Origin of the sequence: Streptomyces sp. WAC07094 (assembly GCF_036320405.1) — a bacterium.
In the GTDB taxonomy this organism is placed as follows: Bacteria; Actinomycetota; Actinomycetes; order Streptomycetales; family Streptomycetaceae; genus Streptomyces; species Streptomyces lannensis.
In genome coordinates this window covers 1714210-1827971 of record NZ_JAVMJZ010000001.1, presented here as the reverse complement: position 1 = coordinate 1827971, position 113762 = coordinate 1714210, and the positions used below count along the sequence as shown (strand labels likewise).

At 70.9% G+C, this 113762-nt stretch carries 101 protein-coding genes, 1 tRNA gene and 3 pseudogenes (2 of these 105 only partly in view); 66 read left to right on the top strand and 39 right to left on the bottom strand.

Features of this window, described 5'->3' with window-relative positions; all coding sequences use genetic code 11:
* From RCR19_RS08000 to RCR19_RS07940, 13 genes are all read left to right on the top strand, one after another.
* Positions 1-178 carry the end of an NAD(P)/FAD-dependent oxidoreductase gene (locus RCR19_RS08000; protein WP_331264488.1) on the top strand. 1163 nt of this gene lie to the left of the window's left edge, so 178 of the gene's 1341 nt are visible here — the last part of the coding sequence; the start codon falls outside the window, past its left edge; its stop codon occupies positions 176-178.
* Complete coding sequence (locus tag RCR19_RS07995) at positions 175-2022, top strand: transketolase (protein WP_331264487.1); 1848 nt, start codon at positions 175-177, stop codon at positions 2020-2022. The genes RCR19_RS08000 and RCR19_RS07995 overlap by 4 nt, the downstream gene beginning before the upstream one ends.
* Before the next feature lie 14 nt (positions 2023-2036).
* Positions 2037-2978, top strand: coding sequence for a non-homologous end-joining DNA ligase (gene ligD, locus RCR19_RS07990; protein WP_331264486.1), 942 nt, complete (start codon positions 2037-2039; stop codon positions 2976-2978).
* 126 nt (positions 2979-3104) lie between these two features.
* Positions 3105-3452 carry a gas vesicle protein gene (locus tag RCR19_RS07985; RefSeq protein ID WP_331264485.1) on the top strand — a complete coding sequence of 116 codons (348 nt, stop codon included), beginning with the start codon at positions 3105-3107 and terminating at the stop codon, positions 3450-3452.
* A 55-nt stretch (positions 3453-3507) separates the two neighbouring features.
* Positions 3508-3930: a gas vesicle structural protein GvpA gene (locus RCR19_RS07980; protein WP_331264484.1), complete on the top strand. Its 423-nt coding sequence runs from the start codon at positions 3508-3510 to the stop codon at positions 3928-3930.
* Positions 3927-4697 carry a GvpL/GvpF family gas vesicle protein gene (locus tag RCR19_RS07975; RefSeq protein ID WP_331264483.1) on the top strand — a complete coding sequence of 257 codons (771 nt, stop codon included), beginning with the start codon at positions 3927-3929 and terminating at the stop codon, positions 4695-4697. The genes RCR19_RS07980 and RCR19_RS07975 overlap by 4 nt, the downstream gene beginning before the upstream one ends.
* 3 nt (positions 4698-4700) lie before the next feature.
* Positions 4701-4961: a gas vesicle protein GvpG gene (locus RCR19_RS07970; protein ID WP_331264482.1), complete on the top strand. Its 261-nt coding sequence runs from the start codon at positions 4701-4703 to the stop codon at positions 4959-4961.
* Positions 4961-5575 (top strand): DNA primase, encoded by a 615-nt coding sequence (locus RCR19_RS07965; RefSeq protein WP_331269376.1) that lies wholly within the window; start codon positions 4961-4963, stop codon positions 5573-5575. Before RCR19_RS07970 ends, RCR19_RS07965 begins: the two co-directional genes overlap by 1 nt.
* Positions 5576-5577: 2 nt before the next feature.
* Positions 5578-6693, top strand: a complete 1116-nt coding sequence (locus RCR19_RS07960; protein WP_331264481.1) for an SRPBCC family protein — start codon at positions 5578-5580, stop codon at positions 6691-6693.
* Entirely contained in the window at positions 6690-7064 is a 375-nt protein-coding gene (locus RCR19_RS07955) for a gas vesicle protein (RefSeq protein ID WP_331264480.1), read from the top strand. Before RCR19_RS07960 ends, RCR19_RS07955 begins: the two co-directional genes overlap by 4 nt.
* Complete coding sequence (locus RCR19_RS07950; protein ID WP_331264479.1) at positions 7061-7834, top strand: GvpL/GvpF family gas vesicle protein; 774 nt, start codon at positions 7061-7063, stop codon at positions 7832-7834. The genes RCR19_RS07955 and RCR19_RS07950 overlap by 4 nt, the downstream gene beginning before the upstream one ends.
* The gene (locus RCR19_RS07945) at positions 7831-8025 is read left to right on the top strand and encodes a gas vesicle protein (RefSeq protein WP_059129387.1); all 195 of its coding nucleotides are present in this window, start codon (positions 7831-7833) and stop codon (positions 8023-8025) included. The genes RCR19_RS07950 and RCR19_RS07945 overlap by 4 nt, the downstream gene beginning before the upstream one ends.
* Positions 8022-8321: a gas vesicle protein K gene (locus RCR19_RS07940; RefSeq protein WP_059129386.1), complete on the top strand. Its 300-nt coding sequence runs from the start codon at positions 8022-8024 to the stop codon at positions 8319-8321. Before RCR19_RS07945 ends, RCR19_RS07940 begins: the two co-directional genes overlap by 4 nt.
* On the opposite strand, the gene RCR19_RS07935 is transcribed toward RCR19_RS07940, so the two are convergent.
* Positions 8318-8788 carry a DUF2000 domain-containing protein gene (locus RCR19_RS07935; protein WP_331269375.1) on the bottom strand — a complete coding sequence of 157 codons (471 nt, stop codon included), beginning with the start codon at positions 8786-8788 and terminating at the stop codon, positions 8318-8320. The genes RCR19_RS07940 and RCR19_RS07935 overlap by 4 nt on opposite strands.
* A 58-nt stretch (positions 8789-8846) precedes the next feature.
* Here RCR19_RS07935 and RCR19_RS07930 point away from each other — a divergent pair, with 58 nt between their 5' ends.
* The gene (locus tag RCR19_RS07930; RefSeq protein WP_331264478.1) at positions 8847-9704 is read left to right on the top strand and encodes an AraC family transcriptional regulator; all 858 of its coding nucleotides are present in this window, start codon (positions 8847-8849) and stop codon (positions 9702-9704) included.
* Between the two features lie 151 nt (positions 9705-9855).
* Here RCR19_RS07930 and RCR19_RS07925 read toward each other — a convergent pair whose 3' ends face one another.
* The 3 genes from RCR19_RS07925 to RCR19_RS07915 all read right to left on the bottom strand — a co-directional run bounded on the left by RCR19_RS07925 (position 9856) and on the right by RCR19_RS07915 (position 12503).
* Complete coding sequence (locus RCR19_RS07925) at positions 9856-10026, bottom strand: hypothetical protein (protein ID WP_059129383.1); 171 nt, start codon at positions 10024-10026, stop codon at positions 9856-9858.
* A 42-nt stretch (positions 10027-10068) separates the two neighbouring features.
* The gene (locus RCR19_RS07920; RefSeq protein ID WP_331264477.1) at positions 10069-10884 is read right to left on the bottom strand and encodes a methyltransferase domain-containing protein; all 816 of its coding nucleotides are present in this window, start codon (positions 10882-10884) and stop codon (positions 10069-10071) included.
* A 125-nt stretch (positions 10885-11009) separates the two neighbouring features.
* Complete coding sequence (locus tag RCR19_RS07915; protein ID WP_331264476.1) at positions 11010-12503, bottom strand: phosphatase PAP2 family protein; 1494 nt, start codon at positions 12501-12503, stop codon at positions 11010-11012.
* Between the two features lie 98 nt (positions 12504-12601).
* Here RCR19_RS07915 and RCR19_RS07910 point away from each other — a divergent pair, with 98 nt between their 5' ends.
* Positions 12602-14221 carry an ATP-binding cassette domain-containing protein gene (locus RCR19_RS07910; protein WP_331264475.1) on the top strand — a complete coding sequence of 540 codons (1620 nt, stop codon included), beginning with the start codon at positions 12602-12604 and terminating at the stop codon, positions 14219-14221.
* A gap of 22 nt (positions 14222-14243) precedes the next feature.
* Here RCR19_RS07910 and RCR19_RS07905 read toward each other — a convergent pair whose 3' ends face one another.
* Positions 14244-15350 (bottom strand): Vms1/Ankzf1 family peptidyl-tRNA hydrolase, encoded by a 1107-nt coding sequence (locus RCR19_RS07905; RefSeq protein ID WP_331264474.1) that lies wholly within the window; start codon positions 15348-15350, stop codon positions 14244-14246.
* 13 nt (positions 15351-15363) lie between these two features.
* On the opposite strand from RCR19_RS07905, the gene RCR19_RS07900 reads away from it, so the two are divergent.
* A complete protein-coding gene (locus tag RCR19_RS07900) occupies positions 15364-15720 on the top strand; it encodes a DUF6158 family protein (RefSeq protein ID WP_331269374.1) in 357 nt (118 codons plus the stop codon).
* 178 nt (positions 15721-15898) lie between these two features.
* Here RCR19_RS07900 and RCR19_RS07895 read toward each other — a convergent pair whose 3' ends face one another.
* From RCR19_RS07895 to RCR19_RS07885, 3 genes are all read right to left on the bottom strand, one after another.
* Positions 15899-16429, bottom strand: coding sequence for a type 1 glutamine amidotransferase domain-containing protein (locus RCR19_RS07895; RefSeq protein ID WP_331264473.1), 531 nt, complete (start codon positions 16427-16429; stop codon positions 15899-15901).
* 165 nt (positions 16430-16594) lie between these two features.
* Positions 16595-16969, bottom strand: a complete 375-nt coding sequence (locus RCR19_RS07890) for a DUF2795 domain-containing protein (protein ID WP_331264472.1) — start codon at positions 16967-16969, stop codon at positions 16595-16597.
* Positions 16970-17101: 132 nt separating this feature from the next.
* Positions 17102-18049, bottom strand: a complete 948-nt coding sequence (locus tag RCR19_RS07885) for a helix-turn-helix transcriptional regulator (RefSeq protein ID WP_331264471.1) — start codon at positions 18047-18049, stop codon at positions 17102-17104.
* Positions 18050-18227: 178 nt separating this feature from the next.
* On the opposite strand from RCR19_RS07885, the gene RCR19_RS07880 reads away from it, so the two are divergent.
* The 6 genes from RCR19_RS07880 to RCR19_RS07855 all read left to right on the top strand — a co-directional run bounded on the left by RCR19_RS07880 (position 18228) and on the right by RCR19_RS07855 (position 26043).
* Positions 18228-19067: an oxidoreductase gene (locus RCR19_RS07880; protein WP_331264470.1), complete on the top strand. Its 840-nt coding sequence runs from the start codon at positions 18228-18230 to the stop codon at positions 19065-19067.
* Between the two features lie 230 nt (positions 19068-19297).
* The gene (locus tag RCR19_RS07875; protein ID WP_331264469.1) at positions 19298-21568 is read left to right on the top strand and encodes a SpoIIE family protein phosphatase; all 2271 of its coding nucleotides are present in this window, start codon (positions 19298-19300) and stop codon (positions 21566-21568) included.
* A 272-nt stretch (positions 21569-21840) separates the two neighbouring features.
* Positions 21841-22635, top strand: a complete 795-nt coding sequence (locus tag RCR19_RS07870) for an RNA polymerase sigma factor SigF (RefSeq protein WP_331264468.1) — start codon at positions 21841-21843, stop codon at positions 22633-22635.
* 291 nt (positions 22636-22926) lie between these two features.
* A complete protein-coding gene (locus tag RCR19_RS07865; protein ID WP_331264467.1) occupies positions 22927-23529 on the top strand; it encodes a hypothetical protein in 603 nt (200 codons plus the stop codon).
* Between the two features lie 190 nt (positions 23530-23719).
* Positions 23720-24967: an aminotransferase class I/II-fold pyridoxal phosphate-dependent enzyme gene (locus tag RCR19_RS07860; RefSeq protein WP_331269373.1), complete on the top strand. Its 1248-nt coding sequence runs from the start codon at positions 23720-23722 to the stop codon at positions 24965-24967.
* Entirely contained in the window at positions 24964-26043 is a 1080-nt protein-coding gene (locus RCR19_RS07855; RefSeq protein WP_331264466.1) for an MBL fold metallo-hydrolase, read from the top strand. The genes RCR19_RS07860 and RCR19_RS07855 overlap by 4 nt, the downstream gene beginning before the upstream one ends.
* A 13-nt stretch (positions 26044-26056) precedes the next feature.
* Here the strand turns inward: RCR19_RS07855 and RCR19_RS07850 are convergent, their stop codons facing one another.
* Entirely contained in the window at positions 26057-26680 is a 624-nt protein-coding gene (locus tag RCR19_RS07850; protein ID WP_059129373.1) for a VTT domain-containing protein, read from the bottom strand.
* On the bottom strand, positions 26680-27453 hold the full coding sequence (locus RCR19_RS07845) for an MBL fold metallo-hydrolase (protein ID WP_331264465.1): 774 nt from the start codon (positions 27451-27453) through the stop codon (positions 26680-26682). Before RCR19_RS07845 ends, RCR19_RS07850 begins: the two co-directional genes overlap by 1 nt.
* Before the next feature lie 84 nt (positions 27454-27537).
* Here RCR19_RS07845 and RCR19_RS07840 point away from each other — a divergent pair, with 84 nt between their 5' ends.
* The 6 genes from RCR19_RS07840 to dnaK all read left to right on the top strand — a co-directional run bounded on the left by RCR19_RS07840 (position 27538) and on the right by dnaK (position 35760).
* On the top strand, positions 27538-27990 hold the full coding sequence (locus tag RCR19_RS07840) for a hypothetical protein (protein ID WP_059129371.1): 453 nt from the start codon (positions 27538-27540) through the stop codon (positions 27988-27990).
* Between the two features lie 114 nt (positions 27991-28104).
* Complete coding sequence (locus tag RCR19_RS07835) at positions 28105-30186, top strand: alkaline phosphatase family protein (RefSeq protein WP_331264464.1); 2082 nt, start codon at positions 28105-28107, stop codon at positions 30184-30186.
* Positions 30187-30320: 134 nt separating this feature from the next.
* Positions 30321-31382 (top strand): MoxR family ATPase, encoded by a 1062-nt coding sequence (locus RCR19_RS07830; RefSeq protein WP_331264463.1) that lies wholly within the window; start codon positions 30321-30323, stop codon positions 31380-31382.
* The gene (locus RCR19_RS07825; RefSeq protein WP_331264462.1) at positions 31379-33172 is read left to right on the top strand and encodes a hypothetical protein; all 1794 of its coding nucleotides are present in this window, start codon (positions 31379-31381) and stop codon (positions 33170-33172) included. The genes RCR19_RS07830 and RCR19_RS07825 overlap by 4 nt, the downstream gene beginning before the upstream one ends.
* Positions 33173-33286: 114 nt before the next feature.
* Positions 33287-33712, top strand: coding sequence for an OsmC family protein (locus RCR19_RS07820; RefSeq protein ID WP_059129368.1), 426 nt, complete (start codon positions 33287-33289; stop codon positions 33710-33712).
* Positions 33713-33882: 170 nt separating this feature from the next.
* A complete protein-coding gene (gene dnaK / locus RCR19_RS07815) occupies positions 33883-35760 on the top strand; it encodes a molecular chaperone DnaK (protein ID WP_331264461.1) in 1878 nt (625 codons plus the stop codon).
* A 48-nt stretch (positions 35761-35808) separates the two neighbouring features.
* Here the strand turns inward: dnaK and RCR19_RS07810 are convergent, their stop codons facing one another.
* The 3 genes from RCR19_RS07810 to RCR19_RS07800 form a co-directional block, all read right to left on the bottom strand.
* Positions 35809-36612 carry an SAM-dependent methyltransferase gene (locus tag RCR19_RS07810; RefSeq protein ID WP_331264460.1) on the bottom strand — a complete coding sequence of 268 codons (804 nt, stop codon included), beginning with the start codon at positions 36610-36612 and terminating at the stop codon, positions 35809-35811.
* A gap of 41 nt (positions 36613-36653) precedes the next feature.
* Positions 36654-37517, bottom strand: coding sequence for a helix-turn-helix transcriptional regulator (locus tag RCR19_RS07805; protein WP_331264459.1), 864 nt, complete (start codon positions 37515-37517; stop codon positions 36654-36656).
* Positions 37518-37609: 92 nt separating this feature from the next.
* A complete protein-coding gene (locus tag RCR19_RS07800; RefSeq protein WP_331264458.1) occupies positions 37610-38437 on the bottom strand; it encodes a helix-turn-helix transcriptional regulator in 828 nt (275 codons plus the stop codon).
* A gap of 28 nt (positions 38438-38465) precedes the next feature.
* Between RCR19_RS07800 and RCR19_RS07795 the strand changes: the two genes are divergently transcribed.
* The 3 genes from RCR19_RS07795 (at position 38466) to RCR19_RS07785 (ending at position 40670) form a co-directional block, all read left to right on the top strand.
* On the top strand, positions 38466-39530 hold the full coding sequence (locus RCR19_RS07795) for an ADP-ribosylglycohydrolase family protein (protein ID WP_331269372.1): 1065 nt from the start codon (positions 38466-38468) through the stop codon (positions 39528-39530).
* Positions 39531-39611: 81 nt separating this feature from the next.
* On the top strand, positions 39612-39917 hold the full coding sequence (locus RCR19_RS07790; protein ID WP_331264457.1) for a 4a-hydroxytetrahydrobiopterin dehydratase: 306 nt from the start codon (positions 39612-39614) through the stop codon (positions 39915-39917).
* A 12-nt stretch (positions 39918-39929) separates the two neighbouring features.
* On the top strand, positions 39930-40670 hold the full coding sequence (locus RCR19_RS07785) for a class I SAM-dependent methyltransferase (RefSeq protein WP_331264456.1): 741 nt from the start codon (positions 39930-39932) through the stop codon (positions 40668-40670).
* Between the two features lie 34 nt (positions 40671-40704).
* Here RCR19_RS07785 and RCR19_RS07780 read toward each other — a convergent pair whose 3' ends face one another.
* The 3 genes from RCR19_RS07780 to RCR19_RS07770 form a co-directional block, all read right to left on the bottom strand.
* Entirely contained in the window at positions 40705-41703 is a 999-nt protein-coding gene (locus RCR19_RS07780) for an extracellular solute-binding protein (RefSeq protein WP_331269371.1), read from the bottom strand.
* A 587-nt stretch (positions 41704-42290) separates the two neighbouring features.
* Complete coding sequence (locus tag RCR19_RS07775) at positions 42291-44954, bottom strand: SpoIIE family protein phosphatase (RefSeq protein ID WP_331264455.1); 2664 nt, start codon at positions 44952-44954, stop codon at positions 42291-42293.
* A gap of 586 nt (positions 44955-45540) precedes the next feature.
* Entirely contained in the window at positions 45541-46335 is a 795-nt protein-coding gene (locus RCR19_RS07770) for a phytanoyl-CoA dioxygenase family protein (RefSeq protein WP_331264454.1), read from the bottom strand.
* A 206-nt stretch (positions 46336-46541) separates the two neighbouring features.
* On the opposite strand from RCR19_RS07770, the gene RCR19_RS07765 reads away from it, so the two are divergent.
* Both RCR19_RS07765 and RCR19_RS07760 read left to right on the top strand, forming a co-directional pair.
* Positions 46542-47417, top strand: coding sequence for a methyltransferase (locus RCR19_RS07765; RefSeq protein WP_331269370.1), 876 nt, complete (start codon positions 46542-46544; stop codon positions 47415-47417).
* A gap of 202 nt (positions 47418-47619) precedes the next feature.
* Positions 47620-47712, top strand: a pseudogene (locus tag RCR19_RS07760) (short-chain dehydrogenase); the annotation flags it as partial.
* A gap of 66 nt (positions 47713-47778) precedes the next feature.
* Here RCR19_RS07760 and RCR19_RS07755 read toward each other — a convergent pair.
* The 4 genes from RCR19_RS07755 to RCR19_RS07740 all read right to left on the bottom strand — a co-directional run bounded on the left by RCR19_RS07755 (position 47779) and on the right by RCR19_RS07740 (position 53625).
* On the bottom strand, positions 47779-48474 hold the full coding sequence (locus RCR19_RS07755; RefSeq protein WP_059129358.1) for a glycoside hydrolase family 75 protein: 696 nt from the start codon (positions 48472-48474) through the stop codon (positions 47779-47781).
* A gap of 273 nt (positions 48475-48747) precedes the next feature.
* A complete protein-coding gene (locus RCR19_RS07750; protein ID WP_331264453.1) occupies positions 48748-49584 on the bottom strand; it encodes an aldo/keto reductase in 837 nt (278 codons plus the stop codon).
* Between the two features lie 450 nt (positions 49585-50034).
* Positions 50035-51861: an AMP-binding protein gene (locus RCR19_RS07745; RefSeq protein ID WP_331264452.1), complete on the bottom strand. Its 1827-nt coding sequence runs from the start codon at positions 51859-51861 to the stop codon at positions 50035-50037.
* 279 nt (positions 51862-52140) lie between these two features.
* Complete coding sequence (locus RCR19_RS07740; RefSeq protein WP_331264451.1) at positions 52141-53625, bottom strand: MFS transporter; 1485 nt, start codon at positions 53623-53625, stop codon at positions 52141-52143.
* A 110-nt stretch (positions 53626-53735) separates the two neighbouring features.
* Here RCR19_RS07740 and RCR19_RS07735 point away from each other — a divergent pair, with 110 nt between their 5' ends.
* Positions 53736-54716 (top strand): Lrp/AsnC family transcriptional regulator, encoded by a 981-nt coding sequence (locus tag RCR19_RS07735; RefSeq protein WP_331264450.1) that lies wholly within the window; start codon positions 53736-53738, stop codon positions 54714-54716.
* Positions 54717-54782: 66 nt separating this feature from the next.
* On the opposite strand, the gene RCR19_RS07730 is transcribed toward RCR19_RS07735, so the two are convergent.
* Positions 54783-55337 (bottom strand): TetR family transcriptional regulator, encoded by a 555-nt coding sequence (locus RCR19_RS07730; RefSeq protein ID WP_331264449.1) that lies wholly within the window; start codon positions 55335-55337, stop codon positions 54783-54785.
* Positions 55338-55637: 300 nt separating this feature from the next.
* On the opposite strand from RCR19_RS07730, the gene RCR19_RS07725 reads away from it, so the two are divergent.
* A complete protein-coding gene (locus RCR19_RS07725; protein WP_331264448.1) occupies positions 55638-56774 on the top strand; it encodes an ABC transporter permease in 1137 nt (378 codons plus the stop codon).
* A gap of 23 nt (positions 56775-56797) precedes the next feature.
* Here RCR19_RS07725 and RCR19_RS07720 read toward each other — a convergent pair whose 3' ends face one another.
* A complete protein-coding gene (locus RCR19_RS07720) occupies positions 56798-57406 on the bottom strand; it encodes a flavin reductase family protein (RefSeq protein WP_331269369.1) in 609 nt (202 codons plus the stop codon).
* Positions 57407-57508: 102 nt separating this feature from the next.
* The gene (locus tag RCR19_RS07715) at positions 57509-58372 is read right to left on the bottom strand and encodes a LysR substrate-binding domain-containing protein (RefSeq protein WP_331264447.1); all 864 of its coding nucleotides are present in this window, start codon (positions 58370-58372) and stop codon (positions 57509-57511) included.
* Positions 58373-58505: 133 nt separating this feature from the next.
* Between RCR19_RS07715 and RCR19_RS07710 the strand changes: the two genes are divergently transcribed.
* Both RCR19_RS07710 and RCR19_RS07705 read left to right on the top strand, forming a co-directional pair.
* Complete coding sequence (locus RCR19_RS07710) at positions 58506-59546, top strand: bile acid:sodium symporter family protein (RefSeq protein ID WP_331264446.1); 1041 nt, start codon at positions 58506-58508, stop codon at positions 59544-59546.
* Between the two features lie 892 nt (positions 59547-60438).
* A complete protein-coding gene (locus tag RCR19_RS07705) occupies positions 60439-60966 on the top strand; it encodes an isochorismatase family protein (protein WP_331264445.1) in 528 nt (175 codons plus the stop codon).
* A 54-nt stretch (positions 60967-61020) separates the two neighbouring features.
* Here the strand turns inward: RCR19_RS07705 and RCR19_RS07700 are convergent, their stop codons facing one another.
* Positions 61021-61740 carry an SDR family oxidoreductase gene (locus RCR19_RS07700; RefSeq protein ID WP_331264444.1) on the bottom strand — a complete coding sequence of 240 codons (720 nt, stop codon included), beginning with the start codon at positions 61738-61740 and terminating at the stop codon, positions 61021-61023.
* A gap of 141 nt (positions 61741-61881) precedes the next feature.
* On the opposite strand from RCR19_RS07700, the gene RCR19_RS07695 reads away from it, so the two are divergent.
* Complete coding sequence (locus RCR19_RS07695) at positions 61882-62697, top strand: LysR substrate-binding domain-containing protein (RefSeq protein WP_331264443.1); 816 nt, start codon at positions 61882-61884, stop codon at positions 62695-62697.
* A 13-nt stretch (positions 62698-62710) separates the two neighbouring features.
* Here RCR19_RS07695 and fdhD read toward each other — a convergent pair whose 3' ends face one another.
* From fdhD to RCR19_RS07680, 3 genes and pseudogenes are all read right to left on the bottom strand, one after another.
* Positions 62711-63559 (bottom strand): formate dehydrogenase accessory sulfurtransferase FdhD, encoded by an 849-nt coding sequence (fdhD, locus tag RCR19_RS07690; RefSeq protein ID WP_331264442.1) that lies wholly within the window; start codon positions 63557-63559, stop codon positions 62711-62713.
* Positions 63560-63566: 7 nt separating this feature from the next.
* Positions 63567-63743, bottom strand: a pseudogene (locus RCR19_RS07685) (Fe-S-binding domain-containing protein); the annotation flags it as partial.
* A gap of 114 nt (positions 63744-63857) precedes the next feature.
* Positions 63858-64829: a 2-dehydropantoate 2-reductase gene (locus tag RCR19_RS07680; RefSeq protein WP_331264441.1), complete on the bottom strand. Its 972-nt coding sequence runs from the start codon at positions 64827-64829 to the stop codon at positions 63858-63860.
* A 222-nt stretch (positions 64830-65051) separates the two neighbouring features.
* On the opposite strand from RCR19_RS07680, the gene RCR19_RS07675 reads away from it, so the two are divergent.
* From RCR19_RS07675 to RCR19_RS07660, 4 genes are all read left to right on the top strand, one after another.
* Positions 65052-66377: an OFA family MFS transporter gene (locus tag RCR19_RS07675; RefSeq protein WP_331264440.1), complete on the top strand. Its 1326-nt coding sequence runs from the start codon at positions 65052-65054 to the stop codon at positions 66375-66377.
* Positions 66352-66480 (top strand): hypothetical protein, encoded by a 129-nt coding sequence (locus RCR19_RS07670; RefSeq protein WP_331264439.1) that lies wholly within the window; start codon positions 66352-66354, stop codon positions 66478-66480. Before RCR19_RS07675 ends, RCR19_RS07670 begins: the two co-directional genes overlap by 26 nt.
* Before the next feature lie 158 nt (positions 66481-66638).
* Positions 66639-67586 carry a beta-ketoacyl-ACP synthase III gene (locus RCR19_RS07665; protein ID WP_331264438.1) on the top strand — a complete coding sequence of 316 codons (948 nt, stop codon included), beginning with the start codon at positions 66639-66641 and terminating at the stop codon, positions 67584-67586.
* A gap of 128 nt (positions 67587-67714) precedes the next feature.
* Complete coding sequence (locus RCR19_RS07660) at positions 67715-68389, top strand: GntR family transcriptional regulator (protein WP_331264437.1); 675 nt, start codon at positions 67715-67717, stop codon at positions 68387-68389.
* Positions 68390-68785: 396 nt separating this feature from the next.
* Here RCR19_RS07660 and RCR19_RS07655 read toward each other — a convergent pair whose 3' ends face one another.
* Entirely contained in the window at positions 68786-70258 is a 1473-nt protein-coding gene (locus RCR19_RS07655) for a hypothetical protein (protein ID WP_331264436.1), read from the bottom strand.
* 270 nt (positions 70259-70528) lie between these two features.
* Between RCR19_RS07655 and RCR19_RS07650 the strand changes: the two genes are divergently transcribed.
* From RCR19_RS07650 to RCR19_RS07575, 16 genes are all read left to right on the top strand, one after another.
* Positions 70529-71710, top strand: coding sequence for an ROK family transcriptional regulator (locus RCR19_RS07650; protein ID WP_059129344.1), 1182 nt, complete (start codon positions 70529-70531; stop codon positions 71708-71710).
* A 120-nt stretch (positions 71711-71830) separates the two neighbouring features.
* Entirely contained in the window at positions 71831-73348 is a 1518-nt protein-coding gene (locus tag RCR19_RS07645) for a sugar ABC transporter ATP-binding protein (protein ID WP_331264435.1), read from the top strand.
* Positions 73345-74364, top strand: coding sequence for an ABC transporter permease (locus tag RCR19_RS07640; protein ID WP_331264434.1), 1020 nt, complete (start codon positions 73345-73347; stop codon positions 74362-74364). Before RCR19_RS07645 ends, RCR19_RS07640 begins: the two co-directional genes overlap by 4 nt.
* 17 nt (positions 74365-74381) lie before the next feature.
* Positions 74382-75422: a substrate-binding domain-containing protein gene (locus tag RCR19_RS07635; RefSeq protein WP_331264433.1), complete on the top strand. Its 1041-nt coding sequence runs from the start codon at positions 74382-74384 to the stop codon at positions 75420-75422.
* Positions 75423-75480: 58 nt separating this feature from the next.
* Positions 75481-76689: a Gfo/Idh/MocA family oxidoreductase gene (locus RCR19_RS07630; protein ID WP_331264432.1), complete on the top strand. Its 1209-nt coding sequence runs from the start codon at positions 75481-75483 to the stop codon at positions 76687-76689.
* Between the two features lie 13 nt (positions 76690-76702).
* Complete coding sequence (locus tag RCR19_RS07625) at positions 76703-77701, top strand: sugar phosphate isomerase/epimerase family protein (RefSeq protein ID WP_331264431.1); 999 nt, start codon at positions 76703-76705, stop codon at positions 77699-77701.
* 83 nt (positions 77702-77784) lie between these two features.
* A complete protein-coding gene (locus RCR19_RS07620; protein WP_331264430.1) occupies positions 77785-80292 on the top strand; it encodes a PQQ-dependent sugar dehydrogenase in 2508 nt (835 codons plus the stop codon).
* An 11-nt stretch (positions 80293-80303) separates the two neighbouring features.
* Positions 80304-81638: a ThuA domain-containing protein gene (locus RCR19_RS07615; protein ID WP_331264429.1), complete on the top strand. Its 1335-nt coding sequence runs from the start codon at positions 80304-80306 to the stop codon at positions 81636-81638.
* A gap of 83 nt (positions 81639-81721) precedes the next feature.
* Positions 81722-82870, top strand: a complete 1149-nt coding sequence (locus RCR19_RS07610; RefSeq protein ID WP_331264428.1) for an inositol-3-phosphate synthase — start codon at positions 81722-81724, stop codon at positions 82868-82870.
* The gene (locus tag RCR19_RS07605; RefSeq protein ID WP_331264427.1) at positions 82867-83778 is read left to right on the top strand and encodes an SCO3242 family prenyltransferase; all 912 of its coding nucleotides are present in this window, start codon (positions 82867-82869) and stop codon (positions 83776-83778) included. The genes RCR19_RS07610 and RCR19_RS07605 overlap by 4 nt, the downstream gene beginning before the upstream one ends.
* Positions 83775-84704: a sugar phosphate isomerase/epimerase family protein gene (locus tag RCR19_RS07600; RefSeq protein WP_331264426.1), complete on the top strand. Its 930-nt coding sequence runs from the start codon at positions 83775-83777 to the stop codon at positions 84702-84704. The genes RCR19_RS07605 and RCR19_RS07600 overlap by 4 nt, the downstream gene beginning before the upstream one ends.
* Entirely contained in the window at positions 84701-85399 is a 699-nt protein-coding gene (locus tag RCR19_RS07595) for an EboA domain-containing protein (protein ID WP_331264425.1), read from the top strand. Before RCR19_RS07600 ends, RCR19_RS07595 begins: the two co-directional genes overlap by 4 nt.
* A complete protein-coding gene (locus tag RCR19_RS07590; RefSeq protein ID WP_331264424.1) occupies positions 85399-86247 on the top strand; it encodes a TatD family hydrolase in 849 nt (282 codons plus the stop codon). Before RCR19_RS07595 ends, RCR19_RS07590 begins: the two co-directional genes overlap by 1 nt.
* A 3-nt stretch (positions 86248-86250) precedes the next feature.
* Complete coding sequence (eboE, locus tag RCR19_RS07585) at positions 86251-87420, top strand: metabolite traffic protein EboE (protein WP_331264423.1); 1170 nt, start codon at positions 86251-86253, stop codon at positions 87418-87420.
* The gene (locus RCR19_RS07580) at positions 87417-88871 is read left to right on the top strand and encodes a nucleotide pyrophosphatase/phosphodiesterase family protein (RefSeq protein WP_331264422.1); all 1455 of its coding nucleotides are present in this window, start codon (positions 87417-87419) and stop codon (positions 88869-88871) included. The genes eboE and RCR19_RS07580 overlap by 4 nt, the downstream gene beginning before the upstream one ends.
* Before the next feature lie 11 nt (positions 88872-88882).
* The gene (locus tag RCR19_RS07575) at positions 88883-90043 is read left to right on the top strand and encodes a sugar phosphate isomerase/epimerase family protein (RefSeq protein WP_331264421.1); all 1161 of its coding nucleotides are present in this window, start codon (positions 88883-88885) and stop codon (positions 90041-90043) included.
* A gap of 79 nt (positions 90044-90122) precedes the next feature.
* On the opposite strand, the gene RCR19_RS07570 is transcribed toward RCR19_RS07575, so the two are convergent.
* The 5 genes from RCR19_RS07570 to RCR19_RS07550 form a co-directional block, all read right to left on the bottom strand.
* Positions 90123-91529, bottom strand: coding sequence for an OFA family MFS transporter (locus tag RCR19_RS07570; RefSeq protein ID WP_331264420.1), 1407 nt, complete (start codon positions 91527-91529; stop codon positions 90123-90125).
* Positions 91530-91531: 2 nt separating this feature from the next.
* Positions 91532-92920: an OFA family MFS transporter gene (locus RCR19_RS07565; RefSeq protein WP_331264419.1), complete on the bottom strand. Its 1389-nt coding sequence runs from the start codon at positions 92918-92920 to the stop codon at positions 91532-91534.
* A gap of 120 nt (positions 92921-93040) precedes the next feature.
* Positions 93041-95230 carry an acetate--CoA ligase family protein gene (locus tag RCR19_RS07560; RefSeq protein ID WP_331264418.1) on the bottom strand — a complete coding sequence of 730 codons (2190 nt, stop codon included), beginning with the start codon at positions 95228-95230 and terminating at the stop codon, positions 93041-93043.
* Between the two features lie 4 nt (positions 95231-95234).
* Entirely contained in the window at positions 95235-96464 is a 1230-nt protein-coding gene (gene frc / locus RCR19_RS07555; RefSeq protein WP_331264417.1) for a formyl-CoA transferase, read from the bottom strand.
* 12 nt (positions 96465-96476) lie between these two features.
* Positions 96477-98165: a thiamine pyrophosphate-binding protein gene (locus RCR19_RS07550; RefSeq protein ID WP_331264416.1), complete on the bottom strand. Its 1689-nt coding sequence runs from the start codon at positions 98163-98165 to the stop codon at positions 96477-96479.
* Between the two features lie 189 nt (positions 98166-98354).
* Here RCR19_RS07550 and sucC point away from each other — a divergent pair, with 189 nt between their 5' ends.
* The 3 genes from sucC to RCR19_RS07535 all read left to right on the top strand — a co-directional run bounded on the left by sucC (position 98355) and on the right by RCR19_RS07535 (position 102118).
* Positions 98355-99485, top strand: coding sequence for an ADP-forming succinate--CoA ligase subunit beta (sucC, locus tag RCR19_RS07545; protein WP_331264415.1), 1131 nt, complete (start codon positions 98355-98357; stop codon positions 99483-99485).
* A gap of 11 nt (positions 99486-99496) precedes the next feature.
* Positions 99497-100429 (top strand): succinate--CoA ligase subunit alpha, encoded by a 933-nt coding sequence (sucD, locus tag RCR19_RS07540; RefSeq protein WP_331264414.1) that lies wholly within the window; start codon positions 99497-99499, stop codon positions 100427-100429.
* 147 nt (positions 100430-100576) lie between these two features.
* On the top strand, positions 100577-102118 hold the full coding sequence (locus RCR19_RS07535) for an aldehyde dehydrogenase family protein (RefSeq protein ID WP_331264413.1): 1542 nt from the start codon (positions 100577-100579) through the stop codon (positions 102116-102118).
* Here RCR19_RS07535 and RCR19_RS07530 read toward each other — a convergent pair.
* Positions 102108-103046 carry an LLM class flavin-dependent oxidoreductase gene (locus tag RCR19_RS07530; RefSeq protein WP_331264412.1) on the bottom strand — a complete coding sequence of 313 codons (939 nt, stop codon included), beginning with the start codon at positions 103044-103046 and terminating at the stop codon, positions 102108-102110. The two genes, RCR19_RS07535 and RCR19_RS07530, sit on opposite strands and share 11 nt — an antisense overlap.
* A 61-nt stretch (positions 103047-103107) precedes the next feature.
* Here RCR19_RS07530 and RCR19_RS07525 point away from each other — a divergent pair, with 61 nt between their 5' ends.
* Complete coding sequence (locus RCR19_RS07525; protein ID WP_331264411.1) at positions 103108-103554, top strand: MarR family transcriptional regulator; 447 nt, start codon at positions 103108-103110, stop codon at positions 103552-103554.
* A gap of 99 nt (positions 103555-103653) precedes the next feature.
* Positions 103654-103738: transfer RNA gene (locus tag RCR19_RS07520), tRNA-Leu, on the top strand.
* A gap of 393 nt (positions 103739-104131) precedes the next feature.
* Here the strand turns inward: RCR19_RS07520 and RCR19_RS07515 are convergent.
* From RCR19_RS07515 to RCR19_RS07495, 5 genes and pseudogenes are all read right to left on the bottom strand, one after another.
* Positions 104132-104302: pseudogene (locus tag RCR19_RS07515) on the bottom strand (integrase); the annotation flags it as partial.
* A 189-nt stretch (positions 104303-104491) separates the two neighbouring features.
* A complete protein-coding gene (locus RCR19_RS07510; protein ID WP_331264410.1) occupies positions 104492-105742 on the bottom strand; it encodes an MFS transporter in 1251 nt (416 codons plus the stop codon).
* 1030 nt (positions 105743-106772) lie between these two features.
* On the bottom strand, positions 106773-108650 hold the full coding sequence (locus RCR19_RS07505; protein ID WP_331264409.1) for a CocE/NonD family hydrolase: 1878 nt from the start codon (positions 108648-108650) through the stop codon (positions 106773-106775).
* Positions 108651-109037: 387 nt separating this feature from the next.
* Positions 109038-109280 (bottom strand): integrase, encoded by a 243-nt coding sequence (locus RCR19_RS07500; protein ID WP_331264408.1) that lies wholly within the window; start codon positions 109278-109280, stop codon positions 109038-109040.
* 181 nt (positions 109281-109461) lie between these two features.
* Entirely contained in the window at positions 109462-110427 is a 966-nt protein-coding gene (locus RCR19_RS07495) for a LacI family DNA-binding transcriptional regulator (RefSeq protein ID WP_331264407.1), read from the bottom strand.
* Positions 110428-110694: 267 nt separating this feature from the next.
* On the opposite strand from RCR19_RS07495, the gene RCR19_RS07490 reads away from it, so the two are divergent.
* The 3 genes in view from RCR19_RS07490 to RCR19_RS07480 are tightly spaced (at most 35 nt apart) and all read left to right on the top strand, a layout consistent with a single transcriptional unit that may run on beyond the window.
* Complete coding sequence (locus RCR19_RS07490; RefSeq protein ID WP_331264406.1) at positions 110695-111990, top strand: extracellular solute-binding protein; 1296 nt, start codon at positions 110695-110697, stop codon at positions 111988-111990.
* Between the two features lie 3 nt (positions 111991-111993).
* Entirely contained in the window at positions 111994-112944 is a 951-nt protein-coding gene (locus tag RCR19_RS07485) for a sugar ABC transporter permease (protein ID WP_331264405.1), read from the top strand.
* 35 nt (positions 112945-112979) lie between these two features.
* On the top strand, positions 112980-113762 hold the 5' portion of the coding sequence (locus RCR19_RS07480; RefSeq protein WP_331269368.1) for a carbohydrate ABC transporter permease. Its footprint extends 24 nt past the window's final position; only the first 783 of its 807 coding nucleotides appear in the window; its start codon is at positions 112980-112982; the stop codon falls past the right edge of the window.

Sequence of the window (113762 nt, the reverse complement as noted above, 5' to 3'; positions counted from 1 at the left end):
GCCCGGAAACCGGGTCAGGGTCGCCGCCGACTGGCTCCTGGAAGCCCTACTGCCCCGACAGGGAGTCCAGTTGGGACTGGTCCGCTCCTGGTCCGTGCCACTGGAGTCGTCCTCGCCCGAACTTGCCCGTGTACCCGGAGGCCCCGACCTTCCCCACGGGACGAAGGAGAACTCATGAACACCCGTCAGCTCCACGAACTGGCCCAGCAGCTGCGTGTCGACAGCGTCCGTGCCGCCGCCGCGGCCGAATCCGGACACCCCACCTCGTCGATGTCCGCCGCGGACCTGATGGCCGTACTGCTGGCGAACCACCTGCACTACGACTTCGAGCGCCCCGCCCACCCCGCCAACGACAGGTTCGTCCTCTCCAAGGGGCACGCCTCCCCGCTCCTGTACGCCGCGTACAAGGCGGCGGGAGCCATCAACGAGACCGAGCTGCTGACCTTCCGCAAACTCGGCAGTCGTCTGGAGGGGCACCCCACCCCCCGCCGGCTTCCCTGGGTGGAGACGGCGACCGGCTCGCTCGGCCAGGGGCTGCCCGTCGGCGTCGGCATCGCCCTGGCCGGAAAGCGGCTCGACCACACCGGGTACCGGGTCTGGGTGCTGTGCGGTGACAGCGAGCTGGCCGAGGGCTCCATCTGGGAGGCCGCGGAGCACGCCGGGTACGAGCATCTGGACAACCTGATCGTGATCGCCGACATCAACCGGCTGGGCCAGCGCGGACCCACCCGCCACGGCCACGACCTGGACGCGTACGCGCGCCGCTTCAAGGCCTTCGGCTGGCACACCGTGGAGGTCGACGGGCACGACGTCGACGCCGTGGAGCGCGCCTTCGCCGAGGCCGGGTCCACCACGGGACAGCCCACCGTCGTCCTCGCCCGCACCCTCAAGGGCAAGGGCGTCGCCGCCGTCCAGGACCGGGAGGGCATGCACGGCAAGCCCCTGCCGGACGCCGAGGAGGCCATCACCGAGCTCGGCGGCGTCCGTGACCTGCGTGTCGAGGTGCAGTCGCCGCCCGCGGCCCGGATGCTGCACGCCGTGCAGGGCGGGCATCTCGACCTGCCGCGCTACGACATCGGCGACGAGGTCCCCACCCGCGACGCCTACGGCCAGGCGCTCGCCGCGCTCGGCCATGCCCGCGGCGACGTCGTCGCCATCGACGGCGAGGTCGGCGACTCCACGCGCGCCGAGTTCTTCCACAAGGAGCACCCCGAGCGCTACTTCGAGTGCTACATCGCCGAGCAACTGATGGTCGGGGTCGCGGTGGGCATGGCGGCGCGCGGCTGGGTGCCCTACGCCTCGACGTTCGCCGCCTTCTTCACCCGCGCCCACGACTTCATCCGCATGGCCTCGATCAGCGGCGCAGGCATCAACCTCGTCGGTTCGCACGCGGGCTGTGCGATCGGCGAGGACGGCCCCTCCCAGATGGGCCTCGAGGATCTCGCGATGATGCGTTCGGTGTACGACTCGACCGTGCTGTACCCGTGCGACGCCAACCAGACCGCGCGGCTGGTCGCCGCGACGGCCGGTCTGGAGGGCGTCCGGTATCTGCGCACCTCGCGCGGCAAGATGCCGGTCATCTACGGCCCGACCGAGGAGTTCCCGATCGGCGGCAGCAAGGTGCTGCGCGCCTCGGCGGAGGACCGGCTCACCCTCGTGGCGGCCGGAGTCACCCTGCACGAGGCGCTGAAGGCGGCCGACGCCCTCGCCGGGCAGGGCATCAGTGTGCGGGTGATCGACCTGTACTCGGTCAAGCCCGTCGACCGCGCCACCCTGCGGGAGGCGGCCGAGCGCACCGGCTGCCTGCTCACCGTCGAGGACCACCGCGAGCAGGGCGGCCTCGGCGACGCGGTCCTGGACGCCTTCACGGACGGGCGCCCCGTGCCCCGCCTGGTGCGGCTCGCCGTCCGTACGATGCCCGGCTCTGCGACCCCCGCCGAACAGCTGCACGCCGCCGGCATCGACGCCGAGTCGATCGCGGCCGCGGCCCGGCTGCTGGTGGAGGAAGCCGTCGTGCGCTGACCGGAGGGACCACGATGACCAGCGCGCGGACCATGCGGGTGGGCCACCGCACGGTGGAGGTCCACCGGCCGGACAAGGTCCTGTTCCCGGGCGAGGGTGACGCGAAGGAGTACACGAAGGCCGACCTCGTCGCCTATTACCGCTCCGTGGCCCGTTTCATGCTGCCCCGGCTGAGGGGCCGGCCGCTGATGCTGGAGCGGCATCCGGACGGTCTCGCGGGCCCCCGATTCATGCAGAAGAACACCCCGGAGCACTACCCGGACTGGATCCACCGTGTCGAGGTGGGCAAGGAGGGCGGCACCGTCTGCCACACGGTCTGCGACGACACGGCCACCCTTGTGTACCTCGCCGACCAGGCGTGTGTGACGCTGCACCGCTGGCTGTCCCGCGCCGACCGGCTGCGCCTGCCCGACCGGATGGTCTTCGACCTCGATCCCGCGGAGGACGATTTCGGACAAGTGCGATGCGCCGCACGGCTGGTGGGCGATCTCCTCGGTGAACTCGGGCTGCAGTCGGGCCTGATGACCACCGGGTCACGTGGGCTGCACGTCATCGTCCCGATCGGCGGAGACCACGACGTGGACGACATAAGGGAGTTCGCGGCGGACATCGCGGAAACCCTCGCCGAGGCCCACCCCGAGCTGCTCACCACCGCCGCCCGCAAGAAGGACCGCGGGGACCGGCTCTATCTCGACGTACAGCGCAACGCCTATGCACAGACCGCAGTCGCCCCCTACAGCGTGCGGGCCCTGCCGGGCGCTCCCGTCGCCACACCTTTGTCCTGGGACCAGTTGGACGACCCGGAGCTGGACGCCCGTCGTTGGACCATCGCCGACGCGGTGGACCAGGCGCGTACCGAGCCCTGGGCGGGGCTGCGGCCCCACGCGCCGGATCCCGCGCGCAGGCGGCTGGCGGCGCTGCGCCGACGACAAGGCGAATTCGACGCGTCGCAGTGAGTGAGCGCGCGGGACCGCCCCCGGGGCCCCTGAGGGCGGTCCCGCGCGAGGCCGCATTCTCCCGTCCGAATACCGGCTCCGCATGTTTGTGGAGAACACAGTGGGCACTCGGCTTACGAGGTCGCCATGTCAAATACATCAAGTGCATCGAATTCACAGGATTCGCCCAAGAAGTCCGGGGACGGCGCGGGGAAGGGCCGGCTGAAGCCGATGGAGGTGCTGCGTCAGGGCCGCGACGAGTTCACGGAGCTGACCGGCATGACCCCCGAATCCGTCTCGTCCTTCGAGCGTACGGAGGGCGGCTGGCAACTGCATATAGAGGTCCTGGAACTCGCCCGGGTCCCCGACACGATGAGTCTGCTCGCGAGCTACGAGGTGGAGCTCACCTCCGAGGGTGAGCTCGCCGGTTATCGGCGCGTTCGCCGTTACGAACGCGGCAGGGCCGACGCACATCGGCCGGGCGGTCAGCAGTAGACCGCCTTCCGGCCTGCATTCACGAACACCACACGGACAAGGAGGATCGGTTGGTATGACGGTTGTCCCGGCACAGACCGGCGGAGGTGGCGGCTCCAGTGGGCTGTACGACGTCCTGGAGCTTGTCCTCGACCGAGGACTCGTCATCGACGCGTTCGTCCGCGTCTCCCTCGTCGGCATCGAGATCCTGAAGATCGACGTGCGGGTCGTGGTCGCGAGCGTCGACACCTATCTGCGCTTCGCCGAAGCCTGCAACCGGCTCGACCTCGAGGCGGGTCCGCGCAAGGCCCCTGGACTCCCGGACCTGGTCGGCGAGATCACCGAGTCGGGCGCGCGGGGCAAGTCGAAGGGCGCCCTGTCAGGAGCCGCGGAGACGATCTCCGGCGCCTTCAAACAGGCCCGTGAGGAGGGCCAGGGCGAGGACAGGCCGCGGACGCGCAGGAGCACGTCCGCCCGGAAGAGGGAGGAGCAGGAGTGAGCACGTACGTCTACGGCATCGCCGCGAGTTCGCACCCCTCGCTCCCCGAGGACATGGGCGGCGTGGGCGACCCGCCGTGCACGATCCGGATCCTGAAGGCGGGCGAACTGGCGGCGATCGTCAGCGACGCCCCGGAAGGACTGCGGCCCAAGCGCAGGGATCTGCTCGCCCACCAGAGCATTCTCAGCGAGGCGGGCGGCGGGGGTTCGGTACTGCCGATGCGCTTCGGCAGCGTCGCCCCGGACGACAGCGCCGTCACCGAGGTCCTGGTCGAGCGCGCCGAGCATTACCGGGAGCGGCTGACCGCCCTGGCCGGCAGGGTCGAGTACAACGTCAAGGCCAGCCACGACCAGGAGGCGGTGCTCCAGCGGGTGGTGGCCGACAACCCGGAGCTGCGCGCCTTGATCGAATCCGGACGGCAGGCGGGCGGCGGCAGCTACGACGACCGGCTGCGGCTCGGTGAGATGGCCGCCGGGGCGGTGCAGAGCCTCGAGGAGGAGGATGCAGCCGAGCTGAGGAACCTGCTGGAGCCGACGGCCGAGGCCGTCAGCGCGGGTCCCGAGTCCACCGGCTGGCTGGCCAATCTCTCCCTGCTCGTGCCCAGGGACGCGGCCGACGAGTTCGTGGGCGCCGTGGAGGAGATCCGCAAGAGTCACCCGCACCTCGAGCTGCGGGTCAACGGGCCGTTGCCGCCGTACAGCTTTGTCGAGCCGGGCCCTGCCGAGCCCGCGGCGAGCACGACGAGCACGGCCACGCACGAGGAGTGACCCATGGGACTGCTCACGGAGGCCCTGCTGCTGCCGTTCGCACCGGCGCGCGGCAGCCTCTGGGTGATCAGACAGGTGATCGCCGAGGCCGAGCGACAGTACTACGACCCGGCGACGGTCCGGGCCGAACTCGCCCTTCTCGAGCGTCGGCTCGAGGAGGGCGAGATCACAGAGGAGGAGTTCGACCGCGAGGAGGACGCACTCCTCGACCGGCTGGAGGTCGGTATGGGTCGTACATCGGGAACTGGCGACGGGACGACATGATGAATCGAACCGCACTGGGCCTCGCCATAGGGGCGGGATACGTCCTCGGGCGTACCAAGAAGATGAAACTGGCGTTCGCCGTGGCCTCACTGGTCGCCGGAAAGCGCATGCAGCTGAGCCCTCGGGCGGTCGCCGACCTGCTCAACCAGCAGCTGCTCAACAATCCGCAGTTCAAGGAGATCGGCGACCAGCTGCGCCAGGATCTGCGCGGGGTGGGCAAGGCCGCCTCCGGCGCGCTCCTGGAACGACAGATGGAGGGCATCGCCGACCGGCTGCACGACCGCACCTCGCAGGTGCGGGACGAACTGTCCGGAGTGGTGCCGGAGAAGCCCGACCTGCCCGGCCTCGGGGACGAGGACGAGAAGGACCGGGCGCAGGACGAGTCCGGCGAGTCCGAGGAGCGCGCGGAACGGGATGCCCCGTCGCGTGCCGAGCCGAAGAAGGCCGCGGGCGGGCAGCGGCCCGCGAAGAAGGCGCCCGCCAAGCAGGCGCCGGGTTCCAAGGCCGCGGCCAAGAAGGCCCCGGGCAAGAAGGCCCCCGCGAAGAAGACCGCGGCGGCGAAGAGTGGCGCGCGGAGCGCCGCTCGAGGGTCGCGTGGTGAAGGGAGGCGATGACGATGTCCGACACAGCGGGTTCCGCGGCGGACAGGACGAACGGCGGACTGTCCAAGGTCGCCCAGAGCGAGGCGTTCGACCACCTCAAGCAGGAGATGCAGGGCTACCTGGCCGCGCAGGCCGAGCGGATGCTCGTGGGCGTGGGCCGCAAACTGGGCTCGACGACCGTCAAGCTGAACGACATCGCCGAGGGCAACAGCCCCGGCTTCGCCAAGCTGGCCCTGGAAGGCGGACGCAAGCTCGCCGAGGGCAAGGGCCCGCTGCGCGCCGTCCTGGAGACGGGTGCCGGCCAGGCCAAGGAGAAGCTGGGCGAGGCCTTCAAGAGCCTCACCGGGGGCAAGAGCAAGCGCAAGCGCGGTGGGGGCAACAAGCCCACGGTGATCATCGAGTCCATCGACGTCGGCGTGCCCGTGCGGACCGCGTACGACCAGTGGACCCAGTACCAGGACTTCAGCACCTTCGCCAAGGGCGTCAAGAGCGCGAACCGCGCCGACGACACCACCTCCGACTGGCAGGCCAAGGTGTTCTGGTCGAGCCGAAGCTGGAAGGCGCACACGATCGAGCAGGTGCCCGACTACCGCATCCAGTGGAGTTCGGAGGGCGCCAAGGGCTCCACCAAGGGCGTCATCACCTTCCACCCGCTCGGTGAGAACCTCACCCGACTGCTGCTGGTGATGGAGTACTACCCCAGCGGGTTCTTCGAGAAGACCGGCAACATCTGGCGGGCCCAGGGCCGCCGGGCGCGCCTGGACTTCAAGCACTTCGCACGCTTCATCAGCCTCAAGGGAGAGGCGGAGGACGGCTGGCGCGGCGAGATCCGCGACGGCGAGGTCGTACGCACCCATGAGGACGCGGTCGCCGAGGAGGAACGCGAGGAAGAGGGCGCCGAGGAAGAGGGCGCCGAGGAAGAGGGCGCCGAGGAAGAGTACGAGGACGACGAGGACCAGGAAGGCGCCGAGGAGGAGCCCGAGGGCGAGTACGACGAGGAGGCCGAGGAGGAGTACGAGGACGAGGAGGAGCCGGAGGAGGAGTACGAGGACGACGGCAAGGAGGAAGAGGAGTACGAGGAGGAGGACGAACGTGAGGCCGAGCCGTCGGCCGCCGGGAGCCGGCGATGACGACGCCCCGCCGGCTTCCCGATCCCTATGGGGGGCCCAGCAGCGGCGCCAACCTCGCCGACATCCTTGAACGGGTCCTCGACAAGGGCATAGTGATCGCCGGCGACATCCGGATCAACCTGCTCGACATCGAACTCCTCACCGTCAAACTCCGGTTGATCGTCGCCTCCGTCGACAAGGCGAAGGAGATGGGCATCGACTGGTGGGAGTCCGACCCCGCCCTGTCCTCCCGGGCCCGACGCGACGAACTCACGCGGGAGAACACCGAGTTGCGCGCCCGTCTCGAACGCCTCGAGGCCAGCCGGGAGGCGGAGGAGCTCGAAGCCGCCCCGCGACAAGCCCCGCGACGCAGAAAGAAGGAGTCACCGTGACGGCGCTGCGGTACGTCTATGCCGTCTGCCGCCCCCTCAGCGCGCCCCTGCAGGCCCAGCTGACGGGGGTGGCCGGCATTCCCGCACGGCAGTTGGAGCACCACGGCCTCATCGCGGTCCTCAGCCTCGTTCCCGAGGAGGACTTCGCGGAGGAGCCGCTCAAGGAGCATCTGGAGGACCTGGAGTGGCTCACCGCCACGGCCCGCGCTCACCAGAACGTTGTCGACGCGCTCACCGGCGTCACCACTCCACTGCCCCTGCGACTCGGCACCGTGTTCCGTGACGACAGCGGCGTACGCGTGATGATCGAGGAACGCGAGGAGGATTTCCGGCACGCCTTGGACCGGCTCGAGGGCCGGGTGGAATGGGGCGTGAAGGTGTACGTCGAGCAGGAGGAGGAGAAGGAGGCCGTTGAGGAACGCCCCGCGGCGAGGCCGGCCTCCGGACGGGACTATCTGCGGCAGCGCCGTAGGCGTACGGCCGCACACGAGCAGCGGGGGCAGAAGGCGGACGAATTCGCGGCCCGGCTGCATGAAGCGCTCTCCGGGTACGCGGAGGACGCCCGGTTGCACGCCCCGCAGAACGCGACGCTCTCCGGGGCCACCGGACGCAATGTGCTCAACGCCTCCTACCTTGTCCCGCGATCACGTTCCGAGGAGTTCGTGGAGCTGGTGGACCGTGCCGAGGACGACACCCCGGGCGTCCGGGTCGAACTCACCGGTCCCTGGGCGGCCTACTCCTTCACCGGACTGACGCAGGGAGTGGCATGATCGCCGTCGAACACCGCGAGATCGCCCTGGTCGACCTGCTCGACCGGCTGCTCGCGGGCGGGGTCGTCATCACCGGTGACATCACTTTGCGCATAGCGGACGTCGATCTCGTCCGCATCGATCTGAACGCCCTGATCAGTTCGGTGAACGCCCAAGTCCCCTCGCCCTGGCCGGAGGCCGAAGCCCCATGACCGACAGGACGCCCCGCAAGCCGCGCAACCGGCTGGACCTGGAGCCCGACACCGTGGAACGGGACCTGGTCAAGCTGGTGCTGACGGTGGTCGAACTGCTCCGCCAGCTGATGGAGCGCCAGGCGGTGCGCCGGTTCGACACCGGAGAGCTGACCGAGGACCAGGAGGAGCGGATCGGGCTGACGCTGATGCTCCTGGAGGACCGCATGGCCGAGCTGCGCGACCGCTACGGGCTGCGGCCCGAGGACCTCAACCTGGACCTCGGGCCGCTGGGCCCGCTGCTGCCACGCGACTAGGGGTGCATACGCGCGCCCTTGAGGACCTTGTCGACCGCGTTGCGCGGTCCGTGGACCGCCATGCCCACCAGATCGAGCTGGTCGTTTCGGACGGCCTGCACCGCCGCACGGTTGTCGCGGTCGTTGCCCGTGCCGAACAGATCCGAGGTGAAGACGGCCGTCGCCAGCGAACGGGACAGGGCACGGGCGTGCGCGAGCGACAGCGTCTCCTTCGTCCCCTCGAAGACCAGCACGGGCTGGCGGAACATCGCCAGATACGCGGTGCCGTCGGCGTCGGCGTACGGCTCGCCGATCACCTCGGGCACCGCCGTGCCGAGCCCGCTGACCACGAAGGCGGTCACATTGAGCCGCTGCCAGGACTCCAGATCGTCCCGCAGCAGTACGGCGATCTTCGTATCGAAGCGGACGGGTGTCCTCTCGGTCGCCTCATCGGTCCGGGCCCCGCCCCCGGCCGCCGTCTGATCCATCGTTCTCATGGAGTGAGACTGCGGTGTGGACGCCCTCGGCGTCTTGTACGTTTCTTGCGTGGCATCCCGGCAGGAGATCTCTGCTTGGCGCCCGCCGGTCCCGGGCGTCGTCGAGGTCTTCCACGCCCATTTCGTCGAGCACGCCTATCCCATGCACGTCCATGACGCCTGGACGCTCCTGATCGTCGACGACGGCGCGGTCCGCTACGACCTGGACCACCACGAGCGGGGCACCCCGCACGACACCGTCAGCCTGCTGCCGCCCCAAGTGCCGCACAACGGCTCCCCCGCCACCGTGCACGGCTTCCGCAAGCGTGTCCTGTACCTCGACATGACGCAGCTCGACGAGAGCTTCATCGGCCCGGCGGTCGACGGCCCCGACCTCGCCGACCCCCTCCTGCGCCGACGCATCGGACAGCTCCACGCGGCCCTCGCCCACCGGGGAGACGAACTGGAGGCGGAGAGCCGGCTGGCCCTGATCAGCGGGCGCCTGCGCGCACATCTGTCGCCCGGCCTCCCCGCCGATCCCGCGGCGAGCGACCGCGGTGTGGCCGGGGACCTGCGCGACCTCCTCGACGAGCGGCTCCGCGAAGGGACCACGCTGGACGAGGCCGCGAGCGTGCTCCACGCACACCCCGCACATCTCGTACGTGCCTTCAGCGCCGCGTTCGGCATCGCGCCCCACCAGTACGTCACGTCCCGCCGCGTCGATCTCGCCCGCCGCCTGCTGCTCGACGGGCGACCGCCGGCCGAGGTGGCGACCGCCGTGGGCTTCTACGACCAGTCCCACTTCACCCGGCACTTCAGGCGGATTCTGGGCACGGCTCCGGGGCGGTATGCCCGTACCGGGACGAAGAGGGGCGGAACGGGAAATAGCGCCGAGAAAATCAGACACATCGGATCGCTGAATTCCTGAGCGCGGTCGGATTCCATTCCCCGTGGCGTGGAACGGTCGTGGGAATTCCCCGGAACGACCGAGCCGGCCCGCGGGCGGTCCCCACGGGCCGGCTGAAGCCGACGCTTTTCGAAATGCCGGCGACGGACGGATCACCGGACGCGCGTCAGCGTCACCATCGGTACCAGCGACCCCTTCCGCCGGCGGCGGTCGTCCCGCGCACGAGGAACCCGAGGAGCCAGATCACAAGAACCGCGAGAGCGATCCACCACAGCACCTTCACCGCAAATCCAACGCCGAAGAGAATCAGGGCGAGAAGCAGAACCAGCAGAATGGGAACCATTTTGTTGACCTCCTGCCGACCGTGTTTCCCGAACCGCGCCGATCAGACGTGCTTTCGGCAGAGAATTTCTCCGTGAAGTACCGCGAACCAGCCGTCCTCGTGCCGTCCCCATTCCCGCCAGGCCTCCGAAACCGCGCGCAGGGCCCCGGGTGTCGCATGGCCCCCTTCGGTGGCGCGGTCCGCGTATGCCGACGCGACGGTGCGGTCCGCCCACAGCCCGCTCCACCAGGCCCGCTCCTCCTCGGTGGCGAAGGTCCAGGTGCCGGACGTGGTGGTGACGTCGCGGATGCCCGCGCTCAATGCCCACGACTTCAGGCGCCGTCCGGCGTCGGGCTCGCCGCCGTTGGCCCGTGCGACCCGCCTGTAGAGGTCCAGCCAGTCGTCCAGGCCCTCGGATGCCGGGTACCAGGTCATCGCCGCGTAGTCGGCGTCGCGGACGGCGATGTAACCGCCCGGCCTGGTCACCCGGTGCATCTCGCGCAGCGCCCGCACCGGGTCGCCCACATGCTGGAGCACCTGATGGGCGTGGACCACGCAGAACGTGTCGTCCGGGTACTCCAGTGCGTGCACGTCGGCGACGGCGAAGTCGACGTTGCCGAGGCCCCGCGCGGCGGCCGTCGCCCGGGCCTGCTCCAGGACGCCCGCCGCCCGGTCCACGCCGGTGACACGGCCGTCGGGGACCAGTTCCGCAAGGTCGGCGGTGATGGTGCCGGGGCCGCAGCCGATGTCCAGAATCCTCATGTGCGGTTTGAGCGAGTCGAGGAGGTATGCCGCGGAGTTGGCGGCGGTGCGCCAGGTGTGCGAGCGCAGCACGGACTCATGGTGGCCGTGCGTGTAGACGGCCGTCTCCTTCGACATGACCTTCCTCTTCCCGTCGTACGGACCGGCGGCCGAACCGCCGGGCGGTACGCATCACGGTAGGCGATCATGCCGAATAATGAGACCCGCGTCTTGCTATATGGACAGCCGCAAAGGGGGGACGGTCAGCCGAGCGGCAGGGGCCGGTAGACGGTCAGCGCCTCGGGCAGCTTCTCGAGCGTCACATCGCCGTCGACCTCAGTGACCTCCCCGTCGTAGGCGAGCGGAGTGCCCGGGGCCACCCCGTCCAGACGCAGCCGCCGCACCCTCACGGCCGCATGGGCCGGAGAGCGGGAGAGCGGACCCGCGAAGGCGGCGGCCAGCAGCCGCGCGGCCGGGCGGCGTCCGCCGTGCACCACCCGTACGTCGAGCTTGCCGTCCGACAGATCGTGGCGGCGAGCCGGGGCGAGGCCCATCCGGTGGTACGTGCCGTTCCCGGCGAAGAGCAGCCACAGCGGACGGGTGCCGCCACCGAGGTCCACGCGCAGGGGATGGCGGTCGGTGCTCAGGACGCGCAGGGCGGCGAGGACCCCGGCCGGCCAGCCGCCGATCCGCGGTGACCAGCGCTCCCGCTCGCGCACCAGCTCCGGGTAGACGCCCAGACTGAACGTGTTGAGGAAACAGCCGCGCCTCGCGCCCGAGACGAAACGCCCCACGTCGACGCGGACCGCGTCACCCTGCTGGACGGCGCGCACCACGTCGCGTACGTCCTCGACACCGACGTCCAGGGCGAAGTGGTTGAGGGTGCCGCCCGGGACCACGGCGAGCGGCAGGGCGTGCCGCATGGCCACCTCGGCGGCCGCGTTCACCGTGCCGTCGCCGCCGCAGACGCCGAGGACCCGGGCGCGGGCGGCCGCCTTCTCCAACTCGGTCTCCACGTCGGCCGGTTCGCTTTCCACGATCTCCGCGCCGGGAAGGGCGTCCTGCAGGGCGTGTATCCGGTCGGCGGTCCCCGAGGCCCTGTTCGCCACCACCACGAGACCGGTCCCGTCCGGCAGCGCGGGTGCGTTCGCGTGCGGGCGGCCGGGCGGCGGCGCCGGATAGCGGGTCGGGACCAGGCCGCGTACGGCCAGGGCGGCGCCCACACCGAGGGCCGCGCCGGCCAGGACGTCGCTCGGGAAGTGGACGCCGGTGTACACCCGGGAGACCGCGACGGCGGCCGCGAGCGGGACGACCGCCGCGCCCCAGCCGCTCGACTCCAGCGCCACGCCCGCGGCGAAGGCGGCGGCCGAGGCGGAGTGCCCGGACGGGAAAGACGTGGTGATCGGCTGGCGCTTGAGCCTGCGGGCGGCGGGGACCGGGTCGAGGACCGGACGGGGGCGGCGCACCGTCCGTTTGCCCAGGGTGTTGATCGCGGCGGACGCGAGGGTCAGCGAGGCGACGCCGCGAGCGGCGGCCCGGCGGGCGCGCGGGGTCCGGGCGGCGGCGATGGCGGCGGCCGTGGCGAACCACAGGACACCGTGGTTGGCCGCCCGGCTCAGGCGGGGGAGCACATGGTCGGCGCCGGGCCAGTGCCGGGAGGCGACGGCCTCGAACAGGCGGCAGTCGGAGGCGAGCAGGCGATCGCGGAACGGATGCGGGCCCGGCGGACGCATGGTGAGGTCGACATCTGGGGTCATGGAACGCGGATACCCCGAGAAGGTCGAACCCTGCCCGGACCGCCGCCGGAGCGATAAACGATTGCCCGGCACCCCCGCGCCCGCACACAATGCGCCCCATGGGACACCTGGAAGCCGCGCACCTCGAGTACTACCTCCCGGACGGGAGGGCGTTGCTCGGCGACGTGTCCTTCCGGGTCGGCGACGGGGCGGTCGTCGCGCTCGTCGGGCCCAACGGCGCCGGGAAGACCACCTTGCTGCGGCTCCTCTCGGGCGAGCTGAAGCCGCACGGCGGCGGTGTCACCACCAGCGGCGGGCTCGGGGTCATGCGGCAGTTCGTGGGCTCCGTACGGGACGAGACGACCGTGCGGGACCTGCTCGCCTCGGTAGCCCCGCCTCGTATCCGCGAGGCCGCCCGCGCCGTGGACGCCGCCGAGCTCGCCGTGATGACGGTCGACGACGAGGCCGCCCAGCTCCGGTACGCGCAGGCCCTGTCCGACTGGGCCGAGGTCCGCGGCTACGAGTCCGAGACCCTCTGGGACATGTGCACCATGGCGGCCCTCGGCGTCCCGTACGAGAAGGCCCAGTGGCGCCAGGTCGGCACCCTCTCCGGCGGCGAGCAGAAGCGGCTCGTCCTCGAGGCGCTGCTGCGCGGAACCGATGAGGTCCTGCTCCTGGACGAGCCCGACAACTACCTCGACGTGCCCGGCAAGCGCTGGCTCGAGGAGCGGCTGGAGGAGACCCGCAAGACCGTGTTGTTCGTCTCCCACGACCGGGAGCTGCTGTCCCGCGCCGCACAGCGGATCGTCTCGCTGGAGCCGAGCCCCACCGGCGCCGACGCCTGGGTGCACGGCGGTGGTTTCGCCACCTACGACGAGGCCCGGCGGGAGCGCTTCGCACGTTTCGAGGAACTGCGCAGGCGCTGGGACGAGAAGCATGCGCAGCTCAAGAAGCTCGTGCTCAATCTGCGCCAGGCCGCGAGCGTCAGCCATGAGATGGCGTCCCGCTACCAGGCCGCGCAGACCCGGCTGCGGAAGTTCGAGGAGGCCGGGCCGCCGCCCGAGCCGCCGCGCGAGCAGGACATCAGGATGCGTCTCAAGGGCGGCCGCACCGGCGTCCGGGCCGTCACCTGCGCGGGACTGGAGCTCACGGGCCTGATGAAGCCCTTCGACCTGGAGGTCTTCTACGGCGAGCGCGTCGCGGTCCTCGGATCCAACGGCTCGGGCAAGTCGCACTTCCTGCGGCTGCTGGCGGGCGGCGACGTGGCGCACACCGGGGAATGGCGGCTCGGGGCGCGTGTCGTGCCGGGGCACTTCGCCCAGACCCACGCCCACCCCGAGCTGGAGGGCCGTACCCTCCTGGACATCCTGTGGCTCGAGCACTCCCAGGACCGCGGCGCGGCCATGTCCCGGCTCCGCCGCTACGAGCTGACCGGGCAGGCCGAGCAGAACTTCGAGCGGCTGTCCGGAGGGCAGCAGGCCCGCTTCCAGATCCTTCTGCTGGAGCTGGAGGGCGCCACGGCCCTGCTGCTCGACGAGCCGACGGACAACCTGGACCTGGAGTCCGCGGAGGCGCTCCAGACGGGCCTCGAGGCGTTCGACGGCACGGTCCTCGCCGTCACCCACGACCGCTGGTTCGCCCGCTCCTTCGACCGCTACCTGGTCTTCGGCAGCGACGGCCGGATCCGCGAGACCCCGGAACCGGTCTGGGACGAGCGAAGGGTGGAGCGGGCGCGCTGAGGGGTGCCGGGAGGCCCGTGCGCTACGCCCAGCGCAGCAGCGCCCCCACGCCGCCCACCGGCGCCTCGCCCGGCCGTACGGCCGGCACCGAGATCGCGGCGGCTCCCGTCTCCACCACGGCGCGCAGCAGCGCGTCGTCCGCCCGGGCCTGCTCGGGGTACCGCTCGCCGAGCGCCGTGAGGTCCCCGCGGCGCACCGCGACCTGGTCGGGGTCCTCTCCGATCCACACCTCCCGGTGCGTGTCGGAGCCGGACGGGTGGATCAGAAGTTCGTCGATACGGTGCTCGCGTGCCGCCTCGGCCACCGCCTGCACGCCCTCGGCCGCCCGCGACCGACCCGTTGTGTCCGGTGCGCGGGCCGCGAGGAAGCGCTCCAGCTCCTCGGCCGCCCGGGCACGCACGTGCTGGGCGCGGATCCGTTCCACGTCCTCGTCCAGCAGCCGGCTGCCCGGGCCGTGGGGCGCCTCGGCGATCTGCCCGCGGAGCCGGTTCGGCAGCCGCTCGTGCACGGAGTGCCGCTCACGCCGCTCGCCGACCAGGATCACCAGGTCGGCGCCCGTCTCCTCCTGGCAGACGGCGAGCGCGTCCGCGATCTCGGCCGCGTTGTGCTCCCAGATGTTCTCCACCCGCAGCTGGAAGTGGCGCACGGACCAGTCACCGGTGGTCGTACGGTGCAGCGGCCGCTCCTGCCCGGTCACCCTCCCGGCGTCGCTGCTGCCCAGCGCCCCGCGCAGCTCGAATTCGGCGCCCTTGCGCTCGATGTACGCCACCACGCACACCGGCTCCTCGTTGGCCAGGTCGAGCAGTGGAGCCGTGTGCGGCAGAGCGGCCCAGGACGCCGAGGACTCGTCGGGGACGGCGGCCAGCGGCGGATCCAGGACCACCTCGCCGGCCCGCGCGAACAGCGCCCTGCCGTGCGGTTCGGGGGAGTGGGCCAGTTCCTCGACGGCGGTCCGCACGGCCCGGCACGTGGGCTCGTCCGCGCCCTGCCAGTCCAGGTCACGGGCGAGCGCCTGAGCGGTCAGTGCGCGCTCGTGGGGGGTGGACTCGGTGTGCCGGGAGGTGTCCACATACACGGAGGCCCAGGGTCCGGGATGTTCGTACAGTGGATGGAGAAAGGCGAGATCCATGGCTCCCTCCCGGATGCCGCTCGGGGTAGTGCTTCGTCCGGGCGGGTACCCGGACCGCACCGAGGAACACGACGAGCGGGGTACCACGATGACCGGAGTCGACCCGGGCCGGCTGTCCGACCAGCAGCTCATGAAGGAGCTGGAGACGATCCACCGCACGCGGCACGACACGCTGCTGTACGGATCGAACGACGCGCTGCGGGCCCACAACGACCGCATGGCGAAGCTGGAAGGCGAGTACCTGCTCCGCCATCCCCGCCGTGTGATCGCCGCGAGCCGGACGCGCGACGGCGCCCGGGAACGCGACCGGGGGACGAGCCTGACGGAACTCGAAAGCGCGGAACCCGAACGGGTGAAGCCCGCCCGCTGACACGGGCGTGCCGCGGTTCTCGGAGCGGCGGGGCCGACCGGCAGTGCGCCGGCCGGGGGAGCGCGCGTCGCGCGCATCCCCCTGATCGGAGACGTCCGCGCCGACCGGCCGCCGTCCCTCACCGTCGGTGCCGTGGCGCCTACGTCCGGGGAAACCGGCTTACGGCGGTGGTGTCCCGCTAGGCGGCGAACTCGGTCAGCACCGCCTCGTCGAACGCCTTGAGATCGGCCGGCTTACGGCTGGTGATCAGCTTGTTGACGCCCTGGTCGACCCTCACCTGCTCGTCCACCCAGGTGCCGCCCGCGTTGGTGATGTCGGTGCGCAGGCTGGGCCAGGACGTCAGGGTGCGGCCCCGTACGACATCGGCCTCGACGAGCGTCCACGGCGCATGGCAGATCGCCGCCACAGGACGCCCCTGGGCGAAGAAGGAGCGCACGAACTCCACGGCCCGTTCGTCCGTCCGCAGGAAGTCGGGGTTGGCCACGCCTCCGGGCAGTACCAGCCCGTCGAAGGACTCGGCCTGCGCCTGGCCGACCACCGCGTCCACCGGGAAGGTGTCCGCCTTGTCTAGGTGATCGAACGCCTGGATGTGGCCCGTCCTCGTCGACACCAGAACCGGTTCGTGGCCGGCCTCAATCAGGGCCTGCCACGGATCGGTGAGTTCCACCTGCTCGACGCCTTCGGGCGCGGTCAGGAACGCGATACGCATGACGGTCACTCGTCCTTTCTCTGCTTGCGCGTGCCGGTGCGCCGTCGCGCGCAGCCCTCAGGCGGCCCGGCGCGGCGGCCGGCGCCGGCCGGCAGGGGTACTGCTGCGGCGCAGCGACGCCCGCAGTACCCCTGGGCCGGACGTCCATGCCTTCCGCACGGCCGGCTAGCTGCGCACGACGGCTTCGGCGAGCGCCTCGGCGTTGGCGTAGCGGGCCGGGCGGGGGAGCCGCTCCACCGCCTCGAGCAGGGGGTCGGGCGCGTTCTTGCTCCGCAGGACGCGGGCCAGATGACTCGGCGTCGCCGGGAAGTTGCTGCGTCCGAGATACCGGGCCAGCTCCAGGCGGGCGGCCTCCAGGGCCGTCCGTGAGTCGCCGGGCACCACCGCTCCGCGCCAGACCGCCGGGTCGTCGTCGGCGACCGGTTCGGGGTCGTACCACTCCTCGGTCCTGGTCGGGTGACCGGACCGCAGCAGGCCCTGCAATTCGTGCTTCATCTCGTCGTCACGATGGACGCTCAGGCGGTCACTGCCTCGCTGCATGACTCCCTCCAGATCTTCGGGGTGGACCCTCGCGTACCCGGTGGGCCGCGATCGACACGGAGGTGAGCCGGATGGCCGAACCGGGCGGTGGGAAGGGACGCGCACGGCCGGTGATCGCGGAGGAGGAGCTGATCAGTGCGCCTCGGGCGGGCCGGAGCGGAACGAGGGACCACGGGACGCCGCGTCCCCCGCCGGGGCGTCCCCGCCCCCGGTGGCGCTCCGGGTGGCGGGCGCCGCCGCCCAGCTGGAGAGGATGTGGAGCTTCTCCTCGGACGGTGAACCCGCGGCCGCGAGGTAGAGGGTCAGATACAGATCCGCCTCGGTGGGGGTGTGCAGTGTCTCGTACCTGAGCGTCATGTCACCGACGGCCGGATGGCGGAAACGCTTTGTGCCGTGCGTGTGCTGGAAGACCCGGTAGTTGGCCCAGTAGCGGGCGAACTCCTCCGATCGTGTGCTCAGTTCTCCGACCAGGGAGGCCAGGGCCGGGTCCGAGGTGCTGCGGCCCGCGGCCACGCGGAGGATGGCCACGGTCTGCTCGGCGATCTCCCCCCAGTCCGGATAGACCTCCCGGGCCCTGGGGTCGAGGAACATCCAGCGGGCCATGTTGCGCTCGGCCGCCGGCATGGCCTCGAAGTCGTCGAGGAGGACCTTGCCCATCCGGTTGACGCCGACGACCTCCAGGCGCGGTCCGTGCAGCACGGCGGGTGTCGGATCCAGGGACCGCAGCAGCTCGTGCAGCCCGGAACGGGCCCTGGGCGCCCGGGCGGGCGGCGCGGCGGCGGTTCGGTCGGGGCGGCCCGCGTCGGCCCTGACCAGGTCGAACAGGTGCTGCCGCTCCAGCCCGTCGAGCCGGAGCGCGGCGGCCACCGCGGCGAGGACCTGGTCGGAGACGTTATGGGCCCGACCCTGTTCGAGCCGCGTGTAGTAGTCCACGCTCACCCCGGCCAGTACGGCGATCTCCTCCCTGCGCAGCCCGGCGACCCGGCGCCCGTCCATGTTCCAGGGAAGCCCTACGTCCGGAGGGGTCAGGCGAGCCCTGCGGGACCTGAGGAACTCGCGCAACTCGGTGTGCTCGGCCATGTCCTCAAGTATCGGCAGCCGGTGATCGGCCTGCCAGGGCGAAGGGGGGTCTGCCGGAACCAGGAACACCGGGGCCCGACAACCGCTGGGACACCGCTCCGGTCTCCGGTCGTATGGGGAGGGTCCGCTCCGGTCGTGGCAGCGACCGGATCCTCGCCCCCCTCATGGAGTCTCTTTCATGCGTACGTGGTTCATCACCGGCGCCTCCCGCGGCTTCGGACTGCAGATCGCCCGCCAGGCCCTGGCGGACGGTGACAACGTCGTGGCCGCCGCCCGCAACCCGAAGGCCGTGACCGACGCCCTGCCGGGGCGCCCGGAGCGGTTGCTGGCCGTGCCCCTGGATGTGAACGACCCCGAGCAGGCCGAGGCGGCGGTCGCCGCCGCGCTGCACCGCTTCGACCGGATCGACGTGCTGGTCAACAACGCCGGACGAGGGCTGGTCGGAGCCGTGGAGGAGACCTCCGACGCCGAGGCGCGCAGTGTCTTCGACACCAATGTCTTCGGCCTGCTGACCGTCACCCGCGCCGTACTGCCGGTCATGCGCGCCGGCCGCAGCGGAACGGTCCTGAACATCAGCTCCGTCGGCGGCTTCGTGGGCTGGGCCGGCTGGGGTCTGTACTGCGCCACCAAGTTCGCGGTCGAAGGCCTCACCGAGGCGATGGCTCTGGAACTCGCTCCGCTGGGCATCAAGGTCAGTGCCGTCGAGCCCGGGCCGCTGCGTACGGACTTCCTGGACGGCTCGTCGCTGCATCGCGCCGCCGACGTCATCGGCGACTACACGGCGAGCTCCGGTGCCTCGAGGACCTGGGCCGACGACACCAACCACGCCCAGGCGGGCGACCCGGTCAAGGCCGCCCGGGCGGTGATCACCGCGGTTCGGGGCCCGTCGCTGCCGATCCGCCTCCCTCTCGGCGCCGCCACCGTCCACGACGTCGAGGCCAAGCTGGCCGCGACGGGGGACGTGCTGGCCGCCTGGCGGGACGTCGCCCTGTCCATCGACGAGCCGTCCGCGGCCTGACGGCGGGAGCCGCGGCCCTCGCCGCCCCCGTGGCCGGGAGCCGGGCGGACGCCCCCCGGCCCGCCGGCGCACGGACCACGAGATCCGGGCGTCGGCGGGCCGCTTCTGCTGGCGGTGGCCCGCGTGCGGATCCCACTATGGGGAGGTGGGTGCGTTGCGTGGTTCGACGGCCGATCGCGGCTGAGCCGCCCTGCGGTCCACGTGCCGGTGGGACGGAGGTGTGTGGTGCCATGGCAGGCAGCGACATGCTCATGCGAATCGATGACGCCGGGCGGGTGATCGAGTGCTCTCCGCTGGCCTGTGAGCTGTTCGGATGGGACGCGGCGGACGTGGCCGGCCGCTCCGTCGGTGCTCTCCTAAACGAGGCTGCGGCCGAGGGCGAACGACACCGGCCCGGCTGCGGGGGCGCGGACTCGATGCTGGTGAGGTCGGTGCCGGCCGGTTCCTCGGTGGTGTGGGAGGTGTGTGCGGCCGCAGACGCCGTGTCGAAGGAGGATCTGGCGATCCTGCGGGCGATGTTCAACCAGTCGCCCGTGGGCCTGCACGTCCTGGACGACCGGCTGCGGATCGTGCGCGTCAACACGGCGACACGTGGACTGCGTGATGTCCCGGCCGAATCACTGGTGGGCCGGGTGTTCACCGAGGTGTTCGGGCTCACGGCCCCGGAGAAGGAGGAGGAGACGGCCCGTGAGGTCCTGGCGAGCGGCAGGCCGGTGCTCAATCGGCTGGTGCGCTCCATGGTGGGGGCCGTCGGCCGCAGGCCCCGGGTCTACTCGGTGTCCTATGCCCGGCTGGAGAGCGAGTGCGGTGAGGTTCTGGGGCTGATCGTATCCAATGTGGACGTCACCGAACGTGAGCGGGCCCTGCAGCGCCTGAAGACGTTGGAGCATGTGCGCGCATGTGTGGGGGAGCGGTTGGAGGTCGTGGCCGTCTGCGAGGAACTGGCCGACGCGGTCGTACCGGCGTTCTCGGGGATCGTGGTGGTCGAGGTGATCGAGGACGTGGTGCGCGGCGAGGAGCCGCCGCTGGCTCCGGTCGACCGGGACATACCCCTGCGCCGGGCCGCCTTCCGGGGGCTGCGGTCGGCGTATCCGGTGGGCGAGGTGCGGAAGCTGCCGTACGGCACTCCCTTCTCGCGCGTCCTGACCGATCTGCGGCCGCGGCTCGTGCCCGTGGAGCCGGACAGCATCTGGCTCGAGGCGGACGCGCCCCGAGCGGAGTCCATCCAGCGTTCCTGCGCCCACTCCTTGATCGTCGCCCCGCTGTCGGTACGGGGCGAGGCGCTCGGGGTGGTGAGCTTCTACCGCTACCGGGAGGAGGAACCGTTCGACGAAGCGGACGTCGCACTGGCGTCCGACATCTGTGCGCATGCCGCGCTGTGCGTCGAGAACGCCCGCCGCTACACCCGGGAGCGGACCATCGCCGCCACCGTCAAACGCAGACTGCTCCCGCAGCAGCCGGCGACACCGTCCACGGTGGCGATCTCCCACCTGCACATCCCCGGACCGGGGGGCGGGGGCGCCTGGTTCGACGTGATCGAACTCGCGGGGGCGCGTACCGCCCTCATCCTCGGCGATGTGTCCGGACGCGGAATGGACACCGCGACCACCATGGGGCAGCTGAGGACCGCTCTCCACTCCCTGGCCGCCCTGGACCTCGAACCGGACGAACTCATGGCACGGCTGAGCGACACCGCGGCCCGTCTGGCCGAGGAGCGGGAGGCACTGCCCAGCGCCGACCCCCTGCACCGTGTGCCGCTCACCGCGGGTTGCCTGATCGTGGTCTATGACTCGGTCGAACAAAAGTGCGCCATCGTGCGCGCGGGGCACCCGAAGCCCCTCGCGGTGCTCCCGGACGGCAGCGCGGCCACCATGTGCGTATCGGCAGGCCCTGTGCTCGCCGGCAAGGGCAGCGCGCCGTTCCCGGCCACCGCGGTCTCCCTCCCCCCGGGCAGCACCATCGTGATGATCAACGAGGACCTTCCCGTGCCCCTGGGCCCACTCCTCGAGACGGGCGCGCGCCGGCCCCTGGGCGACCTGTGCGACGCACTCGCCTATGCGCTCCGGGACGCGAACGACAAGGAGAAGATGGTCCTGCTGGCGCGCATCGAAGCGCTGCCCGCGGACCAGGTGCTCAGCTGCCCCCTGCCGGCCGAACCCAGGGCGGCACCGCTCGCGCGTGCCGCCGTCCGCCGCCAGTTGGAGACCTGGAAGATCGACGAGGAGACCGCCTTCACCACCGAGCTCATCGCCAGTGAACTCGTCGGCAACGCGATCCGCTACGGCGCCCCGCCCATCCGGCTGCGCCTCATTCTGGACCGTCAGCTGACCTGCGAGGTCAGCGACACCGCGTCCAGCGCCCCGCACCTCAAGCACGCCCGCACGATCGACGAGAACGGCCGGGGGCTGTTCATCATCGCCAACCTCGCCGACAACTGGGGCACCCGCTACTACGCGGACGAGAAGACCGTCTGGGCGCAGCAGACCGTCGGCGCGAACTGAGCGGCGACTTCTGCGCCTCGACGTGGCGCCCGCCGTGCGAACGGGGACGTCGGGCGCCGTCCGGTCGCGCCCTTCACAGGTGTTCGGCCGTCCCCTCCCGCATTCGGGTGTTTGCCGTCCAGGGGTCAGGGCAGGCGGAGTTCAGTGCTTCGGACAGGAGGCACGTCCGTGGGAGTGATCGAGACCCGCCGCGGGTGTGCCCGTCCGGCCCGGGTGCCCCTCCCACGGTGACTGTCCACCCCAGGCACCAGTAAAGGGAGTTGCGACCCACCATGCCGAACCGTGCGAGCGTGAAGAACCATCCCCATGACGACGCCCCGGACACCGCTGAGGCCTTCCGCAGGCTCGCCACGCTCTCCCCGGGCCCGGAGCGCGACGCGCTCCGCGACCGGATCGTCGAGGCCTGGCTCCCCATGGCCGAACGGCTCGCGGGACGCTTCCGCAGTCGCGGCGAGAGCTACGAGGACCTGCGTCAGGTCGCGGCGCTCGGCCTGGTCAAGGCCGTCGACCGCTACGACCCCGAGCGCGGTCATGCCTTCGAGAGCTATGCCGTGCCCACCGTGACCGGTGAGATCAAGCGCCACTTCCGCGACCACATGTGGACCCTGCATGTGCCACGCCGCGTTCAGGACCTGCGCAATCGAGTGAGGTTCGCGAACCAGGACCTGTCACAGACCATCTCCGGCCGCAGGCCCACCGTCGCCGAGATCGCCGAGCACGCGAACATGAACGAGGAGGACGTGCTGGTCGGACTGGAGGCCCTGGAGAGTTTCACGGCCCTCTCGCTGGACGCCGAACTGCCGGGCAGCGAGGACGGCTACTCGCTCGGCGACTCCCTCGGTTCGCCCGACCCCGCGCTGGACACCGTCGTCGACCGCGAGGCCGTCAAGCCCCGGCTGCAGGCCCTGCCCGAACGTGAACGCGCCATCCTCTACATGCGCTTCTTCGACGACATGACCCAGAGCGTCATCGCCGAGCGCCTCGGCATCTCCCAGATGCACGTGTCCCGGCTGATCAGCCGCTGCTGCAACCAGCTCCGGGAGCAGGTCATGAGGGACGCCGCCTGAGGTCCGCGAACCGGGAGCGAGCGCGAAGGCGACGGGACATCACGTCGCCTTCGCGCTCGTGCCGCCGCTGAGGGCCCCGTGGCCCTTCGGGGCCGTTGATCCGGTCGGGTGCCCCTCGCCGCCGGGGGGCACCCGACCGGATCCCCTGCGGCCTCCTCCGTCACCCGCCCGGCTGCCCCGGTAGCGCGAATGGGGTCCGGCCGCGCGCGGGCCGCGGCCGGGCGGGCTGTCATGGGCTTGCGAGGGCACGCTCACCGTGCCCGGAGGAACCCGGCCGAAGGAGCCCGCCACATGCGCCGCAGCGCCCATGTCCTGTCCGCCGCCGTGGCCGGTGCCGCTCCGGGCGCCGTAGCCGCACCCACGACCGCCGACCCGGCCGCGCGCAGCACGCCGCGGAGGGTCGCACCCGGCGGACCGGATACCGTCTCGGTGTCCTGCGACGCCGTCGGCGGCACCCTTCCCGAATTCATCGACGCCACCTCATACGCCTTCGACGAGGACAGTGTCCGGCCGGACCGGGTCGGCGGCCGCGACCGTGCCGACGGAAGCGGCATGCAGGCCAGGAGCCCGGGCGCCGTCGTGTACAGCGGTAGGGCCCGGATCCCGGCTGGCGGCACGTTCCGGGCCCGGATCCCGGGTCGGCGGCAGACTCAGGGCCGGATTCCGTATCAGGGCGGGGTCGCGGGGCAGTACCAGGGCCAGGGCCAGGAGGGTTACGACGATCGTGGGCAGGGACAGTCGCCCCCCGGGATCCAGCACGGGTCGCAGGCCGGTATGGGCCGTGCCTTCGGCGGTTCCGTACCGTCACCGGTCGCAGGCGGGCCGCCCGGCGCGGCCGCGCTCGGGGCCGCGGCGCACCGGCTGCGCCGCCACGGCCTGAGCGTCGACCGCTGACCTGTGTCCCGTGCGCCTCGCAGGCACGGCCATGACCTTCCGGATCCCTGGGTACTCAGAACCCGAGGGCATCACCCGCACCGGGGAGGAACAGGAGTATGGGCGCGGACCACGGTCACGGTCGATGGCCCTGAGCGAGCCGGAGCCCCGGGGGACCGGCCACCGCACCAGGGACGGCGTGGAGGCACATATGCGGCGCACGGATCCGGAAGGGCACGGTCCCGTCCGTTACGGTCCGCCCCTTCCCGGTCAAGGGCTGCCCCTGCTGCCCGGTCTGTCCGCCGTGCTCGCCGAAGCCGCCGACCACGACGGCGCCTTCCCCTCCGGGCGTACCGACGCCCTCCTGGACGCCGCCAGCGGCTACTTCGCCCGTCGTGGACTGCCGGCCGACCCGGACACCGTGGCCGCGGCTCCCGGCGCGCCCACCCTGTTCGCGGCGGTCACCGCCGCGCTCGGCGGCGACGTGCTGGTACCGCGGCCGTGTCCCGCCTGGTGGGCGCCCCAGATACGGGCGCTCGGCCGCTCCGTGTTCCATGTGCCGACGCCCGCGGAGTGTGGTGGGGTCCCGGATCCGTACGCACTTCTGGAGACCGTCCGCAGGATCCGGGCGGAGGGCGGTGACCCGCGCCTGCTCGTGCTCGCGGTCGCCGACGACCCGACCGCGACCGTGGCCCCGCCCGAGGTGGTGCACGAGACCGTCGAGGCCGCCGCCGGCGAAGGACTCCATCTGGTGAGCGACGAGACCTGGCGCGACTGTGTGCACCGGCCGCACGAGACCGTGCTGCTCAGCCCCGCCGAGATGCTCCCGGACCGGATCACCGTGGTCACCGATCTCGCCGGGCCGTTCCTTCCGGCCGGCTGGCCGGCGGCCGTCGCCCGCTTCCCGGTCACCACCGACGGCGCCGCGCTGCGCGCCCGCGTCCTCGATGTGCTCACCGCCCTCGGCGCCCGCGTCGCCGATCCGGTCGCAGCCGCGGCCGCCTACGCCCTCGACGAACCCGACGACGTCACCGAGCGCCTCGCCACCGGCATCGCGCTGCACGCGCAGGTGGCCGCCGCCGCGCACCGGTCCCTCGTCGCGGCGGGCGCCCTCGTCCGGCCCCCGCAGGCGGGCCGCCACCTCTACGCGGACCTCGGCCCCTTGCGCTCCGCGCTCGACGCCCGGGACGTCGGTGACTCGCAGGAGCTGGAGGACTTCCTCACCGCCCGGCTCGGCATGCCCGCGCCGGGCGGTCACCGTTTCGGGGACGACCTGGCCGCATTGCGCGTCCGTCTGTCCACCTGGCCCTTCCTCGGGGACACCGCCGAGGAACGCCACCAGAGCCTCGTCTCGCCCACGCCGCTGGAACTGCCGCACGTGCAACGCGCGTTGAACCTCGTGGGATCGGTCTTCGACGATCTACGCGACGACGCTCAGCGATGGGAGCCTCCCCGATGACGCAGCAGTCCGAGCCGACCACGAGCACCGTTTCGATCCGACCGGACGCCGGTGAGCCCGTTTCCACCTCCCTGCTGAGTCCGGATGCCGGTCCGCGGACCCCGTTTCCGCCGATCACCGAACCGAGACCACTCGGCGAACACCGCATCTGGCCGCGTTCCTTCGTGGACCGGCTGACCGCGCCGCTGCCGGGGCTCAAGGCCTTCGCCCGCTTCGCCCGCGAGGGCGCGGTGAGGCCCGGCCCCGATGGCCTCCGGGACATCCCCCTGCTGCCGTACGAGCCGGCGCCGCTGCCCCGGGTCGGCGCCGGCACGATCGCCGTCTCCTGGGCGGGGCACGCCAGTTGGGTGGTGCGGATCGGCGGGCTGACCGTTCTGACCGATCCTGTCTGGTCCCGCCGGATCCTCGGCACCCCGGCCCGGATCACCCCCGTCGGCATCGCCTGGAGCGCCCTGCCGCGTATCGACGCGGTCGTCATCAGCCACAACCACTACGACCATCTGGACCTACCGACCCTGCGCCGACTCCCGCTCGACACACCGGTGTTCGCGCCCGCGGGCCTCGCCCTGTGGTTCCGGCGCCGCCGGTTCACCCGCGTCACCGAGCTGGACTGGTGGGAGGGCGCCGAACTGGGCGGCGTGCGCTTCGACTTCGTCCCCGCCCACCACTGGTCCAAGCGCACCCTCACCGACACCTGCCGTTCGCTGTGGGGCGGCTGGATCATGACCGCACCCGACGGACAGCGTGTGTACTTCGCGGGCGACACCGGACACGGCCACTGGTTCGAGCGGATCGGCCGCCGCTATCCCGGGATCGACCTGGCGCTGATGCCGATCGGCGCGTACGACCCGCGGTGGTGGCTCAGCGACGTGCACTGCGACCCGGAGGACGCGGTGCGCGCCACCCGGGAGCTCGGCGCACGCCGGATGGCGCCCATGCACTGGGGCACGTTCGTACTGTCGGCGGAGCCGGTGATGGAACCCCTGACGCGGGTGCGGGCGGCCTGGGAGAAGGCGGGCCTGGCCCGGGAGGACCTGTGGGATCTGCCGGTGGGGGCGTCACGGGTGCTGGACTGAGTGCGACCGGCGCTCACGAGGCGGCGGTCCTGCGTATCCGGCGCCATATGCCGGGCGCGGCGCCGACGGCCAGCGTCAGCACGACCGCAGCCGCCACGCCCTCCCACGGCTCCGGGAACAGGGAGCCGCCGAGGATCCCGATCAACTGGTAGGTCGCGGCCCAGGCGAGACAGGCCGGGGCGTCGCCGCGGGCGAAGTCCCGCAGCGGCATCCGGGCCAGCAGGCAGGCGAGCATGACCGGTATGCGGCCCGCGGGGACGAGCCGGGAGAGGGTCAGCACCGCGATGCCGTGGTCGTTCAGCTTCTGCTGCGCCTGGGCCAGCCGCTCCTCGGGGGCCCGGTCGCGGATTGTCTCCAGCCAGCGGGAACCGTTCTTCGACCGCATTCCGCGGCGTCCGAGCCAGTACAGCGCGACATCCCCGAGGAAGGCCGCGAACGCCGAGACGACGAACACCAGGGCGAGCGAGAAGGGCGCGGTCTGGTGGAAGGCCACGACCGCCGCCGAACTCACCAGAGCGCCCGTCGGCACCACCGGGACCAGCGCACCGATCAGCACCAGCAGGAACAGCGACGGATATCCGAGTGCCTGCTGCGTCGACTCCGGGGGCACGCCGGTACCGGCGGTACCGAGGAACATCACCGGGCGACCTTCGGCCGGACACTCTCCCCGTGGGCCAGGAGGTGCACCGACACCTCCGGCGCACGGTGCGCGGCCAGACGTACGAACTCCTCGCCCGGGGTGTGGAACTCATGGGGTCGCACGGCATCCATCCCGATCGGCCAGTACGTGCCGTAGTGCACCGGCACCGCGCTGCGCGGCATCAGTCGGGCCAGGGCCTCCGCCGCGCGCCCCGCGTCCAGATGCCCGGGACCGAGGTAGGGCCCCCAGCCGCCGACCGGCAGGATCGCCACGTCGACCGGTCCGACCTCCTCGGCCATCGACTCGAACAGGCCGGTGTCCCCGGCGAAGTACGTCCGTGCGCCGCCCTCGAGCACAAAGCCGAGAGCGGGGGACCGGTGCGGCCCGACGGGCAGCCGGCGGCCGTCGTGACGGGCCGGCACGACCCGGACCACCAGGTCGTCGACGCGTACGACGTCCCCGGGCGCGACCTCGGTGAGCCGCAGACGGCCCAGTCGGCGCAGCCCCGGCACCTGGGCCAGGGCACCGCGCGGCACCAACAGGCGGGTGCCCGGGGCCAGGCGGGCCAGCGAGGGCACGTGCAGATGGTCGGCGTGCAGATGCGAGACCAGCACGACGTCCGCGACACGGGCCTCGGGCGGCGGCGGCGCCCCGCGGCGCCTGCGCAGATGTGCGAGACGGCGCGCGAACAGCGGATCGGTCAGCACCCGCGTACCGGAGTCCTCGACCGTGCAGGTGGCGTGACCCCACCATGTGATCTCCACCGGCACTCCATTGCCTCCTTCGTGCGACTCCCCTCGAGCCTACGGGCAGGAGTAGGGTCGGCGGCGAAACCCTGAGGTGAGGGGGACCCCATGGGAGATGCGTACGGTACCTCCGGCCCGCCCGACGGCTGTGACCGGCCCGGAGCGGTACGGGTGGCGGCCATCGCCAGTCTGACGCCGCTGGAGGAGCTGGACGCGGACCCCTTCCTCGTCGACTCCCGCAGCCAGCACGCGATGTGTGCGCGCTGGGCGGCGGAGCGAGGGTACGTGGTGACGCGGGAGCTGCTCGTGCGGAGTCTGCGCCCCGACCACAGCGCGCTGTGGTCGGACGTGGAGGCGGGCCTCGTCGATCTGTTCGTGGCTCCGAGCCGGCGGGTCCTGGAGCGGGCCCTGTCCTCCGTGGACGAGTTCGCCGCGGAGTGCGCGCGGCGGGGCGTGCGCGTCGAGACGGTGGGCTGCGCGGAGCCGTTGTACGACGCCCAGATGAAGGCGCGCATCCACCGCCGTCTGTCGATGCCGACCGCGGGGTACGACGGTCGTTGACCACCGGGGCGTGGCCGCCCGCGCCCGGCGCGTTTCGGGTGATCCCGGGCGATGTGACAAGGTGGGGCGGGTCCCCAGGGGATCGCGGCGGCCGGGACGTGAGGTGAGCGGGGCGTGGGGCAGGAGCGCTGGCGGAGACTGATCAGCGGAGCGGGGCGGAGCGTCGCCGTGTGGGCCGCGTCCACCGTGACCCTGCTCGTTCTCGCCGGTGTCCTCCCCGACTTCCGGCTGGAGTCCGCGGCCGGTGACAGCGTCACCCGCATCGCCCTCACCGCAGCGGCCGGCGCCGGTGTCTTCGGTCTGCTCTCGTCTCTCGTGTGGCCACTGCTCGTCCGGTTGCTGCTGCTCGTGCCGGCCCTCGTGCTGGGGCTGCTGGTCTTCTTCCTCAACGGGTCCCTGCTGCTGCTCGCCCTGCGCCTCAACCCCTCCGGCCGGGGCGAGGCGGCGCCCGAGACGGCGGTCGTGGTCGCCGCCATGATGTCCGCGGTCGCCTCGGCGACGGGCGGTGCCCTCGCCGTACGGGACGACGACGCATACCGCAGGCGGCTGTACCGGCTGGCGGCCCGCCGGCGCAGGCGGGGTGACGGGCGGGCCGGGCCCGGCAGCCCGGCGGCACTGTTCATCCAGCTCGACGGGGTCGGGCACGAGGTGCTCAGGGCGGCCGTCGACAAGGGGCTCATGCCGACCGTCGCCTCCTGGCTCGGTCCCCGCGACGGCCGCGGACCCACCCACCGGCTCAGCGCATGGCGCACCGACTGGTCCAGCCAGACCGGCGCCAGCCAGCTCGGCATCCTGCACGGCAGCAACCACGACGTGCCGGCCTTCCGGTGGTACGAGAAGGAACACCGCGAGGTCGTGGTGTGCAACCGGCCGTCGAGCGCCGCCGAACTCCAGCGCCGGGCCATCGAACGGACCGGTGACGGCGGACTCCTCACCGTCGACGGCGCGAGCCGAGGCAATCTCTTCAGCGGTGGCGCCGACGAGGTCGCCCTCGTGCTGTCCATCGCCGTCAGGCGAGGTCGGGAGAACCGGTCCCGCGCGGGGTACTTCGCCTACTTCAGCGATCCGGCCAACGCCGTCCGCACCGCGCTGTCCTTCCTGGCGGAGGTCGGCCGTGAGACCTGCCAGTCCGTCCGGGCCCGTCTCACCCGGCGGCGACCGCGGGTCAAGCGCGGCGGCCTCTACCCCTTCGTGCGCGCCTTCGCCACCGTCGTCGAGCGGGACGTCGTCGTCGCCGCCGTCATCGGCGACATGCTCGCCGGGCGCAACGCCATCTACGCGGACCTGGTGGCCTACGACGAGGTGGCCCATCACTCCGGTCCGCACAGCCGGGACGCCGAGCAGGTCCTCGCGCGGCTGGACCGGTCGCTGGCGCTGCTCGCGCAGGTCGCCGAACACGCCCCGCGTCCGTACCGGATCGTGGTGCTCTCCGACCACGGCCAGAGCCCCGGCGAGACCTTCCGGACCCGCTACGGGCTGAGCCTCGCCAATCTGGTGCGGGCCGGCTGCGGACTGCCCGTGCCGCGCAGGGTGGAGCGCACCCACAGCGGGACGGAGGCGCGTGCGGCGGTCCGGGCCGCGCTGCGCCGTCCGGTGGAGGAGGGCGGTGCGGAGCACCGGCCCGCCCGCCGCCGCAACGAGCCCGTCGTGCTCGCCTCCGGCAACCTCGGACTCGTCTCCTTCCCGGACGTGCCGCACCGGATGACCAAGGAGGAGATCGACCGCCGCCACCCCGCGCTGTTGTCCACGCTCGCCCACCACCCGGGCATCGGCTTCCTCCTCGTACGGAGCGAGCAGCACGGCGGGGTGGTGCTCGCCGCGCACGGCGCGGAGGTCCCGGTCGACCTGCTCGCCGACGAGACCGGTCCGCTCACCGGCTTCGGCCCCGGCGCCGCCGACGCCATACGCCGTACGCACTCCTTCCCGCACACCGCCGACATCATGGTCAACTCCTGGTACGACCCGGACGAGGGCGAGGTCCTCGCATTCGAGGAGCAGATCGGCTCGCACGGCGGGCTCGGCGGTGCCCAGACGCGCCCCTTCCTGCTGTCCCCCGTGGCTCTGTCGGTCCCGGTCGAGGCGGGCGCCGAACTCGCCGGAGCCGAGCGGCTCCACGGGCTCTTCCGCCGCTGGCTGCGCGAGTGCGACGGTCCCCAGGTGCCGCTGTCCGCGGCCGAGGACGAGCGCGCCGCCTGAGCCGGCAGGAATCCGGCGGCGGCATGCGCACGAAAATGACATGACGGCCGCTGCCGGTCGTTGAGAACCTCGACGGCGAGCAACCACGGCCGCGAGAGCGGCACCCGTTCAGGCCCGAAGAGGAGAGCCGCTGCGTGCAGGCAGCCGTCACCGTCACCCCCGCCCGCATTCCGGAACTGCTGCTCGGTCTCGCGACCGTGCGGCCCGTGTTCATCTGGGGTGCCCCCGGTATCGGAAAGTCCTCCCTGGTGCGTGCGTTCGCCGAGTCGCTGGGGCTGGAGTGCGTGAGCCTGCTGGGCACCCAGCTCGCCCCCGAGGACCTGATCGGCGTCCCGCAGATCCGGGACGGACGCTCGGTGTTCTGCCCGCCGGAGGCCATCGCCCGCGACGAGCCGTACTGCCTTTTCCTGGACGAGCTGAACGCGGCGACCCCGGACGTGCAGAAGGCGTTCTACTCGCTGATCCTGGACCGCCGCATCGGAAACTACGAGCTGCCTAAGGGCTCCATCGTCATCGGTGCGGGCAACCGCGCCACCGACAACGCCCTCGCCCGGCCGATCGCCTCGGCGCTGGTCAACCGTCTCGCCCACGTCCACCTGGAGGCCTCCGCGAAGGACTGGCTCGTCTGGGCGGCGGTGAACGCCATCCACCCGTGGATCCTCGACCACCTCACCGACCGGCCCGACCACCTGTGGTCCAAGCCGCCCAAGACCGAGGAGCCGTTCTCCACGCCCCGTTCCTGGCACATGCTCTCCGACGCGCTGCACTCCTTCGGCCGCGACCTCGACGAGGAGACGCTGAAGGTGCTCGCCCACGGCACCCTCACCCCGGCACACGCCACCGCCTTCTGCGGATACGTCAAGATCGTGCGCGGCCGGTACGGCATCGAGGCCATCATCAAGGGCGACGCCCACTGGCCGAACCGCATACAGGACCGGGACCTGCTGTACTACCTCGCCGAGTCCTTCCGGGGCCGGCTCGTCAAGGAACTGCCCGCGAGCAAGGAGCACATGTCGGCGAACGGACGGCAGACCGCGTACCGCGCCAAGTCCCTGCTCGTGCAGCTCGCGGAGATCTCCGTCGAGACAGCCCAGAGCGTCATCGCATCCGACGCCGACGGCAACCCGGTCCTGCCGTCCTGGTTCCTGGTGGAGGCGGCCCGGGACATGCCGCGACTGGTGGAGGCGCGGCGATGAGCCGCACCCGCCCCAGGAAGAAGCGGGACCTCGCGGCGGAGGCCTTCGCCGAGGGCATGCGGCTGATGCGGGCCAACCCGGCGCTGGCCGCCGTCGAGTTCAGCGTCTGCCGCGCTGAGGAATGCGCCACCGCCCCGCGCGACGGGTTGGTCCGCGTCGACTCCGACGGTGTGCTGCACGCCCATCCGGACCGGCTCGCCGACCCGGCCGACTGGGCCTGGGCGCTGGCGCACGCCGTGCTGCATCTGGGCTTCGGGCACGTCCCCGCGGTCAAGGGCACGCGTGTCCAGCCCGACCGCCACGACGTCGCCGCGCGCTGCGTGGTCGTCAACCGGTTCCTGCTCGGCTTCCCCGTCGGCAGGTCCCCCGAGGACCTGCCGGCCTCCTACCCCGACGGCGACGAGGAGCAGCTCGCCGCGCGCTGGCGCCGGGACGGTCTCCCCGCCGTGTACGAGCGCTGCGGTACGGCGGGCGGGGAGCCCGACCAGTTGCTCGTGGACGGGAAGGGATGGTGGGGGCAGGCCCCCGACTGGCAGCTGGCCTTCGCCACCGCCCTGACCCGGACCGTGTCCGCGGCGATGGACATGGCGGGCGGCCGCCGTGACTCCCTGGACGGCGAGGCGGCCCGGCCGCGCCCTTGGGAGCATGCGCTGAGCTGGTTCGTCTCCTCCTATCCGCTGCTCGGTGGCTTGGCGGCCGGGGTCAAGCTCGTCGCCGACGCCGAACTCGCCCGCGCACACGGCATCTCCGTGGCCGCGGTCAACGCCGAGGCGGGCGAGATCTACATCAACCCGCTGCGGCAGTTCGAGGACGAGGAGTGGCGTTTCGTCCTGGCGCACGAGATGCTGCACGCCGCCCTGCGCCACGGCGACCGCTGCGGCACCCGCGACCCGTACCTGTTCAACATCGCCTGCGACTACGTCATCAACGGCTGGCTGCGCGAGATGCAGATCGGCACGATGCCCGAGGGGCTGCTGTACGACGCGGACCTCGCGGGCCTGTCCGCGGAGCAGGTGTACGACCGCGTCGCCGGCGACCTGCGCAGGATGCGGCGGCTGGCCACGCCGCGCGGCCGGGGTGTCGGCGACGTGCTCGGCGCGCCGCTGCGACCGCCCGGCGACTACGTCGACCTTGACGAGTTCTACCGCCGGGGCCTCGCGCACGGCCTGGACCTGCACCAGCAGCAGGAGCGCGGCTTCCTGCCCGGCGGTCTGGTCGAGGAGATCCGTGCGCTCAGCCATCCGCCACTGCCGTGGGACGCCCGACTCGCCCGCTGGTTCGACGAGTTCGTTCCCCGCCCCGAACCCGTGCGCTCCTATGCGCGCCCCTCCCGCCGCCAGAGCTCCACGCCCGACATCCCGCGCGCCGGGCGCTACTTCCCGCCCGAGGAGGTGGCCCGCTGCACCTTCGGCGTCGTCCTCGACACCTCGGGCTCCATGGACCGCGTCCTGCTCGGCAAGGCGCTCGGGGCGATCGCCTCGTACGCCGGGGCCCGCGACGTACCCGCGGCCCGGGTCGTCTTCTGCGACGCTGCGCCGCACGACGCCGGCTATCTGCCGGTCGCCGACATCGCCGGCCGGGTACGGGTGCACGGCCGCGGCGGTACGGTCCTGCAGCCGGGGATCGATCTGCTGCACCGGGCACGGGACTTCCCGCCCGGTGCCCCGATCCTGGTGATCACGGACGGCTGGTGCGACGTGCTGCGGGTCCGGCGGGAACACGCGTATCTGATACCGCAGGGCGCGCGGCTGCCGTTCACAGCCCGGGGGCCGGTCTTCCGGGTGCGGTGACCCCGCGGGTCGGGGACGGCTTCACCGCCATGTCCGGTGCGTGCGCCGTGTGCCGATGTGATCGGATGGTGCCTACGGAACCCGGCAACGGGCCCACACGCGAAAGGAAGAACCGTGGCAACCACGCGCACCGCACACACCGTCTGGGAAGGCAATCTGCTCGAGGGCAACGGCGTCGTGACCTTCGACTCCTCCGGCATCGGCCAGCAGCCGGTGTCGTGGCCGTCGCGCGCCGAGAAGGCCAACGGCAAGACCAGCCCCGAGGAGCTGATCGCCGCCGCCCACTCCAGCTGCTTCTCGATGGCGCTGTCGCACGGCCTGGCCGGCGCCGGCACCCCGCCCACCAAGCTCGAGACGAAGGCCGACGTGACCTTCCAGCCGGGTGAGGGCATCACGGGCATCCACCTCACCGTCGAGGGCACGGTCCCCGGCATCGACAACGACGCGTTCGTCGCCGCCGCCGAGGACGCCAAGAAGAACTGCCCGGTCAGCCAGGCGCTCGCCGGTACGACGATCACCCTGGAAGCCAAGCTCGCCTGACGTACACACATACGAGGTGCCGCGTCCGCCGGAAGGGGGGCGCGGCACCGCCGTTTCCGGGGTATGGGCCAGGAGGCCGAAGGCGTCAGCCGTGGCCCGACGGCATTGACAAGGGGCCACTCAAGTTTTCCGATGGAGGGCGGGGACCGCCCTGGCGGAAGGGGACAGCGATGGCACGTGCGGTGGGGATCGACCTCGGAACGACGAACTCGGTGGTGGCCGTCCTGGAAGGTGGTGAGCCCACCGTCGTCGCCAACGCCGAAGGCGCCCGCACCACCCCGTCGGTGGTCGCCTTCGCCAAGAACGGCGAGGTGCTCGTCGGCGAGGTCGCCAAGCGGCAGGCCGTGACGAACGTCGAGCGCACCGCACGCTCGGTGAAGCGGCACATGGGCGACACACAGTGGCGCTTCCCGGACAGCGGTGCCGTGGACGGCACCCGTTACCGGGCCCAGGAACTGTCCGCGCGGGTCCTGCAGAAGCTGAAACGGGACGCGGAGGCGTATCTCGGGGAGGAGGTCACCGACGCCGTGATCACCGTGCCCGCCTACTTCGACGACGCCCAGCGGCAGGCCACCAAGGAGGCCGGCGGGATCGCGGGGCTGAAGGTCCTGCGGATCGTCAACGAGCCTACGGCCGCGGCCCTCGCGTACGGTCTCGACCGCGCGGAGGAGCAGACGGTCCTCGTCTTCGACCTCGGCGGCGGCACGTTCGACGTCTCCCTTCTGGAGATCGGCGACGGAGTCATCGAGGTGAAGGCCACCAACGGCGACACCCGTCTCGGCGGCGACGACTGGGACCAGCGGATCGTCGACCATCTGGTCAAGCGGTTCAAGGGGCAGTACGGCGTCGACCTCGGCGCCGACAAGATGGCGCTGCAACGGCTGCGCGAGGGCGCCGAGAAGGCCAAGATCGAGCTGTCCGGTTCCACCGAGACGACCGTCAACCTGCCCTACATCACCGCTTCCGCCGAGGGGCCGCTGCATCTCGAGGAGAAGCTGACCCGCGCCCGCTTCCAGGAACTCACCGCCGATCTGCTGGACCGCTGCCGGACCCCGTTCCACCAGGCGGTCGAGGACGCCGGTGTGCAACTGTCGGCGATCGACCACGTCATCCTGGTCGGCGGCTCCACCCGCATGCCCGCCGTCACCCACCTGGTGAAGGATCTCACCGGCAAGGAGCCGCACAAGGGTGTCAACCCCGACGAGGTCGTGGCCGTGGGCGCGGCCCTGCAGGCGGGTGTCATCCGCGGCGACGTCAAGGACGTCCTGCTGCTCGACGTCACCCCGTTGTCCCTCGGCATCGAGACCAAGGGCGGCATCATGACCAAGCTGATCGAACGCAACACGACCATTCCCACCCGGCGTTCGGAGATCTTCACCACCGCCGAGGACAACCAGCCGTCGGTCGGTGTCCAGGTCTACCAGGGCGAGCGAGAGATGGCCGCCCACAACAAGAAGCTCGGCGTCTTCGACCTGACCGGACTGCCGCCCGCACCGCGCGGGGTACCGCAGATCGAGGTGGCCTTCGACATCGACGCCGACGGGATCATGCACGTCTTTGCCAAGGACCTGGCGACGGGCCGGGAACAGAAGATGACCGTGACCGGCGGCTCCGCGCTACCCAAGGACGAGATCGACCGGATGATGCGGGACGCGGAGCAGTACGCGGAGGAGGACCGCAGGCTCCGGGAGACCGCGGAGACACGCAACCAGGCCGAGCAACTCGTGTACCGGACCGAGAAGTTCCTGCGGGACAACGAGGAAGGCGTTCCTGCGGACACCAGGGACGAGGTGAAGGCCGCGACGGCCGAGTTGAAGGGTCTGCTGAAGGACGAGGCCGATACGGCGGCGCTGCGTGCCGGGATCGAGAAACTGGCCACGGTCAGCCAGAGGATGGGGCAGGCGATGTATGCCAGGGCCCAGGCCGGGCCGTCCGGATCCGGCGGTGCCGGGGGTTCCGGCGATGAACGGAACCCTTCAGACGACGAGTCGGTGGTGGACGCCGAGATCGTCGACGACGACGGGGACACGAAGGGCGGCGCGGCCTGAGGCGTTGATGAGGACACGAGGCGTGGCGGCCGGTCGGTCGGCACGGGCTCAGGACTTGCGGGCGACCCCCGCGTACACCGGCACGATGCCCTCCGCCTGGGCCGCCACGTCGTCCGGCTCCGGCCGCCACCCGGAGACGGGGATCACCCCGGGTCCCAGCAGTTCCAGTCCGTCGAAGAAGCGCGAGAACTCCGCGAGCGGACGAGGGAAGAAGGGGGTGCCGCTGTGCCGGAACAGTCCGGCGGCCCGCTCGACGGCCTCGGGGTTCAGGTCGGGCGTGACCTGGGAGACGACCAGGTGGCTGCCCGGGGCGAGCGCCTCGACGTAGCGCTTCAGCAGGTCGTGCGCCTCGTCGCCGAGATAGTGCGTCAGTGCGATCAGCGACAGTGCGACCGGCTTCCCGAAGTCCAGGGACTCGGCCGCGCGGCCGAGGACGGTGTCGGGATCGTGGACGTCCGCGTGGACGTAGTCCGTCGTGCCCTCCGCCGAGCCGTGCAGCAGCGCCTGGGCGTGCCGCAGCACGATCGGGTCGTGGTCGGCGTACACCACCCGGGCGTCGAGGGCGACCTCCTGCGCGACCTGGTGCAGATTGGGCTCGGTGGGGATGCCCGTGCCGATGTCGAGGAACTGGCGCACCTCCGCCCGCGCGAGCGTCCTCGTGGCCCGCTGCATGAACCGGCGGTTGGCGCGCGCCCCGCGCCGCACGGTCGGGTCGGCGGCGAGGATCTTCCGGCCCAGTTCCTCGTCGACCGGATAGTTGTCCTTGCCGCCCAGCCACCAGTCGTACACGCGCGCGGGATGGGGCCGGCCGGTGTCGATCCGGCCCGGTTCTGCTTCGTGTCCTGGCGTCATACGCATGCTCCTGAAGAGGCTGGGGGCAGGGAGCGGCCGGGTCAGAAGGTGTCGCGGTACTCCTGGAAGAGCCTTTTCGTCCGCTGGACGGAGGCCGCCTTCGCGGACATGTGGTCCAGCACCTCCAGGTGCATGGACACCTCGGGGCGCGAGTCGAGATAGAGCGCGCCGGTCAGGTACTCGCTGTAGACCATGTCGGGCAGCTCCGGCTCCCCGAAGCGGAAGAGGACGAACGGAGTGCAGGCCCCGGGGTGCGGACCGGCGGCGAACTCGGCGACCTGCAGGGTGATCCGCGGATTGTCGCCGGCCTCGATCAACCTGTCGAGTTGCTCGCGCATCACCTTGGGGTCGCCGCTCACCGGGCGCCGCAGCACGGTCTCGTCCATGATCACCCAGAAGTGCGGCGGGTTCTCACCGGTGAGCAGCGTCTGCCGGGCCATCCGCAGCGCCACATGCCGCTCGATGTCCTGGGGGCGGACCTGCCCCACGGTTCCGGCCTCCAGCACGGCACGGGCATAGTCCTCGGTCTGCAGCAGACCGGGCACGAAGTGCGGCTCGTAGGAGCGCACGATACGGGCGGCGCCCTCCAGGCTGACGTGCAGGCTGAACCAGTCGGGCAGCACGTCGTGGTAACGCTGCCACCAGCCGGGCAGGTTGGCCTCCTCGGCAAGCCGGACGAAGGCGGTGACCTCCGGGTCGGGCACACCGTAGGTGGACAGCAGCACCTGCAGATAGGGGATCTTCAGGGCGACCTCGGCGGCCTCCATGCGCCGCACGGTCGCGGGAGCGACGCGCAGTATCCGCGCCGCCTCCTCACGCTTGAGACCGGCGGCCTCCCGCAGCTCCTGCAGCCGCCGCCCGAGGACCACCTGCCCCACGGTGGGCGCAGCCCGCCGCTCGCTCACGCCACGCCTCCCCTACGCGTCCCTGTACGCGAGCAGTGTGGCACGTTCGGACGTACGCCTCATCGGGACGGCGGGAAAACTTTGACGCCACCTCAATTCCCTGCGTTCTGAAGGTACTTCGCCGTCGTCGGGTCGGCGGGCAGAAACGTCTCGACGGCCAGTTCCGCCACCGTGACGTCCATCGGGGTGTTGAAGGTGGAGATCGACGAGATGAAGGACAGCACCCGGCCGTCGTGCTCGATCCGCATCGGGAGCGCGAAGTGCGGTACGGGCCCGGCCGGTTCGGACCCGATCCGGTCCGGGACCGGATAGGCCGCCACCTCGTCGTACAGCGCCCGCAGCACCTCCGAGCGCCGCAGGGCGATCTGACGCTCCATCTGCGTCAGCAGATGGTCCCGCCACTCGCGCAGATTGCGGATGCGCGGAGCCAGGCCCTCCGGGTGCAGCGTGAGGCGCATCGCGTTCAGGGGCGGGGCGAGCAACCGCTCCGGGACGCCCTCCAGGAGCATCGTGATGCCCCGGTTCGCCGCCACCACGTCGTACCGCGCGTCGACCACCAGCGCGGGGTAGGGCTCGTAGGCGTGGATCAGCCGCTCCACGCCCTCGCGCAGCGCCTCCATCGAGGGGTCGTCCAGCGGTGTCTCCGGGTAGTGCGGCGCGTAACCCGCCGCCAGCAGCAGCGCGTTGCGCTCGCGCACCGGTACCTCCAGATGCTCCGCGAGCCGTAGGACCATCTCCTCGCTGGGCCGCGAGCGGCCCGTCTCGACGAAACTGACGTGCCGGGCCGAGGAACCGGCTCGCAGCGCCAACTCCAGCTGGGTGATGTGCCGTTGCTCCCGCCAGCCGCGCAGCAGCGCTCCGAAGGCCGGTTCGGAGGGGGCCGTCGAGGGGGCGGCGGTGCCGGACGCGAGAATGGTCATGAGACCGACCGTAATCGAGGAGTGGTGCATGTACGACCGGCTCGGCCCGTCCTGGGAGGCCACCGCGATCTACCGCGCACGCGTGCGCGGCTGTCTGCTCGCGGGCGCGATGGGTGACGCCCTCGGGTACCCGATCGAGTTCGCCTCCCTGGACCGCATCCGCGCCCTGCACGGCGAGCGGGGCGTCACCGGTCTCGTCCCCGGCGTCGGGGGCGTGGTGGGCCGCGTCACCGACGACACGCAGATGACGCTGTTCACGTCGGAGGGCCTTCGGCAGGCGCACGAGCGCGAACGGCACAAGGGCATCGGCGGCGGCTGGTCCCGGCTGGTGCGCGAGGCGTACGGGCGCTGGTTCGACACCCAGCGCCTGCCGGCCCCGCCCGAAGGGGCGACGGGCCTTGCCGCGCAGCCCTGGCTGTACGCCCGCCGCGCCCCGGGCAACGCCTGCCTCTCCGGCCTGGCCCAGGAATTCGTCCCCGATCCGACGGCCGAACTGGGCCTCCCCGGCCCGGTCAACTCCGACTCCAAGGGCTGCGGCGCGGTCATGCGCTCGGCGCCCTTCGGACTGAGCCGGGTGCCCGGCGACACCGCGTTCGCCATGGCCGCCCGCTCCGCCCAGACCACCCATGGCCATCCCACGGGCTACTACTCCGCGGGCGCCTTCGCCGCGATCGTCGCCCACCTCGTCGAGGGAGACTCCCTGGAGGGCGCCGTGCTTCGCGCCCTGCGTCTGCTCGCCCGGTATCCCGGCCACGAGGAGACCACGGCCGCCCTGCACGAGGCCCTCGACCTGGCCGCCGAGGGATCGCCGACCCCCGAGAAGATCGAGTCGCTCGGTGAGGGCTGGATCGCCGAGCAGGCGTTGGCCATTGCCGTGTACTGCGCGCTCGTCCAGCCGGAGATACGGCACGCGCTCCTTTTGTCCGTGAACCACTCCGGCGACAGCGACTCCACGGGGGCCATCTGCGGCAACCTCCTGGGCGCTCACCACGGTGACCACCGGCTGCCGCAGGAGTGGCTCGAGGCGGTCGAGGGACGTGCCGAGATCGCGGTCTGTGCGGACGACTTCGCCGCGGAGTGCGTACGACGCTGAGGGACCGACCGCGCGTACGGCGTCGCACAGGGGGGATGTGTCAGGGTGAGGCGATCCCGCGTCCCACGGAAGGAGCCGGTGATGGCCGTCGAGCCGCTGTCGCAGAAGGAGATCGAGGACCGGCTGGCCGAGTTGCCGGGCTGGTCGCAGGAGGGCGACCGCATCGCCCGTTCCTACCGGTTCGGCTCGCACTTCGCGGCGACCGCCATGGTCGTGCACATCGCCCAGGTGCAGGAGGAACTCGACCACCACTCCGATCTCACCCTCGGCTACAACACCGTCGTCGTCACGGTGAACACTCACAGCGTGGGCGGCGCGGTGACCGAACTCGACTTCCGGCTGGCCCGGCGGATCGAGGAACTGGCCCCCGGCCACGGCGCCCACTGAGCGGAGGTCACCGTGCTCGACTACGAGGCCGAGGCCGACGCCTACGACGCCACGCGCGGCGGTGAGCCCCGGGCCGGAGCCGCCGCCGAGGCCGTGCTCGGGCTGGTGCCGAAGGACGCCGGCCGGCTGCTGGACGTGGCCTGCGGCACGGGGATCGTGACCCGGCGGCTCGCGGCCGGGCGGCCGGGGCTGCGGGTGACCGGCGCCGATCTGACCCATGCGATGGCCCGGCTGGCCGTGGCACGGCTGCCCGGCGCCGTCGTCCGCGCCGACTGTCGCCGGCTGCCCGTCCGCGACCAGGCGTTCGAGGCGGTCACGACCATCTGGCTGCTGCACCTCCTCCAGGGTCCCGAGGACGTACGAGCCGTGGTCACCGAGTGCGCCCGGGCTCTGCGCCCGGGCGGTGTGTACCTCACCACCGTCGACAAGGCCGCCGCCCACGACGTGGGCAGCGACATCGACGCCGCCCTGGCGGTGCGCCCGCGCCGCCCGGCGCTGGACGCCGCGGAGACCGTCGCGGAGTACGCGGCCGTGTGCGGTCTGGTCCCGGCCGGGCAGGCCCGCTTCCCCGGGGTCGGGCAGGGACGCAGCCCCCGCACGACCATCAAGGACCTGCGGCGCGGCTGGTTCACGACGACGGGGCCCGGTGATTCGACCGGCGACCTGATCGCCGCGCGCCTCGCGGCCCTGCCGGACCAGGACCGCCCACGCCCGGACCCGGTGTTCACACTGCGGGCGTTCCGCAAGGACTGAGGGCTGCCCGGCCACGTACCGGCGCCGGGGCATGTCATCCCGAGACGGTCTTCGACCAGTCCTGGTCGACCGTCCGCCGCGCCTTCTCCAGCTGTGCGTCCGTCGGGAACTGCGGTGTCCCCTCGACGGTCGGCAGCCGGGCGGCCGCGGCCTCGTCCAGAGTGCCGTCCCGCCTCATGGTGTCCATGAGCACCGGGCGGGCGTAGCCGGCGAGCCGCAGGTTCTGGCCGTCCGTGCTGAAGAGGTATTCCTCCCACAGGCGCGCGGCGGCGGGGTGCGGGGCGTTCTTGTTGATCGCCTGCGCGTAGTACTGGGCGAAGCTGCCGTCCAGGGGGATCGCCACGTTCCAGTCCACCCCCTTGGCCCGAAGCCCTTCGGCGTAGCCGAGGTTGAGGTAGTCCCAGTTGATGCTGATGGGTGTCCGCCCGGTCTTGACGGCCCCGGAGGTCGACTCGAGGGGGTTGAAGTTGCCGCTCTTCTTCAGCTGGGCGAAGAAGTCCAGACCGGGCCGGATGTTGTCGAACGACCCGTCGTTCGCCAGCGCGGCGGCGAAGACGGCGGAGAAGGCGGAGTTGGCCCGGGTGGGGTCGCCCTCCAGGGAGACCCTGCCCTGGTAGCCGGGCCTGAGCAGTTCGGCGAAGGTCCCGGGACAGGGCTTGACGCGGTTGGCGTCGCATCCGATCGAGATGTAGCCGCCGTAGTTGTTGTACCAGTGGGCCTGCGGGTCCTTCTGGTAGGCGGGGATGGAGTCCCAGACGGCGACCTTGTACGGCGCGAGCAGACCCCGGCCCGCCGCCGACCGGGCGAAGGTGTCACCCAGGTCGATCACGTCGGGGGCCGTCGGCCGCTTCCCACTCCTGACCAGGGCGTCGATCTCGTCCTCGCTGTGGGCGTCGGGATGGTCGACCGTGATTCTGATCCCGTACTTCTTCTCGAAGCCGTCGATCAGACCGCCGTAGTTGGCCCAGTCGCGAGGAATGGCGATCGCCCGGAGCGCACCTTCCCTCTTCGCTGCGGTGATCAGCGCGTCCATGCCGCCCGCGTCCGCTGCGGAGGTGGCCGCGGAAGGTTTTCTGGGCCGCTCGGGCGCGCTGCTCTCGCAGGCCACCGGCGCCGTGAGGACGAGACAGCAGAGCGCTGCCGCTGCTCGGGCCCGGAGTGCGGTCACGACGGCTCCAGAGGGTGCGATGTGCGAGGAGGGGGTGGTCACGGAGAACGTCTGTCAGCGGGGCGCCGGAGCGTACGACCGGTGCCGTCGGTGTGCGGGCCGCCGTGCGTCCGCGCGCAGCGCCTCGGCGTGGTCGCGGAGCCGGGGAAGCGGTCGGGGTCGGCGCGGCTTCACGCCCCGGGCCGCGCGTTCCGATCGGGCCGCCGGGGTCACGCGGGGGCGGGGCGGCGGGTCCTTCGCGGCGCTTGCCGACCCCCTGGTCCGGCGGCCTCCTCGGGTCCACTGCGACGACGTGGTCATCGAGGTCAGCGTACCCGGCGCCTTCGTGGTGCGACGGCTGTGCGAGCGCCTGCGATCAGCGCGTTTCCAGGGCGGACCGGCGGTTCGTCCGCCCCGTCCGGCCGCTGTGCGCGGCGTGTCGTCCGCGGCGGCCGGCGGTCCCGCGCGGCCCCTCACTGAGCCGTGTCGTCCCACTGGTCGAGCAGCGTCCCGCCGAGGTCCTCCGTCTCGGAGGCGCCGCCGCGCAGCGACTGCTCGGCCCAGATGACCTTTCCGGTGGGGGTGTAGCGGGTGCCCCATCGTTCGGTCAACTGGGCGACCAGGAAGAGTCCGCGGCCGCCCTCGTCGGTGACGTTGGCCCGGCGCAGGCGCGGTGAGGTGCTGCTGCCGTCGCAGACTTCGTAGATCAGGGTGCGGTCGTGGATCAGGCGGACGGTGATCGGGTCGCCGCCGTAGCGGATGGCGTTGGTGATCAGCTCGCTGAGCACGAGCTCGGCGGTGAAGGAGATCTCCTCCAGGCCCCACTGCGCCAGCCGGTCGGTGCAGGCGCTGCGCACCGATGACACGGCCGCCGCGTCACAGGGCACATGCCACTCGGCGATCCGGTCGGGGTCGAGCCTGCGGATGCGGGCAACCAGCAGAGCGATGTCGTCCTTGGGCCGAGCAGGCAGCATGGCGTCCATCACCGCCGCACACGTGGCCTCCGGGGTGCGATCGGGGCCGGTCAGAGCGGCGCGCAGGGCGGCCAGGCCGGCGTCCAGATCGCGGTCCGCGTCCAGGACGAGGCCGTCGGTGTAGAGCACCAGCCGGGATCCCTCCGGCAGGGCCAGGTCGGTGTATTCGAAGGGCAGTCCCGCGCCCAGCCCGAGTGGCGTGGAGACGGGCACCGGGGGGAAGTCCACGGTCCCGTCGGGATGGACGAGGGCCGGTCCCGGATGGCCGGCGGTGGCGATGACCAGATGGCCGGAGGTGGGGTCGTAGACGGCGTACTGGCAGGTCGCGCCGGTGATCACCTGCTCGTGCCCTTCGTCCGCGTCGATCTGGGCGACCAGCTCGTCCAGCCGGCCCAGCAGCTCCTCCGGGGGCATGTCCAGTCCGGAGAAGTTGTGCACGGCGGTGCGCAGCCGGCCCATGGTCGCCGCGGCATGCAGACCGTGACCGACGACGTCGCCGACGACCAGCGCCACCCGGGTGCCGGACAGCGGGATGACGTCGAACCAGTCCCCGCCCACCCCGGCCTGGGCCGGGAGGTAGCGGTAGGCCACCTCGAGGGCGGACTGCTCGGGCAGGCCCTGCGGCAGCAGGCTGTGCTGCAGGGTCACCGCCATGGCGTGTTCCCGGGTGTAGCGGCGGGCGTTGTCGATGCAGACCGCGGCCCGGGTGCCGAGTTCCTCGGCGAAGGACACGTCCTCGTCGTCGAAGGGCGGGGAGGTGCTGCTCCGCCAGAACATCGCCATGCCCAGCACCACTCCGCGGGCCCGCAGTGGGACCACGAGCAGGGAGTGGATGCCGTGGTCGATGAGCTGCCGGGTGCGTTCGGGATCCTGGGCCTGCCAGTCCTTCAGCGTGCGCAGATCCTTGACCAGGAGCGTTCGGTTGGTGGCCATCGCCGCGGCGACGGGATGGGAGTCGCCGAAGGGGATCAGCTCGCCGAGGGGATACAGCAGGTGGGACCTGTCCAGGCCCGCGAAAGCGACACGCCGCAACTGCGCGGTCTCGTCGGAGGACTCCTCGCCGCGCAGTACGGGATCCAGCAGCTCGACGGTGGCGATGTCGGCGAACCGCGGCACCGCCACCTCCGCCAGCTCCTCGGCCGTGTGTGTGACATCCAGCGTGGTGCCGATCCGGATACCGGCGTCGTAGAGCAGCCTCAGGCGTTCGCGTGCGCCCTCCGCCCTGCCGGAGAGCGCGCGCAGCTCGGTGGTGTCGCGCAAGGTCACCACGTATCCCGCCGGTCCATGGGGCGCGGTGGGCCGCTTGTTGATCGCCAGGAGCCGGTCGCCCGCCAGGTACACCTCGTCGGTGACCGTGCGGTCGGAGACGAGCAGTGCGGCGATGTCCGCATCGAGCCCGAGTCCGCCGACATCACGCTGCTCGGCGTCCGCAGGGAGGTCCAGCAGCCGGCGTGCCTCGTCGTTGGCCAGCAGCAGCCGCCCGTCGCAGTCGAGGATCAGGACCCCTTCCCGGACGGCGTGCAGTACCGCGTCGTGGTGCTCGTACATCCGGGTCATCTCGGCCGGGCCCAGGCCATGGGTCTGCCGCCGCAGTCGCCTGCTCACCAGTGCCGCGCCGCCCGCGGCGATGACGAGGGCCCCGGCGGCGCCCCCGAACAGGTACGGCAGCTGCTGGTTCATGCTGTGTTGGACCTTCTCGACCGTGACGGGCACGGCGACGACGGCGACGACGGAGCCGTCGGGTGCCCGCACGGGCACCGCCGAGACCACGGAAAGCCCCAGGGATCCGTGGAAAGTGCTGGTGAACGCCCTGCCGTCCGCCGCCTGCCCGTAGGGGCCGATGACATGCTTGCCGATCTGGCTCGGGTCGCTGTGGGTGAGGGTGACCCCGTCCAGCGTGTACACGATGATGGCGTCGACGCCCGCGGCCTTCCGGGCCGCCTCGGCGTCCGGTTGCAGCACCGCGGTCGGGTCGGGGCTCTTCAGGGCCTCCACGATCCCGGGCGCGTGCGCGAAGGTCTGTGCGGTCGCGAGCGTCCTGTGCTCGGCATCGGCCATGCTGTCGCGCCGGGCCTGGACCACGAGGGCGACCAGCGCGGCGGCGACGAGCAGCGCCACGACCAGCAACTGCAGAAGGAAGACCTGGCCCGCCAGGCTGCGCATGTTCAGTACCGGGTGCAGGCGTCGGCGTCGCCACCATCTCCGCCTGTGAGAGGCCCGACCGCGGTCCTGCCCCTGGTGCCCATCGACGGGGCGGGGAGGCCCACCGGTCCGATGGCCCCGGGGCGTGTCCGACGCCCCACGACCACTGTGACCAGAAACTCCGCGCATACCCCTTTTGTATCGCTTCTTGGCCGACGACCACGGGGTGTGGGCGTCACGGACCGGCCGGCACGCCGTGGCGGTGAGCCGTCCTCGGAGCGCCGCGGGCACGGCGTGCGGCATGTCCGCCCGGTTCGCCGGGACAGGTCGCGGCGCCTGCCGACCCGCCGCATCCGCGCCGTGCCGCTGAGCCGACCGGTGTGCGACGAGGTGACGGGCAGCAGCTCGACGTGGTGGGTGTGCCGCCCGGCCGTCGCGTCCGTCGCCGCGTCATCCGGCCATGTCGACCGAGCGGCAACCGGACCGCGTGACCGATGCCGCCGACACCGGTCCGGACGGTCACGCGGCTTCAGGAGGTACGGCCGAGGACCGCGCACCTCCTCGAGCCCGTCGCGGCGCCCGGAGCGGGCGGGTGCCGTCCCGGTCGTCAGACGACGTCGGTGGGCCGGGGCCCGCCTCCGCGGGCCAGACCCTCACGGATCGCGAACTCCACGGCCGAGTAGTCGCCGTCCTGCCGCTCCAGCTCGCACGGCACCGTCGCGTACAGGGGTGGCTGTGCCATGAAGCGGGGGCGCGTGCCGTGGTGGGGCTGGGCGGCGTGGACGAGGAACGGGTGGCAGAGGTAGACGTCCCCGGGGCGCCCGGTTGCGTAGTCGATCGGGCGGTGCGCGGAGGCGGCGTCGACCTTCGGCCCGAGCTCCATGAAGGAGGCGCCGCGTTCGCCGTACGGCTCCAGGACCGGTGGTACGTCGAGATGCGAGCCCACGCGGATACGGGTCGGGGCATCCTCCTCACCGACCTCGGAGAACAGGAAGAGCATGAGCAGGGCACGGTCCTTCGACCACAGGTTCGTGTGCCAGAGCGTGGCGCCCTCCGGCAGATAGCTGCCCTCGATGTGCCAGCCCGCGTCGTCCGGCTCCTCCTCGTGCGGGAAACGCAGCGGAAAGCTGCCGAGCACGTACCGCGGCTGCCAGCGGCGCTCACCGCACAGCAGGTCGAAGGCCTCGTGCAGCGCGGGGGAGTTGGCCGCGGCGGCGAACGGGCCCTGCGCCATGGCGGACACCCAGTGCACCGGGTCCTTCCAGGTGCCGGGGTCGTCGGGGTCGTACCCGGTCTCCTTCCAGAGCAGCCGTGCGCATCCTTCCGCGACGCGCGGCGGAAAGGCACCCTCGATCTTCACGAACCCGTCCCGCAGGAAGCGTTCCACCGACTCGTCGTCCATGGGGTACATCGTGGGAGACGGCCGGGACCGGGTGCATCCCGTTTTTCCGGGGCCGGACGCATCCCGCTCAGGGCGAGGCCCGTGCGGATGATCCCGCCGCACGCCGTGCCGTTTCCGAAGGCGCGTTTGCCGGTCCGGCAACGGAACTGGCCGTGCTCCGGTGCGTGGGCCCAGTCTGGGAACCTCCGGACGAGAGGCTCATGACCATGGCACACCACCACCACGATCACGACGACCACACCGACATCGACTGGGCCGTGATGGCTCCCCTGCTCGAGGCACAGGCCGAGCTGTTCACGCCCCTGTACGAGAGTGCCATGGCCTGGCTCGCGCGGGAGGTGCCGGAACCGGGCCTGATCGTCGACTCGGGCAGTGGGCCGGGTGTCGTCTCCTGCTTGTTCGCCGAGGCGTTCCCGAGCGCGCGGATCGTCGCGGTGGACGGCTCCGAGCCGCTGCTGGAGCGGGCGCGAGCCCGGGCGGAACGGCTGGGACTCGCCGATCGCTTCGGCACGGTCGCGGGTGAACTCCCCGAGGCCCTGGACGACCTGCCCTATCCGGCCGATCTGTTGTGGGCGAGCAACAGCCTGCACCACCTCGCCGACCAGCGGGCCGGTCTGGCCGCGTTCGCCGGGCGGCTGGCGCCCGGCGGCACCCTCGCCCTGCTGGAAGGCGGGCTGCCCGCCCGGTTCCTGCCGCGGGACATCGGCATCGGCCGTCCCGGATTGCAGGCGCGGATCGACGCGGTGGAGGCCGAGTGGTTCGCGCGGATGCGGGCATCGCTGCCCGGCGCGGTCACCGAGGCCGAGGACTGGCCGGCGCTGCTGTCCGCCGCGGGTCTGAAGCACACCGGTACCCGGAGCTTCCTGCTGGATCTGCCCGCACCCGTCTCGGACCGGGCGCGCGCCTATGTCGTCGCATCCCTGAGCCGGCTCCGCGAGGCCCTGGAGGAGGATCTCGACCGCGAGGACCGCGCCACGCTGGACCGGCTGCTCGACCCGCAGGACGAGGCGAGCGTCCACCACAGGAGCGATGTGTTCGTGCTGAAGGTGCACACGGTGTACACGGCCGTACGGACCGCCTGAGGCCGGTCGCCCCTGGCTCGGAGAGCGCTCGAGGTGGTGCACTTCCCCCGGCTTCACCGAAATACGGGGGGCAATCATGACCGGCTCTCCGGTCGCACGGGCGCCGGGTGGCCGTCACCTGGCGCGGTGAGGCGGCGGTTGCGCGGCTTCACCGGCGAACTCTGCAGTCCCGGGGGCCTGGTGACGGTCGCGGGGGAGCGCCGCCGACCGGATCGCCGACTCGATCCTCCGGGCGATCCGGCAGCCCGAGGGTGTCGACGCCGACGCCGTGGTCGTACGTCCGATCGGGCTGCCGGAGCGACGGGCGCCGGCCTGCCCGGTCCCGCGGAGGACCGCAGTACCGTGCAGGCCGGGCCCTGTGTCAGTTGTTCTGGATGAACTGCTGGGCCAGCGACTGGCCGAGGGAGACGGCCGCGCTGTGACTCTCGATCGGCGACACCTGCGAGTTCTTGAACAGGATGTACGTCACGCCCGAGTCCGCGCCGCCGGTCTCCGGGTCCGGGTCGATGCCGAGAGCGTTCGCGGTGGCGTACGAGGCCTCGCCGATGATCTGCGTGGGGCCGGTGTCACCGACGACCGCGTACTCGACCTTGTTGTTGTAGATGACGGCCACCACGCCGCCGCCCTTGATGCCGGCGCTGGAGTACTTCCAGATGCTGCTGGAGCTCGGCACGACGACGTACGGCAGCGAGTCGGCGCGCAGGGGCCTGCCGTCGGACTGGTGGAAGGCGGTGTCGTCCTGGAACCAGGGGTCGGTGTCGCCGTTGCAGTTGGCCGTGACCTGGCCGTCGCAGTCGATGTCCATGTCGGCCTTCCAGAACACCGCGCCGTTCTTGCCGCACACGGGGATGGTGGCCGAGGTCTCGTCGTCGGTCTTGTACTTGCCGTTCGATATCTGCGAACAGGACGTCACCTTGGCGAGCAGGGCGGACGCGCTGACGGTGCCCTCCTGGGGGGACTTGGGGGCGGCCGCTCCCGATGCGTTCGTGGGGAGCACCGCGGTGGCGAGAAGTGCGGCGCCGGAGGCCGCGGCGAGGGTCAGTGTTCGAGTGCGCACTGTGGGGGACCCTTCTGTTAGGAAAGTTTCCTTACCGGGTGCCGTACAAGGTGGACCGACTTGCATGACCGCGTCAACCCCCTTGAGGCAAAGGGGATTTCGGCGTCGGCCGGTCCTGCGCACGAAGGGGCGGATCACCGTCGGCGCGCAGTCCGCTGACCACCGGATTCTCGGGTTCCGCCCGGGCCGGGCCGGGGCGGAGGCCACCCGCGGGCCGGCCGGGACGGATCGGTGCCGGGCCCCGGCGGGTTCACGAACGGGTGCGCGGCAGCGTCAGCCCACGTCGAAGGTCGCGGGGTCGGGGCCGAGGCGACGGTCCTCGTTGAGCGCGCTGATCGCCGCCATGTCCTCGGTGTCCAGCGAGAAGTCGAAGACCTCGATGTTCTCCCTGATCCGGTCGGGCGTCACGGACTTCGGGATCACGACGTTGCCCAGCTGGATGTGCCAGCGCAGCACGATCTGGGCAGGGGTGCGGTTGTGCTTCTGCGCGATGGCGATGATCGCCGGGACCTCGAGGAGGCCTCTGCCCTGACCCAGCGGGGACCACGCTTCCGTGGTGATGCCCTGCTGTGCGTGGTACTCGCGCGCCGCGTGCTGCTGCATGTGCGGATGCAGTTCGATCTGGTTGACCGCCGGGATGAGCGAGGCGTGGGCGATCAGGGTGCGAAGGTGCTCCGGAAGGAAGTTGGAGACGCCGATCGCCTTGGCGCGGCCGTCGGCGTTGAGCTTCTCCATGGCCTGGAACGTCTCGACGAATCTGCCCCGGGACGGCAACGGCCAGTGGATCAGGTAGAGGTCCACGTACTCCAGGCCGAGCTTCTCCAGCGACACGTCGAGCGCGCGCATCGCGGGGTCGTACCCGTGGTCGGCGTTCCAGAGCTTGGTGGTGACGAAGAGATCCTTGCGCGGGATGCCGGAGGCGGCGACCGCCCTGCCGACGCCCTCCTCGTTGCCGTAGATCGCCGCCGTGTCGATGCTGCGGTACCCGGCCTCCAGGGCGGTGGCGACGGCCCTCTGCGCCTCGTCGTCCGGCACCTGCCAGACACCGAAGCCCAGCTGGGGCATCGCGACGCCGTTGTTCAGGATGATCGGAGGGACCTTGCTGCTCACGAGCTCTCGATCCTTCAGTCGTGGGGTGGTGTTCCCATGGTCGACGATCACGGCCGGACCTGCATTCCTGGCCGGGCGTGTCCTGAGGGAACATCGGTGACGGCCGTGGATTGGCCGGAAATGGTTCCGGCTCCGCCCGACGGACCGTTGACCGGGGTCGGCCGTCCCGCGACCCTGTATTGCGACACCGAACGCGTTGATGGACCCGGTGCATACATGTGAACACGACCGGCTCGCGACGCCTACGTGAACGAGGGAAGGTCCTCCACCGGGCGCGCCCGGCCGCGAGACGGGCGATCCGGCCGTGCAACTCATCTGCCGGTCGTCGTGACAGGTGCCCCGGGTGGAGCGGCGGCGTCGCCTCGTACGGTCCCGGCGAGACCCTCGGCACGGCAACCGGCAACCGGCGGTCGGCACCGGGCGACCGGCGACCCGCGGTCGGCGACCGGCTCAGGCCCGGTAGAGCGCCTCCACCTCGTTCGAGTACGCGGTCTCGATCGCCTTGCGCTTGAGCTTCAGCGACGGTGTGAGCAGTCCGTGCTCCTCGGTGAACTGGTGCGCGAGGATACGGAACGTGCGGATCGACTCCGCCTGCGAGACCAGGGTGTTCGCCGCGACCACCGCGCGTCGCACCTCGGTCTCCAGATCCGGATCGCGAACCAGATCGGCCGGGGGCATGTTCGGCTTGCCGCGCATCTGCAACCAGTGCTCCACGGCCTCCGAGTCGAGCGTGACGAGGGCCGCGACGTAGGGCCGGTCGTTGCCGACGACGATGCACTGCGCGACCAGCGGATGGTCCCGTACACGCTCCTCGAGCACCCCGGGCGAGACGCTCTTGCCGCCGGAGGTCACGAGGATCTCCTTCTTGCGCCCCGTGATGGTGAGGAAGCCGTCCTCGTCGAGGGAACCCAGGTCGCCCGTGGCGAGCCAGCCGTCGTGCAGGGACTCGTCGGTGGCCTTGGGGTTGTTGAGGTAGCCCTGGAAGACATGGCTGCCGTGCAGCCAGACCTCGCCGTCGTCCGCGATGTGCACGGTCGTACCCGGGATCGCCTGGCCCACCGTGCCGTACCGGGTGCGCTCGGGCGGGTTCGCGGTCGCCGCCGCGGTCGACTCCGTCAGCCCGTAACCCTCGTATATGTGCACACCGGCGCCGGCGAAGAACAGCCCGAGTCTGCGGTCCATGCCCGAGCCGCCCGACATCGCGTGGCGCACCCGGCCGCCCATCGCCGCTCGGATCTTGGCGTAGACGACCTTGTCGAAGAAGCCGTGCTGCATCCGCAGGCTCGCCGACGGGCCGGGGCCCGTGCCCCACGCCTTCGACTCCATGGCGTCCGCGTACTTGACGGCGACCTCGACCGCCTTCTCGAAGGGGCCGGAGCGGCCCTCCTTCTCGGCCTTGCGGCGGGCCGCGTTGAAGACCTTCTCGAAGATGTAGGGCACGGCGAGGAAGAACGTGGGCTTGAACGCGGCCAGGTCGGGCAGCAGCGCGGCCGCGTTCAGCTGGGGCTGATGGCCGATCTTGACCCGGCCGCGGATGCAGGCGACCTCGACCATCCGCCCGAAGACGTGGGCCAGCGGCAGGAACAGCAGTGTGGAGGCCTCGTCGCCCCTCTTGGAGTGGAAGACCGGCTCCCAGCGTTCGATGACCGTGTCGCCCTCGAACATGAAGTTGCCGTGCGAGATGACACAGCCCTTCGGGCGGCCGGTGGTGCCGGAGGTGTAGATGACCGTCGCCGTCGAGTCGGGGGTGACCGCCTGCCGGTGCCGGTGCACCACCTCGTCCTCGATGTGCGCGCCCGCGTCGTACAGCTCCTGCACCGCACCCACGTCGAGCTGCCACAGCCGGTGCAGCTGGGGCAGCCTGTCGATGACCGTGGCGATCGTCATCGCGTGGTCCTCGTGTTCCACCATGGCGGCCGACACCTGAGCGTCGTACAGCATCCAGAAGACCTGCTCGGCCGACGAGGTGGGGTAGATGGGCACCACCTGGGCGCCGATCGTCCAGAGGGCGAAGTCGAAGAGCGTCCACTCGTAGCGCGTACGGCACATGATGGCGACGCGGTCGCCGAACCGGACGCCGTGCGCCAGCAGCCCCTTGGCGAGCGCGAGGACCTCGTCGCGGAACTCCGCGGCGGTCACATCACGCCACCGGCCTTCCTCGTCCTTGCGGCCGAGGGCGACACGGAGCGGATCTTCCTGGGCATACTCGAAGATGACATCGGCCAGACCGCCCACCGGCGGCGCCGATGCCAACGGAGGGTTGGTGAACTCGCGCAATCCCACTCCTTGTGGCGCTCCGCACAGCGCCGTGAAAGCTACCCCAAACGCACGGCCGTTCGGGAGGGGGGTGTTTTCCGGGGCATTCGTGGCAGACGCACAGGTCAGCCAAGGAAAATGACCGCACATGGGGTGGCGTCGGGCGCATTTTCCTACGGAGCCGTAGGTTGTTGACCCTTAATCTCCACGGAATCTGTGCGACGCATTTACCGCTCCCCGCACCCTACTCGCGAGTATCACCGAGCGGTGGCCGGTTATCGAGACCACCGCCCGCGCCGTTCAGCTCGGCGCCGCCGTCTTCTCCAGCACCTCGGGCGCCGGCTGCACGACCGCGGCCCGCGGCTGCCGCACCAGGATCAGCACCAGGGCACCTGCCACGATCCCCGTCAGACCCGCCACCACCAGAGCCGCGTTGAGCCCCGAGGCGAACGCGGAGCGCAGCGTGTGCTCGGAGAAGACACCCCGCAGGGCCGCGGCCCCACCGCCCGCAAGAGCGTGCGCCGAGTCGTGCGACATCGTGGTCTGCATGTGGGACGTCAGTACGGTGCCGCAGGCCGCGACGCCGAGGGCATACCCCAACTGACGGAAGGTATTCACCGCTCCGCCCGCCATGCCCGCGCGCTCGGGTGGCACGGAGGCGAGCGCCGCTCCGGCCACGGTGGGCGACACGAGGCCGGTGCCGATGCCCACCAGGACGAGCCCGGGCATCAGAGCGGTCCAGTTGCTGCCGACGTCCAGCACGGCCTCGCAGAGGGTGCCCGCACCGATCAGGAGGATGCCGCCGCCGATGGTCAGCCGGGCCGGCACCCCGTGCAGCAGCCGGCCGACCAGGATGGCGACCGTCATGGACGCGAACGTCAGTGGCAGCAGCGTCATCCCCCCGTGCACCGGACTCATGCCGAGCAGCGTCTGCGTCCAGATGGAGAAGTACGGAGTCATCCCGAACGCCACGCCGCTGAAGGCCAGCGCACCCGTCATCACACCCACGAACGCGGGCTTGCGCAGCAGCGTCAGATCGAGCAGGGGATGGGCCACCCGGCACTCCACCATCACGAACAGCGCCAGGGCCAGCGTCGCGAGCCCGAACGAACCGAGCGTCGTGGCGGAGGACCATCCGTCCACGCCCGCGCGCACCACACCGTAGGTGGTGCAGCCCGCGAACCCCGCGAAGGCGAGCGTGCCCGCCCAGTCGATCCGCATGCCGCGCGGGCCCCGCGACTCCGGCACCGCCCGCAGCATGAGCACCACCGCGGCCACGCTGACCGGCAGGTTCACGAAGAAGATCCACCGCCATCCGGGCCCCTCGGTGAGCGCGCCGCCGAGGACCGGTCCCACCGCCGCGGCCGAGCCGCTGACGGCGCCCCAGATGCCGAGCGCGGCGGACCGCTGCCGTCCCCGGTAGACCGAACCGAGCAGCGGAAGAGTCGTCGCGTACATCGCCGCCCCACCCACCCCCTGCAGCGCCCGGGCCGCGACCAGCGTGCCCGGCCCGGAGGCGAGCCCGCACATCAGCGATGCCGCGGCGAACAGGGCCACACCCGCGATGTGCACCCTGCGCCGTCCGAGGATGTCGGCCGCGGCCCCGATCCCGAGCAGCAGTGCCGCGAGTGCGAGTGCGTACCCGTCGACGACCCATTGCAGATCGTTCAGGGAGGCGTGCAACGACCGTGCCATGTCCGGCAGTGCGACGACCACGATCGTCGCGTCCAGCAGCAACATGAATGTGCTCAGGCACACCGCTGTGAGCGGCCCCGATGTGCGCATGTCTCAACTCCCTCTGCGATGGATGCGTGTGACTCCCTACGATGAGCGGCAAGCGGCCGATCGCAGCGCAAGGCAACGCTGGGCGTCGGAATTCGACGAAGGAAGGTCCGATGGAGAGGGAATCCCTCACCCTCGACAAGCTCGACCTGCAACTGCTGTCGGCGCTGGAGATCGACGGACGGGCCTCGTTCAGCCGGATCGCGGCGGTGCTCGACGTCTCCGACCAGACCGTGGCACGCCGGTATCGCAGACTGTGCGCCGAAGGAGGGCTTCGCGTCGTCGCGCTGCGGGACGCCCACCGCCTCGGCCAGGACCAGTGGATGCTGCGCGTGCGCTGCGCCCCGGACACCGCGCTGACCATCGCGGACGCCCTCGCCAAACGCCCCGACACCTACTGGATCGGGCTCGCCTCCGGCGGCACGGAGGTCCTGTGCCTGACCCGGCCGCGCACCCGTGGCGATTACGACGATCTGCTGCTCGCCAAGCTGCCGCGGACCCCGAGTGTGGTGGAGATCCGCGCCCATCAGTTGCTCCACCGTTACTACGGCGGGGTGAACGGCTGGATCCGCAAGTTCGGCGTGCTCACGGACGATCAGATCGCCGCTCTCCGGCCCGGTCCGCCCCCGGGGCCCGGCCCGGTCGGCATCGAACCGGAGGACGAACCCCTGCTGGCCGTGCTCGAGCGGGACGGACGGGCCACCCACCCCGAACTCCAGCGCGCCACCGGCCGCTCCGAGTCCGTGGTCAAACGCCGGCTGAACGCGCTTCTGGCCTCCGGTGCGGTGTACATCGACACGGAGTACAACGCGGACCTGTTCGGCCACTCCGTCGCCGCGGTCCTCTGGATCACCGCCGCGCCCGCCGCCCTGCACTGCGTCGGCGAGGCCCTCGCCACGCATCCCGAGATCGCCCATGCCTCCGCCACGGCCGGCCCGTCGAACATCGTCGCGACGGCGGTGGTCAGAAGCACCCAGGAGCTGTACGCCTATCTGAGCGGGCCCCTCGGCCGGCTCGAAGGCGTACAGCATGTGGAGACGACGCCGTTCCTGCGCCGGGTCAAACAGCTCACCTATCAGCGCCCGCCGCGTTGACCGGCGGGCGCCCGGCCCCACGGGCAACCGCTCTTTGTGCGGGTGGGCGGCGGCCGGCGCTCGCGCTCACGGACTCAGCAGCCCCCGCACCAGCGGCAGCAGTTCCGTGGGGTCCGCCGCCGCCAGTTCCTCGAACGCCCCGGCGCCACGCCCCATGATCACCCCGATGAACGCGGCCGTCGCCACCTCGGCACGCAACCGCGGCCGGTCCAGACCCCGCGCCGTGAAGTGTTCCTGCAAGGGGGCGATCATCCTGGCCTCCAGCGCTTCGTGCGCGGCCTTCTGCACGGCCGGATCCCGGGTCGGCTGGACGGCGACCTGGAACACGGGGCCCGGGCCGAGCCGCCCGACTCGTTCGAACAGGTCGAGCACCCGCTCGGGGTCGGCCAGAGACGGCAGCGTGCCGTCGCCCTCCTCGGCGCGCAGGACCGCGATGAAGAGCCGGGCCTTGCTCCCGAAGTAGCGGGTGATCAAGGCCTGGTCCACCCCCGCGCGTTCGCCGATGTCCCGCACCGTGGTGCGTTCGAAACCGCGCTCCGCCAGCAACTCGCGCGCGGCCTGGAGCAACCGCTCCTTGCTGCGTGCGGAGTCCCTGCGGTGCGCCGGCTTTGCGGTGCTCATCGACGGAAACGGTCCCTCCTCGTGCGGTCCCCCGCCCGCGACTCTGCCATGACGGGCCGATCGTCGGCGCACGGGGAGTGAGTCGCGTCACGCCGACGCGGACGACTACGAGCCGAGGTAGTAGCACCTCGCAGTCCCCGTGCCCCGTCGAGCAACGGATGGAACGCCGGAAGTGCGGGCGTCGGCGGATCGTCGTCTACTAGGCGTCCTCGTATGCACGGGGAATCGGTCGGGCGCCGGAATTCCCTACATTGCTATGTCAGCAAGTGCTGACTTGGCGATCCATCAGGAGCTGTGCCCGTGCATCAAGAGGGATTCACGTCCGCGACGACGGGCCCCGATGTCGTCCCGCCCTCCTGGGCGTCCACGGATCCGGAACAGCGCGGAAACCGGTCCCGGCACCGGGCGCATCCGCAGTCCGACGCGGCGCCGGTGCCGCGCGGGCTCACCGGCACCAAGGCGGTGCTGGTGCCGGTCGTCACCGTGCTGACCATCGGCCTGGTATTCGTCTCGGTCTTTCTCGCCGCCTTCCACACACCGAGGGCCCATCGCCTGCCGATCGCGGTCGCCGCCTCGGACCGGGCGGCGGCACTCTTCGACGTGAAGCTGCAACGGATGGCGCCCGACGCCTTCCAGGTCGAGCGCTATCAGGACGCGGACACCGCCAGGTCGGCCGTCGAGCACCGCCGTGTGTACGCGGCCTACGTGGACACCACCGGCTCCCCGCGCCTGCTCTACGCGGGCGCCAACGGCCTCGCGGTCACGGCTATGGTCACTCCGCTCGGCCGCGACGCCCATGGGGACACCGGCACGATCCAGGTGCGGGACATCCTTCCGCTGTCGAAGGGGGACAGCCGTGGACTGTCCGTCTTCTACGCCTCCTTCGGGCTCGTCCTCGCCGGATTCCTGTTCGGCCAGATGACGTACCAACTCGCGCCGAGGCTCTCGTTCAGGCAACGAGTGGTCAGCCTCGGGATCTTCGCGGTGGTGGGGGGCCTCGCGACGACGCTCATCGCGGCGACGATCTTCGATGCGATCCCGGGCTCCTTCCTCTCCCTCGTGGGGGTCATCACGCTTATGGCGGGAGCGGTGGCGGCCGGAACGGTCCTGCTCATCCGTGTCTTCGGCCCCGTCGGTGTCCCACTGGGCTCGATCTTCATGCTGGTGATGGGCAATGCCACCAGCGGCGGAGTCCTGCCGCCGTCCTTCCTGCCGGGCTGGCTCCAGCCGCTGGCCTCGGTGATGCCCGCAGGTGTCGGGGTGCGGGCCATCAACGGCCTTGCGTACTTCCACGACGACGGTGTCGGCAGTGCGGTGGTGATCCTGTCCTGCTGGGTCGTGCTGTGCGTCGGAGCCGTCTTCGGACTCGACCGGATCGCCGCCTCGCCGGGCATCGTGCATGTCGCGCACCGCGGGAAGCCACCTGCGCACGCCTGATCCCCGCCCGGCGCGGATCGGGCTCAGTGCGTGCCGGGTTCCTCGTACGGGATGCGGCGCAGGTGCAGGATCTCGCCCAGCGTGCCCCATTCGTCGCCGCCGAGCTTGGTCAGCGGCTGGAGCGACCGGCTGTCGGGGCGGCCGCCGACGAGGCAGCCCTCGTCCACGGCGGCTTGGACCACGCGTCCGAAGACCAGCGTGGAGTTGCCCATGCGCAAAGTGGTGTGCGACCGGCATTCCAGTACCACGGGGGAGGCGGCGACCCTCGGTGGACGCACCCGCCGGCTGTCCTCGCGCTCGACGCCGGCGGTCTCGAACTCGCTGATCGTCCGGGGCTGGTCGACGGCGGTGGCGTTGATCACCGCCATCAACGGGGCGGGGGAGAAGTTGACGACGAACTCGCCGGTGTCCTCGACATTGCGCAGGGAGTCCTTGCGGCCGATCGAGGTGAACTGCACGATCGGCGGATCGGTGCTGGCGATGCTGAAGAAGGAGTGCGGGGCGAGGTTCTCGGTGCCGCCGTCCGTGGTGACCGTGGACACCCAGGCGATCGGGCGGGGCACGACGACCGACGTCAGGAACCTGTAGAAGGAGTCGGTGCTCATCTCCTCGGGGTCGAACTCGACGCGCATGGCGACCAGTATGGAGCCGGACACGCTCCGTCACGGTCAAGACGCGGCCCGCGGCGAGGGGCGCGAGGTTCCGTGGCCGGCCTTCGTCCGTACCGGCCCTGTTCAGCGCCGATGGAGGCGGTCCCCCGCCGCCAGGATCGCCCCCGCCAGAGCCTGGGCGGCGGTGCGGGCCGGGCCCTGACGGGGGCCGTGCGCCAGTACGAAGTCGATCTCGCCGAGCTCCGGCAGCCCGGCACGCTCGGGTACGCGCACCAGGCCGGGCGGCACCAGTCCCCGGGAGTGCGCCATCACGCCGAGTCCGGCGCGGGCCGCCGCGATCAGACCGTTGAGGCTGCCGCTGGTGCACGCGATGCGCCAGGCCCGGCCCTGACTCTCGAGGGCCTCCAGGGCGAGGGCGCGGGTGATCCCGGGCGGTGGGTAGACGATCAGCGGAACCGGCCGGTCGGGGTCGAGGCGCAGCCGCTCCGCGCCGATCCACACCAGCCTGTCGTGCCAGACCAGTTCGCCGCGCCGGTCCTCGGGCCGCCGTTTGGCGAGCACCAGATCAAGACGGCCCGCCGCGAGGCGCTCGTGCAGCGTGCCGGACAGCTCGACCGTCAGTTCGAGGTCGACCTCGGGATGGTCGTACCGGAACGCCTCCAGGATCTCCGGCAGCCGGGTCAGCACGAAGTCCTCCGAAGCGCCGAACCGCAGCCGCCCGCGCAGCCGGGTCCCGGTGAAGAACGCCGTCGCCTGCTCGTGGACCTCCAGGATCCGCCGAGCGAAGCCGAGCATCGCCTCGCCGTCCTCCGTCAGTTCCACGGAGTGCGTGTCCCGGGAGAACAGCTGCCGTCCGGTTGTGTCCTCCAGCCGCCGTACGTGCTGGCTGACCGTCGACTGGCGCAGCCCGAGCCGCCGGGCGGCCTGAGTGAAGCTCAGCGTCTGGGCCACGGCCAGGAACGTGCGCAACTGGGAAGGGTCGTACATCCTCCCCACGTTATCGCGGAGCGCGATAACAGTCAGAGCGGTATACCGGATTCCCGATCGGCTGCCGGAAGAGGACGATGGGGAGGGCGCGACCGTGTCCGGCACGGTAGGTACAGCGAAGCAATGGAGCACAGTGAAACGCCTGCAGTGGCCGTCGTGGATGCCCGTCGATCCGTTCATCGTCCTGCTGCTGGGAACGGTGGGTCTGGCGGCTCTCTTCCCGGCCCGGGACACGGCCGCCGATGTGGCATCCGGTGCCTCCACGGCCGCGATCGCCCTGCTCTTCTTCCTGTACGGGGCCCGGCTCTCCACGCGTGAGGCGATCGCGGGGTTCAAGCACTGGCGACTGCACGTCACGGTGCTGGCCAGTACGTTCGTGGTCTTCCCGTTGCTGGGTCTTGCGGCGCGTGGACTGGTGCCGGTGCTGCTGACCCACAGCCTCTTCACCGGCCTGCTCTTCCTCACCCTCGTCCCGTCCACCATCCAGTCCTCGATCGCCTTCACCTCGATCGCGCGCGGAAACGTGCCCGCCGCGATCTGCGCGGGCTCCTTCTCCTCGCTCGCCGGCATCGTGATCACCCCGCTGCTCGCCGCCGCGCTGCTCGGGGGCAGCGGCGGTGGTTTCTCGGCGGACTCCCTGATCAAGATCGTTCTGCAACTGCTGGTGCCCTTCGTCGCCGGGCAGGTGCTGCGGCCGTGGGTCGGCGGCTTCATCACCCGGCACAAGAAGGTGCTCGGGCTCGTCGACCGCGGCTCGATCCTGCTGGTCGTCTACACCGCCTTCAGCGAGGGCATGGTCCAGGGCATCTGGCACCAGGTGAGCCCGCTCAGGCTGGGCGGCCTCCTCGTCGTCGAGGCGGCGCTGCTCGGCGTGATGCTGCTCCTGACCTGGTACGGCAGCCGGGCGCTGGGCTTCACCCGGGAGGACCGGATCGCGATCCAGTTCGCCGGGTCCAAGAAGTCCCTGGCCTCCGGTCTGCCGATGGCCAGCGTCCTCTTCGGCGCCCACGCCTCGCTGGCCGTCCTCCCGCTGATGCTCTTCCACCAGATGCAGCTCATGGTGTGCGCGGTGATCGCCAAGCGTCGCTCCCGCGACCCCCGGAACGCGCCGGTCGCCATCGCACCGGCCGCGACGTCGCGCACGGCGGTCGGTACGGGGGCGCGTTACCGCTGAGGTTCGCCGGTGCCGAGGCGCCCGCAGTGCGCGGCACCGGTCGCCCGCCGCAGCCCGGTGCCGGGCGTGCCCGCGAGTTGTGCGGGTACCGGGTGCTCGCCGTCGAGGACTCGCACCGGTAGGGGGGCGCGTTATTGTCCGCCGCCCGGGCGAGACCCCCGTTGTGCCCGGCCTGGAGGCGTCACGCACGGCGCAGGGCACGCCCGAGGGCTGTCGGCGCCTCACGCCCGTGCATAGTTGGGCCGCACAGCCCTCGGGGCGTGCCGTGGTCCGCTGAGAGCAACGGTCGGCTGCGCACGGGTACAGGGGCGCGTGTTATCCGAAGTCTGCCGGTGCCGAGGCGTCCGTGGCGTTCGACCGGTAGGCGTTCCGCCCGACACCGGTCGCCCGCCGCAGCCCCCCGGGCGTGCCGTGTTCCGGGTGGTAGTGCACCGGTCGGCGTCACGCACGGCGGGTCGGTACGGGGGCGCGGTACCGCTGAAGTCCGCCCGGGCGAGGGGTCCCCGGCGCCCAGTGGGTGCCGAGGCGAGCCGTGGGCCGGAGCCGGCCGAGGACGCCTGCGGCCGGGGTGTGCTCCGGCATGTGTCGGTCCGCAGGCGCTGTGGACGCGCCGAACCACGGCCCTGTCGCCCGGGCGGCTTCACCCGGGAGCGGGAGTCGTCGTCGGTGCGCGTGGCGGCGTCGGAGTTCCGTGCCGATCCGGCGTCGAGCGTGGCGCCCGACCTCCGCTTCCGGGCCGTGCGAGCCGCGCGCGCCGCCCCTCGCCGGGAACGTGCCCCGCCTTCCCCGGCGGAGCCGTTCGGCGCGACGTCGATCACTGAACGCGACCGGTTCACGGATATGTTGATCGGGATTTCCGGTACGGACGGCTGACGGGAGATAACGTTCCGTCATGAACGCACCCCTCGCGCTCGACCCAGCGCGCACCGCCCTCGTGCTCGTCGACCTGATGGAGCGCATCGTCGCCCTGCCGCTGGAGCCCCGCAAGGGCACGGAAGTCCTCGCCGCGGCGGAGGAACTGGCCGGCGTGTTCCGGTCGGCCGGCGCCCCCGTCGTCCTCATCCGTGTCGAGCGTCCCAGCGTGGCCGAGCAGCCGCCGGGCAGCGGCCTGGTGCCCGGTCTGCTCCGGGACGGCGACGTGGAGGTGGTGAAGCGGACGATCGGCGGCTTCCAGGGCACCGACCTGGACGAGCGCCTGCGCGAGCGCGGCATCCGCACCCTGGTTTTCGGCGGCATCGCCACCAACCTGGGCGTGGAGTCCACCGCCCGCGCGGCGGCCGACCTCGGCTACGAACTCGTCTTCGTGGAGGACGCCATGACGGCGTTCACCGCCGCCGAGCACGAGGCGTCGGTCAGGTTCGACTTCCCACGGCTGGGGTCGGTCGCGACCGCCTCCCACGTGCGTCTGACCAGCGCATGAGCCCCGGGCGCCCGACCACGGCGTGAGCCTCGGGCGCCCGACCACCGCCCGACCTCAGACCAGTACCCCGCCGCCGTCCACGACCACCACCGACCCGTTGCTGTAGCCGCCGCGCATCAGGTAGAGGTACGCCTCGGCGATGTCGGCGGGCTCGCCCACCCGCCCCACCGGCAGCGACCCGGCGGAGGACTCGTACAGCCCCTTGCGGTCCTCCTCCGGCAGATCGCGCCACAGATCGGTGCGCACCACACCGGGGGAGACCACGTTGACGCGGAGGGGGGCGAGCTCCAGTGCCAGCGCCCGGGTCAGCGACTCCATCGCTCCGCACAGGCTCGCCGCCACGGTCGTGCCGGGCATCGGCCGGTGCCCCGCCGTCCCGGTGGTGAGCACCACGGAGCCGCCCTTGCGCATCAAGGGGGCACCCTGTTTGACGGCCGTGCAGGCGCCCCACAGCCGGGTGTCGAGGAAGCGCCGGGCCCGGTCCAGGTCCGACTCCAGGAAGCCCTCCATCAGCAGCGACTCACCCGCCGTGTAGACCAGGTGGTCGAAGGCGCCGACGCGTTGGAAGAAGGCGCCCACCGCTGCTTCGTCCGTCGCGTCGAGCACATGGCCCTCGGTGCCGTGCGGCAGCCGCTCCAGCGCCGCGTCCACGCTCTGCCGCCGGCGCGAGGCGACCAGGATGTCCGCCCCCTCCCGCCCGGCCGCCTCCGCGACGGCGAGACCGATGCCCGATGTACCGCCGATCACGACGATCCGCTGTCCTTGCAGGCTCATGTCGATGTCCCTTCCCTGCTCGACCTCACGTCTGTCCGACGTCATCCAGCCTGTGGCCCCGGCCGCCCCGCCGTCCAAGACCTCTTTTCGCGGTGGCGATACCCTGAAGGCATCGCCACCGGAGCGACGGAAGGGGCGGCCATGGATCTGGACCTGCGGAAGGTCCGCTACTTCACGGCGGTCGCGGAACAGCTGCACTTCGGGCGTGCCGCCGAGTCCCTGCACATCGCGCAGCCGGTGCTGAGCCGTCAGATCCGGGCGCTGGAGAAGGACTTGGACGTCCGTCTCTTCGAACGGGACAGCCATGGTGTGAGGTTGACGGCGGCCGGGCGCCAACTCCTTGACGACGCCCGGCATCTGCTGGCCAACGCGGCCGCGACCCGGCGCCGGGTGCTCGGCGCCGCACACGGGCCGCGCCGCCTCGTCGTCGGTTTCCGGGCGGGTGTCGTCGTCACCGGCGCCCTGCGCGCCTTCGGGGCGGTCCATCCGGACGTCGAGGTCAAGGCACGCCGCGTCGAATGGGACGACCAGGAACAGTCGATCCTGGACGGAACCGTGGACCTCGCCTATGTCCGGCGGCCGATCCGCGAGCAGGGACTGACACTCGTCGCGCTGTTCAGCGAGGCGCGGGTGGCGATGCTGCCCACGGACCACCGGCTCGCCGGCAAACAGGAGCTCGCCCTCGCCGACCTGGAGGGCGAGCCGTGGCTGCGCTACTCCGATCCCCGGCCGGGCGATCTGCCGATCCGCACCGTCGAAGAGAAATTCGAGAGTGTGGCGGCGGGCGCGGGCATCACCCTCGTGCCCGCGTCGGTGGCGGAGCAGTACTCGCGCCCGGACATCGCCTACGTACCCGTCCGGGACGCCGAGCCCGACCAGGTGTTCCTGGCCTGGGAGACCGGCCGTCGCTCACCCCTGATCGCCGAATTCGCCCGGATCGCTCAGGAACGGGGCTGAGCCGGGGCACGGGTCAGCCCCGGGCTGCCGCGGTCCGCAGGGCGATGCGGTCCTCACCCGCGTACACGTTCATGGAACTGCCCCGCAGGAAGCCGACCAGGGTCAGGCCGGTCTCGGCGGCCAGGTCCACGGCCAGCGACGACGGGGCCGAGACCGCGGCCAGCACCGGGATGCCCGCCATCACGGCCTTCTGGGCCAGCTCGAAGGAGGCCCGGCCCGAGACCAGCAGCACGGCCCGCGAGAGGGGCAGGTCGCCGTTCTGCAGGGCGCGACCGACCAGTTTGTCGACCGCGTTGTGCCGGCCCACGTCCTCACGGATGTCGAGCAGTTCGCCGTCCTCGGTGAACAGGGCCGCGGCGTGCAGGCCCCCGGTCCGGTCGAAGACCCGCTGGGCCGCCCTGAGCCGGTCGGGGAGGCTCGCGAGCAGCGTGGGGTCCAGCCGGACCGGGGGAGTGTCGGTGATGGGCCAGCGCGCCGTCGTCCGCACCGCGTCCAGGCTCGCCTTGCCGCACAGGCCGCAGGACGAGGTGGTGTAGACGTTGCGCTCCAGTGTGATGTCGGGGATCACCACGCCGGGCGCGGTCCGCACGTCCACCACGTTGTAGGTGTTGGAGCCGTCGACCGTGGCCCCCGCGCAGTACACGATGTTCTGCAGATCGCTCTGCTCGGCCAGCACGCCCTCGCTGACCAGGAACCCCGCCGCCAGCGCGAAGTCGTCGCCGGGGGTGCGCATGGTGATCGCGAGTGGTTTGCCGTTGAGCCTGATCTCGAGTGGTTCCTCGGCGACGAGCGTGTCGGGCCGGGCCGAGACCGCGCCGTCCCGGATGCGGATCACCTTGCGTCGTTCCGTGACTCGTCCCATGTCCTGATCAGCCCCGGTTCTGTACGTGCTGGCGGCCGAAACGGCCCTTGATGCCGAGGTCGCCTTCGGTCACCGGGTGGTCGTGCCGCGAGGTGACCTCGACGATCTCATTGTCCTGCACCCGCGGGGCGGGTCGGCAGCCCGCTCCGCGGTGGTCGCACACCGTGGTGGTACCCGTTCGAGCCGGACCGTCCCCGGACCGCGCGCGGCGCCGCGCCCGCCGGCCGGGGCCGACGGCGCACGGGAGACGGCGCGGACCGGTGCGGGGGCCCGGGCCGGGTCCCCGCACCGTGTCGTCTCATGCGGCGCTCCTGAGCGCGAGCAGGTCCGAGATGGCGTGGACGGTGCGCAGGGTGGGCACCTCGACCTTGGTGATCTCCGCCAGTTCGACGACGGCCGCCAGCAGGACGTCGAGTTCGAGCGGTTTGCCGCGTTCCAGGTCCTGCAGGGTGGAGGTGCGGTGGTCACCGACGCGTTCCGCGCCCGCGAGCCGCCGCTCGATGGAGACGCCGACGGTGCATCCGAGGGCCTCGGCGACCGCGAGGGTCTCCTGCATCATGGTCTCGATGACCTTGCGGGTGCCGCCGTGCAGGCACATCTGGCGCATGGTCGCGCGGGCCAGTGCGCTGATGGGGTTGAAGGAGATGTTGCCCAGCAGCTTGAGCCAGATGTCATTGCGCAGGTCCGGCTCGACGGGGCACTTGAGTCCGCCCGACTGCATGGCCTCGCTGAGTGCCTGACAGCGGTCCGACACACTGCGGTCGGGTTCCCCGATGGAGAATCGGGTTCCTTCGAGGTGGCGGACGACCCCCGGGGCCTCCAGTTCGGTGGCCGCGTAGACGACGCATCCGATGGCCCGTTCGGGCGCGAGCACCGCACTGACCGCGCCGTCGGGGTCCACACTCTCGATGCGATGGCCCTCGTAGGGGCCGCCGTGCCGGTGGAAGTACCACCAGGGGATGCCGTTCTGGGCGGCCACGACCGCCGTCGTGTCGTGCAGGAGCGGCTCGATCAGCGGCCCGCACGCCGCGTACGAGTTGGCCTTCAGGCCCAGGAACACATAGTCGACGGGGCCGACCTCGGCCGGGTCGTCGGTGGCGTGGGCGTGCGCGGTGAAGTCGCCACGTGGGCTGATCACCCGCACTCCGTCCCGCCTCATGGCCGCCAGATTCGGTCCACGGGCGATGAGATGCACATCGGCGCCCGCACGGTGGAGTGCGGCACCGACATAGGCGCCGATGGCTCCGGCGCCGAGGACTGCGACTTTCACAGGAACACTCCGTTCGGTCGAGGGAGTACCGCGGAGGTGACGCGACGCGTCGAATCATGTCGACGAAATATTGTCTACAGTATGGAGATAGTGCGCGGCAAGGGTTCGCGCAGCGTCCGGGGCGGGAGGCGACGACCGTTCGGCGCAGCCTGGATACCGCTCACCGCATACGGTCGACGCGACCGTTTTCAACAACCCACGGGGTTCGTACCGTCCGGGATCATGAGTCCTCCTGTTGCTCCCCCGGGATGGAGCCGTTGGCTGGTTCCGCCCGCCGCTCTTTCGGTCCACCTCTCCATCGGACAGGCCTACGCCTGGAGCGTGTTCAAGCCGCCGCTGGAGTCCGCACTCGACCTCAACGGCACCCAGAGTGCGCTGCCGTTCCAGCTGGCCATCGTGATGCTCGGTCTGTCGGCCGCGTTCGGCGGCACGCTCGTGGAGCGCAACGGACCGCGCTGGGCCATGACCGTCGCCCTGATCTGCTTCTCCTCCGGTTTCCTGATCGCGGCGCTGGGGGCGCAGACCGAGCAGTACTGGCTGATCGTCCTCGGCTACGGCTTCGTCGGCGGCATAGGCCTCGGCATCGGTTACATCTCCCCCGTCTCCACGCTCATCAAGTGGTTCCCGGACCGGCCCGGCATGGCCACCGGCATCGCCATCATGGGGTTCGGCGGCGGCGCGCTCATCGCCTCGCCGTGGTCGGCGCAGATGCTGGAGTCCTTCGGCTCCGACCACTCGGGCATCGCGCTCGCCTTCCTCGTTCACGGACTGTCCTACGCCGTCTTCATGGCGCTGGGTGTCCTGCTGGTGCGGGTGCCGCGCACCGAGAAGCCCGTGGAGGACGGGCCGAGCGCCTTCGAGGGGGTCCAGGTCTCGGCGGCGAGCGCCGTGCGCACCCCGCAGTTCTGGTGCCTGTGGATCGTGCTCTGCATGAACGTGACCGCCGGCATCGGGATCCTCGAGAAGGCCGCCCCGATGATCACGGACTTCTTCACGGACACCTCCACACCGGTGTCGGTCTCCGCGGCCGCCGGCTTCGTGGCACTGCTGTCCGCTGCCAACATGGCGGGCCGTATCGGGTGGTCATCCACCTCGGACCTGATCGGACGCAAGAACATCTACCGCGTCTACCTGGGCGTCGGCGCGGTCATGTACCTGCTGATCGCGTCGTTCGGCGACTCGTCGAAACCGCTGTTCATCCTGTGCGCGCTCGTGATCCTCTCCTTCTACGGCGGCGGCTTCGCGACGATCCCCGCCTATCTGAAGGACCTGTTCGGGACGTACCAGGTCGGCGCGATCCACGGCCGCCTGCTCACCGCCTGGTCCACGGCGGGCGTTCTCGGTCCGCTGATCGTGAACTGGATCGCCGACCACCAGAAGGAAGCCGGCAAGCACGGTTCGGCCCTCTACGGCCTCTCATTCATGATCATGATCGGGTTGCTCGTCATCGGGTTCGTCGCCAACGAGTTCGTGCGGCCGGTCCACCCCCGCCATCACATCCCCGCACCGCAGGAGGTCGCCGATGGCCGGCGAGAGCAGCCAGCGTGACCGCCGCGCACTGATCGCCCTCTCCTGGGTGTGGGTGGGTGCGCCCCTGTGCTACGGCCTCTACGAGCTCGTCCTGAAGGCCAAGCAGCTCTTCACCGGGTGAGGCCGAAGAGCCGTACGGGAGACCCCCGGGCGTCCGGGGGTCTGCGGGAAGCCGACAACAGGGGCGTCCCATTCCTGTCGGTTCACGTGCCGTCGTACCGGTGAGTCACTGATCAGACTGTGGATCCCGCTACCCGAGGCAATGAGGGGGATCCGCCCATGAACGGCTCGCGTATCGCCGCCGTCGGCCACTACCAGCCCGCCCAGGTCCTCACCAACGAGGACCTGGCGGGCATGGTCGACACGAGCGACGAGTGGATCACGAGCCGGGTGGGCATCCGGACCCGCCACATCGCCGGGGCCGACGAGCCCGTCGACGAACTGGCAGCACACGCCGCCGCCAAGGCCCTCGCGTCGGCCGGCCGGGGGCCCGCCGACATCGACCTCGTCGTGGTCGCCACCTCCACCGCCGTCGACCGCTCGCCGAACACGGCCGCCCGTGTGGCCGCCCGGCTCGGTGTCCCGTCCCCGGCGGCGATGGACATCAACGTCGTCTGCGCGGGATTCACCCATGCCCTCGCCACCGCGGAGCACGCCCTGCGCGCGGGCGCCGCCACCCGGGCGCTGGTCGTCGGCGCGGACAAGATGTCCGATGTGACGGACTGGACCGACCGCGCGACCTGCGTACTGGTCGGGGACGGCGCCGGTGCGGCCGTCGTCGAGGGGTGCCCTCCGGGCGAGGAACCCGGGATCGGGCCCGTGCTGTGGGGGTCGGTGCCCGAGATGGGGCACGCGGTGCGCATCGAGGGCACACCACCGAGGTTCGCCCAGGAGGGGCAGAGCGTGTACCGGTGGGCGACCACCCAGCTCCCGCCCATCGCCCGGCGGGTCTGCGAGCGGGCCGGGACCGCGCCGGAGGACCTCGCCGCGGTGGTGCTGCACCAGGCGAACCTGCGCATCATCGAGCCGCTCGCCGAGAAGCTCGGCGCGGTGAACGCTGTCGTCGCCCGCGATGTCGCGGAGTCGGGGAACACCTCGGCGGCGAGCATCCCGCTCGCGTTGTCCAAGCTGGTGGAGCGCGGGGAGATCTCGAGAGGCGACCGGGTGCTGCTGTTCGGCTTCGGCGGAAACCTCTCCTACGCCGGACAGGTCGTCCGCTGTCCGTGACCGGCCGTGCCGCTCGGGTGTGACAAGCCCAACTCGCCGTGCCCCTGGCCATGGTGCCCCGTAGACTGTAGACGAAAGACACTGGCCTTCCGGCCACCGCGCCGCCGTTGCCCTGGAGGGGGACCGCGATGTTGTCGACAGGACTGCCGCAGGGAGCGGTGCCCAAACTCGAGCGGCCCGGTCCGCTGCGCGACCGGGTCTACGAGGCGGTGCTCGAACTGATCACCACCCGCGCGCTGCAGCCCGGCCAGCACCTCGTGGAGAGCGAGCTCGCCGGACACCTCGGGGTCTCCCGGCAGCCGGTGCGTGAGGCGTTGCAGCGGCTGAACACCGAGGGATGGGTCGATCTGCGGCCCGCCCAGGGTGCATTCGTGCACGAGCCGACGGAGGAGGAGGCCGATCAGCTCCTGACGGTGCGCACGCTCCTGGAGGCCGAGGCGGCCCGGCTCGCCGCCGCCAACGCGGGCAGTGCCGGCATCGCGGCCCTTGAGGAACTGTGTGCTCAGGGCGAGGGCGCCGTGGCGAACGACGACGTCGACGGGGCGGTCGCGATGAACGCCCGCTTCCACGCGAAGGTGATGGAGCTGGCGGGCAACGCGGTGCTCGCCGAGCTCGCCGGCCAGGTCGACCGCCGGGTGCGCTGGTACTACACGCCGGTCGCCCGTCAGCGCGGCAGGCAGTCCTGGGTCGAGCACCGCGAACTGATCGCGGCGATCGCGGACCGCGACGAACAGCTGGCCACCCAGCTCATGCGCGAGCACACCGAACACACACGACGGTCGTATCACGCACGGGCCAAGTAACGCCTGACAGCGCCTGACCGGCGGCCGCTTCCGGGGCACAGGGGCCCCTCCGGGGCGGCCGTCCGTGTTGTGCACGGCCTTGCGGTCGCGGCTTCCGCCTCGCCCCGCACTTCCGCGACGTGGCCGACGGCGGTTCCGGCGCGCAGACCCGCCCGGTGGCGAGACACCGGTCGCCGAGCGCGGGCTGCGGGAGGCTGTCGTCTGCGCCAGGGTCGACCTCAAGCGAATCGCCACCCACCGGCCGGACTCGCCCCGCGTCGCCGGACCGCTCGTCACCGACCGGCTCCGCGCCTACGACCTGCCGGGTGCCGCAAGGTTTTCGCGGACAAGAAGTCCGGCACGAACGATTCCATGTCTTCGCCGCTCTGGCGGAGTTCCTCCGCGAACCATGGACGGCTACAGGCCCGCCCGGGTCAGCAGCCACTCCATGCGCTCGACGGGAAGGAACGGCGAGGCACCGGCGGCCTCCGCCACGTGCTCCGAGGAGTCGGCGAGGAGTCGGTACAGGGATGGGAGCGGGAGATTGCGGTGGGGAGCGACCGCACGGCGGACGCGGTCCTCGGGGTCGGAGGCCAGCTTCTCGGCGAGTTCCGACGGCAGATTCGGATCGCGGGGGGCGAACGAGCGGAGCCGGGGTTCAGGGTCGGTGGCGAAGCGGCGCAGGGCCTCTGAGGGGAACGTCAGGACCTCCTCGTTGTCCCACCAGAACGTGAACTTGTCCCGTCGGCGGTAGCGGCGCTCGATGTTCTCGGCGGTCGTGGGATCGACCAGGTGCGGGGCGGTGCGCGCCATGGTGAGGCGGACGATCTCCTCCTCGTCGTCGAGCAGTCGGGCCACCGCGTCGGCGGGGAGGGCCTTGCTGAGGGCTGCTGAGACCCGGAAGGCGACATAGGGCGAGTCGATGTGCGGCAGCGGATCGGCCGTGACCCATTGCAGACGCAGGATCCGCAGCTCCGTGGGCGCGGCGACGTCCAGGTACCACTGCAGGACCGTTTCGTCGTCGGCGTCGGGGCTCGGGTCGGCCATCGAACGCGAAAGCTCGTGGACCGAGGTGTGGATCTGCGCCCGCACGTGCTCCGGCGTGTCAGGTCGGGCGAAGACCTTCACCCGGACGCTCAAGGCCGGATCGACGGCAAGGGCCTCGCGGACCGACGGCGGCAAGTCGGGGTGCCGGGCGAGTTCGGCGCGCACCTCGCTGTCCGGATCACCGGCGAGCCGCAGGAGAGTGTCCGCGTCGAGAACGGCGTGAATCACCGCGCCCGCCCGGGTCACAGGGTCCGCCAACAGCGTCGGCAGCAGGTCCGAGGGCGGTACCGGATGCGGCCGATGCGCGAAGTAGGTCGAACAGGCCGCGGCGCGGACCTCGGCCTCGGGATCGGTCAGCAGGATCCGGCGGACCGCTTCCGGCGCTTGGGTCCAGTGCTTCGCCAGCGCTGCCCGGATCGAGGGAACGGAGTCTGCGACGAGGCGGGCCCGGAGGTCGGGCGGCGTGTGTTGACCCCGGGCCAGGTACGCACGGACCTGTGGGTCGGGATCGTCGATGAGCTGCTCCAGCATCTCCCTCGGCGCGGTCGCGGCGCGGACAACGAGCGCGGACCGCACCGCCTTGTCCGGATGGGCGGCCAGACGGATGCGGAACCGGTCCGGCAGCCGGTCGTTGAGCGCCAGGCCGTGCAGGAGCCAGTGGTCGCCCATCGCGATGATCTCGGCGAGCATGTCCTCGGTGAGGTCCGGACGCCTCGCGACCTTCCCCTCACCTCGCGGCCATGCGAACAGCCGCCGGACCATGGGAGCCGGCAAGGCCGAATTCACCGCCAACCCGTCCATCACCTTGTCGAGGTGGACCGGAGTCAGAGCGTCGGCGTCCATGCGGCCAGGATGCCAGGCGGACTTCGGCGCGAAGCCGCCGGGCTGCGGTCGGCACCGATCAGGGCTCGCTCGGCGTCCGAGACGCGGCGATGCACCGACCACGGGGAGCAACGTGTCACCCGGCCCCGGACCCGTCTTTGTCCTGTGAGTGGAGAAAGATTGCGGGAATCCCTGCGAGACTTCTTCCCACTCCCGGCAGTCGCTGCTACGTTCCACTCGAAAGCCCGACACTGGTAGCCGAATTGAGGCGGGGAGGGGCGCGTGAGACGCATGACCGCACGACCGGCGAACGCGCACCAGGCCCGCCTGCTCAAGCTGTTGCGCGACGGAGGACCCAACTCCCGGGCGCAGCTGGGCGATCAGGTCGACCTCTCGCGGTCCAAGCTGGCCGTGGAGGTGGACCGGCTCCTGGAGACGGGACTGGTGGTCGCGGACGGGCTCGCCGCCTCGCGCGGTGGTCGCCGCTCGCACAACATCCGGCTCGCCCCGAACCTGCGCTTCCTCGGCGTCGACATCGGCGCGACCTCGGTCGACGTCGCGGTCACCAACGCCGAACTGGAAGTGCTGGGGCACCTCAACCAGCCCATGGACGTACGCGAGGGCCCGGTCGCGGTCTTCGAGCAAGTCCTGGCCATGGCGGCGAAGTTGCGGGCCACGGGACTGGCCGAGGGCTTCGACGGCGCCGGTATCGGCGTCCCGGGACCGGTCCGCTTCCCGGAGGGTGTGCCGGTGGCACCGCCGATCATGCCGGGCTGGGACGGCTTCCCGGTACGGGAGGCCCTCAGCCAGGAGCTCGGCTGTCCCGTCATGGTCGACAACGACGTGAACCTGATGGCCATGGGGGAGCAGCACGCGGGCGTCGCACGCTCCGTGGGCGACTTCCTCTGCATCAAGATCGGTACCGGCATCGGATGCGGCATCGTCGTCGGCGGTGAGGTCCACCGCGGCACGACGGGCAGCGCGGGCGACATCGGGCACATCCAGGCCGTGCCCGACGGACGCCCCTGCGCCTGCGGCAACCGGGGCTGTCTCGAAGCCCACTTCAGCGGCGCGGCACTGGCCCGCGACGCGCTGGAGGCGGCCCAGCAAGGACTGTCGGCGGAACTCGCCTCCCGGCTGGAGACGAACGGCGGGCTCACCGCCGTCGACGTCGCCGCCGCGGCCGCGGCGGGTGATGCCACCTCGCTCGACCTCATCAGGGAGGGCGGCACCCGCACCGGCCAGGTCATCGCCGGCCTGGTCAGCTTCTTCAACCCCGGTCTCGTGGTGATCGGCGGCGGTGTGACCGGTCTCGGCCACACCCTGCTCGCCGCGATCCGCACCCAGGTCTACCGCCAGTCGCTGCCTCTCGCGACCGGCAACCTGCCCATCGTCCTCGGTGAACTGGGCCCGAACGCCGGTGTCATCGGCGCGGCCCGCCTCATCAGCGACCACCTGTTCTCGCCCGCGTAATCGGCTCGTCCGGCAAGAGATCCACCAGTACAGCGCCCTGCTCTGCCCTGCCCTGACAACGCCTGCCCGGCACGCGTTCCGCCCTGAAACCGGCTCGCACGCCCGCCGAGGGGAACCCACATGGCACCAGAAACACCGCTGCTCAGCATGTCCGGCATCACCAAGTCGTTCCCCGGAGTCCGGGCCCTCGACGGCGTCGACCTCGACGTACGGGCCGGTGAAGTGCACTGCCTGCTCGGCCAGAACGGGGCCGGCAAGTCCACCCTCATCAAGGTCCTGGCCGGTGCGCACCAGCCCGACACCGGCGCCATCCACTGGCGCGGCGAACCCGTCACGCTCCGCTCGCCGATCGCCGCCATGAGGCTGGGCATCGCCACCATCTACCAGGAACTCGACCTGGTGGAGCATCTGTCGGTGGCCGAGAACGTCCACCTCGGCCACGAACCCACCAGTGCCGGCTTCGTCGTACGGGGCAAGGCGGCTCGGGCGTCGACGGCCGCGCTGCTGCGACGGCTCGGCCACCCGGAGATCGACCCGGGGCGCCTGGTCGGGGAGCTGTCGGCCGCACAGCAGCAGATCGTGTCCATGGCGCGGGCGCTCTCCCACGACGTACGGCTCATCGTGATGGACGAGCCCTCCGCCGCGCTCGACCCGGACGAGGTCGACAACCTGTTCCGCATCGTGGGCGACCTGACCGCCGACGATGTCGCGGTCGTCTACATCTCGCACCGGCTCGAGGAGATCCGCCGCATCGGCGACCGGGTGACCGTCCTCAAGGACGGGCGGGCGGTGGCGGGCGGACTGCCGGCGAAGTCGACGCCGACCCGGGAGGTCGTGGCGCTGATGACGGGACGCAACGTCGAGTACGTCTTTCCCGAGCGGCCCTCCTCGGCCCCCACCGGCGCGCCCGTCCTTCAGGTGCGGGGGCTGGCGCGGGACGGCGAGTTCGCGCCGCTGGACCTGGAGATCCGCCCCGGTGAGATCGTCGGCCTCGCCGGTCTGGTCGGATCGGGCCGCTCCGAGGTCCTCGAGACGATCTACGGCGCCCGCAGGCCCACCGCCGGTCAGGTTCTCGTCGACGGGCGCCCGCTGCGCCCGGGGAGCGTCCGCGCGGCGGTGCGCGCGGGACTCGGACTCGCCCCCGAGGAACGCAAGGCCCAGGCGCTGCTCATGCTGGAGTCCGTCACCCGCAACGTCTCGGTCTCCTCCCTGTCCCGCTTCTCGCGCGGAGGCTGGATCGACCGTCGCGCCGAACTCGGCGCCGCACGCGCGTCGACCCGGGAGCTGTCCCTGCGCCCCGACAACCCCGCCGTACCCGTCCGCACGCTCTCCGGAGGCAACCAGCAGAAGGCCGTCCTGGCCCGCTGGCTGCTGCGCGGCTGCCGCGTGCTGCTGCTCGACGAACCGACGCGCGGCGTCGACGTCGGCGCCCGCGCCGAGCTCTACGCGGTGGTGCGCCGGCTCGCCGACGACGGCCTCGCGGTGCTGCTGGTCTCCAGCGAGGTGCCCGAGGTGCTCGGCCTGGCCGACCGTGTCCTGGTACTGCGCGAGGGCCGTGTCGTGCACACGGCGCCCGCCCGCGAACTCGACGAGCACCGTGTCCTCGACCTCGTCATGGAAGGGAGCCCGGCGTCATGACGCAGCCCGTGTCCCCGCCGCGCGACAGCACCGGCAAGGTGCCGTCGATCGGCCAACCGCCCGCCTGGCGCGTCCTCGTCGGCCGCGCGGACGTCCGTACCCTGTCCCTCCTGGGGGTGCTCGCCGCACTGGTCCTCATCGGCGGCATCACCAAACCGGACGAGTTCCTCGACACCCGCAACCTCCAACTCGTCCTCACCCAGGCGTCGGTGATCGGGGTCGTCACCGTCGGGATGACCTTCGTCATCACCTCGGGCGGGATCGACCTGTCGGTGGGCGCCATCGTCGCCCTCGCCTCCGTGTGGGCGACCACGGTCGCGACCCAGGAGTACGGATTCGCCGGCATCCTCTTCACGGCGATGGTCGTCGGGGTGGGCTGCGGGCTGGTCAACGGCCTGCTCATCGCATACGGCGGCATGGTCCCGTTCATCGCCACACTCGCCATGCTGGCCTCCGCGCGCGGTCTGGCGCTGCAGATCACCGACGGCCGGACGCAGATCGTCACCGTCGACGGGGTGCTCAAACTGGGCGAGCGCGACTCCTACGTGCTCGGCATCCCGCCGCTCGTGCTGGTCTTCGCCCTGGTGACGGTCATCGGCTGGCTGGTGCTGAACCGCACCACCTTCGGGCGCCGTACGGTCGCCGTCGGCGGCAACGCGGAGGCGGCCCGGCTCGCCGGCATCGACGTACGGCGCCAGCGGCTGTACCTCTACCTGCTGTCCGGGCTGTGCTGCGGCATCGCGGCCTTCCTCCTGATCATCCTGTCCGGCTCGGGCCAGAACACCAACGGCAATCTGTACGAACTGGACGCGATTGCGGCCGCGATCATCGGCGGCACGCTGCTCAGCGGGGGCCGCGGCACCATCGTCGGCTCCGTCCTGGGTGTCCTGATCTTCACCACGATCACCAACATCTTCGCCCTGAACAACCTGCAGAGCGACGTTCAGCAGATCGCCAAGGGCGCGATCATCGTCGCCGCCGTGCTGGTCCAACGCCGTACCGCAAGCACGACCTGAGGAAAGGGTTCACCGCCATGTCACAGCTCACCAGTCGCAGAGGGCTGCTCTTCGGGAGCGCCGCCGTGTCCGCCGGTGCCCTGCTCGCAGGTTGCACAAGCAATGAGACCAAGTCCGAGAAGCCCGCCGGGAACGACCAGCCGGCCGCCGACGACAAGCCCGGCAAGCACGTCACCATCGGATTCGCCGGCCCGCAGGCCGACCACGGCTGGCTCAACGCCATCAACGACAACGCCAAGAACCGTGCCAAGAAGTACTCGGACGTCACGCTGGAGATCACCGAGGGCTCCAACGACACCGCCGCGCAGATCGGCCAGATCGAGACCCTCATCAACAAGAAGGTCGACGTGCTGGTGGTCCTGCCCGCCGACGGCAAGGCGCTCACCCAGGTCGGGCTGAAGGCGATGCGGGCCGGAATCCCGGTCATCAACCTCGACCGCATCTTCAACACCCCGCAGGCCTACCGCTGCTGGATCGGCGGCGACAACTACGGCATGGGCCTCAGCGCCGGCCACTACATCGGCGAGAAGCTCAAGGGGAAGTCGGACGCCCGGGTCATCGAGCTGGCCGGCATCGACAACCTCGAGCTGACCAAGCAGCGCACCCAGGGCTTCGACGACGCCCTGAAGAACTACCCGAACATCAAGAAGGTGGCCCGCCAGGCCGCCGAGTTCACGGTGGAGTCGGGCCAGGCGAAGATGGCTCAACTCCTCCAGGCGCAGCCCAAGTTCGACGCGCTGTGGAACCACGACGACGATCAGGGCGTGGGCGCGCTGCGGGCCATCGAGCAGGCCGGGCGCGACGACTTCCTGATGGTCGGCGGGGCCGGGGCGCTGTCCGCGTTCCAGGCCATCAAGCAGGACAACGGCGTCCTCAAGGCGACCGTCCTCTACCCGCCGACCATGGCCGCCTCCGCGATCGACCTCGCGCGCGCCCTCGGTCAGGGCAAGGGCGTCGGCGGCCTCGCCGAGTACGAGATCCCGGCGTCGATCACGCTCTACTCGGCAGTCGTCGACAAGGACAACGTCGACCAGTACATGCCCACCGGCTTCCGCTGACGGGTTCCGCCCGCACCCCCCACGGCTCTTTCACCACGAGGACGAGGAGGACATCCGTATGGGACAGCCGCAGCAGCCGGACGGGACAGAGGGAGAGAAGCCGCCACTTCGCGTCGGCATGGTCGGTTACGCCTTCATGGGCGCCGCCCATTCCCAAGGCTGGCGCACTGTGGGGCGCGTCTTCGACCTGCCGCTGCGGCCGGTCCTGGCCGCGATCTGCGGCCGCGACGGCGCTGCCGTGCGAGCGGCGGCCGACCGGCACGGCTGGGCCGCCGCCGAGACCGACTGGCGCGACCTCGTCGCCCGGGACGACGTCGACCTCGTCGACATCTGCACGCCCGGCGACAGCCACGCGGAGATCGCGCTCGCCGCCCTGGCCGCCGGGAAGCACGTGCTGTGCGAGAAGCCCCTCGCCAACACGGTCGAGGAGGCCGAGGCCATGGTGGAGGCGGCCGAAGCGGCGCGGGCCGACGGCCGGTTGGCGATGGTCGGCTTCAACTACCGGCGCCTGCCCGCCACCGCCCTCGCCCGGAGCATGGTCGCCGAGGGCAGGCTCGGCACCCTGCGGCACGTACGCGTGACCTACCTTCAGGACTGGCTGGTCGACCCCGGGTTTCCGCTGACCTGGCGGTTGAGCAAGGAGCACGCCGGCTCGGGCGCCCTCGGCGACCTGGGCGCCCATATCGTCGACCTCGCCCAGTACCTGGCGGGGGAGCGGCTGGCCGGGGTCTCCGCGATCACCGAGACCTTCGTGCGGGAGCGTCCGCTGCCCGAAGGCCCCACGAGCGGCCTGTCCGCAGTATCGGCCGGCGGCACCGGAGCCGTCACCGTGGACGACGCGGCCCTGTTCACAGGGCGCTTCACCTCCGGTGCGCTCGCCTCCTTCGAGGCCACCCGCTACGCCACCGGGCGCAAGAACGCCCTGCGCATCGAACTCAACGGGGAGCGCGGTTCGCTGGCCTTCGACCTGGAGCGCCTCAACGAACTGTCGTACCACGACGGCACCGAGCCCGGCACACACGCCGGCTTCCGCCGCATCCTCGTCACCGAACCCGACCACCCCTACCTGGACGCCTGGTGGCCCCCGGGCCACGGCCTCGGCTACGAGCACAGCTTCGTCCACCAGGCCCGTGACCTGGTGCACGCGATCGCCGCGGGCCGCACCCCCGAGCCGTCCTTCGCCGACGGACTCCAGGTGCAGCGGGTCCTCGCGGCGGTGGAGGAGAGCGCCCAGAAGAACTCCGTCTACACCCCGACAGCGGTCTGAGGAGGCCTTGGTCATGCCGCGCACTTTCACGCTTTTCACCGGCCAGTGGGCGGACCTTCCGCTGGAGGAGGTCTGCCGGCTGGCCCGCGACTTCGGCTACGACGGTCTCGAACTCGCCTGCTGGGGCGACCACTTCGAGGTCGACAAGGCACTCGCGGACCCGTCGTACCTCGCCTCGCGCCACGAACTGCTCGACAAGTACGGCCTCAAGTGCTGGGCGGTCTCCAACCACCTGGTCGGCCAGGCCGTCTGCGACGCCATCATCGACGAGCGCCACCAGGCCATCCTTCCGGCGCGCATCTGGGGTGACGGCGACGGGGAAGGCGTACGGCGACGGGCCGCAGCCGAGATCGCCGACACCGCCCGTGCCGCCGCGGCCTTCGGCGTCGACACCGTCATCGGCTTCACCGGCTCCGCGATCTGGCATTTGGTCGCCATGTTCCCGCCCGCCCCCGAGTCGATGATCGAGCGCGGTTACGAGGACTTCGCCGAGCGCTGGAACCCGATCCTGGACGTCTTCGACGCCGAGGGTGTGCGGTTCGCGCACGAGGTCCACCCCAGCGAGATCGCCTACGACTACTGGACGACACAGCGGGCGCTCGAGGCGGTCGGCCACCGGCCCGCGTTCGGGCTGAACTTCGACCCCTCGCACTTCGTCTGGCAGGACCTGGACCCGGTCGGCTTCCTGTGGGACTTCCGTGACCGGATCTACCACGTCGACTGCAAGGAGGCCCGCAAGCGCCTCGACGGCCGCAACGGCCGCCTCGGCTCCCATCTGCCATGGGGAGACCCGCGCCGCGGTTGGGACTTCGTGTCCGCCGGGCACGGTGACGTCCCGTGGGAGGACGTCTTCCGGATGCTGCGCTCCATCGACTACCGGGGCCCCGTGTCCGTCGAATGGGAGGACGCCGGCATGGACCGGCTCCAGGGCGCCCCCGAGGCCCTTTCGCGCCTGAAGGCGTACGACTTCGAGCCGCCGTCGGCATCCTTCGACGCGGCGTTCGGCAACTGACCGCTTTTCCGCATCTCCGGGATGACGGCGCATCCCGGCGTCAGCACCCGCCCCGTACAACCGGCCCCTTTCTGGAGGCATTCGTGCACGGGAACGACCGCAACATCGGCACCGACAGAATCGAGACCCACAGACGACGCCGCCCGTCCCTGCGCAAGGCAGTCGCCCTCCTCGGCGGCGCACTGCTGGCAGGCGCGTCCCTCACCCTCGCCGCACCCCAGGCCGGCGCAGCCGTCACCGACCGGGGCGCCGTCGCCGCCGAGGACTTCCAGCAGGTCACCCTCGCCAAGGGCGAGGCGGAGGTCGGCGAGCCCATGTCGCTCGCCGTCCTCCCGGACCGCTCCGTCCTGCACACCTCGCGCGACGGTGAACTCCGCCTGACCGACGCGGCGGGCAACACACGGCTCGCCGGCAAGCTCGACGTGTACTCGCACGACGAAGAAGGCCTGCAGGGCGTCGGCGTCGACCCGCACTTCACCGACAACCGCTTCATCTACCTCTACTACGCACCCCCGTTGAGCACGCCCGCGGGCGACGCCCCCGAGAACGGCACCGCGGCCGACTTCACGCCTTTCGACGGTGTGAACCGGCTGTCCCGTTTCGTGCTCAAGACGGACGGCACGCTCGACCCGGCCAGTGAGAAGAACATCCTCGAGGTCAAGACGTCCCGCGGCATCTGCTGCCACGTCGGCGGTGACATCGACTTCGACGCGGCCGGCAACCTGTACCTGTCGACGGGCGACGACACCAACCCCTTCCAGTCGGACGGCTACAACCCGATCGACGAGCGCTCCGACCGCAACCCGGCCTTCGACGCCCAGCGTTCCGCCGGCAACACCAACGACCTGCGCGGAAAGATCCTGCGCATCAAGGTGAACGACGACGGCTCGTACTCCGTCCCGGACGGCAACCTCTTCCCGCCCGGCACGGACAAGACGCGCCCCGAGATCTACGCGATGGGCTTCCGCAACCCGTTCCGCTTCAGCGTGGACAAGGAGACCGGCATCGTCTACGTCGGCGACTACGGTCCCGACGCGGGTGCGGCCGACCCGAAGCGCGGCCCCGGCGGGCAGGTCGAGTTCGCCCGGGTCACCGGCCCCGGCAACTTCGGCTGGCCGTACTGCACCGGCGACAACGATGCCTACGTCGACTACGACTTCGCCACCGGGACGTCCGGCGCGAGCTTCGACTGCAACGCGCCGAAGAACAACTCGCCGCACAACACAGGTCTGACGGACCTGCCCCCCGCCCAGTCCGCCTGGATTCCCTACGACGGCGCGTCCGTGCCCGAGTTCGGCGACGGCTCGGAGTCCCCGATGGGCGGCCCGGTCTACCACTACGACCCCGCGCTCGACTCGCCGGTGAAGTTCCCCGAGGCCTACGACGGCAACTTCTTCGCGGGTGAGTTCGGGCGCCGCTGGATCAAGCGGATCGTCAGCGACACGGACGGGAACGTGCAGTCGATCAACCCCTTCCCGTGGACCGGCACCCAGGTGATGGACATGGCCTTCGGGCCCGACGGCGCGCTCTACGTCCTCGACTACGGCACCGCCTGGTTCGGCGGCGACGACAACTCCGGTCTGTACCGGATCGAGAACGCGACCGACGGCCACTCGCCGGTGGCGCAGGCGGCGGCGAGCAAGACCTCAGGTCAGGCACCCCTGAAGGTGGCGTTCTCCTCCGCGGGAAGCAGCGACCAGGACGGTGACGCGCTCACCTACAGCTGGGACTTCGGTGACGGAAGCACGTCGACCGCCGCAAACCCCTCCCACACGTACCGGAAGAACGGGACCTACACGGCGACCGTCACCGCCAAGGACACCGACGGCCGGACCGGCGGCGCGAGCGTGCAGATCGTCGTCGGCAACACGGCACCTAAGGTGACCGTCGAACTCCCCCAGGACGGCCAGCTGTTCAGCTTCGGCGACGCCGTTCCGTTCAAGGTGGTGGTCACCGACCCGGAGGACGGGAAGAGCGTCGACTGCTCGAAGGTCACGGTCAACTTCGTCCTCGGCCATGACACCCACGGCCACCCGATCACCTCGGCCAACGGCTGCTCCGGCACCATCCAGACCACCGCCGACGGCGGTCACGACGAGGACGAGAACATCTTCGGCGTCTTCGACGCGCAGTACACGGACGGTGGAGGCGGCGGACAGGCCCCGCTCACCTCGCACGACCAGAGCGTCGCCCAGCCGCGGCACCGCCAGGCCGAGCACTTCGGCACCTCCTCCGGCATCTCGGTGATCACGAAGGACACCGCGCACGGCGGCAGGACGGTCGGCGACATCGACAACGGCGACTGGATCTCCTTCACCCCGTATGTCCTGAGCAACGCCAAGAAGATCACGGCGCGCATCTCCTCCGGCGGTGCGGGCGGCACTCTCGAGGTCCGCGCGGGCTCGGCGAAGGGGACCCTGCTGGGCAAGGCGACCGTACCGGTGACGGGCGGCTGGGAGAACTTCCAGGACGTCAGCGCGAACCTGTCCCGCGCCCCGAAGGGCACGACCACGCTCTACCTGGTCTTCAAGGGGAGCACCGGGTCCGGCGCCCTGTACGACGTCGACGACTTCACGTTCACGACGAGCTGAGGAGGGGAGCCATGCACACGACCAGCAGACTGACGACCGCCGTTGTGGGAGCGGCCCTGCTGCTCGGCTGTGTCTCGGGGCCCGCCGCCTCGCACTCCGCCGACGGCAAGCGCGTACTGGTCTTCTCCAAGACCGCCGGCTTCCGGCACGACTCCATCCCGGACGGTGTCGCGGCGGTGCGGCAACTCGGCGGGACGGGCGGCTTCGCCGTCGACGCGACGGAGGACGCGGGCGCCTTCACCTCGAAGAACCTCAAGCGCTACGACGCGGTGGTGTTCCTGTCGACGACGGGAGACGTGCTCGACTCCGTGCAGCAGAGCGCCTTCGAGGGCTACATCAGGCACGGCGGCGCATACGTCGGTATCCACGCGGCCGCCGACACCGAGTACGACTGGGAGTTCTACGGCGGCCTCGCCGGCGCCTACTTCCAGTCGCACCCGGCGATCCAGCAGGCAAAGGTGGACGTGGAGGACCGCGCCCACCCGGCGACCTCGGAGCTGGCGCCGACCTGGGAGCGGACCGACGAGTGGTACAACTACCGCTCCAATCCCAGGGAGAGGGCGCACGTCCTCGCCTCGCTCGACGAGTCGTCGTACACCGGCGGCACCATGAACGGCGACCATCCGATCGCCTGGTGCCAGAACTATCAGGGCGGTCGCGCCTTCTACACCGGAGGCGGCCACACGAAGGAGTCCTACACCGACCCCGCCTTCCTCGCGCACCTGCGGGGCGGGATCGCCTGGGCGATCGGCGACGCCCAGGCGGACTGCCGCCCGGAGAACGGCTACCGGCCGCTCTTCGACGGTACGGCCGAGTCGCTGTCCGGCTGGAAGCAGGCGGGTCCGGGCTCCTTCACCCTCGACGACGACGGCAGCCTGACGTCGTCGGGCGGTCTGGGCATGCTCTGGTACGCCGCGTCGCCCTTCTCCAGGTATTCGCTGAAGCTCGACTGGAAGACGGCCGGTGACGACAACTCCGGTGTGTTCGTGGGCTTCCCGCCCTCGGACGACCCGTGGTCGGCCGTGGACAACGGCTACGAGGTCCAGATCGACGCCACCGACGTGCCCGAGAAGACCACCGGGTCCGTTTACGGCTTCCGCTCCGCCGATCTGAAGAAGCGCGACCGAGCGCTGAATCCGCCGGGCGAGTGGAACACGTACGAGATCCGCGTGGAGGGCGAGCACCTCCGCGTGTGGCTCAACGGCGTCAAGATCAACGATTTCACCAACACCGATCCGGCGCGGAGCCTGCGCGACGGACACGTCGGCATCCAGAACCACGGATCCGGCGACGAGGTGTCCTTCCGGGACATCCGCATCAAGGAACTGCCCGCCAAGGGCAAATGAGCGGCGGCGGGCGGGAGACGCCGGACTCCCGCCCGCCGTCTTCCTCCCGACCTGCCGAGGTTCGCAACGCAAGGAGGCTGCCCATGTCCGCGTCCCCTTCCCGAGCCCGTGCCGGTGTGTGGCTGATCGGTGCCCGCGGCTCCGTCGCCACGACCGTCGTCGCGGGGTGCGCCGCCGTCAGTGCGGGTCTGCACCCACCCACCGGCATGGTCACCGAGACGTCCGTGTTCGCCGCCTCGGGGCTTCCGGCGCTGTCGTCCCTCGTCTTCGGCGGCCACGACACGGTGGACTGCCCGCTGCCCAAACGCGCGGAGGCACTGGCGGCCGGCGGAGTGCTGCCGCCCGGTCTGCCCTCGGCCGTCATGGCCGAACTCGCCGCCGCCGACCGTGAGATCAGGCCGGGCGGCCCCGGCCCGGCCGACACGCGGAGCGAGGAGGAGCTGATCGCCGCGTTCGCCGGGGACATCGACGACTTCGTGCAACGGCGCGGCCTCGAACGAGTGGTGGTGGTGAACGTGGCCTCCACCGAGCCCCCAGCGACCGGTGACGCGCTGCCGCCGAGCTCGCTGTATGCGGCGGCCGCGCTCAGGGCGGGCTGCCCGTACGTGAACTTCACCCCCTCGACCGGCCTGCACCATCCGGCCCTGGTGGGCGCCGCGACCGCGAGCGGACTGCCGTACGCGGGCCGCGACGGCAAGACCGGGCAGACACTGCTGCGTTCGGTGCTGGGGCCGATGTTCGCGCAGCGGGCCCTCACGGTGCGGGCCTGGTCCGGGACCAATCTGCTGGGCGGCGGCGACGGCGCCTCGCTGGCTGATCCGGACGCGGCCGCCGCCAAGAACGCCGGCAAGGAGCGGGTCCTCACCGACACTCTCGGCACATCCGTCGAGGGCGAGGTGCACATCGACGACGTCCCCGCCCTCGGCGACTGGAAGACCGCCTGGGACCACGTCGCCTTCGACGGCTTCCTCGGCGCGCGCATGGTGCTCCAGACCATCTGGCAGGGCTGCGACTCGGCGCTGGCCGCACCGCTGGTGCTCGACCTGGCGCGGCTCGCGCTGCGCGCCCATGAGGCCGGTCTGTCCGGCCCCCTGGACGAACTCGGCTTCTACTTCAAGGATCCGGTGGGGCGGGGACCTTCGGCGCTCGGGGAGCAGTACGCGGCGCTGGCCGGTTTCGCGGACCGGTTGCGGGCGACGGGCGCCGAAGAGGGCCCGGAGGGACCGCGATGAGCCATGGCGACACGGCCACGGACCCGGTCGACGCACCCGGTGCTCGCAGGGTCGGCGGCGGCCGGACCGGACTCGGAGCCTGGGCCGAACTGCTGCGCCTGCCCGCCCTGTTCACCGTTCCCGGAGACGCACTGGCCGGTGCGGCCGCGGTCCCGGCGACCCCGGGTCGCCGCACCGCCCTGGCCATCGGCTCCTCCCTGTGCCTGTACGAAGCGGGGATGGCCCTCAACGACTGGGCCGACCGCGACGAGGACGCCCTGGAACGCCCTCACCGCCCCCTGCCCTCCGCAGGCCTCGCCCTGGCCCGCTGCGCCCGCTGCGCCGGCCGTCCCGCGTTCCGGGTCGCGGTCCCGCTCGCGGCCACCGTATGGGCGTACGACCTGGGCCTGAAGCGCACACCGGGCGGCCCGGCGGCGATGGCGGCGGCACGTGGCCTGGACGTGCTCCTCGGGGCGGCGGCCACCGGGGGACCCATCCGGCCGGCTCTCGCCCCGGCCGCCCTCCTCGGCAGCCACACGCTCGCGGTCACCACCGTGTCCCGCCACGAGACGCGGGGCGGCTCACCCCTGTCCGGACTGGCCGCACTGGTCACGACCGGGGCGCTGACCCGGCTCCTGCCGAGCCGGGAAGCAGGGGCCATCGCCGCGGGGACACCGGCACGGCCCACGGGCACCCTCGGCGCGGTGCTCGCCGCCGCCTATGCCGCGACCGCCGCCCGGCCCTACCTCCACGCCACCCTGAATCCGTCGCCCCCGCTCACCCAACGCGCCGTGGGAGCCGGCATCCGCGCCACGATCCCGCTCCAGGCGGCGCTCGCGGCCCGCTCCGGGGCCCCGGTCAGCGCGCTGCTCACCGCGGCTCTGGGCCCTCTCGCCGCGAAGTTCGCGAGGAAGGTGAGCGTGACATGACCCCCGGATCTGGCGCGCTCCGTTTCGGTTACGGCACCAACGGCCTCGCCGACCTCCGTCTCGACGACGCCCTCGCGCTGCTCGCCGACCTCGGCTACGACGGCGTCGGACTGACCCTCGACCATATGCACCTCGACCCGCTGGCCCCCGACCTGGCCTCCCGCACGCGCAGGCTCGCCCGCCGCCTGGAGACCCTCGGCCTGGAGGTCACCGTCGAGACCGGTGCCCGCTATGTGCTCGACCCGCGGCGCAAACACGGTCCCTCCCTCCTGGAAGCCGCCCCGGACGACCGGGCCCGCCGTGTCGACCTGCTCTCACGGGCCGTCCGGATCGCCGCCGAGCTCGGCGCCCACGCGGTGCACTGCTTCAGCGGCACCGTCCCGGAGGGATGCGACGAGGACACGGCGTGGAAGCGGCTCGCCGAGGGGCTCACCCCCGTCCTCGAGGCCGCGGCAGCGGCGGACGTCCCTCTCGCCGTCGAACCCGAACCGGGCCATCTCCTTGCCACCCTCGCCGACTTCCACCGGCTGAGGGAGGCCCTCGCGGACCCCGAACACCTCGGCCTCACCCTCGACGTCGGACACTGCCAGTGCCTGGAGCCCCTGTCTCCCGCGGACTGCGTACGTGCGGCCGCCCCCTGGCTGCGGCACGTCCAGATCGAGGACATGCGCCGGGGAGTGCACGAGCACCTCCCCTTCGGAGAGGGCGACATCGACTTCCCGCCGGTCCTCGCGGCCCTGTCGGACGCCGCCTACCGGGGGCTGACCGTTGTCGAGCTGCCCCGCCACTCCCACGCCGGGCCCCACCACGCCCAGCTCTCCCTGCCGTTCCTCCGCACAGCGGCGGCGGCCGCCACCACCCACAGGCCGGTCGCCACCCCCACCCACGGCGTGCCCTCCGCCACCCCCGATGGGAGCTCTGCATGACCCACCCCCACGCCGCCCCGGACACCCCCGCGTCCGGTGCCTCGCTCGCCCGCACCCCACCGGAGGAGCTGCACGCCCGACTCGGCACCCACCTCGACGCGGCCGCCAGCGCCTGGCTCGACCGGTCACTCGACGAGGCCGCCGCCCACCCCGGCGCCCACGGCCCCATCTCCGTCTGGGAGTTGCGCCTCGCGGAGGCCGGACGCCGCTGCGGTCCCGTACACGCCGACGCGGCCCGTGTCCTCATCCTCCACGCGGCCCGCGCCGACACCACGGCACTCACCCGGGTCTACCGGCAGGGCACCGCCGACGAGCGACGTGCCGTCCTGCACGCCCTGGCCCATCTCGTGCCGGGCCCCGAGGCCCTTCCGCTCGTCGAGGACGCGCTGCGCACCAACGACACCCGGCTGGTGGCCGCCGCCGTCGGCCCGTACGCGGCCCGGCATCTCGCCACCCACCTCTGGCGGCACGCCGTCCTGAAGTGCCTGTTCACCGGCGTGTCCGTCGCCGGTGTGACGGACCTCGCGCGGCGCGCCCGCGGTGACGCCGAACTCGCCCGCATGCTGCGCGACTACGCCGCCGAGCGGACCGCCGCGGGCCGCCCCGTGCCGGAGGACCTGCACCGCGTCCTCGCCCTGACCGAGTCCGCGCCCACTCCGCCCCCCGCGGACGCCCCCCACGGCAAGGAGTCCTGATGCGCATCTTCGACCCCCACATCCACATGACGTCGCGGACCACGGACGACTACGAGGCCATGTACGCCGCAGGCGTCCGCGCCCTGGTCGAACCGTCCTTCTGGCTCGGTCAGCCCCGTACCTCTCCCGCCTCCTTCCTCGACTACTTCGACTCGCTCCTGGGCTGGGAACCCTTCCGCGCGGCCCAGTACGGCATCGCCCATCACTGCACCCTCGCCCTCAACCCGAAGGAGGCGGGCGACCCGCGCTGTGTGCCGGTCCTCGACGAACTGCCCCGGTACCTCGTCAAGGACCGGGTCGTGGCCGTCGGCGAGATCGGCTACGACTCGATGACCCCCGCCGAGGACACCGCTCTCGCCGCACAGCTCCAGCTCGCCGCCGATCACGGGCTGCCCGCGCTCGTCCACACCCCGCACCGCGACAAGATCGCCGGCCTGCGCCGCACCCTCGATGTCGTGCGGGAGTCCGCGCTGCCCCCGGACCACGTACTGGTCGACCACCTCAACGAGACCACTGTCAAGGAGGCCAAGGACAGCGGCTGCTGGCTGGGGTTCTCCGTCTACCCCGAGACCAAGATGGACGAGGGGCGGATGGTCGCGATCCTGCGGGAGTACGGGCCCGAACGGGTCCTGGTGAACTCCGCGGCGGACTGGGGCAGAAGCGACCCGCTCAAGACCCGCAAGGTCGCCGACACGATGCTCGGGGACGGCTTCACCGAGGACGAGGTCGACCGGGTGCTGTGGCGCAACCCCGTCGCGTTCTACGGGATCAGCGGACGGCTCGACCTCGCTCCCGCCGGCACGGCGGCGACCCACGAGGGCAACTCGATCCTGCGCGGCGGTGAGTGAGGCATGCGCTTCCGCCACCCGGACGGTTCCACGGTCCACCTCGCCTACTGCACCAACGTCCACCCGGCCGAGACGCTCGACGGCGTCCTCCTCCAACTGCGCGACCACTGCGAGGCGGTGCGCCGTCGCCTCGGCAGGGACCGTCTGGGCATCGGCCTGTGGCTCGCCAAGGACGCCGCCCGGGCGCTGGTCACCGATCCGTCCGCGCTGCGCCGACTGCGCACCGAACTCGACCAGCGGGGCCTTGAGGTCGTCACCCTCAACGGATTCCCGTACGAGGGCTTCGGCGCCGAGGAGGTCAAGTACCGGGTCTACAGGCCGGACTGGGCCGACCCCGAACGCCTCGACCACACCACCGCCCTCGCCCGCGTCCTCGCCGGGCTGCTCCCCGACGACGTCAGCGAGGGCAGCATCTCCACGCTGCCCCTGTTCTGGCGCACCGCAGCGGACGAGCGGCGGGCGCAGGCGGCCCGCACCGCCCTGCGCACCCTCGGCGAACGCCTCGACGCCCTGGCGGAGTTGACCGGACGATCCATCCGCATCGGACTGGAGCCGGAACCCGGATGCACCGTCGAGACCACCGCGGACGCCATCGCGCCGCTGACCTCGATCGCGCACGAACGCATCGGCGTCTGTGTCGACACGTGCCACCTCGCCACCTCCTTCGAGGATCCGCACCCGGCCCTCGAGGCGCTGCGGCGGGCCGGTGTCCCGGTGGTCAAGACCCAGCTGTCGGCGGCCCTGCACGCCGAGCACCCCCACCTCCCCGAGGTCCGCGAAGCCCTGGCCGCGTTCGACGAACCGCGTTTCCTGCACCAGACGCGCACCGTGACCGACTCCGGCCTGCACGGCACCGACGACCTCGGTGAAGCGCTGCGGGGCGACGTCCTGCCCGACGGATCGCCCTGGCGCGCCCACTTCCACGTACCGCTGCACGCGGCCCCCGCCGCCCCGCTCACCTCCACACTCCCCGTGCTGAAGGCGGCACTGACCCGGCTCGTCGGGGGCCCGCACCCCCGCACCCGTCACCTCGAGGTCGAGACCTACACCTGGCAGGCCCTCCCGGCCGAGCTGCGCCCCCGGGCGCGCGCCCGGCTCATCGACGGCATCGCCGCCGAACTCATGCTCGCCCGCGACCTGTTGACCGACCTCGGCCTGAAGGAGCTGCCATGAGCACCCACCGGACCGACAAGGACCCCACCCCGCTCCTGGTCCTGGACGTCGTGGGCCTCACCCCCCGCCTCCTCGACCACATGCCGCACCTGAAGGCGCTCGGCAGGTCCGGCTCTCGAGCGCCGCTCGGCACCGTCCTGCCCGCCGTCACCTGCGCCGCCCAGTCCACCTTCCTCACCGGTGCCATGCCCTCCGAGCACGGCATCGTGGGCAACGGCTGGTACTTCCGCGAGCTCGGCGACGTACTCCTGTGGCGACAGCACAACGGTCTCGTCTCCGGCGACAAGTTGTGGGACGCCGCCCGTCGTGTGCACCCCGGCTACACGGTCGCCAACATCTGCTGGTGGTACGCCATGGGCGCGGACACCGACATCACCGTCACCCCCCGCCCGGTCTACTACTCCGACGGCCGCAAGGAACCGGACTGCTACACCAGGCCGCCGGCCCTGCACGACGAACTCACGGACAGACTGGGCACGTTCCCCCTCTTCCACTTCTGGGGTCCCGGTGCCGACCTGGTCTCCAGCCGCTGGATCATCGACGCGACCCGGCACATCCTGCGCACCCGCCGCCCCGACCTCGCCCTGTGCTACCTCCCGCACCTCGACTACGACCTCCAGCGGTTCGGCCCCGACGACCCCCGCTCGTGGCAGGCCGCGGCCGACCTGGACGCAGCAGTGGCCCCGCTCCTGGACGAGGCCCGCGCCGAGGGGCGAACCGTCGTCGCCTTGTCCGAGTACGGCATCACCCCCGTGGACCGGCCGGTCGACATCAACCGCGTCCTGCGCCGGGCCGGACTGCTCGAGGTGCACACGCAGGACGGCATGGAGTACCTCGACCCGATGGCCTCCCGCGCGTTCGCGGTAGCCGACCACCAGATCGCCCATGTCTACGTACGCCGCTCGGAGGATCTGGAGGCGACCCGGGCCGCGCTCGCGGACCTCCCCGGCATCGAGCGGCTCCTCGACGACGAGGGCAAGAAGGCCCATCATCTCGACCACCCACGCTCCGGCGAACTCGTCGCCGTCGCGGAGCCGGACGCCTGGTTCACGTACTACTACTGGCTCGACGACGCCCGCGCCCCCGACTTCGCGCGACTGGTCGAGATCCACCGCAAACCCGGCTACGACCCGGTCGAGCTGTTCATGGATCCGCTCGACCCCTATGTCAAGGTCAAGGCGGCGACCGCCCTGGCCCGCAAGAAGCTCGGCATGCGCTACCGCATGGCGGTCGTGCCCCTCGACCCCGCGCCCATCCGCGGCAGCCACGGCCGCCTTCCCATGAGCGACGACGACGGTCCGCTCATCCTCTGCTCCACCCCCCGCGCCGTCGGTGACCGCGTCGCGGCCACGGACGTGAAGTCACTCCTGCTCGCCCTGGCGGGGCTCGCCCCGTCGCCGCACGAGAGCCCGCGGGCCGCGAGCGCCGACCAACCGGACCACCAGCCCTGAGAGAGGCACCCGTGAAGGACATCCACGAAACAGCCCACGACACCGATGAATCGCTGCGCCGCAGCCTGGGCATCGGCCGCCGCCGCTTTCTGAGCACCTGCACCGCCGTCGCGGCGGGTGCGATCGCCGCCCCGGCCTTCGGTGCGGGGCCCGCGCTGGCCGCGCCGGCGGCACCGGCCGCGAAGGGCGGCAGAGGCCAGTCGCTCGTGCCCGCCGACAAGCGCGGCATCATCCTCTACACGGTGCGGGACGCCACCGGCCGTGACCCGCTCTCCACCACCCTGCCCTCCGGGTTCCGCGAGGTGTTCAAGCAGCTCGCCCGCTTCGGCTACAAGCAAGTCGAGTTCGCCGGCTACGGACAGCACGCCAACGCGCCCGGCGGGGCCAACCTGGAGTCCGTCGAGGGCGCCAGGCTGCTGCGCCGCTGGCTGAACGAGTACGGGCTGCGGGCGCAGGGCAACCACGGCTTCATCCCGAGCTCCTGGCCCCTGACCAAGGAGGACCTGGACACCTTCAAGAAGCACCTCGAGATCGCGAACATCCTCGGCATGGACCACATGGGCACCGGCGGCGACCCCACCGGCAGCTCCTACCGGGCGGACTGGGACGTCGCCGCCGACAAGTGGCACCAGCTGGGCGAGATCGCCCGCAGGGCCGGGCTCAAGCTCTACACCCACAACCACGACGCGGCGTACGGCTTCCTGCTCGACGGCGGGCCGCTCGACGCACAGGGCCGCCCGACCCGCAGCTCCGGCATCCGCAAGCTGGAGTACTTCCTGTCCATCACCGACCCGAAGCTGATCTGGCTGGAGATGGACATCTACTGGGCGCACGTGGCCCAGTACAAGTTCCACACCTACACCGCCCTCGACGGCTCCACGCAGGAGAAGGTCTTCGACCCGGCGGGCCTGGTCACCCGTCACAACAAGCGCTACCCGCTGTTCCACGCGAAGGACGGCGTGGTCAACACCACCAACGGACAGGGCTACGACATGGTCCCGTTCGGCACCGGTGTCATCGACTACACGACGTTCTTCTCGCGGGTCGGTGACCGCAACTACCACAACCCGATGGTTGAGCAGGACAACGCGCCCAGTTCCACCGACCCGGGCCAGTCGCTCGAGCACGCACGGATCGGCTACGACAACATGGCCGCTCTGCGCCGGAAGTAGCGCCGGTTCCGGCGGACCCCGGACGCACCAGGAGGCCCCTCCCCGAACCGGGGGAGGGGCCTCCTCACGTGCGAAACCGTCAGCTCGCGGGCTGCGCCTGCGGGGCCGCGGTCACCTGCCGGTCCCGTCCGGGCTGCCGCAGCAGCAGTGCGATCGCCGCCGCCACCATCGACACACCGCCCGCCAGCGCATAGGCGCCGTTGTAGCCCCAGGCCGCGACCACCATCGAGCCGAGGCCACCGCCGAACAGGCCGCTGATCAGCTTGCCGCTGTAGACCAGACCGTAGTTGGTGGCGTTGAAGTTCTCACCGAAGTAGTCCGGGGTGAGGGCCGCGAACAGCGGATAGAAGGCGCCACCGCCGAAGCCGGAGAGGAAGGCGAAGAACAGGAACAGCGCCTCGCTCTTGACGTCGCCCGCCCAGATCACTCCGAACTGGGCGAGGCCCAGGACGACGATGACCATTACCAGCGTCGATTTGCGGCCCCACTTGTCGGACATCCAGCCGACGACACCGCGTCCGATGCCGTTGATGACCGCCATGACACCCATCGACGAGGCCGCCACCAGCGGTCCGAAGCCCACATCCTTGGCGAAGTCGACCTGGAAGGAGATACCGAAGATGGACACGCCCGCGGTCAGCACGATGGACAGCCACATCAGGGGCAGCATGCCCGTCCTGATGGCCTCCTTCGGCGAGTACTGCTTCACCGCCGGAGGGTTCTTGGACAGGCCGGCCGCGTTCTTCTGGGTGCCGGAGTACGTCAGCGGGTCGATGTCCGAGGGCCACCAGTTCTTCGGCGGGTCCTTGAAGAAGAAGGCGCTCGCGAAGACGACGACCAGGATGTAGAGGCCGATGAGGTCCAGCACCCGGTGGTAGTTCGCCGTGTCGAAGGCGTAGTTGAAGATGAAGATGAAGGGCAGCGATCCGTAGGCGAAGCCGCCGTTGACGAATCCGGTCCGCGCACCGCGCCGTTCGGGGAACCACTTGCCGACCATGTTGATGCAGGTCGCGTAGACGAGTCCGGCGCCGATGCCGCCGATCACACCGAAGCCCAGGATCGCCAGCAGCACATTGCTCAGGTGCGACAGGGCCAGGAAGCCGACGAGGCACATGGCCGAGCCGATGAACATCGCCCTGCGGGCGGTCAGGATGCCCTTCTCGCGCATCCAGCCGGCCGGGAAGGCGATACCGGCCTGGAAGAAGACCCAGACGCTGAGGATCCAGAACGTGTTGCTCTGCGTCCAGCCGTGCGCGTGGGACAGGGTGTCCTCCGCGGAGCCGTACGCGTACTCGAAGACGCTGATGGCCATCATGGCGATCCACGGCAGGTACACCATGATCTTGCGGGAGTGACCGAGGATGTCGCGGTCGGTCTCGCCGATGCGATAGACACGGCCGTGGGTGTCGGTCACTTCACGGTAGGGACGGTTCGCGGCGTCGGATCCGGCCGACGAGCTGTTGGTCGCTATGGGGTCTGCCGTCATGATCAGGCCATCTCCTCGCCGAGCGGCTGCGAATTGGGGACGATGCGCCGGGCGTTGGGCCTGCCCGGGGCCTTGAGGAAGAGCGCCAGAACCGCGGAGGCCAGGCCGATGCAGCCGGCCAGGACGAAGGCGCCGTGGTAGTCCCAGGCACCTACGACGACCGAGCCCATGCCGGAGCCGACGAGGCCCGAGATCAGCTTGGAGCTGTAGACCATGCCGTAGTTGCTGGCGTTGTTGTTCTCACCGAAGTAGTCCGCGGTCATGGCCGCGAAGAGCGGGAAGATCGCTCCGCCGCCGAAGCCGGAGACCATCGAGCAGAACAGGAAGAACGGCATGCTGCCCATCTGGCCGGAGACCAGCACGCCGAACTGTGCGGTGCCGAGCACGATGCACACGATGATCAGCGTGTTGCGGCGCCCGTAGCGGTCCGATATCCAGCCGATGACACCGCGTCCGGTGCCGTTGACGATGGCCTTCAGGGACATCGCCGTTGCCACGATGCCGCCCGCGAAGCCCATGTCCTTGCCGAACGGGACCTGGAAGGCGATGCCGAAGATGTTGATGCCGGCCGTGCACAGCAGGCAGAACCACATCATCCACAGCACCGGGGTCCGTGCGGCCTCCCGCGGCGTGTACTGCTTGATCGCCGGAGGATTCTTCTCCAGGGCCCGGCGGATGCGGGGGTCGTCGGTCGCCTTCAGCGGGTCCACGGTCGCGGGCCACCAGTTCTTCGGCGGGTCCTTGAAGAACCAGCCCGCGGAGGCCACCACGAGGCACAACCCGACACCCACCGTGGCGAGCACCGTCTGGTAGTTGCTCAGGTTCATGTACGACGTGAACAGGAACACGAACGGCACGGAGCCGTAGGCGAATCCGCCGTTGACGAAGCCCGTCTTGCCGCCCTTGCGTTCCGGATACCACTTGCCGACCATGTTCACGCAGGTCGCGTAGACGAGACCGGCTCCGATACCGCTGCACATGCCGAAGCCCAGGTAGGCGACGATCACGTTCGGTGCATAGGCCAGCGAGACGTAGCCCAGCATCGTGCCGACCGCGCCGATCAGCATGGCCGTGCGGGCGGGCAGCTTGCCGCTCTCCCGCAGCTGACCGGCGGGGAAGGCCACGGCCGCCTGGAAGAATATCCAGACGCCCATGAGCCAGAAGATGTGTCCACTGCTCCACAGATGAGCCTCGTGGAGCGTGTCCTCGGCCGATGTGAACGCGTACTCGGCGGAACTGATGCCCATCATGCCCACCCAGGGCAGGATGACCATCCACCTCCGTGGTCGGCCCATGATGTCGATGTCCGACTCGCCGATCCGGTACACACGACCGTTGCGGTCCGCCACCTCCCTGTAGGGGACGGACGCCGAATAATCCGTGGTTGCCATTGTTCAGTACCCCTTGCGTCGAAAGATCTGGCCAGCGCCCCCTGTCCAAATGCCTTTCGTGCGCGCACGGGCCCGGGGCACGGCCGACGCGCACCGTCGGCCGTCCCCGCATCTGTCACGTCATGACCCGCCCCCCAACGCCCGCCCGTCTCCCGCCACGGCGGAAGAGCCCGCGGCCCTCAGCCGCTCCGCGGCACGCGCCCAGCGGTACTTGGCGCCGAGTACGGCCACCGGCTTCTCGGTCGTGTAGGGGTAGGCCACGACCCCTCGCTCGTAGAGGTACTGGCAGGCCTCCTCGACCTCGACGTCACCCGCCAGCGACGCGACCACCGGCTTCTCGACGCCCCGCTCCCGGAACTCGGCCACCACGCGCGCCGTGAGTTCGGCGAACACCATGGGCGGGGTCACGATGGTGTGCCAGTAGCCGAGGACGAGCGCGTGGATGCGCGGGTCCTCCAGGCCCAGCCGGATCGTGGCCTCGTACGTCGACGGCGGCTCGCCACCGGTGATGTCCACCGGGTTGCCTGCGGCGCCGAAGGGCGGGATGAACCTCCTGAAGGAGGCGTCGAGGTCGGGCGGGATCTCCATCAGGGACAGGCCGTTGTCGGTGACCGCGTCGGAGAGCAGGACACCGCTGCCGCCGGCACCGGTGATGATCACGACGTTGTCGCCCTTCGGGGTCGGCAGCACCGGCAACGCGCGCGCGTACTCCAGCATGTCGTTCAGTCCGGGAGCCCTGATGACGCCGGCCTGGCGGAGGATGTCGTCGTACACGGCGTCGTCGCCCGCGAGCGCCCCGGTGTGCGAGCCGGCGGCCCTCGCGCCCGCGGCCGTGCGGCCCGCCTTCAGCACCACGACCGGCTTCCTCGGCACGGTCGCGCGTGCGGCGTCCACGAAGGCGCGCCCGTCCTTGAGGTCCTCCAGGTGCATCGCGATGCACTCGGTGTGCGGGTCCTCGCCGAACCACGTCAGCAGGTCGTCCTCGTCCAGGTCCGACTTGTTGCCGAGCCCCACGATCGCCGACACGCCTGTCCTGGTGGTGCGGGCGAAGCCGAGGATGGCCATCCCGATGCCACCGGACTGCGAGGTCAGCGCCACCCCGCCCTTCACGTCGTAGGGCGTGCAGAACGTGGCGCACAGATCGTTCCAGGTCGAGTAGTAGCCGTAGATGTTCGGCCCGAGCAGCCGGGTGCCGTGCCGTTCGGCGATCGCCACGATCTCGGCCTGCAGTTCGTGCTCGCCGGTCTCCGCGAACCCGGAGGGAATGAGAACGGCATTGGGGATCTTCTTGCGTCCCACCTCTTCCAGCGCGGCGGCCACGCGCTGGGCGGGGATGGTGAAGACCGCCACATCCACCTCACCGGGAACGTCCGTGACACTCTTGTACGCCTTGCGGCCGAGAATGTCATCGGCCTTGGGGTTCACCGGATGGATCTCCCCGGAGAAGCCGCCGTCGATGAGATTGCGCATGACCGAATTGCCGATCTTGCCCGGCTCGTTGGAGGCACCGATCACGGCCACGGAGGACGGCTGCATCAACCGGCGCATGGATGTGAGGATCTCGGCGCGTGTGTAGCGGCGGCGTTGCTTCGCCGGTGCGTCGGAGAGGATCACGCGGATGTCGGCCGCCATCGCGCCTTCGGGGGTGGCGATCACCGGGTTGAGGTCCACCTCGGCGATCTCGGGGAAGTCCGCGACGAGCCGGGAGACCCGGCGGATCTGTTCCGCGATCGCCCACCGGTCCACGGCCGGCAGTCCGCGCACCCCGCGCAGGATCTCCGCCGAGCGGATCGAGTCCAGCATGGACAGCGCCTCGTCGGCGTCGAGCGGAGCGAGCCGGAAGGTGACGTCCCTGAGCACCTCGACGAGCACGCCGCCGAGGCCGAAGGCCACGACCTTGCCGAAGGTGGGGTCGGTCACCGCGCCGACGATGACCTCCTGGCCCTGCGGCAGCAGTTCCTGCACCTGGACGCCCTCGATACGGGCAGCGGCGTCGTAGGCCTTGGCGTTGGCGACGATCTCGTGGAAGGCGGCGCGCACGTCCGCGGCGCCCTCGACACCGACCCTGACCCCACCGGCGTCCGTCTTGTGCAGGATGTCGGGCGAGACGATCTTCATGACGACGGGCCCGCCGAACCGCGCCGCGTGCGCCACCGCCTCCTCGACGTCCGTGGCGAGTTCCTCACCCGGTACGGCGATGCCATAGGCGTCCGCGATCACCTTGCCCTCGGGCGCGGTGAGCGCGGTCCGTCCCTGTGCCCGCACGGTGTCGAGGAGCGATCGCACCCTCGACATCCGGTCCTCGGCCATCACGTCAGATCACTCCGTTCGACTTCAGCAGACGCAACTCCTCGTCCCCCAGGCCGAGTTCGCCGATATAGATCTCTTCGTTGTGCTCGCCGAGCAGGGGCGAACCGGTCACTTCGACAGGGGAGTCGGAGAGCTTCAGCGGGCTGCCCACGGTCTTGAACTCGCCCCGCTCCGGGTGCGGCACGGTGACGACCATCTCGTTGGCGACCAGCGAGGCGTCCTCGATGATCTCCTTGGTCGACAGGATGGGCCCGCACGGGATGTTGTGGGTGTTGAGCCGCTCCAGCACCTTCCACTTGGGCAGCGTCGAGGACCACTCCTCGATCAGCTGGAACATCTTGCCGAGCTTGGGGAGCCGCGCCTCCGGCGTCGCCCACTCGGGGTCGTCCGCCAGTTCGGGGCGGCCGATGAGCCGGCTGAGCGGCTGCCAGCCGACGGGCTGGACGATGACGTACACGTAGTCGTTCGGCCCGCCCGGCGCGCACTTGACCGCCCAGCCGGGCTGACCGCCCCCGGACGCGTTGCCAGAGCGCGGCACCTCGTCGCCGAAGTCCTCGTTGGGATACTCGGCGAGCGGTCCGTGCGCCAGGCGCTGCTGATCCCGCAGTTTGACCCGGCACAGATTCAGCACGGCGTGCTGCATGGCCACGTTGACCCGCTGCCCACGCCCGGTGTGCTCCCGCTGGAGCAGAGCGGCGAGAATCCCCGCCACGGCGTGCACGCCCGTACCGGAGTCCCCGATCTGGGCCCCTGTCGCGAGCGGTGGCCCGTCCTCGAACCCCGTGGTGGCCATCGAGCCGCCCATGGCCTGTGCGACGACCTCATAGGCCTTGAAGTTGGTGTACGGGCCCTCGCCGAACCCCTTGATGGAGGCGTAGACGATGCGCGGGTTGATCTCCCGGATGCGGTCCCAGGAGAAGCCCATGCGGTCGACCGCTCCCGGTCCGAAGTTCTCGACCATGACGTCGGAGCGCCGGATCAGCTCGGTGAGGAGCTGCTTGCCGCGCTCGGTCTTGGTGTTGAGGGTGATGCTCCGCTTGTTGCAGTTGAGCATCGTGAAGTACAGGGAGTCGACGTCCGGCAGGTCGCGCAGCTGCTTGCGGGTGATGTCACCCGTGGGCGCCTCCAGCTTGACGACGTCGGCGCCGAGCCAGGCGAGCAACTGGGTTGCGGAGGGCCCGGACTGAACGTGGGTCATGTCCAGGACACGGATGCCTTCGAGAGCCTTTGTCATGTCAAGCGCTCCTCACTTGTCCACGGTCTGGTTCGGGATTCCGGGGGCGTACGCGTGCGGGTCGATCCGTACGTCGAGCAACGAGGGCTTCCCGGACGCGCGGGCGCGCCGCAGGGCGGGGCCGATGTCGGCCGGGTCGCGGACCGCTTCGCCGTAGCCGCCCAGCATCCGCGCGAAGGTGTCGTAGGGGAGGCCGGTGAGCGGGGCGCCTGCCTCGGTGGGCTCCCCGTCGCGTCCGGCGCGTTCGGTCCGAGGGGGCGGGTACGCCGCGGAGTTGTCGGCGACGATGCCTATGAAGGGGAGATCGAGGCGGACGAGGGTCTCGAAGTCCCAGCCGGTGACGGACAGGGCTCCGTCGCCCAAGAGGGCGACGACCTCCTTGTCGGGCCGGGCCCGCTTGGCTGCGAGGACGAAGGGGATGCCCACGCCTGGCGTGCCCGACGGGCCTGGATCCAGCCAGTGGCCGGGTGACCGTGGCTGCACGATCTGCTCGGAGCAGAGGGCGATGCCCCCGCCGTCGGTGATGCAGAGGGAGTCCTCGGTGAGGAAGCCGTCGATCTCGTGCAGCAGCCGGTACGGGTGGATGGGCCGGGCGTCCGACCGCAACTGCGGCAACCGCCTCTCGTACGCGGTTCGTTCCGCGGTGCGCAGTTCGTCGAGCCATTCCTTGCGCCGGTACGCCCCGTCGCCGCTACGCCCCGAGGCGGCCTGTGCCACGGACGCAAGGACCTCTCCCGCGTCCCCGACGATCGCGGGGCCGAGGTCCTGGTGCGCGCCGACGATCCGGGGGGCGTGGTCGATCCGCACGACGGTCGCCTGCGTGGCCGGTCGCCCTCCTCGTCCCCGCGGGACGTCGAAGGGTGCGTCCCCCACGACGACGATGACGTCGGCGTTGGCGAGGGCGTAGAGCCGCGACAGCCGGAAGTGGTGCGGATCGCCCGGCGGCAGGGTGCCGCGGGCCGCGCCGTCCGTGTAGGCGGGGATGTTCAGCGAGCGGACGAGCGTGACCGCGGCATCGGTGGCCCGTGTCGTCCACACCTGACGGCCCAGCAGGATCGCCGGCCTTTCGGCGTGCACGAACAGGTCGGCGAGCCGCCGGACGGCCCCGGGGTCGGCGGCCGGGCGCGTCGGGGCGCGGTGGAGCTCGTCCTGCGGGACGTGCGGCGCCGCCGACGGCGCCCCGGCGTCGAGGACATGGAGCGGTATCTCCAGGTAGGAGGGTCCGGGCTCGCCGTGGTGACACGCGCGCAGCGCCGACGACACCTCCTGCGCCGCATGCGCCGTGTCCACCACGCTCGCCGCGTACTTGGTGAAGGACGCCGGCATGCCGATGCGCGCCAGATCCTGCCGTGTTCCCCCGCCGTCCCCGGTCAGTGCGCCCTGGACGCCGATCAGCAGCAGCGGTGACTGTGCACGCGAGGCGGTGGCCACACCGGGGAGTGCGGCGGTCGTACCGGGTCCCGCGGTGACGGCGGCACAACCGGGGGTGCCGGTGATGCGCGCATGTGCGTCCGCCGCGTGGGTCGCGGCCTGCTCGTTGTGCAGCTGCACGACCTCGATGCCCTCGTCCACGCAGCCTTCGTGGAGGCCGCCGATGCGGCTGCCGCGTGAGGTGTGGACGACCTCGACACCCTGCGCCCCGAGCGCCCTGGCGATCACGCGCCCACCGGGGACGAGCTGCCGGTCGATGCCTTCGGACATGGCGAAGCCCTCTCCCTTCGTAGGGTCGGAACGAGCGGGACGGTACATTGCATACAGTCGACGAATACTGTATGAAGCTTGTTATCCCGCATCCGATGGGCGGTGTCCAGGGGGCGTGCGGCACTTTTCAGTCATCGTCAGTTCCGGACTCGCGATGACGTCGCGAAGACTTCGCAGACAGGAGCCGAAATGGACCTGTACGAACATCAGGCAAGGGCCCTCTTCCAGGAGTACGGCATCGTGGTGCCGAGGGCCGAGGTCACGGACTCGCCCAAGGAGGCACGCGAGATCGCCCGCAGGCTGGGCGGCAGGGTCGTGGTCAAGGCGCAGGTGAAGACGGGCGGCCGTGGCAAGGCGGGTGGTGTCAGGCTCGCCGCCGACCCGGCCGACGCCGAGCTCACCGCGCGCCGGATCCTCGGCATGGACATCAAGGGGCACACCGTCGGCACGGTGATGGTGGCCGAACCGGTCGACATCGAGCGCGAGTTCTACGTGAGTTATGTCCTCGACCGGGCCGCGGGGCGTTTCCTGGCGATCGCGTCGGCGGAGGGCGGCACGGAGATCGAGGAGGTCGCCGCCGTCCGGCCCGAGGCGGTGGCGCGTGTGCCCATCGACCCGGCCGAGGGCGTCACCTCGTCCAAGGCCGGCGAGATCGCCGAAGCGGCGGGTCTGCCGCCGCAGACCGTGGACGTGCTCGTACGGCTCTGGGAGGTACTCGTCCGCGAGGACGCCGTGCTCGTCGAGGTCAATCCGCTGGTGCGTACCGAACAGGGACACATCCTCGCGCTCGACGGCAAGGTCACGCTCGACGACAACGCCCGGTTCCGGCAGGCGCGATGGGGCGCACAGGACGCGGAGCACGACGACCCGCTGGAGGCGGAGGCCGCCGCCAAGGGCCTCAACTACGTCCGGCTGGACGGCGAGGTGGGCATCATCGGCAACGGGGCGGGCCTCGTCATGTCGACGCTCGACGTGGTCGCGGGCTGCGGCGCGCGTCCCGCGAACTTCCTCGACATCGGTGGCGGCGCCTCCGCCCAGATCATGGCCGACGGGTTGTCCGTCATCCTCTCCGACCCGTCCGTGAAGTCGGTCTTCGTGAACGTCTTCGGAGGCATCACCGCCTGCGACGCGGTGGCCGACGGCATCGTGCAGGCGCTGGACGCGGTGCAGCTGACCAAGCCGCTGGTCGTCCGCCTCGACGGTAACAACGCCCCCCGGGGCCGGGCGCTGCTCGAGGAGCGCGCGCATCCCTACGTCCAGCAGATCAGCACCATGGACGGCGCCGCGCGCCGGGCCGCCGAACTCGCCGCAGCCGACTGAAGGAGCCCGCCATGGCCATCTACCTCACCAAGGAGAGCAAGGTCCTCGTCCAGGGCATGACCGGCGGCGAGGGCATGAAGCACACCCGCCGCATGCTCGCGGCAGGCACGGAGGTCGTCGGTGGAGTCAACCCGCGCAAGGCGGGCAGGACCGTGGACTTCGACGTCCCCGAGCGTCTGAACGGCCTCGCGGGTGCTCCCAGTACGGTCCCCGTGTTCGGCTCGGTGCGCGAGGGCATGGAGGCGACCGGCGCGGACGTGACCGTCGTCTTCGTACCACCCGCCTTCGCCAAGGCCGCGGTCATGGAGGCCGCCGACGCCGGCATCGGCCTCGCCGTGGTCATCACGGAGGGCATCCCGGTCCACGACTCGGTCGCCTTCACCGCGTACGCCGCGTCGAAGGGCACCCGGATCATCGGCCCCAACTGCCCCGGCCTGATCACCCCCGGTCAGTCCAATGCCGGCATCATCCCGGCGGACATCACCGAGCCCGGCCGCATCGGCCTGGTGTCGAAGTCCGGCACGCTGACGTACCAGCTGATGTACGAACTGCGCGACATCGGCTTCTCCACCTGTGTCGGCATCGGCGGTGACCCCGTCGTCGGCACCACCCACATCGACTGCCTCGCCGCCTTCGAGGCGGACCCCGACACCGATCTGATCGTGATGATCGGCGAGATCGGCGGCGACGCCGAGGAACGGGCCGCCGCGTACATCCGCGACCACGTCACCAAGCCCGTGGTCGGCTACATCGCGGGGTTCACCGCACCCGAGGGCAAGACGATGGGGCATGCCGGAGCCATCGTCTCCGGCTCCTCGGGCACCGCGCAGGCGAAGAAGGAAGCGCTGGAAGGGGTAGGGGTGAAAGTGGGCGGTACCCCGACCGAGACGGCGCACCTGGTACTCGCACTGCTGGAAGAGGGACGTGACGTCACTCATAGTTGACGTGAGGTGACTTACAGGTGTTCCGGCACCTGACTAGCGTCCAGGTACGACGTTCGCGTACGGGCATGTGTGATCACTGTTGATCATGTGCGCGGACGAGCCATGCATCCCCCGCCCCCGACTGTGCACCGAGAGCGGAGCAACCCGATGGCACCCACCCTCACCCTCAAGCCCGGTTCGTCCTGGGCCGACGCCTGGCAGCGCTGCCTCGCCGTCGCCCCCGAGGCCTTCCGGGACGATCGCGTCCTCAATCTCTGGGACTCCTCCTGGCAGGCGGACGGCCGGGCCCTGCCCGGCACCAGTCCCGTCGACGGCAGCCCCATCGCGGGTCCGCCCCGTCTGGACCGGGCGACCGCGCGCCGGGCCGTGCAGTCCGCGCTCGACCAGCACCGCGCCTGGCGCCATGTGCCACCAGCCGAGCGCCGGGCCCGTGTCGCCGCGACCCTCGACGCGCTCACCGAGCACCGCGAGCTGCTCGCCCTTCTCCTCGTCTGGGAGATCGGCAAGCCCTGGCGGCTGGCCCAGGCCGACGTGGACCGGGCCATCGACGGCGTGCGCTGGTACGTCGACGGAATCGAACCGATGATCGGCGACCGAGTCCCGCTGGACGGCCCGGTCTCGAACATCGCGAGCTGGAACTACCCGATGAGCGTCCTGGTCCACGCGATGCTGGTCCAGGCCCTGGCAGGCAACGCGGTCATCGCCAAGACCCCGACCGACGGCGGTGTCGCCTGCCTGACCCTGGCCTGCGCGCTGGCCGCACGCGAGGGCATCCCCGTCACCCTCGTCAGCGGCAGCGGCGGCGAGCTGTCCGAGGCGCTGGTGCGGGCGCCGGAGATCGGCTGCGTGTCCTTCGTCGGCGGCCGCGACACGGGCGCCGCGGTGGCCACGGCTGTCGCCGACCTCGGCAAGCGGCACATCCTCGAACAAGAGGGCCTCAACACCTGGGGCATCTGGAACCACTCGGACTGGGAGTCGCTCACGGCGGTCATCCCCAAACTCTTCGACTACGGCAAGCAGCGCTGCACGGCGTATCCCCGCTTCGTCGTCCAGCGCGAGCTGTTCGACGAGTTCCTCGCGGCCTACCTGCCGGCCGTCCGCACCCTCAGGGTGGGCCACCCGCTGGCGGTGGAGCAGCGGGACGACGCCTTCCCCGGCCTCGACTTCGGCCCGTTGATCAATGCGGCCAAGGCCAAGGAGCTCAACGACCAGGTGGCGGAGGCGATCGACCGCGGCGCGGTTCCCCTGCACCGGGGGCGGCCCGAGGACGCGCGCTTCCTGCCGGGCCAGGACACCTCGGCCTACGTCCACCCGGTCACTCTGCTGAACCCGCCCCCGTCCTCCCCTCTGCACCACGCGGAGCCGTTCGGCCCGGTCGACACGATCGTCCTGGTCGACACGGAGGCGGAACTGCTGGCGGCGATGAACGCCTCGAACGGCGCTCTGGTCGCCACGCTCTCCACGGACGACCGTGAGACGTTCGACCGCCTGGCCCCGCAGATCCGCGCCTTCAAGGTCGGCCACGGCAAGCCCCGCTCGCGTGGTGACCGCGACGAGCTCTTCGGCGGCTTCGGCGCCTCCTGGCGCGGCGCGTTCGTCGGCGGTGAACTGCTGGTGCGCGCGGTGACGCAGGGGCCGGCGGGGGAGAAGCTGCCCGGGAACTTCCCGGAGTACCAGCTCATGCCGTGAGCCCGGGCCGGGCGGCATTCGCTTCTTGTGTCCGCCGCCCGGCGATGATCTCGTCGGCCAGCCATCGGGCCACACCCACCGGGTAGGGCCGCGGCAGGTTCAGGACGATGTGATTCATCCCGGCCGCGACGAGCGCGTCGACAGTGGCGCGTGTCGCGGCCGGGTCGTCGTACGAGACGAGGACCTGCACCGAGCGCGTGATCTCGCGCGGGTCCCGTCCGAGGTCGGCGCAGTGGGCGTCCAGCACCCGCCCGCGCTCGGCGATGAACTCGAGGCCGTTGTGCGGCGGGCCGGGTACGTTCCAGATGTCGGCGTGCTCGGCGACCACCCGCAGCAGACGGGTGCCCCAGCCGCCGATCAGCAGTGGCGGCCCGGGACGCTGCACGGGCTTGGGCTCGCATCGGGTGCCCTTCAGCCGGTAGTGGCGCCCGGAGAAGTCGAAGACGTCCTCGGTCCACATCCGCCTCAGGATCCGCACGGTCTCGTCGAGCCGGGCGACTCCCTCGGCCGGCGGGACCAGGGCGAGCCCGTACGCCTCGTACTCGGCGACCGCCGGGTTGTCGCCGGGGATTCCCCCCGCTCCCGCGGGCTGGTGCGTGCCGCCTGCGCCGACGCCCAGCACCAGCCGCCCGTTGGAGATCACGTCCACGGTCGAGGCCATCTTGCCGAGCACCGCGGGTGGGCGGATCCGATTGCTCGTGACCAGCACACCGAGCCGTAGCCGCTCGGTCTGCGCGGCGAGGGCGGCGAGCAAGGTCCAGCTCTCGTGCGCCTGTCCGTCCTTCGGTCCGATGAGCGGGAGCAGATGGTCCCAGAGCCAGGCGTCCTCGATCTCGGGAACGGCGTCGGCCTCCCGCCAGACGCGGCGGATGTCGTCGTAGGAGACATGCATGGGCGCGGTCTTGATGCCGAAACACACAGTCGTCATGACCGTCAGCCTAGCCAATCATCAGGAGTACTGACCATCAGGAATGGATACAGTTCTGGTCATGGCTGATGAGCGCACCCCCACACCCCTGGAGTCACGGCTCGGCTATCTGCTCAAGCACGCCCAGCTGCGGCTGACCCGCGCCTCGGCCGAGGCGCTCGCCCCCTTCGGGATCGACGGCCATGAGCTGGCGGTCCTGGTGGTCCTCGCCGGCGCGGAGCCGCTCTCCCAGATCGAGGTCGCCGCGCGCCTCGGCGTGGACCGCACCACCATGGTCGTGCTGATCGACACCTTGGAGGAGCGCGGTCTGGTGCGGCGCAGACGCAGCGAGCACGACCGACGCAAGAACATCATCGAGCTGACCGAGGAGGGCGCGGAGTGCCTGCGCCGGGGGGAGGAGGCCCGCCGGACGGTGGAGCGGCACTTCCTCGCTCCACTGGACGAAAAGACGGCCGCCACCCTCGTTCACGCCCTGCGGCTGCTGGTGGCGGAGGGTGCCGACGACTGACCCGGCAGCGCGGAAACGCAGGTGAAGGGCGCTCCGAAACCTTGGTATTGTTGTCCGTGTCGCCGAGGGGAAGACCCCTGGCAAGGCGACAGACACCTGGTCCGGGTGGCGGAATGGCAGACGCGCTAGCTTGAGGTGCTAGTGCCCTTTATCGGGCGTGGGGGTTCAAGTCCCCCCTCGGACACTCATTGCAACGAAGCGAGGGCCTCGACCTTACGGTCGCGGTCCTCTCTGTATGTTTCCGGCCGATGGTGATGTCCAGGGCTTCGTAGAGTGGCCGTTTCTCCTCTGCGTCGGCAGCGCGGATGCGTTGTGCGATGTCTCCAAGTCTCTCGGTCGTGGGCCCGGATCTCGTCGTTGGCGAGTGGTGGTTCCGCCTTCCGGGTGATGGCGGGCAGCGTGCCGAGCTTCCTCTGCGCCGCTTCCTTGTCTCGTTGTGCTTCGTTGATCCACTGGGTGACGACGGCTGGGTTCGCTCCGGCTTCCAGGGCGGCCTGGTAGCGGGGCGAGGCGCCGCTCGCATTCCTTGATTGCCTGCCGGGCTTGGCCTCGGCACCCCGCGGTGTCGGCGTCAGCCGGAGTAGTCCCACTTTCTGGCGATCAGTCTTCGCTGCCAGGCCAGTAGCGTCCCCGGCGTGACCGGGAAGAGGCTGCTCCAGCGGCGGCGCGGTATCAGCGACGACAGCGCGGCCGGCCAGAACCGGTCGGCGGTCTCGTAGCGGATCGGACTGGCGAGTTGCCGTCGCAGTACCCCGGTACGGCAGCGAGGTGATCACCCGTGCACCGTCTCAGCCACGGCCGAGGGCTCGGCACGCAGGCTCTCCTGCAGTGATGACTTTGCGAACCCCAGAGGTCCAGTGGCAGTGGCCCCACGGGGTGTTGGGCCTGCTGTGGGCGTAGGGCGCAGACCGGTGCGCGGGAGTGGCTGACCAGCCGGTCAGGAGGTGGCCGAGTCCCCTTGCGTCGAGGCCGGTGCAGCCCTTCTGGTCCGGGCCTCTTGGTGTTCGGGGTCGCGCGGGGACGAGATGACGACCTCGGAGCGGCGAGGTCCCCGGTCCATGATGCCGCCAGTGATGGCGAGGCCGAGGCCGGCCAGGGCCAGGGCCGCGCCGACCAGTGCGGGCGAGGCCCAGCCCCAGCCGGCCGAGATGACCAGGCCGCCCAGCCAGGCGCCACCCGCGTTGGCCAGGTTGAACGCGGAGTGGTTCGAGGCCGCCGCCATCGTCGGTGCCTTGTCCGCCTTGGCCATCAGCAGCATCTGCACGGGTGTGGTGATCAGCGCGCTCAGCGCGGCGATGAGCGTGAGGGTCACGAGCGCGGGCACCGTGCTGTGAACTGCGAAGTAGAAGGTCCCCAGCGCTACGGCGAGCAGGGTCAGCCCGACGTAGAGCGTCGGGCGCAGCGCCCGGTCGGTGAGCGGGCCCGCTACGAGGGTGCCGAGCGTCATGCCGACGCCGAACAGGGCGAGAACCAGGGTGGTGGAGGAGTCGGAGATCCCTGTGAGGTGGGTCAGCATCGGCACGAGGTAGCTGTAGACGGCGAAGAATCCGCCGAACCCGATGACCGCTGTGGCCAGGCCGAGCGCCACCTGCCTGTTGCCCATGGCGCGCAGTTCGTGCTTGATGCCCGACTGCGGGCCGCGCGGTTGGTGCGGGACCAGGAAGGACAGGGCGACGAACGCCAGGACGCCGATGACGGCGACCGTTATGTACGCGTACCGCCAGCCGAGTTGCTGGCCGAGGGCGGTACCTGCGGGAACACCGATGATATTGGCCACTGTCAGCCCGAGGAACATGGTCGAGACGGCACGGGCCGCCCGGTCGGGCGCGACCAGCCGGGAGGCGACGACGGCGCCGACGCCGAACAGGGCGCCATGTGGCAGGCCCGAGAGGACGCGCGCCGCGAAGAGCAGACCAAAACCGGGGGCGAGTGCGGAGGCGGTGTTGCCGATGACGAACAGTCCGGACAGGAGCAGCAGCAGTCTCTTGTGCGGTATGCGGGCGCCGATGCCGGTCAGCAGGGGCGCGCCGACGACGACACCGAGCGCGTAGGCGGAGACGAGGTTACCCGCGTGCGGTACGGACACGCCGACACCGTCAGCGATCTGGGGCAGCAGCCCCATGGTGACGAACTCGGTCGTCCCGATGCCGAACGCGACGAGAGCCAGGGCCAGCAGAGCCAGGGGCATGGCGCAGGGGAACCTTCCCGGGAGGGGTGGGTGTATCGGGTTTGCGCGCCGGGCCTCGTCGCCCGGGCACAGGAAAAGGAGGGTCGGCCTGCCGACCCCCTTGAACACAGCACAGCCGGAGGGCTCCGCATTCCTGGGCGGGGCGGCGCACAGAGTGACGTATGTCGCAACGGGAGACTGTGCGTGCCGAGAATTACGTCCGCGCTGGTCAAGCGCCGTGTTGATACTGGTGGAGGGGGCGATCCGGATTCCGGGCGTGGCGAGTTCGCCGTGGATGCGCCGGTAACCCCGGGTGCTGTTCTCGCGCGCCATCCGCAGGGTGAGTCGCCGTATGGAACGCTCGGTCGGGGCGCGGCCGGGCCGTTTGGGCCGACTCAGCCTGCCGTGACGCCGCCTGATCAGATCGCGGTGCCATCGCAGAATGGTCTCGGGATGCACCAGCAGCCGCAGGCGCCGTAACTGGCCACGCCGGGGCGTGGACCAGGAGGGCAGCGAGGAGGGCCCGGTCCGCGGGAGTGAGCTTGATCCTTTCCGCACCGAGTTGCCGCTGAGCCAAGTGAGCTGGCGGCCGGTGGTCGCCGGTTTCGCTCTCCGTTTCCAGCAGACGAGGCGGCGGTGACAGGAGAGCAGGGGTGCCGGGGGTGACCGGCCTGGTGCGGCGCAGCGAGGTGGGGAGGTGCCGGGCGAGGGCGGCGAGTATGGCTGGTCCGGCCAGGACAGCCGTGGCCGGGTGCCGAGCCGGCGGCTCAGCACGGCGACTTCGTGGTGCAGTGCCGGCAGCTCGACGCCCTCGGCTCGTTGGGAACGGGAGAACAGGAGGAGCAGCCCGAGGAGGCGGGCAAAGGCGAGACAGACCATGCGGAGCATCACGGCGCGCGAGCATGCCATGATCGGAGGCGGGCTTCGAAGTCCCAGGTCGAAGCAGGTACGAGAGTTATGGCACCCCTGACGGTGCCTGGGCCGGTGCCGGACGGTGCTCCGGAGCGAAGCCGGGAGCCGTGCCGGCCGGCGCCGACCTGTGGGCATGGGATCAGATGTGGCCGCCGGGTGTCACGGTGAAGGAAGCCGGACCGGCCGGCAGGTCCACCGTGTACTGGCGCAGGTAGGTGTCCAGGTAGGGTGAGCGGTCCCCCTGGGTGGCTACGTCGTCGGACGGGTCGTCCAGGGACAGCCTCAGGACGGCGCCCGAGACCTTGACGATCTGACCCGATGGGGTGTCGCGCCACGACCCGGTCTGGATCGAGCCGATCTCCACGGCCAGGACATGCCCGGCCCTCAGCGTCCAGTCGGTCGCCTTGAGGTCGACGCTCATCCGGCCCGCCTTCAGCAGGGAGACCTGTTCGTCGAACATGACGGCCTTGCCGTCCGGGCCGACGTCGTAGAGCTTGAGCATGATGTTGCCCTCGCCCTTCGCGGTCAGCGAGATGTTCGGCGTGGCGGTCAGTCGTACGTCCTGGGCGAGCGGCCGCGACCAGACGAAGAAGCTGGAGCCGACCTCACCGGCCTGCTGCCTCTTCGCGATCCCCTTGGCCAGACCCTTGGGCGCCGGTTGTTCGGTCGCCGGGGCGTTCTCCATGTCCCAGTTGCCCGACGGCTGCGCCGCCTTGGGCGCCGGGGTGCCGGCTGCGGCCAGGTTGGCGCGGGCGGAGGCACCGCCGTCGTCAAGGTAACTGCCCTTCCCCAGCGGGAGGGTGACGTCGCGCTCCACCACCGGCCAGGTGTCCTGGGCTCGCCAGTGACCGGTGGAGTCCTCGACGGAGAACGTCGGGTAGTCGACCGAGGGCTGAACTCCCTTGAGGTACTGGTCGTAGAAGGACAGCGTCTCGTCGTACCAGCCCTCGCGACCCATGGCCAGGCGACCGTCGCCCACCCGGTCGCCGCCACGCACGTGGTCCCACTGGCCGACCCAACCGCGCTCCGGGCCGGTGTGGTTGGTGAGGTACTCCTGCATCTCCTCGGGCTTGGTGTTGTTCTCGATGAAGCCCTGGGTGACGAAGAGCGGCGTGTCGGTGCCCTGAGCCATCTTGGCCAGGTCACGGGAGGTCCAGAACGGGTCGTTCTGGTCGGCTATCCGGTAGCCGGCCGAGTTCTCGGTCAGGCACCCAGGGTGGTCGTCCTCGTATCGGGCGTTGGCCTGGTAGTGCCCGTCGTCGTCCGACAGAGGGGCCATCGTGGCAATGCCGTTGTAGGCATTCGCGGTTCCGGTCACATTCGGGCGGGGGACGCCGTTTGAGTAGATGTACTGGTACATGTCCCAGAGGGGCTCCCCGGCGACAACGGCCTTCAGCGCGGATTGCTTCAGGTCGTTGCCGATGAGGCCGGTGACGGCGTCGTAGGACTTGCCGTACATGCCCACCGCGCCGGTCGACCACGGCTGGCTCGCGGCCCAGTTGATCGCGGCCTTCACATCGGCCTGCTCACCGGGACCGCCCCAGTCGAGGCAGCCGGTCGAGCCGCCGAAGCCGCGCAGGTCGACCATGAGGAACGCGTAGCCGTGGGAGAAGAGGTCGCTGCCCTCGATGAAGTCCTGGAAGCGATTCGAGGGACCGGTGTGGGTCCAGCCCTCGGGGTTCGTCTGGCCCATGTGCCCGAAGTACGGGCCGATGGAGAGGATGACCGGCACCTTCTGCCCGGCGGGCACGCCTTCGGGCATCAGCAGGTCGCCGTGCAGTTCGGTACCGGAGCCGTCCGAGGACGGGAAGTAGTGCTGGGTCCAGACCGAGCCCTTTGGGACACGGTCGTTCTGCTCGTGCGTGATGCCGTCGGTCGCGGTGGCGACCACCGTGGTCGGGTTCTGAGCGGAAGCGGCGGCCGGTGACGCGTCGGCGGGGCCGGCGAGTGCTCCGGTCAGCGCCAGAGTGGTGACGAGTGCCAAGGCGGCCCAGCCGGGCGCGCGACGTCTGTTCACATGCTCTCCCGAGTCGTCGGTACGGAGCGGAACGGCGTTTCCGGTCAAGCGGCAGTGCCCTGCCCGCCATCGCAGCGACGACGACGGTCGCACGCATGTCAGGAACGGGACCATGGGTGCGAACTCTGGCCGGAACCGATGGCGAGCGAGCCTAAGGTCAGCACTGAAACGCGTCAACGGTGCTGTGTATCCGTCGCGTTACTGATGTGATGGGAACAAGCCCATTTCTGACAGGGGAAGTTGTGGGAGGCGAAGGTGGAAACGTCTGCTGCGTCCCAGCGGATGGGGCTGGTTCGCCAGGTCGGCGGGCTCTTCACCGACCTCCGCCACGCCCCTGAAGGGCGCAGCCGGGAGAGCTACGGGTGCCGAATATTACGTCCTCGCAGGTCAAGCGGCGTGTCGGTACTCGTGGATGACTGCGCCGAAATGGTCGTGTCGGCGTATGCAGAGGTGGTCGATTCGTTCGGGTTCGAGCGTTTGGGGCAGGGCGTGGAGGGGTGTTGCGGTGTTCCGCGATCGGTGAGTGCGGCGCTGGTTGTAGTGCCATTCGTAGGCGCGCAGCGCTTGGCGTAGATGGGTCTCGTTCCAGATGAGGGTGCGCTCCAGCAGTTCGGTGTGGAGCGGTCTCACCCAAGTTCGATTTCGAGCAGAAAAGGGCAAGCCCCCTCAAGTGGTCCCGGCGCGGACCAATCCCCGGGGCCACTTGAAGACGTTCAGGAATAGCGCGAGTGCGTTAGTTATGGCACCCCACACGGGGGCCGTCAGCCGGCCGCGGCGGCGAATGGTGCGGGGGCGGGTGAAGGATGGCGGCTCACGTCGAGTCCCGTACCACGAGCTGGGTGCGGATCAGCGTGTCCGCCATTCCGCCCCCGCCCGGCATCTGGGCCGCGGCCTGCTCGACGGCCGCCTGCCCGAGCCGCCGCTTGTCGATATGGAGCGTGGTCAGCGGCGGGTCCACCAACTCGCCCAGGGCCAGCCCGTCAAACCCGACGAAGGCGCGGTCGCCGGGCACCGCGAGGCCCCGGGCCCGGGCGTGCCGCATCGCGCCGATGGCGATCATGTCGTTGTACGAGACCACCGCCGTCACCTCCGGCGCGGTCTCCAGTAGCCGTTCCATCGCCGCAGCACCGCCCTGTATGGAGTTGGAGGACGGCTGACGCCAGTGCGGTTCTATCCGCAGGCCGTATTCGGCGGCGACCGCGGTGAACAGTCCACTGCGTATGTCCGGGGCCCCGGACTTGGCGCGGTCGCGGTCGTCGATCATGGCGATGTTACGGTGCCCCTTGGCCACCAGGTGGTCGAAGGCCTGCCGGATGCCGGAGTCGAAGTCGATCCGTACCGTGGATAGTTGCGTCGGCCGGTCCTCGTTTCCGAGCAGCACGAAAGGCATGCCGGAGCCGGCGACCCGGGTTATGGCAGCTGAGTCCAGCATGAACGCCACGCAGGCGTCTACATGGTCCACGACCGTTTCGGCGACCTCCCGCTCCTTGCTCAGCTCGGAGGCGGTGGTGTAGATCACGACGTGCCACCCCCGGGCGTCCGCCGCCTCCAGCACACCGGCGACCACTTCGGGGAAGAACGGGTTCAGCACATCGGCGATCACCAGGCCCAGTGTGGTGGTGGACTGTCGAACCATGCCGCGGGCGAAGCGGCTGGGCCGGTAGCCCAGCTCCTTCGCCGCTGTCAGGATGCGCTGCTTGGTGGCGGAATCGATCTGCGGTTTGTCGTTGATCGCCCGGGACACGGTCTGCCGCGAGACCCCCGTCAAGCGCGCCACATCATCGATCGTGACGCGTCGCGGCCCGTTCGTCGTAGACACGATTGGCACTCCAACCTTCTGCCGGTCCATCCCGGCCTGCTCATGCCCTGAGGGTCTCCGTGAGCGCTCACGTACCATCGTGCTCCTTAATGGCGAACGCGGTCAACGCTCTTGACAGGTAGTTAGAGCCGGGATCAGTCTCAAACAGAAACGTCTACGTGAGCGTTCACGTGCTTCGGGCCGACCTGACCCGCTCTGCCATTCCGCAGTCGGAGGACCCTCGAAATGCCAAGAACCCGCACCACAGCCGCGCTTCTCGCCCTCGCCATGGCCGCCCCGCTCAGTGCTTGTTCGGTGGGCAGCGATTCCTCTTCGTCGTCGGGGAGTTCCAAGGGAACGCAGGAGATCACCTTCCTGACGTTCGAGACGCCCAATCTCACCCCGCAGTACTGGGACGCCGCCATCAAGCGGGTCACGGCGAAGTACCCCTACATCAAGGTGAAGAGGCTGGTGTCGCCGACCGCTGACCGCACGGCGTACGCCAAGCAGCTTCGCGCCTCCGGCCAGTTGCCGGACGTCATGATCGCCGTGGCTCCCACCGGCTTCGCCGAGGCGGGCGACCTCTACGCCTGGCAGCCCAGCGAACTCAAGGACTTCCTGTTCCCCGGCGCAGGCGCCATCAACGGCAAGATCTACCAGCTTCCCACCAACAGCCAGAGCATCCCCAACGTCTACTACCGCAAGTCGATATTCGCCGCCGCCGGCATCACGGCCCCGCCGAAAACGTACGCCGAACTCCTCGCCGACTGCGCCAAGCTCAAGGCCAAGGGAACGACTCCCTTCGTGGTCGGCGGCGGCAAGGACGCCTTCCCGACGGTACTGCCGTTGACCGGCACCGTGGGCACCGACGTCTACCGCAAGACACCGGACTGGATGGACCGGCGCCGAGACGGCAAGGTGAAGTTCGCCGAACCCGACTTCGTTGGCGCGCTCAAGAAGGTGGGGGACCTGGCGAGCAAGGGCTACATCGACTCCAAGATGGTCTCGCTGGATTACGCCGCGACCGAGCAGGCCTTCCTCAAGGGCAAGGGCGCGATGTACCCGATGGGCTCCTGGTTCGCCGCTTCCGGTGACAAGAGCCCGATCAAGAACGACATCGGCGTGTTCCCCTGGCCCACCGACGATGGCTCCGAACTGATGCCGGTCTACACCGGCGGCGGCATCGACGTGAACGCTCACGCCAAGAACCTCGACGCGGCCCGGAAGTTCGCCCTGGCCTTCCAGCTGGACCAGACCAACCTCGACGCCTCGGTGAAGTCCGACGCGCTCTTCCCCGCGATCAAGGGATACAAGCAGCCGAGCGACATGGGCCCGGTCTTCACGGAGACCTACGACCTGTGGAAACAGGCCGTCAAGGACCAGGCCATCGTCAAGGCGTTCGCCTGGGAGACCGGCGACGACGCGCTGCTGCCCGGCGTGGACGCCAAGGTGTTCGCCGCCACTCAGGACGTCATCCTCGGCCGCAAGTCGCCCGAGGCGGCGGCGGCCTATCTGGACGACGAGTGGAAGAAGGCGTCCTGACCCATGGCCATCGACGTCCGGACCGTCCGCTCCCAGCCGGTGTCGCGGGTCCGCCCCGCGGCCGGCCGGAGCCGATCCCGCAGGATCCGCGCGGCTCTGGCCCGTTTTGGCGTCTTCGGAGCGCCCGGGCTGCTGGTATACGGCTGCTTCGTGCTCGCCCCGGTCGGCTTGAGCTTCTGGTACAGCCTGACGAACTACAACCCCTTCAACCCCCGGACCCGGTTCGTGGGCCTGGACAACTACCGGATGCTCTTCGGTGACGACGAGTTCCTCACTTCGCTGCGGGTCACCTCGGTGCTCACCGTGATCCTGGTGATCGTTCCGAACCTCGCCGGGCTCGGCGTCGCGATGCTGCTCAACCGCAAAGGCTGGTTCTACAACACCTGGCGCGGGGTGTTCTTCGTGCCCATGGTGCTCAGCTCGGTCGTGGTCAGCATCGTGTGGACCCGACTACTGGCCGACGACGGAGTGGTCAACCAGGCCCTCGGCTGGATCGGCGTCAGCCCGGTGGGCTGGCTGTCGGACCCCTCGCTCGCCCTTTACTCGGTGGCCGGGATCATGGCCTGGCAGATGCTCGGCTTCTGCGTCGTGGTCTACCTGGCCGGACTCCAGTCCGTGCCGGCGGAACTGTACGAGGCCGCTTCGATCGACGGTGCCGCGCCCTTCGCCCGCTTCCGCTATGTGACCTGGCCGCTGCTGGCACCCGCGCTCACCATCAACACGGTGGTTCTGCTGATCAGCGCCTTCAAGGCATACGACCACATCCAGGTCATCACCAATGGCGGCCCCGGCTCGGGGACCACCGCCACCGTCGCTTTCCTGACCCTGCAGACCGGCTTCATCGCCAACCACCAAGGTTACGCGTCCGCGATGGCCGTCGTCATGCTGCTGATCGTCGCCACGGCCTCGGCCGTGGTCCTACGCCTGCTCCAGCGCAGGGAGGTGGACCTGTGAGGACCACGAACTCCTCGGCATACGGCGGCACCTGGATGCGCCCGCTCGTGGTGACCGCACTCGGCGCGGTGTTCGCCGTACCCCTCTACGTGGTGCTTGCCAACACCTTCAAGCCCGGCGCCGACATCGCGTCGAGCCCTGCGGCACTGCCGACCCCTCCCACTCTGGGCAACCTGAAGGCGGTCATGGACCGCCCCGACCACCTGTTCTGGGCCAGCCTCACCAACAGCCTGCTGGTCACCACACTCTCGGTGGTCGTGCTGACCGTGCTGTCAGCGATGCTCGGCCACTATCTGGCCCGAACCAACTCCCGCTGGGGCCGCGCCGCGACCCTGCTGCTGCTGTCCGGGTTGATGATCCCGCCGCAGGTGATCCTGCTGCCCATCACACATGTGCTGCGGATCTTCCACCTGATGGCCACCGTGCAGGGTCTGGTTCTGTTCAACGTCGGCTACTACGTGCCCTTCGGAGTCTTCGTTTTCGCGGGGTTCGTCCGTACCGTCCCGGTCGAGATGGAGGAGGCCGCCGCGATCGACGGCGCGGGCCGGCTCACCGTCTTCTGGCGGATCGTCTTCCCGCTGCTGCGCCCGGCCACTGCCAGCGCAGTCATCTTCTTCGGCGTGTGGATCTGGAACGACTTCATCGATCCACTGATCATCCTCGGCCCGGGCAGCGGCACCACCGTCACCACTGGAATCTACCGGGCCATCGGCCAGTACCAGGCCGACTACGGCACGGTCTTCGGCCTGATGTTCCTGGCCACGCTGCCGGTCTTGATCCTCTATCTCGTGCTGCAGAAGCAGTTCGTCCAGGGCCTG

What these genes read in the sequence shown, in the direction of transcription:
- RCR19_RS07940 (WP_059129386.1), top strand. Translation starts at nt 8,022, where the DNA reads ATGACCGACAGGACGCCCCGCAAGCCGCGCAACCGGCTGGACCTGGAG.
- RCR19_RS07600 (WP_331264426.1), top strand. Translation starts at nt 83,775, where the DNA reads ATGACCCCCGGATCTGGCGCGCTCCGTTTCGGTTACGGCACCAACGGC.
- RCR19_RS07605 (WP_331264427.1), top strand. Translation starts at nt 82,867, where the DNA reads ATGAGCCATGGCGACACGGCCACGGACCCGGTCGACGCACCCGGTGCT.
- RCR19_RS07655 (WP_331264436.1), bottom strand. Translation starts at nt 70,258, where the DNA reads ATGGACGCCGACGCTCTGACTCCGGTCCACCTCGACAAGGTGATGGAC.
- RCR19_RS07870 (WP_331264468.1), top strand. Translation starts at nt 21,841, where the DNA reads ATGCCGAACCGTGCGAGCGTGAAGAACCATCCCCATGACGACGCCCCG.
- RCR19_RS07610 (WP_331264428.1), top strand. Translation starts at nt 81,722, where the DNA reads ATGTCCGCGTCCCCTTCCCGAGCCCGTGCCGGTGTGTGGCTGATCGGT.
- RCR19_RS07825 (WP_331264462.1), top strand. Translation starts at nt 31,379, where the DNA reads ATGAGCCGCACCCGCCCCAGGAAGAAGCGGGACCTCGCGGCGGAGGCC.
- RCR19_RS07705 (WP_331264445.1), top strand. Translation starts at nt 60,439, where the DNA reads ATGAACGCACCCCTCGCGCTCGACCCAGCGCGCACCGCCCTCGTGCTC.
- RCR19_RS07535 (WP_331264413.1), top strand. Translation starts at nt 100,577, where the DNA reads ATGGCACCCACCCTCACCCTCAAGCCCGGTTCGTCCTGGGCCGACGCC.
- RCR19_RS07775 (WP_331264455.1), bottom strand. Translation starts at nt 44,954, where the DNA reads ATGCGCAGCCTGGCGGGCCAGGTCTTCCTTCTGCAGTTGCTGGTCGTG.
- RCR19_RS07665 (WP_331264438.1), top strand. Translation starts at nt 66,639, where the DNA reads ATGAACGGCTCGCGTATCGCCGCCGTCGGCCACTACCAGCCCGCCCAG.
- RCR19_RS07645 (WP_331264435.1), top strand. Translation starts at nt 71,831, where the DNA reads ATGGCACCAGAAACACCGCTGCTCAGCATGTCCGGCATCACCAAGTCG.
- RCR19_RS07895 (WP_331264473.1), bottom strand. Translation starts at nt 16,429, where the DNA reads ATGCGTATCGCGTTCCTGACCGCGCCCGAAGGCGTCGAGCAGGTGGAA.
- frc (WP_331264417.1), bottom strand. Translation starts at nt 96,464, where the DNA reads ATGACAAAGGCTCTCGAAGGCATCCGTGTCCTGGACATGACCCACGTT.
- RCR19_RS07980 (WP_331264484.1), top strand. Translation starts at nt 3,508, where the DNA reads ATGACGGTTGTCCCGGCACAGACCGGCGGAGGTGGCGGCTCCAGTGGG.
- RCR19_RS07640 (WP_331264434.1), top strand. Translation starts at nt 73,345, where the DNA reads ATGACGCAGCCCGTGTCCCCGCCGCGCGACAGCACCGGCAAGGTGCCG.
- RCR19_RS07650 (WP_059129344.1), top strand. Translation starts at nt 70,529, where the DNA reads ATGACCGCACGACCGGCGAACGCGCACCAGGCCCGCCTGCTCAAGCTG.
- RCR19_RS07675 (WP_331264440.1), top strand. Translation starts at nt 65,052, where the DNA reads ATGAGTCCTCCTGTTGCTCCCCCGGGATGGAGCCGTTGGCTGGTTCCG.
- RCR19_RS07770 (WP_331264454.1), bottom strand. Translation starts at nt 46,335, where the DNA reads ATGGACGACGAGTCGGTGGAACGCTTCCTGCGGGACGGGTTCGTGAAG.
- RCR19_RS07765 (WP_331269370.1), top strand. Translation starts at nt 46,542, where the DNA reads ATGGCACACCACCACCACGATCACGACGACCACACCGACATCGACTGG.
- RCR19_RS07595 (WP_331264425.1), top strand. Translation starts at nt 84,701, where the DNA reads ATGACCCACCCCCACGCCGCCCCGGACACCCCCGCGTCCGGTGCCTCG.
- RCR19_RS07935 (WP_331269375.1), bottom strand. Translation starts at nt 8,788, where the DNA reads ATGGATCAGACGGCGGCCGGGGGCGGGGCCCGGACCGATGAGGCGACC.
- RCR19_RS07840 (WP_059129371.1), top strand. Translation starts at nt 27,538, where the DNA reads ATGGGAGATGCGTACGGTACCTCCGGCCCGCCCGACGGCTGTGACCGG.
- RCR19_RS07615 (WP_331264429.1), top strand. Translation starts at nt 80,304, where the DNA reads ATGCACACGACCAGCAGACTGACGACCGCCGTTGTGGGAGCGGCCCTG.
- RCR19_RS07910 (WP_331264475.1), top strand. Translation starts at nt 12,602, where the DNA reads ATGGGACACCTGGAAGCCGCGCACCTCGAGTACTACCTCCCGGACGGG.
- RCR19_RS07700 (WP_331264444.1), bottom strand. Translation starts at nt 61,740, where the DNA reads ATGAGCCTGCAAGGACAGCGGATCGTCGTGATCGGCGGTACATCGGGC.
- RCR19_RS07510 (WP_331264410.1), bottom strand. Translation starts at nt 105,742, where the DNA reads ATGCCCCTGGCTCTGCTGGCCCTGGCTCTCGTCGCGTTCGGCATCGGG.
- RCR19_RS07955 (WP_331264480.1), top strand. Translation starts at nt 6,690, where the DNA reads ATGACGACGCCCCGCCGGCTTCCCGATCCCTATGGGGGGCCCAGCAGC.
- RCR19_RS07800 (WP_331264458.1), bottom strand. Translation starts at nt 38,437, where the DNA reads ATGACCATTCTCGCGTCCGGCACCGCCGCCCCCTCGACGGCCCCCTCC.
- RCR19_RS07570 (WP_331264420.1), bottom strand. Translation starts at nt 91,529, where the DNA reads ATGACGGCAGACCCCATAGCGACCAACAGCTCGTCGGCCGGATCCGAC.
- RCR19_RS07485 (WP_331264405.1), top strand. Translation starts at nt 111,994, where the DNA reads ATGGCCATCGACGTCCGGACCGTCCGCTCCCAGCCGGTGTCGCGGGTC.
- RCR19_RS07860 (WP_331269373.1), top strand. Translation starts at nt 23,720, where the DNA reads ATGCGGCGCACGGATCCGGAAGGGCACGGTCCCGTCCGTTACGGTCCG.
- RCR19_RS07660 (WP_331264437.1), top strand. Translation starts at nt 67,715, where the DNA reads ATGTTGTCGACAGGACTGCCGCAGGGAGCGGTGCCCAAACTCGAGCGG.
- RCR19_RS07925 (WP_059129383.1), bottom strand. Translation starts at nt 10,026, where the DNA reads ATGGTTCCCATTCTGCTGGTTCTGCTTCTCGCCCTGATTCTCTTCGGC.
- RCR19_RS07850 (WP_059129373.1), bottom strand. Translation starts at nt 26,680, where the DNA reads ATGTTCCTCGGTACCGCCGGTACCGGCGTGCCCCCGGAGTCGACGCAG.
- RCR19_RS07945 (WP_059129387.1), top strand. Translation starts at nt 7,831, where the DNA reads ATGATCGCCGTCGAACACCGCGAGATCGCCCTGGTCGACCTGCTCGAC.
- RCR19_RS07905 (WP_331264474.1), bottom strand. Translation starts at nt 15,350, where the DNA reads ATGGATCTCGCCTTTCTCCATCCACTGTACGAACATCCCGGACCCTGG.
- RCR19_RS07780 (WP_331269371.1), bottom strand. Translation starts at nt 41,703, where the DNA reads ATGGACGCGCTGATCACCGCAGCGAAGAGGGAAGGTGCGCTCCGGGCG.
- RCR19_RS07790 (WP_331264457.1), top strand. Translation starts at nt 39,612, where the DNA reads ATGGCCGTCGAGCCGCTGTCGCAGAAGGAGATCGAGGACCGGCTGGCC.
- RCR19_RS07985 (WP_331264485.1), top strand. Translation starts at nt 3,105, where the DNA reads ATGTCAAATACATCAAGTGCATCGAATTCACAGGATTCGCCCAAGAAG.
- RCR19_RS07875 (WP_331264469.1), top strand. Translation starts at nt 19,298, where the DNA reads ATGGCAGGCAGCGACATGCTCATGCGAATCGATGACGCCGGGCGGGTG.
- RCR19_RS07920 (WP_331264477.1), bottom strand. Translation starts at nt 10,884, where the DNA reads ATGTCGAAGGAGACGGCCGTCTACACGCACGGCCACCATGAGTCCGTG.
- sucD (WP_331264414.1), top strand. Translation starts at nt 99,497, where the DNA reads ATGGCCATCTACCTCACCAAGGAGAGCAAGGTCCTCGTCCAGGGCATG.
- RCR19_RS07795 (WP_331269372.1), top strand. Translation starts at nt 38,466, where the DNA reads ATGTACGACCGGCTCGGCCCGTCCTGGGAGGCCACCGCGATCTACCGC.
- RCR19_RS07670 (WP_331264439.1), top strand. Translation starts at nt 66,352, where the DNA reads ATGGCCGGCGAGAGCAGCCAGCGTGACCGCCGCGCACTGATCGCCCTC.
- RCR19_RS07995 (WP_331264487.1), top strand. Translation starts at nt 175, where the DNA reads ATGAACACCCGTCAGCTCCACGAACTGGCCCAGCAGCTGCGTGTCGAC.
- RCR19_RS07915 (WP_331264476.1), bottom strand. Translation starts at nt 12,503, where the DNA reads ATGACCCCAGATGTCGACCTCACCATGCGTCCGCCGGGCCCGCATCCG.
- RCR19_RS07885 (WP_331264471.1), bottom strand. Translation starts at nt 18,049, where the DNA reads ATGGCCGAGCACACCGAGTTGCGCGAGTTCCTCAGGTCCCGCAGGGCT.
- RCR19_RS07880 (WP_331264470.1), top strand. Translation starts at nt 18,228, where the DNA reads ATGCGTACGTGGTTCATCACCGGCGCCTCCCGCGGCTTCGGACTGCAG.
- RCR19_RS07550 (WP_331264416.1), bottom strand. Translation starts at nt 98,165, where the DNA reads ATGTCCGAAGGCATCGACCGGCAGCTCGTCCCCGGTGGGCGCGTGATC.
- RCR19_RS07735 (WP_331264450.1), top strand. Translation starts at nt 53,736, where the DNA reads ATGGAGAGGGAATCCCTCACCCTCGACAAGCTCGACCTGCAACTGCTG.
- RCR19_RS07965 (WP_331269376.1), top strand. Translation starts at nt 4,961, where the DNA reads ATGAATCGAACCGCACTGGGCCTCGCCATAGGGGCGGGATACGTCCTC.
- RCR19_RS07970 (WP_331264482.1), top strand. Translation starts at nt 4,701, where the DNA reads ATGGGACTGCTCACGGAGGCCCTGCTGCTGCCGTTCGCACCGGCGCGC.
- RCR19_RS07525 (WP_331264411.1), top strand. Translation starts at nt 103,108, where the DNA reads ATGGCTGATGAGCGCACCCCCACACCCCTGGAGTCACGGCTCGGCTAT.
- RCR19_RS07560 (WP_331264418.1), bottom strand. Translation starts at nt 95,230, where the DNA reads ATGGCCGAGGACCGGATGTCGAGGGTGCGATCGCTCCTCGACACCGTG.
- RCR19_RS07810 (WP_331264460.1), bottom strand. Translation starts at nt 36,612, where the DNA reads ATGACGCCAGGACACGAAGCAGAACCGGGCCGGATCGACACCGGCCGG.
- RCR19_RS07580 (WP_331264422.1), top strand. Translation starts at nt 87,417, where the DNA reads ATGAGCACCCACCGGACCGACAAGGACCCCACCCCGCTCCTGGTCCTG.
- RCR19_RS07720 (WP_331269369.1), bottom strand. Translation starts at nt 57,406, where the DNA reads ATGCGCGTCGAGTTCGACCCCGAGGAGATGAGCACCGACTCCTTCTAC.
- RCR19_RS07715 (WP_331264447.1), bottom strand. Translation starts at nt 58,372, where the DNA reads ATGTACGACCCTTCCCAGTTGCGCACGTTCCTGGCCGTGGCCCAGACG.
- RCR19_RS07740 (WP_331264451.1), bottom strand. Translation starts at nt 53,625, where the DNA reads ATGCGCACATCGGGGCCGCTCACAGCGGTGTGCCTGAGCACATTCATG.
- RCR19_RS07730 (WP_331264449.1), bottom strand. Translation starts at nt 55,337, where the DNA reads ATGAGCACCGCAAAGCCGGCGCACCGCAGGGACTCCGCACGCAGCAAG.
- RCR19_RS07490 (WP_331264406.1), top strand. Translation starts at nt 110,695, where the DNA reads ATGCCAAGAACCCGCACCACAGCCGCGCTTCTCGCCCTCGCCATGGCC.
- RCR19_RS07855 (WP_331264466.1), top strand. Translation starts at nt 24,964, where the DNA reads ATGACGCAGCAGTCCGAGCCGACCACGAGCACCGTTTCGATCCGACCG.
- RCR19_RS07865 (WP_331264467.1), top strand. Translation starts at nt 22,927, where the DNA reads ATGCGCCGCAGCGCCCATGTCCTGTCCGCCGCCGTGGCCGGTGCCGCT.
- RCR19_RS07695 (WP_331264443.1), top strand. Translation starts at nt 61,882, where the DNA reads ATGGATCTGGACCTGCGGAAGGTCCGCTACTTCACGGCGGTCGCGGAA.
- RCR19_RS07630 (WP_331264432.1), top strand. Translation starts at nt 75,481, where the DNA reads ATGGGACAGCCGCAGCAGCCGGACGGGACAGAGGGAGAGAAGCCGCCA.
- fdhD (WP_331264442.1), bottom strand. Translation starts at nt 63,559, where the DNA reads ATGGGACGAGTCACGGAACGACGCAAGGTGATCCGCATCCGGGACGGC.
- dnaK (WP_331264461.1), top strand. Translation starts at nt 33,883, where the DNA reads ATGGCACGTGCGGTGGGGATCGACCTCGGAACGACGAACTCGGTGGTG.
- RCR19_RS07565 (WP_331264419.1), bottom strand. Translation starts at nt 92,920, where the DNA reads ATGGCAACCACGGATTATTCGGCGTCCGTCCCCTACAGGGAGGTGGCG.
- sucC (WP_331264415.1), top strand. Translation starts at nt 98,355, where the DNA reads ATGGACCTGTACGAACATCAGGCAAGGGCCCTCTTCCAGGAGTACGGC.
- RCR19_RS07900 (WP_331269374.1), top strand. Translation starts at nt 15,364, where the DNA reads ATGCCGCTCGGGGTAGTGCTTCGTCCGGGCGGGTACCCGGACCGCACC.
- RCR19_RS07530 (WP_331264412.1), bottom strand. Translation starts at nt 103,046, where the DNA reads ATGACGACTGTGTGTTTCGGCATCAAGACCGCGCCCATGCATGTCTCC.
- ligD (WP_331264486.1), top strand. Translation starts at nt 2,037, where the DNA reads ATGACCAGCGCGCGGACCATGCGGGTGGGCCACCGCACGGTGGAGGTC.
- RCR19_RS07590 (WP_331264424.1), top strand. Translation starts at nt 85,399, where the DNA reads ATGCGCATCTTCGACCCCCACATCCACATGACGTCGCGGACCACGGAC.
- RCR19_RS07890 (WP_331264472.1), bottom strand. Translation starts at nt 16,969, where the DNA reads ATGCAGCGAGGCAGTGACCGCCTGAGCGTCCATCGTGACGACGAGATG.
- RCR19_RS07635 (WP_331264433.1), top strand. Translation starts at nt 74,382, where the DNA reads ATGTCACAGCTCACCAGTCGCAGAGGGCTGCTCTTCGGGAGCGCCGCC.
- RCR19_RS07625 (WP_331264431.1), top strand. Translation starts at nt 76,703, where the DNA reads ATGCCGCGCACTTTCACGCTTTTCACCGGCCAGTGGGCGGACCTTCCG.
- RCR19_RS07960 (WP_331264481.1), top strand. Translation starts at nt 5,578, where the DNA reads ATGTCCGACACAGCGGGTTCCGCGGCGGACAGGACGAACGGCGGACTG.
- eboE (WP_331264423.1), top strand. Translation starts at nt 86,251, where the DNA reads ATGCGCTTCCGCCACCCGGACGGTTCCACGGTCCACCTCGCCTACTGC.